Annotated in this window: 104 protein-coding genes, 2 tRNA genes and 2 pseudogenes; 58 read left to right on the top strand and 50 right to left on the bottom strand. The window is 66.7% G+C overall.

The window, feature by feature from the left end:
• Window positions 1-218: 218 nt before the first annotated feature.
• Window positions 219-980 (bottom strand): carbonic anhydrase, encoded by a 762-nt coding sequence (locus ACQR0W_RS27920; RefSeq protein WP_315827971.1) that lies wholly within the window; start codon window positions 978-980, stop codon window positions 219-221.
• 253 nt (window positions 981-1233) lie between these two features.
• Here ACQR0W_RS27920 and ACQR0W_RS27925 point away from each other — a divergent pair, with 253 nt between their 5' ends.
• Both ACQR0W_RS27925 and ACQR0W_RS27930 read left to right on the top strand, forming a co-directional pair.
• Complete coding sequence (locus ACQR0W_RS27925; RefSeq protein ID WP_315751262.1) at window positions 1234-1578, top strand: DUF952 domain-containing protein; 345 nt, start codon at window positions 1234-1236, stop codon at window positions 1576-1578.
• Window positions 1575-2669, top strand: a complete 1095-nt coding sequence (locus ACQR0W_RS27930; RefSeq protein ID WP_315717952.1) for a quinone-dependent dihydroorotate dehydrogenase — start codon at window positions 1575-1577, stop codon at window positions 2667-2669. Before ACQR0W_RS27925 ends, ACQR0W_RS27930 begins: the two co-directional genes overlap by 4 nt.
• A 71-nt stretch (window positions 2670-2740) precedes the next feature.
• On the opposite strand, the gene ACQR0W_RS27935 is transcribed toward ACQR0W_RS27930, so the two are convergent.
• From ACQR0W_RS27935 to ACQR0W_RS27955, 5 genes are all read right to left on the bottom strand, one after another.
• Entirely contained in the window at window positions 2741-4036 is a 1296-nt protein-coding gene (locus tag ACQR0W_RS27935) for an MATE family efflux transporter (protein WP_315828019.1), read from the bottom strand.
• Window positions 4037-4143: 107 nt separating this feature from the next.
• Complete coding sequence (locus ACQR0W_RS27940; RefSeq protein WP_315751264.1) at window positions 4144-4878, bottom strand: MBL fold metallo-hydrolase; 735 nt, start codon at window positions 4876-4878, stop codon at window positions 4144-4146.
• A gap of 13 nt (window positions 4879-4891) precedes the next feature.
• Entirely contained in the window at window positions 4892-5200 is a 309-nt protein-coding gene (locus ACQR0W_RS27945) for a DUF6460 domain-containing protein (protein ID WP_315717950.1), read from the bottom strand.
• Between the two features lie 121 nt (window positions 5201-5321).
• Window positions 5322-7196, bottom strand: a complete 1875-nt coding sequence (locus ACQR0W_RS27950) for an ATP-dependent DNA ligase (RefSeq protein WP_316175639.1) — start codon at window positions 7194-7196, stop codon at window positions 5322-5324.
• Window positions 7193-8239 carry a ligase-associated DNA damage response exonuclease gene (locus ACQR0W_RS27955; RefSeq protein ID WP_316175750.1) on the bottom strand — a complete coding sequence of 349 codons (1047 nt, stop codon included), beginning with the start codon at window positions 8237-8239 and terminating at the stop codon, window positions 7193-7195. The genes ACQR0W_RS27950 and ACQR0W_RS27955 overlap by 4 nt, the downstream gene beginning before the upstream one ends.
• Before the next feature lie 115 nt (window positions 8240-8354).
• Here ACQR0W_RS27955 and ACQR0W_RS27960 point away from each other — a divergent pair, with 115 nt between their 5' ends.
• From ACQR0W_RS27960 to pdeM, 4 genes are all read left to right on the top strand, one after another.
• Window positions 8355-9281 (top strand): class I SAM-dependent DNA methyltransferase, encoded by a 927-nt coding sequence (locus ACQR0W_RS27960; RefSeq protein ID WP_315827973.1) that lies wholly within the window; start codon window positions 8355-8357, stop codon window positions 9279-9281.
• 108 nt (window positions 9282-9389) lie between these two features.
• A complete protein-coding gene (locus ACQR0W_RS27965; protein ID WP_316165587.1) occupies window positions 9390-10619 on the top strand; it encodes an ABC transporter substrate-binding protein in 1230 nt (409 codons plus the stop codon).
• Window positions 10620-10911: 292 nt separating this feature from the next.
• Window positions 10912-13617 carry a ligase-associated DNA damage response DEXH box helicase gene (locus ACQR0W_RS27970; RefSeq protein WP_316187202.1) on the top strand — a complete coding sequence of 902 codons (2706 nt, stop codon included), beginning with the start codon at window positions 10912-10914 and terminating at the stop codon, window positions 13615-13617.
• Between the two features lie 49 nt (window positions 13618-13666).
• Window positions 13667-14320 carry a ligase-associated DNA damage response endonuclease PdeM gene (pdeM, locus tag ACQR0W_RS27975; protein ID WP_316187201.1) on the top strand — a complete coding sequence of 218 codons (654 nt, stop codon included), beginning with the start codon at window positions 13667-13669 and terminating at the stop codon, window positions 14318-14320.
• 246 nt (window positions 14321-14566) lie between these two features.
• On the opposite strand, the gene ACQR0W_RS27980 is transcribed toward pdeM, so the two are convergent.
• Complete coding sequence (locus ACQR0W_RS27980) at window positions 14567-15433, bottom strand: LysR family transcriptional regulator (protein ID WP_316185526.1); 867 nt, start codon at window positions 15431-15433, stop codon at window positions 14567-14569.
• Between the two features lie 97 nt (window positions 15434-15530).
• On the opposite strand from ACQR0W_RS27980, the gene ACQR0W_RS27985 reads away from it, so the two are divergent.
• Window positions 15531-16451, top strand: a complete 921-nt coding sequence (locus tag ACQR0W_RS27985) for a DMT family transporter (RefSeq protein ID WP_316187198.1) — start codon at window positions 15531-15533, stop codon at window positions 16449-16451.
• Complete coding sequence (locus ACQR0W_RS27990; protein WP_315751272.1) at window positions 16448-17227, top strand: MBL fold metallo-hydrolase; 780 nt, start codon at window positions 16448-16450, stop codon at window positions 17225-17227. The genes ACQR0W_RS27985 and ACQR0W_RS27990 overlap by 4 nt, the downstream gene beginning before the upstream one ends.
• A gap of 11 nt (window positions 17228-17238) precedes the next feature.
• Here the strand turns inward: ACQR0W_RS27990 and ACQR0W_RS27995 are convergent, their stop codons facing one another.
• From ACQR0W_RS27995 to ACQR0W_RS28015, 5 genes are all read right to left on the bottom strand, one after another.
• Window positions 17239-18018 carry a TIGR02186 family protein gene (locus tag ACQR0W_RS27995; protein WP_316187197.1) on the bottom strand — a complete coding sequence of 260 codons (780 nt, stop codon included), beginning with the start codon at window positions 18016-18018 and terminating at the stop codon, window positions 17239-17241.
• Window positions 18015-18941, bottom strand: a complete 927-nt coding sequence (locus tag ACQR0W_RS28000; RefSeq protein ID WP_316187196.1) for a sulfite exporter TauE/SafE family protein — start codon at window positions 18939-18941, stop codon at window positions 18015-18017. The genes ACQR0W_RS27995 and ACQR0W_RS28000 overlap by 4 nt, the downstream gene beginning before the upstream one ends.
• A gap of 159 nt (window positions 18942-19100) precedes the next feature.
• A complete protein-coding gene (locus ACQR0W_RS28005; RefSeq protein ID WP_315717940.1) occupies window positions 19101-19934 on the bottom strand; it encodes a hypothetical protein in 834 nt (277 codons plus the stop codon).
• Between the two features lie 156 nt (window positions 19935-20090).
• Window positions 20091-23612: a hypothetical protein gene (locus tag ACQR0W_RS28010; RefSeq protein ID WP_316187195.1), complete on the bottom strand. Its 3522-nt coding sequence runs from the start codon at window positions 23610-23612 to the stop codon at window positions 20091-20093.
• Window positions 23613-23800: 188 nt separating this feature from the next.
• Window positions 23801-24388: a PadR family transcriptional regulator gene (locus ACQR0W_RS28015; RefSeq protein WP_315717938.1), complete on the bottom strand. Its 588-nt coding sequence runs from the start codon at window positions 24386-24388 to the stop codon at window positions 23801-23803.
• 137 nt (window positions 24389-24525) lie between these two features.
• Between ACQR0W_RS28015 and ACQR0W_RS28020 the strand changes: the two genes are divergently transcribed.
• From ACQR0W_RS28020 to ACQR0W_RS28035, 4 genes are all read left to right on the top strand, one after another.
• Entirely contained in the window at window positions 24526-24924 is a 399-nt protein-coding gene (locus ACQR0W_RS28020) for a nuclear transport factor 2 family protein (RefSeq protein WP_315717936.1), read from the top strand.
• Between the two features lie 129 nt (window positions 24925-25053).
• On the top strand, window positions 25054-26844 hold the full coding sequence (locus tag ACQR0W_RS28025; RefSeq protein WP_315717935.1) for an acyl-CoA dehydrogenase C-terminal domain-containing protein: 1791 nt from the start codon (window positions 25054-25056) through the stop codon (window positions 26842-26844).
• A gap of 83 nt (window positions 26845-26927) precedes the next feature.
• Window positions 26928-28136, top strand: coding sequence for an acetyl-CoA C-acetyltransferase (locus ACQR0W_RS28030; RefSeq protein WP_315717934.1), 1209 nt, complete (start codon window positions 26928-26930; stop codon window positions 28134-28136).
• 169 nt (window positions 28137-28305) lie between these two features.
• Window positions 28306-30519, top strand: a complete 2214-nt coding sequence (locus tag ACQR0W_RS28035; protein ID WP_316165581.1) for a 3-hydroxyacyl-CoA dehydrogenase NAD-binding domain-containing protein — start codon at window positions 28306-28308, stop codon at window positions 30517-30519.
• Between the two features lie 188 nt (window positions 30520-30707).
• Here ACQR0W_RS28035 and gstA read toward each other — a convergent pair whose 3' ends face one another.
• Entirely contained in the window at window positions 30708-31322 is a 615-nt protein-coding gene (gene gstA / locus ACQR0W_RS28040; RefSeq protein WP_315717932.1) for a glutathione transferase GstA, read from the bottom strand.
• A 146-nt stretch (window positions 31323-31468) separates the two neighbouring features.
• Between gstA and ACQR0W_RS28045 the strand changes: the two genes are divergently transcribed.
• The 3 genes from ACQR0W_RS28045 to ACQR0W_RS28055 all read left to right on the top strand — a co-directional run bounded on the left by ACQR0W_RS28045 (window position 31469) and on the right by ACQR0W_RS28055 (window position 34325).
• Window positions 31469-31957 carry a MarR family winged helix-turn-helix transcriptional regulator gene (locus tag ACQR0W_RS28045; RefSeq protein ID WP_315717931.1) on the top strand — a complete coding sequence of 163 codons (489 nt, stop codon included), beginning with the start codon at window positions 31469-31471 and terminating at the stop codon, window positions 31955-31957.
• Between the two features lie 96 nt (window positions 31958-32053).
• Window positions 32054-33424, top strand: a complete 1371-nt coding sequence (locus ACQR0W_RS28050) for a glutamate--cysteine ligase (protein ID WP_316165580.1) — start codon at window positions 32054-32056, stop codon at window positions 33422-33424.
• A gap of 250 nt (window positions 33425-33674) precedes the next feature.
• A complete protein-coding gene (locus tag ACQR0W_RS28055) occupies window positions 33675-34325 on the top strand; it encodes a PAN domain-containing protein (protein ID WP_315828023.1) in 651 nt (216 codons plus the stop codon).
• Between the two features lie 269 nt (window positions 34326-34594).
• Here ACQR0W_RS28055 and ACQR0W_RS28060 read toward each other — a convergent pair whose 3' ends face one another.
• From ACQR0W_RS28060 to tldD, 4 genes are all read right to left on the bottom strand, one after another.
• The gene (locus ACQR0W_RS28060) at window positions 34595-35164 is read right to left on the bottom strand and encodes a nucleotidyltransferase family protein (protein ID WP_315828024.1); all 570 of its coding nucleotides are present in this window, start codon (window positions 35162-35164) and stop codon (window positions 34595-34597) included.
• A gap of 76 nt (window positions 35165-35240) precedes the next feature.
• On the bottom strand, window positions 35241-35579 hold the full coding sequence (locus tag ACQR0W_RS28065) for an MmcQ/YjbR family DNA-binding protein (RefSeq protein ID WP_315717929.1): 339 nt from the start codon (window positions 35577-35579) through the stop codon (window positions 35241-35243).
• A gap of 10 nt (window positions 35580-35589) precedes the next feature.
• Window positions 35590-36378: a signal peptidase I gene (gene lepB, locus ACQR0W_RS28070; protein WP_316204550.1), complete on the bottom strand. Its 789-nt coding sequence runs from the start codon at window positions 36376-36378 to the stop codon at window positions 35590-35592.
• Window positions 36379-36389: 11 nt separating this feature from the next.
• Window positions 36390-37814 (bottom strand): metalloprotease TldD, encoded by a 1425-nt coding sequence (tldD, locus tag ACQR0W_RS28075; protein WP_316170721.1) that lies wholly within the window; start codon window positions 37812-37814, stop codon window positions 36390-36392.
• An 84-nt stretch (window positions 37815-37898) separates the two neighbouring features.
• On the opposite strand from tldD, the gene ACQR0W_RS28080 reads away from it, so the two are divergent.
• Window positions 37899-38399 (top strand): GNAT family N-acetyltransferase, encoded by a 501-nt coding sequence (locus tag ACQR0W_RS28080; RefSeq protein WP_315717960.1) that lies wholly within the window; start codon window positions 37899-37901, stop codon window positions 38397-38399.
• 84 nt (window positions 38400-38483) lie between these two features.
• On the opposite strand, the gene ACQR0W_RS28085 is transcribed toward ACQR0W_RS28080, so the two are convergent.
• On the bottom strand, window positions 38484-39110 hold the full coding sequence (locus ACQR0W_RS28085) for an invasion associated locus B family protein (RefSeq protein ID WP_315827982.1): 627 nt from the start codon (window positions 39108-39110) through the stop codon (window positions 38484-38486).
• Between the two features lie 481 nt (window positions 39111-39591).
• Between ACQR0W_RS28085 and coxB the strand changes: the two genes are divergently transcribed.
• From coxB to ACQR0W_RS28135, 10 genes are all read left to right on the top strand, one after another.
• Window positions 39592-40428: a cytochrome c oxidase subunit II gene (coxB, locus tag ACQR0W_RS28090; protein ID WP_316170722.1), complete on the top strand. Its 837-nt coding sequence runs from the start codon at window positions 39592-39594 to the stop codon at window positions 40426-40428.
• A 67-nt stretch (window positions 40429-40495) separates the two neighbouring features.
• Window positions 40496-42109 carry a cytochrome c oxidase subunit I gene (gene ctaD / locus ACQR0W_RS28095; RefSeq protein WP_315717924.1) on the top strand — a complete coding sequence of 538 codons (1614 nt, stop codon included), beginning with the start codon at window positions 40496-40498 and terminating at the stop codon, window positions 42107-42109.
• A 147-nt stretch (window positions 42110-42256) separates the two neighbouring features.
• Window positions 42257-43195, top strand: coding sequence for a heme o synthase (locus tag ACQR0W_RS28100; protein WP_315751287.1), 939 nt, complete (start codon window positions 42257-42259; stop codon window positions 43193-43195).
• 20 nt (window positions 43196-43215) lie between these two features.
• Window positions 43216-43392 carry a CoxF protein gene (locus ACQR0W_RS28105; protein ID WP_315717922.1) on the top strand — a complete coding sequence of 59 codons (177 nt, stop codon included), beginning with the start codon at window positions 43216-43218 and terminating at the stop codon, window positions 43390-43392.
• 8 nt (window positions 43393-43400) lie between these two features.
• Window positions 43401-44060, top strand: coding sequence for a cytochrome c oxidase assembly protein (locus ACQR0W_RS28110; RefSeq protein WP_409998642.1), 660 nt, complete (start codon window positions 43401-43403; stop codon window positions 44058-44060).
• Window positions 44061-44147: 87 nt separating this feature from the next.
• On the top strand, window positions 44148-45005 hold the full coding sequence (locus tag ACQR0W_RS28115) for a cytochrome c oxidase subunit 3 (protein ID WP_315751289.1): 858 nt from the start codon (window positions 44148-44150) through the stop codon (window positions 45003-45005).
• Window positions 45006-45171: 166 nt separating this feature from the next.
• Complete coding sequence (locus ACQR0W_RS28120) at window positions 45172-45561, top strand: DUF983 domain-containing protein (protein ID WP_315717920.1); 390 nt, start codon at window positions 45172-45174, stop codon at window positions 45559-45561.
• Between the two features lie 205 nt (window positions 45562-45766).
• On the top strand, window positions 45767-46528 hold the full coding sequence (locus ACQR0W_RS28125; RefSeq protein ID WP_316170723.1) for an SURF1 family protein: 762 nt from the start codon (window positions 45767-45769) through the stop codon (window positions 46526-46528).
• Between the two features lie 84 nt (window positions 46529-46612).
• Complete coding sequence (locus tag ACQR0W_RS28130) at window positions 46613-47092, top strand: MerR family transcriptional regulator (protein WP_316170724.1); 480 nt, start codon at window positions 46613-46615, stop codon at window positions 47090-47092.
• Window positions 47031-47435: a carboxymuconolactone decarboxylase family protein gene (locus ACQR0W_RS28135; RefSeq protein ID WP_315827985.1), complete on the top strand. Its 405-nt coding sequence runs from the start codon at window positions 47031-47033 to the stop codon at window positions 47433-47435. The genes ACQR0W_RS28130 and ACQR0W_RS28135 overlap by 62 nt, the downstream gene beginning before the upstream one ends.
• A gap of 25 nt (window positions 47436-47460) precedes the next feature.
• On the opposite strand, the gene ACQR0W_RS28140 is transcribed toward ACQR0W_RS28135, so the two are convergent.
• The 4 genes from ACQR0W_RS28140 to ACQR0W_RS28155 form a co-directional block, all read right to left on the bottom strand.
• On the bottom strand, window positions 47461-48048 hold the full coding sequence (locus ACQR0W_RS28140) for an NADPH-dependent FMN reductase (protein WP_315828026.1): 588 nt from the start codon (window positions 48046-48048) through the stop codon (window positions 47461-47463).
• Between the two features lie 86 nt (window positions 48049-48134).
• Window positions 48135-48968, bottom strand: a complete 834-nt coding sequence (locus ACQR0W_RS28145) for a PhzF family phenazine biosynthesis protein (protein WP_315751522.1) — start codon at window positions 48966-48968, stop codon at window positions 48135-48137.
• Window positions 48969-49235: 267 nt separating this feature from the next.
• Window positions 49236-49463 carry a hypothetical protein gene (locus ACQR0W_RS28150; protein ID WP_315717916.1) on the bottom strand — a complete coding sequence of 76 codons (228 nt, stop codon included), beginning with the start codon at window positions 49461-49463 and terminating at the stop codon, window positions 49236-49238.
• Entirely contained in the window at window positions 49460-49783 is a 324-nt protein-coding gene (locus tag ACQR0W_RS28155; RefSeq protein ID WP_315717915.1) for a heavy metal-binding domain-containing protein, read from the bottom strand. Before ACQR0W_RS28155 ends, ACQR0W_RS28150 begins: the two co-directional genes overlap by 4 nt.
• A 242-nt stretch (window positions 49784-50025) precedes the next feature.
• On the opposite strand from ACQR0W_RS28155, the gene ACQR0W_RS28160 reads away from it, so the two are divergent.
• The 5 genes from ACQR0W_RS28160 (at window position 50026) to ACQR0W_RS28180 (ending at window position 56179) form a co-directional block, all read left to right on the top strand.
• Window positions 50026-50514 (top strand): hypothetical protein, encoded by a 489-nt coding sequence (locus ACQR0W_RS28160; protein WP_316170725.1) that lies wholly within the window; start codon window positions 50026-50028, stop codon window positions 50512-50514.
• A gap of 1498 nt (window positions 50515-52012) precedes the next feature.
• Window positions 52013-53428, top strand: a complete 1416-nt coding sequence (gene thrC, locus ACQR0W_RS28165) for a threonine synthase (protein WP_316170726.1) — start codon at window positions 52013-52015, stop codon at window positions 53426-53428.
• On the top strand, window positions 53428-54717 hold the full coding sequence (locus ACQR0W_RS28170; protein WP_315751523.1) for a M16 family metallopeptidase: 1290 nt from the start codon (window positions 53428-53430) through the stop codon (window positions 54715-54717). The genes thrC and ACQR0W_RS28170 overlap by 1 nt, the downstream gene beginning before the upstream one ends.
• 114 nt (window positions 54718-54831) lie before the next feature.
• Window positions 54832-55419, top strand: a complete 588-nt coding sequence (locus tag ACQR0W_RS28175) for a GNAT family N-acetyltransferase (RefSeq protein ID WP_434840871.1) — start codon at window positions 54832-54834, stop codon at window positions 55417-55419.
• A gap of 142 nt (window positions 55420-55561) precedes the next feature.
• Window positions 55562-56179, top strand: a complete 618-nt coding sequence (locus tag ACQR0W_RS28180) for a hypothetical protein (RefSeq protein WP_315717956.1) — start codon at window positions 55562-55564, stop codon at window positions 56177-56179.
• Between the two features lie 107 nt (window positions 56180-56286).
• Here the strand turns inward: ACQR0W_RS28180 and ACQR0W_RS28185 are convergent, their stop codons facing one another.
• The 5 genes from ACQR0W_RS28185 to ACQR0W_RS28205 form a co-directional block, all read right to left on the bottom strand.
• Window positions 56287-56778: a F0F1 ATP synthase subunit B family protein gene (locus ACQR0W_RS28185; RefSeq protein WP_315717911.1), complete on the bottom strand. Its 492-nt coding sequence runs from the start codon at window positions 56776-56778 to the stop codon at window positions 56287-56289.
• Window positions 56778-57353, bottom strand: a complete 576-nt coding sequence (locus tag ACQR0W_RS28190) for a F0F1 ATP synthase subunit B family protein (protein ID WP_316170727.1) — start codon at window positions 57351-57353, stop codon at window positions 56778-56780. Before ACQR0W_RS28190 ends, ACQR0W_RS28185 begins: the two co-directional genes overlap by 1 nt.
• Before the next feature lie 28 nt (window positions 57354-57381).
• Entirely contained in the window at window positions 57382-57609 is a 228-nt protein-coding gene (locus tag ACQR0W_RS28195; protein ID WP_006615622.1) for a F0F1 ATP synthase subunit C, read from the bottom strand.
• Window positions 57610-57648: 39 nt separating this feature from the next.
• Window positions 57649-58392, bottom strand: coding sequence for a F0F1 ATP synthase subunit A (locus ACQR0W_RS28200; RefSeq protein ID WP_315735910.1), 744 nt, complete (start codon window positions 58390-58392; stop codon window positions 57649-57651).
• A gap of 87 nt (window positions 58393-58479) precedes the next feature.
• A complete protein-coding gene (locus ACQR0W_RS28205; RefSeq protein ID WP_315717908.1) occupies window positions 58480-58857 on the bottom strand; it encodes an AtpZ/AtpI family protein in 378 nt (125 codons plus the stop codon).
• Window positions 58858-59141: 284 nt separating this feature from the next.
• On the opposite strand from ACQR0W_RS28205, the gene ACQR0W_RS28210 reads away from it, so the two are divergent.
• From ACQR0W_RS28210 to ACQR0W_RS28220, 3 genes are all read left to right on the top strand, one after another.
• Window positions 59142-59765: a 2-hydroxychromene-2-carboxylate isomerase gene (locus ACQR0W_RS28210; protein ID WP_316170728.1), complete on the top strand. Its 624-nt coding sequence runs from the start codon at window positions 59142-59144 to the stop codon at window positions 59763-59765.
• A gap of 102 nt (window positions 59766-59867) precedes the next feature.
• Window positions 59868-60434: a hypothetical protein gene (locus ACQR0W_RS28215; RefSeq protein WP_315828027.1), complete on the top strand. Its 567-nt coding sequence runs from the start codon at window positions 59868-59870 to the stop codon at window positions 60432-60434.
• Between the two features lie 24 nt (window positions 60435-60458).
• Window positions 60459-60926: a secondary thiamine-phosphate synthase enzyme YjbQ gene (locus ACQR0W_RS28220; protein ID WP_315717905.1), complete on the top strand. Its 468-nt coding sequence runs from the start codon at window positions 60459-60461 to the stop codon at window positions 60924-60926.
• Between the two features lie 108 nt (window positions 60927-61034).
• Here ACQR0W_RS28220 and ACQR0W_RS28225 read toward each other — a convergent pair whose 3' ends face one another.
• On the bottom strand, window positions 61035-62705 hold the full coding sequence (locus ACQR0W_RS28225) for an MFS transporter (protein ID WP_315717904.1): 1671 nt from the start codon (window positions 62703-62705) through the stop codon (window positions 61035-61037).
• A 352-nt stretch (window positions 62706-63057) separates the two neighbouring features.
• On the opposite strand from ACQR0W_RS28225, the gene ACQR0W_RS28230 reads away from it, so the two are divergent.
• The 3 genes from ACQR0W_RS28230 (at window position 63058) to ACQR0W_RS28240 (ending at window position 65512) form a co-directional block, all read left to right on the top strand.
• Entirely contained in the window at window positions 63058-63732 is a 675-nt protein-coding gene (locus ACQR0W_RS28230; protein WP_316170729.1) for a response regulator transcription factor, read from the top strand.
• 691 nt (window positions 63733-64423) lie between these two features.
• Window positions 64424-64966 (top strand): Imm21 family immunity protein, encoded by a 543-nt coding sequence (locus ACQR0W_RS28235; protein ID WP_316170815.1) that lies wholly within the window; start codon window positions 64424-64426, stop codon window positions 64964-64966.
• Window positions 64967-65053: 87 nt separating this feature from the next.
• Window positions 65054-65512, top strand: coding sequence for a hypothetical protein (locus ACQR0W_RS28240; protein ID WP_316170730.1), 459 nt, complete (start codon window positions 65054-65056; stop codon window positions 65510-65512).
• Between the two features lie 370 nt (window positions 65513-65882).
• Here ACQR0W_RS28240 and ACQR0W_RS28245 read toward each other — a convergent pair whose 3' ends face one another.
• On the bottom strand, window positions 65883-66695 hold the full coding sequence (locus ACQR0W_RS28245; RefSeq protein WP_316170731.1) for an alpha/beta hydrolase: 813 nt from the start codon (window positions 66693-66695) through the stop codon (window positions 65883-65885).
• Between the two features lie 26 nt (window positions 66696-66721).
• Complete coding sequence (locus ACQR0W_RS28250) at window positions 66722-67693, bottom strand: alpha/beta fold hydrolase (protein ID WP_316170732.1); 972 nt, start codon at window positions 67691-67693, stop codon at window positions 66722-66724.
• Window positions 67694-67796: 103 nt separating this feature from the next.
• Here ACQR0W_RS28250 and ACQR0W_RS28255 point away from each other — a divergent pair, with 103 nt between their 5' ends.
• Window positions 67797-68729, top strand: coding sequence for a LysR family transcriptional regulator (locus tag ACQR0W_RS28255; protein WP_315717900.1), 933 nt, complete (start codon window positions 67797-67799; stop codon window positions 68727-68729).
• A gap of 14 nt (window positions 68730-68743) precedes the next feature.
• Here the strand turns inward: ACQR0W_RS28255 and ACQR0W_RS28260 are convergent, their stop codons facing one another.
• The 6 genes from ACQR0W_RS28260 to ACQR0W_RS28285 form a co-directional block, all read right to left on the bottom strand.
• Window positions 68744-72262, bottom strand: a complete 3519-nt coding sequence (locus ACQR0W_RS28260) for a PAS domain-containing hybrid sensor histidine kinase/response regulator (RefSeq protein WP_315717899.1) — start codon at window positions 72260-72262, stop codon at window positions 68744-68746.
• 597 nt (window positions 72263-72859) lie between these two features.
• Entirely contained in the window at window positions 72860-74089 is a 1230-nt protein-coding gene (hemA, locus tag ACQR0W_RS28265) for a 5-aminolevulinate synthase (RefSeq protein ID WP_315717898.1), read from the bottom strand.
• 209 nt (window positions 74090-74298) lie between these two features.
• Window positions 74299-75357 carry an MBL fold metallo-hydrolase gene (locus tag ACQR0W_RS28270; RefSeq protein ID WP_315717897.1) on the bottom strand — a complete coding sequence of 353 codons (1059 nt, stop codon included), beginning with the start codon at window positions 75355-75357 and terminating at the stop codon, window positions 74299-74301.
• 191 nt (window positions 75358-75548) lie between these two features.
• A complete protein-coding gene (locus ACQR0W_RS28275; protein ID WP_316170733.1) occupies window positions 75549-77687 on the bottom strand; it encodes a methyl-accepting chemotaxis protein in 2139 nt (712 codons plus the stop codon).
• 243 nt (window positions 77688-77930) lie between these two features.
• Entirely contained in the window at window positions 77931-78665 is a 735-nt protein-coding gene (locus tag ACQR0W_RS28280; RefSeq protein ID WP_315717895.1) for an outer membrane protein, read from the bottom strand.
• A gap of 219 nt (window positions 78666-78884) precedes the next feature.
• Window positions 78885-79196 (bottom strand): hypothetical protein, encoded by a 312-nt coding sequence (locus ACQR0W_RS28285; RefSeq protein ID WP_315717894.1) that lies wholly within the window; start codon window positions 79194-79196, stop codon window positions 78885-78887.
• A gap of 286 nt (window positions 79197-79482) precedes the next feature.
• Here ACQR0W_RS28285 and ACQR0W_RS28290 point away from each other — a divergent pair, with 286 nt between their 5' ends.
• A complete protein-coding gene (locus ACQR0W_RS28290; RefSeq protein WP_316170734.1) occupies window positions 79483-81471 on the top strand; it encodes a methyl-accepting chemotaxis protein in 1989 nt (662 codons plus the stop codon).
• A gap of 81 nt (window positions 81472-81552) precedes the next feature.
• Here the strand turns inward: ACQR0W_RS28290 and ACQR0W_RS28295 are convergent, their stop codons facing one another.
• From ACQR0W_RS28295 to ACQR0W_RS28305, 3 genes are read right to left on the bottom strand one after another with little or no spacing between them, the layout of a single operon-like run.
• Window positions 81553-83817 carry a xanthine dehydrogenase family protein molybdopterin-binding subunit gene (locus tag ACQR0W_RS28295; protein ID WP_316170735.1) on the bottom strand — a complete coding sequence of 755 codons (2265 nt, stop codon included), beginning with the start codon at window positions 83815-83817 and terminating at the stop codon, window positions 81553-81555.
• Window positions 83807-84865, bottom strand: coding sequence for an FAD binding domain-containing protein (locus ACQR0W_RS28300; RefSeq protein WP_316170736.1), 1059 nt, complete (start codon window positions 84863-84865; stop codon window positions 83807-83809). Before ACQR0W_RS28300 ends, ACQR0W_RS28295 begins: the two co-directional genes overlap by 11 nt.
• A complete protein-coding gene (locus ACQR0W_RS28305) occupies window positions 84862-85356 on the bottom strand; it encodes a (2Fe-2S)-binding protein (RefSeq protein ID WP_315751322.1) in 495 nt (164 codons plus the stop codon). The genes ACQR0W_RS28300 and ACQR0W_RS28305 overlap by 4 nt, the downstream gene beginning before the upstream one ends.
• 196 nt (window positions 85357-85552) lie before the next feature.
• On the opposite strand from ACQR0W_RS28305, the gene ACQR0W_RS28310 reads away from it, so the two are divergent.
• Window positions 85553-86134 carry a TetR/AcrR family transcriptional regulator gene (locus ACQR0W_RS28310; protein WP_316170737.1) on the top strand — a complete coding sequence of 194 codons (582 nt, stop codon included), beginning with the start codon at window positions 85553-85555 and terminating at the stop codon, window positions 86132-86134.
• 19 nt (window positions 86135-86153) lie between these two features.
• A complete protein-coding gene (locus tag ACQR0W_RS28315; RefSeq protein WP_316170738.1) occupies window positions 86154-86582 on the top strand; it encodes a hypothetical protein in 429 nt (142 codons plus the stop codon).
• Between the two features lie 9 nt (window positions 86583-86591).
• On the opposite strand, the gene ACQR0W_RS28320 is transcribed toward ACQR0W_RS28315, so the two are convergent.
• Together ACQR0W_RS28320 and ACQR0W_RS28325 are read right to left on the bottom strand one after the other, a co-directional pair.
• Entirely contained in the window at window positions 86592-87293 is a 702-nt protein-coding gene (locus ACQR0W_RS28320) for an alpha/beta fold hydrolase (RefSeq protein WP_316170739.1), read from the bottom strand.
• Between the two features lie 825 nt (window positions 87294-88118).
• Window positions 88119-88919: an IclR family transcriptional regulator domain-containing protein gene (locus tag ACQR0W_RS28325; RefSeq protein WP_315717886.1), complete on the bottom strand. Its 801-nt coding sequence runs from the start codon at window positions 88917-88919 to the stop codon at window positions 88119-88121.
• 211 nt (window positions 88920-89130) lie between these two features.
• Between ACQR0W_RS28325 and ACQR0W_RS28330 the strand changes: the two genes are divergently transcribed.
• Together ACQR0W_RS28330 and ACQR0W_RS28335 are read left to right on the top strand one after the other, a co-directional pair.
• On the top strand, window positions 89131-90489 hold the full coding sequence (locus ACQR0W_RS28330; RefSeq protein ID WP_315751332.1) for an aromatic ring-hydroxylating dioxygenase subunit alpha: 1359 nt from the start codon (window positions 89131-89133) through the stop codon (window positions 90487-90489).
• A gap of 193 nt (window positions 90490-90682) precedes the next feature.
• Window positions 90683-92122: a glutamine synthetase family protein gene (locus tag ACQR0W_RS28335; RefSeq protein WP_316170740.1), complete on the top strand. Its 1440-nt coding sequence runs from the start codon at window positions 90683-90685 to the stop codon at window positions 92120-92122.
• Between the two features lie 15 nt (window positions 92123-92137).
• Here the strand turns inward: ACQR0W_RS28335 and ACQR0W_RS28340 are convergent, their stop codons facing one another.
• Entirely contained in the window at window positions 92138-92842 is a 705-nt protein-coding gene (locus ACQR0W_RS28340) for an SDR family oxidoreductase (RefSeq protein WP_315717883.1), read from the bottom strand.
• A gap of 257 nt (window positions 92843-93099) precedes the next feature.
• On the opposite strand from ACQR0W_RS28340, the gene ACQR0W_RS28345 reads away from it, so the two are divergent.
• A complete protein-coding gene (locus ACQR0W_RS28345; protein WP_316170741.1) occupies window positions 93100-94137 on the top strand; it encodes a magnesium and cobalt transport protein CorA in 1038 nt (345 codons plus the stop codon).
• Between the two features lie 207 nt (window positions 94138-94344).
• On the opposite strand, the gene ACQR0W_RS28350 is transcribed toward ACQR0W_RS28345, so the two are convergent.
• Window positions 94345-95628 carry a hypothetical protein gene (locus tag ACQR0W_RS28350; RefSeq protein WP_316170742.1) on the bottom strand — a complete coding sequence of 428 codons (1284 nt, stop codon included), beginning with the start codon at window positions 95626-95628 and terminating at the stop codon, window positions 94345-94347.
• Window positions 95629-95748: 120 nt separating this feature from the next.
• Here ACQR0W_RS28350 and ACQR0W_RS28355 point away from each other — a divergent pair, with 120 nt between their 5' ends.
• From ACQR0W_RS28355 to ACQR0W_RS28365, 3 genes are all read left to right on the top strand, one after another.
• On the top strand, window positions 95749-96477 hold the full coding sequence (locus tag ACQR0W_RS28355; protein ID WP_315751340.1) for an SDR family oxidoreductase: 729 nt from the start codon (window positions 95749-95751) through the stop codon (window positions 96475-96477).
• 15 nt (window positions 96478-96492) lie between these two features.
• The gene (locus ACQR0W_RS28360) at window positions 96493-96840 is read left to right on the top strand and encodes a hypothetical protein (protein ID WP_316170743.1); all 348 of its coding nucleotides are present in this window, start codon (window positions 96493-96495) and stop codon (window positions 96838-96840) included.
• Between the two features lie 129 nt (window positions 96841-96969).
• Window positions 96970-99045, top strand: coding sequence for a methyl-accepting chemotaxis protein (locus ACQR0W_RS28365; RefSeq protein WP_315828007.1), 2076 nt, complete (start codon window positions 96970-96972; stop codon window positions 99043-99045).
• 342 nt (window positions 99046-99387) lie between these two features.
• Here the strand turns inward: ACQR0W_RS28365 and ACQR0W_RS28370 are convergent.
• Window positions 99388-100057: pseudogene (locus tag ACQR0W_RS28370) on the bottom strand (IS3 family transposase); the annotation flags it as partial.
• A 164-nt stretch (window positions 100058-100221) separates the two neighbouring features.
• Between ACQR0W_RS28370 and ACQR0W_RS28375 the strand changes: the two are divergent.
• Window positions 100222-100395 (top strand): hypothetical protein, encoded by a 174-nt coding sequence (locus ACQR0W_RS28375; RefSeq protein WP_315717878.1) that lies wholly within the window; start codon window positions 100222-100224, stop codon window positions 100393-100395.
• Window positions 100396-100508: 113 nt separating this feature from the next.
• On the opposite strand, the gene ACQR0W_RS28380 is transcribed toward ACQR0W_RS28375, so the two are convergent.
• From ACQR0W_RS28380 to ACQR0W_RS28405, 6 genes and pseudogenes are all read right to left on the bottom strand, one after another.
• Window positions 100509-100862, bottom strand: coding sequence for a response regulator (locus ACQR0W_RS28380; protein WP_316170744.1), 354 nt, complete (start codon window positions 100860-100862; stop codon window positions 100509-100511).
• A gap of 196 nt (window positions 100863-101058) precedes the next feature.
• On the bottom strand, window positions 101059-101745 hold the full coding sequence (locus ACQR0W_RS28385) for a response regulator transcription factor (protein WP_315717876.1): 687 nt from the start codon (window positions 101743-101745) through the stop codon (window positions 101059-101061).
• Window positions 101726-102460, bottom strand: coding sequence for a sensor histidine kinase (locus ACQR0W_RS28390; protein WP_315717875.1), 735 nt, complete (start codon window positions 102458-102460; stop codon window positions 101726-101728). Before ACQR0W_RS28390 ends, ACQR0W_RS28385 begins: the two co-directional genes overlap by 20 nt.
• 489 nt (window positions 102461-102949) lie before the next feature.
• Window positions 102950-103123, bottom strand: a pseudogene (locus tag ACQR0W_RS28395) (nuclear transport factor 2 family protein); the annotation flags it as partial.
• Window positions 103124-103324: 201 nt separating this feature from the next.
• Window positions 103325-103717 (bottom strand): hypothetical protein, encoded by a 393-nt coding sequence (locus ACQR0W_RS28400; RefSeq protein WP_316189433.1) that lies wholly within the window; start codon window positions 103715-103717, stop codon window positions 103325-103327.
• Between the two features lie 59 nt (window positions 103718-103776).
• Window positions 103777-103851, bottom strand: a tRNA-Thr gene (locus tag ACQR0W_RS28405).
• Window positions 103852-104202: 351 nt separating this feature from the next.
• On the opposite strand from ACQR0W_RS28405, the gene ACQR0W_RS28410 reads away from it, so the two are divergent.
• The 10 genes from ACQR0W_RS28410 (at window position 104203) to ACQR0W_RS28455 (ending at window position 111772) form a co-directional block, all read left to right on the top strand.
• The gene (locus ACQR0W_RS28410) at window positions 104203-104385 is read left to right on the top strand and encodes a hypothetical protein (protein ID WP_316165560.1); all 183 of its coding nucleotides are present in this window, start codon (window positions 104203-104205) and stop codon (window positions 104383-104385) included.
• 43 nt (window positions 104386-104428) lie between these two features.
• Entirely contained in the window at window positions 104429-106129 is a 1701-nt protein-coding gene (locus ACQR0W_RS28415; RefSeq protein ID WP_410051255.1) for an FAD-dependent oxidoreductase, read from the top strand.
• 149 nt (window positions 106130-106278) lie between these two features.
• The gene (murA, locus tag ACQR0W_RS28420) at window positions 106279-107568 is read left to right on the top strand and encodes a UDP-N-acetylglucosamine 1-carboxyvinyltransferase (RefSeq protein ID WP_316170746.1); all 1290 of its coding nucleotides are present in this window, start codon (window positions 106279-106281) and stop codon (window positions 107566-107568) included.
• 24 nt (window positions 107569-107592) lie between these two features.
• Window positions 107593-108042, top strand: coding sequence for a DUF2948 family protein (locus tag ACQR0W_RS28425; protein WP_316170747.1), 450 nt, complete (start codon window positions 107593-107595; stop codon window positions 108040-108042).
• 87 nt (window positions 108043-108129) lie between these two features.
• On the top strand, window positions 108130-109425 hold the full coding sequence (hisD, locus tag ACQR0W_RS28430) for a histidinol dehydrogenase (RefSeq protein WP_316170748.1): 1296 nt from the start codon (window positions 108130-108132) through the stop codon (window positions 109423-109425).
• Window positions 109422-109928 carry a UPF0262 family protein gene (locus tag ACQR0W_RS28435; protein WP_315717869.1) on the top strand — a complete coding sequence of 169 codons (507 nt, stop codon included), beginning with the start codon at window positions 109422-109424 and terminating at the stop codon, window positions 109926-109928. Before hisD ends, ACQR0W_RS28435 begins: the two co-directional genes overlap by 4 nt.
• Before the next feature lie 54 nt (window positions 109929-109982).
• Window positions 109983-110453 carry a low molecular weight phosphatase family protein gene (locus tag ACQR0W_RS28440; RefSeq protein WP_316170749.1) on the top strand — a complete coding sequence of 157 codons (471 nt, stop codon included), beginning with the start codon at window positions 109983-109985 and terminating at the stop codon, window positions 110451-110453.
• A gap of 181 nt (window positions 110454-110634) precedes the next feature.
• Window positions 110635-111264 (top strand): Maf-like protein, encoded by a 630-nt coding sequence (locus tag ACQR0W_RS28445; RefSeq protein WP_006613056.1) that lies wholly within the window; start codon window positions 110635-110637, stop codon window positions 111262-111264.
• 51 nt (window positions 111265-111315) lie between these two features.
• Entirely contained in the window at window positions 111316-111522 is a 207-nt protein-coding gene (gene yacG / locus ACQR0W_RS28450) for a DNA gyrase inhibitor YacG (RefSeq protein ID WP_315717867.1), read from the top strand.
• Between the two features lie 174 nt (window positions 111523-111696).
• Window positions 111697-111772: transfer RNA gene (locus tag ACQR0W_RS28455), tRNA-Phe, on the top strand.
• Window positions 111773-112334 lie beyond the last annotated feature (562 nt).

A 112334-nucleotide genomic window follows, 5' to 3' on the forward strand; every position in this document is an offset into this window, starting at 1 on the left:
CGGCGTCTAGCGCCAAGGACCCAACGGCTTCCCGCCCACCATCATCATGGCAGACTTTCCAGACACAGGGACCCATAGCCACCGGACACAATTTGGCGGAGGGTCTCCGCCACCTTCCAAAACAATCCAGCTTCCGCGGTATGGGTCCCCGCCTTCGCGGGGACGACAGCGGAGTTTGTGGCGGCCGCTTCAGCTCGAAGCCACCGGAGCCGAATGAACTACACCCCTTGCAGCACGAAGCGGCGGTCGAGCTTCTGCACCGGGCGGGCGTTCATCGGATACAGTTTTGCGAATTTCTCCACGTCCGCTTCCGCGACCGACACCGGCTCGCTCAGCAGCAGCCATTCGACCACCTCCGAGCAGGGCGGCGTCGTCAGCGAGCCGGCATAGCGATAATAGGAGCGGCGTGCCGGCAGCATCATGTTGGGGTTGATGCGCGGATCGGCCTTGACCGCGGGACCCTCCTTATCCGGCATCGTCGCGACGATCTGCGCGAAGGCGGGGTTGGGACGCCCGGTGGTCATGAGAACGCCGACGACGGCGAGGCCGCCGGAGGCGGCGCGGTGCACGAAATGCGCCTCCATCGGATAGTTCTTGCCGCCGATCTGGTGCTCGCTCGGACGATGAAAATGCACCTGCAGCAGCTTGTAGGTGGTGCCCTCGAGCTTCATGGTGCTGCTGCCATCGGCGAAGTTGAGCTGGATGGTGTGGCCGTTGTTGACGATGGTGTCGGCGGTCCTGGCCCAGCTCAGTCGGAAATCGGGAAGCTGGGCCCGGGTCGAGTGCTCGATGTCGATCGGCGATTGCTGGGTGCCGACGCCGCAGACCTTGTTGGCCGCGTCGAGATCGCCCCATTTAGCCGGCCCGGTCGCGCCCTCATAGCTCCAATGCGGGGCGCCTTCGGCGGCAAAGCCCGGGGTAGCGCAGACGGGGCAGAGGGCGAGCCCCGCAAGGGCCTTCAAGACGTGGCGGCGGTCCATGACAATCTCCAAAGGTTCAAGCGTGGGCATGATCGGTTGCGAATCGCGCGCAACAGGAAAGCCGAATCGGGTTAACTCTTGCTGAGGAACCGGTTGCATCCCCGCGAGCTCGCGTCACTCGGATACAACCTGAGCGGGTCGGCCGCCGGACTGTCCTGGGCAAACGATGCTTGAGTTCGCTGCCCCCTGCCGATACGGTCGGCCGCTCCCGAAAACATCAGCAAACTCAAGCTCAAGCCAGGACCGCGCAAAGGTGCCCAAAATCTACAAAATCTGCTCAGCTTCGGCCTGGCGCGAGGCGGAGCGGCTGGGCGTCTACCGTGGCAGCGCGGACGATCTGCGCGACGGGTTCATCCATTTTTCGACCGCCTCCCAGGTGCCGGAGACGGCGCGGAAGCACTTTTCGGGGCAGAGCGCGCTGTTCCTGGTCGAGGTCGAGGCGGACGCGCTCGGCGATGCGCTGCGTTGGGAGCGTTCGCGCAATGACGAGCTGTTCCCGCATCTGTATGGCGAGCTCGATCTCGGTGCCGTGACCGGCGTTCACCAGATGCACAGCCGTGCCGATGGCGGCCACGACATTCCGGACCTGAAGCCGTGATTCGCGCCTTCGACCAGCTTTCGCTGCCGCTGCTCCGCTGGCTCGACGCTGAGGATGCGCACCGGCTCGCCATCCAGGGCCTGAAGCTGCTGCCGGCGATCAAGCCGCGACCGGATGATGCCAAGCTCGCGGTGCGCGCCTTCGGCCTGAACTTCCCGAATCCGGTCGGCATGGCCGCCGGCTTCGACAAGAACGCCGAGGTGCCGGACGCGCTGCTGCGGCTCGGCTTTGGCTTCGTCGAGATCGGTTCGGTGACCCCGCGGCCGCAGAGCGGCAATCCGCGCCCGCGGCTGTTCCGGCTGGAGCGCGACGAGGCGGTCATCAACCGCATGGGTTTCAACAATGACGGCGCCGAGATCGTGCTGCGGCGCCTGGCCGGGCGCGCCCACCAGGGCGGCATCGTCGGCGTCAATGTCGGGGCCAACAAGGATTCGGTCGACCGTGTCGCCGACTACGTCCGGCTGATCGAGACCTTCGCGCCGGTGGCGAGCTATTTCACCGTCAACATCTCCTCGCCCAACACGCCGGGCCTGCGCAACCTGCAGCAGGCGTCTCAGCTCGACGAGCTGCTGTCCAAGGTGCTCGAGGCGCGCGACCGCGTGCGGCGGAAAGCCGGCGATACGCCGGTCCTGCTCAAGATCGCACCCGATCTCAGCCTCGCCGAGCTCGACGACGTCGTCCATGTCGCCCGCTCGCGCGGAGTCGACGGCATGATCGTGTCGAACACGACACTCGCCCGGCCCAGCTCGCTGCGCGAGCAGTTGCGCGCCAAGGAGCAGGGCGGCCTGTCCGGGCGGCCGCTGTTCCGGCTATCGACCCGCATGGTGGCCGAGACCTTCGTGCGCGTCGAAGGTGCGTTCCCGCTGATCGGCGTCGGCGGCATCGACACCGGCGGCGCCGCGCTCACCAAGATCCGCGCCGGCGCCAGCCTGATCCAGCTGTATTCCTCGCTGGTCTACAAGGGCCTCGGCCTGGTCGAGAGCATCAAGGCCGACCTGACCTCGACCCTGCTGCGCACGGGACGCGATTCGCTGTCGGAGATCGTTGGTGCGGACGCCGCGACGATCACCGCCGAGGACTGGCCGGTTTAGATGCGCTTGATCTTCGGCGAAGAGTGTAGGGCGAGCGGGGTCGCAAAGCGCGCTGCGCGATACAGCGCCCCCTACAAACTCTCTTTGTTGCCGAACGACGCCCGCAGCAGCGCCGGATAGCGTGCGGCCTGGAAGCCGCCGCGCGCCGCGTAGAAGCTGAGCATCGCGATCCACAGGCCCGTATTGCCGAAGCCGCGCAGCGCCAGCCAGGTGCCGAGGAAGACGACCAGCGCCGCGACCATGAGGTTGCGCATGTCGCGCGCCCAGGTGGCGCCGATATAGACGCCGTCGAATGCGAAGGCGAATACCGACAGCAGCGGCGACGCCACCACGAACGGCAGATAGTCGCGCGCCGCGCGGCGCACCGCATCGCTTGCCGTCATCACGTCGATCAGCACCGGCCCGAACAGCGCGAAGATCGCGGCCACCGCGAGCGCGAAGCCGAAGCCCCAGGCGAGCACCAGCCTTGTGGCGCCGGAAAAGGCGCCGCGGTTGCGCGCGCCGAACGCATAGCCGCAGAGCTGCTCGGCGGCGTTGGCGAGGCCGTCGAGGAAGAACGCGGCCACCAGCAGGAAATTGTTCAGCACCGCGTTGGCGGCCAGCGTCGTGTCGCCGGCGCGCGCGCCCTGTGAGGTGAAGAACAGGAAGGCGATGATCATCGCCGCGGTGCGGATCATGATGTCGCGGTTGACGGCCATCATGTGCATCAGCTTGGCGCGGTCGAGCAGCGCCGCGCGCGACATCCGGGCGTCGGCCTTGACCAATCGGCGCGCCAGCACGAGGCCGATCGCGACACCGACCGTCTCCGCGATGACGGCGGCAATCGCCGCGCCGGCGATGCCGGCCTGCAGCACCTGGACGAACAGGATGGTCGCGGCCATGTTGATCAGGTTGATCGCGACCTGAATGGCCAGCGCCAGCCGTGCGCGCGCCAATCCGACGAGCCAGCCGAGCAGCACGTAGTTGGCAAGCGCCAGCGGCGCCGACCAGATCCGGACCATGAAGTAGGTGCGGGCCGCGCCGAGCACGGCGTCGCTGCCGCCCATGAGGTCGAAGATGATTGCCCCCAGCGGCAGTTGCAGCGCGATCAGGCTGACGCCGATCAGCGCGGCCAGCGCCAGGCCGCGGATCAGGACCATCAGGATCTCGTCGGTCTCGCCGGCGCCGAGCGATTGCGCGGTGAAGGCGAGCGTGCTGGCGCGCAGGAACGCGAACAGCCAGAACAGGCAGTCGAAGATCACCGAGGCCATGGCGACGCCGCCGAGCATGGCGGCTTCGCCGAGCCGGCCGATCGCCGTGGTCGAGACGATGCCGATCAGCGGCGTCGTCAGGTTGGCGATCATCGCGGGACCCGCGATGTCGAACACCTGCGCGGTCGTGACTTTGGCTGAAGCGGTCAAGAATGGCCCGTTGATTGGCAGAGCGCGCGGCACGCGCGTTCCTGCCGTTCTTAGCGGCCTTTCGCGCCTCCCGGCTAGAGGTCGATGCTCATGCCGTCATGCGCGGCCACATGGCCGATGCGGTCCAGCCGGCCCAGCATGTCGTCGCTCATATGGGTGAGCACCAGCCGCTTCGGCCGGATCGCGTCGAGATGCGCCTCCAGCACCGCGAGGCTGAGGTGGTTCTTCACCGCCTTGTCGTAGGTGTAGGCCTCGGCGATCAACAGGTCGGCGTTGCGGCCGAGCGGGATCAGGCTCTCCGTCCATTCGGTGTCCGCGGTGTAGGCGACGACCTTGCCCTCCGCCTCGATCCGGTAGCCGAGAAACGGCCCGCCCGAACTGCCGTGGACGACTGGAAACGGCGTCACGCAGACCTCGCCGAAGCGCGTCGTCTGCTCCGGTTCAAGCTCGATCACGGACAGCTCGAATTTCCGCGGCGTGCGCGACGAATGCTCGAACAGCGCTTCCATCACCTGCGTCAGCCGCGCCGTGATGCCGGCGGGGCCGGCGATCACCAGCGGCAGCGTCCGCTTCGAAAACTGCGCATCGAGCAGCAGGAAGGGAAGCCCGGCGAAATGATCGCCATGGAAATGCGTGATCAGGATCAGTTCGATGGCGTTGCTGGCGATGCCGAGCCGCTTCAGCGCCGGCAGCGACGAGGCGCCGCAGTCGATCAGAAGGTTCGTCTGCGCGCCGGTCAGATGGAAGCAGGTGTTGGAGTTGCCGCCCGAGCCGAACGCGTCACCGCAGCCGACGAAGCGGAGCTGCATCGGCTGTGGCTCTCTATCGGCCGCGCGGGGCGAACAGCCGCGACAGGAGCCAGACCGGGATCACGATCACCGCGCCGAGCAGGAAGTAGCGCCACAGCCAGTTGAAGGCGTCGAAGCCGAGCTCGTAGAGCCGGATGAACAGCAGCCGGATGCTGTGCAGGATGTTCAGCGGATCGAAGCCGATCGCCGACAGCACGACGCCGACCAGGATCGACAGCAGCACCAGCCGGAACGCCACCGACAGCGGCGAGCCGCCGAGAAAACGGTACAGGCCATCCGAGCTGCGGGCGCGGGCCGGATAGTCCCTGACGTCGTTCGACATGGCATCGTCTCCAGGCGGGTTCGTCGGATTCGCGATCCCGATTATAAGGCACGGCAGGGCAGGTGGGGAACCCGGCTCAGCGCCGCAAGCCGGTTACCGGCAATTAATGTTCCCGGCGCTGTCACGCCGGCGCCTCGCTCTTCAACATCCGCTCCAGGGTCTCCAGCCGGTCGGCCTCGCGCGGCGGCTTGTCCCAGCGCAGCCGGCTGATGCGCGGAAAGCGCATCGCGATGCCGGATTTGTGCCGCGGCGAGCGCTGCAGGCCCTCGAACGCCACTTCGAGCACAAGGCCCTGCTCGGGCTCGTGCACGACATGCCGCACGGGACCGAACTTCTCGGTGGTGTTGCGGCGGACGAAGCGGTCGATCTGCAAGAGCTCCTCGTCGGTGAAGCCGAAATAGGCCTTGCCGACGGGCACGAGCTGATCTCCGCCGTCTCCCGCCGTCCAGACACCGAACGTGTAGTCGGAGTAATAGGAGGAACGCTTGCCGTGGCCGCGCTGAGCATACATCAGCACGGCATCGATGATGTGCGGATCGTGCTTCCACTTCCACCATTGTCCCTTGGGCCGGCCGGGCAGATACAGCGCGTCGCGCCGCTTCAGCATCACGCCTTCCACCGCTTCGGCATCGTCTCCTGCGCCGGCAGATGCGGGATCGGCGCGCGCGGCCTTCAGCTCGTCCCAGGTGGAAAACGCGATGGTCGGCGACAAGTCGACACGCGGTTCGTCGAGTCGCTTGATGAAAGCCTCGAGCCGTTCACGCCGCTCGGCGAACGGCAGCTCACGCAGATCGTTCTCCTCGTCGCCGAGCAGGTCGTAGGCGCGCAGGTGGATCGGGTACTCCTTCATCAGCTTCGGCGACACCGTCTTGCGGTTCAGCCGCTGCTGCAGCACGTTGAAGCTCTGCACGCGGTGATCGCGCACCACCAGCAGCTCGCCGTCGAGCGCGCCGGGCAGATGCAGCGACGGCAGCAGGTCCGGGAAACTCGCCGTGATGTCCTCGCCGCTGCGCGAATACAGCCGTGTGACGACGCGGCCGTCGGCCTCGCGGCCGCTCACCGCCTGCACGCGGATGCCGTCCCATTTCCATTCCGCGATGTAGTCGGCCGCGTTCATGCCGGCGAAGTCGTCGTCCTCGACGGCATGCGCCAGCATCACCGGCCGGAACGGCGCGGGATCGCGATTGACCGGCTTGTCGCCGCGGCCTTCCAGCCAGGCGAACAGGTCGAGATAGGGCGGCGACAGCCCCGGCCAGATCAGCTCGACCTCGTGCGGGTCCTTGTCGCCGAGCGCGGCCGCTGCGGTCTTGGCCAGGCGCGCGGAGATGCCGATGCGCAAAGCGCCGGTGACCAGCTTCAGCAGTGCCCAGCGCCCGGTCTCGTCGAGCTCATCCAGCCATTGCGCGAGTTGCCGCGGCATCTCGGTCTTGCCGAGGGTGCGCAAGGTGGTGACAACCTCGGTCAGCGTCGGCGGTGGCGGGTCGTTGTGGCCGGGTGTGGGGTCCCTCGTGAGACCGCCCGTGGGGTCCCCCCCTCGCTGCTCCTCCCCCACAAGGGGGGAGGGACCGGAGAGAGCGGCTGTGGGGAACGAGAGACGTGAAGGGGGAGCGATGCTCGATGTAGACCGAGACAGCAACTCCGAACGCGTCAGCGCTCCCTCCCCCCTTGTGGGGGAGGGGTGGGGAGGGGGGTACCCAGGAACGAGCTGCTGATGATGCGCCCTGTCCTTCGGCCACATCAGCGCGACGGTTTCCGAGAGATCCCCCACATAATCATACGACAGCGCGAACAGCACCGGATCGGTGCGCGCGGCGATCAGGTCGCGGATCAGCGCCGGCTTGGCGTGCTTGAACGACAGCGCGCCGGTGAGCGCGCCCAGTGCGTAGCCGCGATCGGGATCCTCGACCTCGCGGAAGTACGACGTCAGCAGCCGCAGCTTGTTGTTGCGGCCGGGCTCATAGGCGAGGCGGTCGAGCAACTCGGCGAAGCGGTTCATGCCTCGGCGTCCTCCGTGGCCACCACCTCGCTTTCCTCCTCGTCGCCGTAGCCGACCAGATCGAGCGGCCGGGCCGCGAGCCCCTTGGCTTGGCACCAATGCACCAGCGCGTCCTCCTGCCCATGGGTGACCCACACCTCGCTTGCGCCGGTCGCGGCGATGGTGGTGGTGAGCCCGTCCCAGTCGGCATGATCCGAGATCACCAGCGGCAGCTCGATGCCGCGCTGCCGGGCCCGGGCGCGCACCCGCATCCAGCCCGAGGCGAAGGCGGTGACGGGATCGGGAAAGCGGCGGGTCCACAGGTCGGAGGTTGCACTCGGCGGCGCCAGGGTGATGGTGCCGGCAAGCTCGGCCTTCTTGACGCCCTTCACGGGCCGGAGCTCGCCGAGCGCGATTCCCTTGTCTTGATAGTAGCGCGTGATCTTGTCCATCGCGCCGTGCAGGTAGATCGGCCGATCATAGCCGGCCTCGCGGATCAGCGCGATGACACGCTGCGCCTTGCCGAGGGAGTACGCGCCGACCAGGTGCGCGCGCTCGGGAAACAGCACCACCGAGGCCAGCAGCTTGTTCACCTCCAGCGCCGCGGCGCCGTGACGGAACACGGGCAGGCCGAACGTCGCCTCGGTGATGAAGACGTCGCATTGCACCAGCTCGAACGGTGCGCAGGTCGGATCGCGCGCATCCTTGTAGTCGCCGGAGGCGACGATGCAGGTGCCGCCGCAGGACACTTTGATTTGCGCCGAGCCCAGCACATGGCCCGCAGGGTGGAAACTGACGGTGACGTCACCCAGCCTGATCCGCTCGCCATAGCCGATCGCCTGCGTGGAGCCTGCAAAGTTGTCGCCATAGCGCAGCCGCATGATGTCGAGCGTTTCCTGGGTCGCCAGCACCGCGCCGTGGCCGGGGCGGGCGTGGTCGGAATGGCCATGGGTGATCAGCGCCCGCTCGACCGGGCGCACGGGATCGATGTGAAAGCCGCCGGCCTTGCAGCAGAGGCCGGACGGAACGGGCAGCAGAATGTCTTGCGGACGCATGTGGGTCATATAGGTCATGCAAGACGCGTTTTCAGGCCGTGCCAGTTTCCATCTCGTCATGCGCGGGCTTGACCCGCGCATCCATCTCCTCGATGAGAAGTTCGCATTGACGACGATGGTTCCCATGCCCCACCGCCTGTTCCTGTCCTCCGGCGATCTGATCGCCGACCGCCGCTACGAGTTCGCCCGCGACCTGCAATTGAAGGGCGACCTGGTCGCGGCCGCCGAGGTGATGGAGCAGGCCATCGAGGTCGCCCCCAACTTCGCCTCGGCCTGGTTCGAGCTCGGCAAGATCCGTCTCGGTCTGGGCGAAACCGACAAGGCGATCTCGGCCTTCCAGAACGCCTGTGCCGCCGATCCGGATGATCGTCACGGCGCCGCCGTGCATCTGATGCAGCTCGGCGCCGCGCCGCTGTCGGACATGCCCAAGGCCTATGTGCAGTCGCTGTTCGATCAGTATGCGCCGCGCTTCGAGGCCGAGCTGACCGAGCGGCTCAACTACCGCGCGCCGGCGATCCTGTTCAAGGCGGTGCTCGCGGTGCGCGCGGCCGAGCGCAAGCCGGCCTACTTCAAGCGCGCGATCGATCTCGGCTGCGGCACCGGGCTGGGCGCGGCGGCGTTCGCCAAGAACGTCGACAGCATCATCGGCATCGACCTGTCGGCCGGCATGATCGCGGAAGCGCGCGCCACCGGGCTCTATGCCGGGCTCGAGGTCGACGACATGACCGCAGGGCTGCAGCGCCAGGACGATGCGTCTGCGGATCTCATTCTTGCTGCCGATGCGATGGTCTATGTCGGCGACCTTGGCCCGGTGTTGCGCGAGGCGCAACGTGTGCTCAGTCCGGGCGGACTGCTGGCCTTGACCGTCGAGACCCATGACGGCGACGGTGTCATCATGGGCAAGGGGCTGCGCTATGCCCATGGCGCGGAATATGTCCGTGGCGTGATCGCAGCCGCGGGATTGAAGCTGGCCCATCTCGCGCCGGCGTCGCCGCGGACCGAGGAGCAGTTGCCGGTGCGCGGGCTGGCCGTGGTCGCGGCCAGGACTTGAGTCTAGACGCTATTGAATGCGCTGCACGCGGCGTCCAATGCGGCAACTTCGCTCTTGCCGCAGCTCTCCCGATGCCAAAAAATGTCGGCAGTCTAGGGAGAGACAAAAATGAAAAAACATCTGACCCGGCGCGATTTCTGCGCCACCGCGCTTGCGACCATCGGCGCCTCGACGATCGCTTCGCCCCATGTCTGGGCCGCCGAGAAGAAATATGATGCCGGCGCCAGCGATACCGAGATCAAGATCGGCCAGACCATTCCGCATTCCGGCCCCGGTTCGCTGTATGGCGTGCTCGGCCGTGTCGGCGAGGCCTATTTCCAGATGCTCAACGAGCAGGGCGGCATCAACGGGCGCAAGGTCAAGTTCCTGACGATGGACGATGCCTATAGCGCGCCGAAATGCGTCGAGGCGACGCGGCGGCTGGTCGAGCAGGACGAGGTGCTGGCGCTGTACGGCTCGCTCGGCACCGCGCCACAGACCGCCGTGCACAAATACCTCAACTCCAAGGGCGTGCCGCAGCTCCTGCTCAACACCGGCGCCTCGAAGTGGAACGACCCCAAGAACTACAAATGGACCATGGCCGGCCTGCCGCTGTATCCGACGGAGGCGCGCATTCTCGCCAAGCATGTGCTGAGCGTGAAGCCGGAAGCCAAGATCGGCATCCTCTATCAGAACGACGATTTCGGCCGTGACTTCCTGGGGCCGTTCAAGAAGGTGCTGGCCGACGCCGGCGGCAAGGCGCAGGTGATCATGGAGCAGACCTACGATCTCACCGAGCCGACGGTGGACTCGCAGCTGATCAACCTGTCGAAGTCGGGCGCCGACGTGTTCTACAACATCAGCACGGGCAAGGCCTCGTCGCAGTCGATCCGCAAGGTGGCCGAGCTCGGCTGGAAGCCGCTGCAGCTGCTGTCGGCGGGCTCGACCGGCCGTTCGATCCTGTCTGCCGCCGGCCTCGAGAATGCCAAGGACATCGTCGCGATCCGCTATTCCAAGGACGCCGGCGTGCCGCAATGGAAGGACGATCCCGACGTCAAGGGCTTCGAGGCGCTGCGCGCCAAGTACCTGCCCAACATCGATCCCGACAACACCATCGCCTATGCCGGCTACGGCCAGGCGGTGTCGATGGGTGAGATCCTGCGCCGCTGCGGCGACACGCTGACCCGCGAGAACGTGCTCAAGCACGCCACGACACTCGCCGGCTTCCACTCGCCCTTCTTCCTCGATGGCGTCAATTACGCCTACACGCCGGACGACTATACGCCGATGAAGACGCTCTACATCTCGATCTTCGACGGCAAGGACTGGAGCATCTCCGAGAAGCCGATGACGGAGTAGGGATTTTCCCTCCATCGGATGATGACACCGGAGCTGTGGCCGCACTCTCCGGTGTCGTCCCTGCGAACGCAGGGAACCATACCGCGGAATCTATCGGTGAGGCGTCACTGCAAGTCATCGTCCCACAAAAGCCGGTGGCTATGGGTCCCTGCGTTCGCAGGGACGACAACGGAGTTTGCTGAGGCGCCGGTGCGCTCCAACATGGGCTGGGCCGACGGCGGAGGTGGTCGAGGCAGTCGAGTGTTATCGCCCGACCCTCGACGAACCGCGCGTGACTGCCTACCTTCCCCCGGTGCCGCCCCGCGTCTCACCAGTCCCACCCGACGACAGCGCCGCGCTGCCCGACCATTTCACCGAATGGTTCGCGGCGCGCGGCTGGGCGCCGCGCGCACATCAGCTGGCGCTGCTGGAGAAGGCTCGCGCGCAACGCTCGGCGCTGCTGATCGCCCCGACCGGCGCCGGCAAGACGCTCGCCGGGTTCCTGCCGACCTTGGTGGAGCTCGGCTCCGCCGTCGCGCCGAAGCATCGTTCTGTTCTTGCCAAGACATCCGCTCTCTCCACTCCCGCTCCCCTTGTGGGGGAGCGGCGGGGAGGGGGGCCTCCGGCGGCGGTGTCGATGGTGGCACCCGGCACCGAGCCGAATGCACTGGCCGAGCTCGCGAACACGGAAAAGAGCAAGCAGACGGCGAACCGCATCCCGCGACCCGCCGGCCTGCACACGCTCTACATCTCCCCGCTCAAGGCGCTCGCGGTCGACATCGCGCGCAATCTCGAGGCGCCGATCTCCGAGATGGGCCTGCCGATCAAGGTCGAGACCCGCACCGGCGACACGCCGGTGTCCCGCCGGCAGCGGCAGCGCCGCTATCCGCCGGACATCCTGCTGACCACGCCGGAGCAGATGGCGCTGCTGCTGTCGTCCGACGATGCGCCGTTCCTGTTTTCCTCGCTGAAGCGCGTCGTGCTCGACGAGCTGCATGCGCTGGTCACCTCCAAGCGCGGCGATCTCTTGTCGCTCGCGCTGGCGCGGCTGTGGCGGCTTGCGCCGGACATGCGCATGATCGGCCTGTCGGCGACCGTCGCCGAGCCGGAGCAGCTCGCGCGCTTCCTGGTGCCGCAGCCGTGCGGCGGCATAGCCGCGGCCGACGTCGTGGTCGCCGGCGGCGCCGCGCCGCCGGTGGTCGAGATGCTCGATACACAGGAGCGGCTGCCGTGGGCCGGCCACAGCGCGCGCCATGCGCTGGCCGAGATGTACGAGCTGATCAAGCGAAACAAGACCACGCTCGTGTTCGTCAACACCCGCAGTCAGGCCGAGATGCTGTTCCAGGAGTTCTGGCGCATCAACGACGACAATCTCGCCATCGCCCTGCATCACGGCTCGCTCGACGTCGCGCAGCGCCGCAAGGTCGAGGATGCGATGTCGGCCGGCAGGCTGCGCGGCGTCGTCTGCACCTCCTCGCTCGATCTCGGCGTCGATTGGGGCGACGTCGATCTCGTGATCAATGTCGGCGCGCCCAAGGGCTGCTCGCGGCTGATGCAGCGCATCGGCCGTGCCAATCACCGGCTCGACGAGGCTTCGCGGGCGGTGCTGGTGCCGGCCAACCGCTTCGAGGTGCTGGAATGCTCGGTCGCGATCGATGCCATCGCCGACAATGCGCAGGACACGCCGCCTTTGCGTACCGGCGCGCTCGACGTGCTGGCGCAGCACGTGCTCGGCTGCGCCTGCGCCGAGCCGTTTCTCAGCGACGAGCTCTATGTGGAGGTCATCACGGCGGCCCCCTATGCGTCGCTGTCGCGCGCTGATTTCGACGATGTCGTCGACTTCGTCGCCACCGGCGGCTATGCGCTGAAGACTTATGAGCGGTTCGCCCGCATCAAGCAGGATGCGAGGGGGCGCTGGCGCGTCGCCAATCCCAAGGTGCGGCAGAGCTATCGCCTGAACGTCGGCACCATTGTCGAGGAGGCGATGCTGAAGGTGCGGCTGGTGCGCTCGCGCGGCGGGGCCAAGGGCACGACCGGCGCGATCGCGCGCGGCGGACGGCTGCTCGGCGAGATCGAGGAGGCGTTCATCGAAGGCCTCACCCTCGGCGATACGTTCGTGTTCAGCGGCGAGATCGTGCGCTACGAGGCGCTGGCCGAGGACCAGGTCTATGTGTCGCGCGCCAATGATTCCGATCCGAAGGTGCCGTCCTACATGGGCGGCAAGTTTCCGCTGTCGACCTATCTCGCCGAGCGCGTGCGCGGCCTGCTCGACGACCGCACCGCCTGGAGCGCGTTGCCGGAGCAGGTGCGCGACTGGCTGTCCTTGCAGAAGGACGTGTCGCGCATCCCGGCCCGGCGCGAGCTTTTGGTCGAGACCTTCCCGCGCTCCAACAAGCACTACATCGTCTGCTATCCGTTCGAGGGCCGGCTCGCGCATCAGACGCTCGGCATGCTGCTGACGCGCCGGCTCGAGCGGGCGCGCGCTCGGCCGCTCGGCTTCGTCGCCAACGAATATGCGCTTGCGGTGTGGGGGCTCGGCGACATGTCGCTCATGGTCAAACAGGGGCGGCTCGATCTCGCCGCGTTGTTCGACCCGGATATGCTTGGCGACGATCTCGAGGCGTGGCTCGCCGAATCCGCGCTGATGAAGCGCACGTTCCGCTCGTGCGCCATCATCTCCGGCCTGATCGCGCGGCGGTCGACGACCGAGGAGAAGACGCGCCGCCAGGTGCTGTTCTCGACCGATCTGGTCTATGACGTCCTGCGCCGGCATCAGCCCGATCACATGCTGTTGCGCGCGGCGCGCGCCGATGCCGCCACCGGCCTGCTCGATCTGAAGCGGCTCGGTGATATGCTCCAGCGCATCGAGGGACGAATCACCCATCGGGAACTCGATCGCGTCTCGCCGCTGGCGGTGCCGGTGATGCTGGAAATCGGCCGCGAATCCGTCTATGGCGAGGCCGCCGACGAGCTCCTGGCCGAGGCTGCCGAGGAACTCGTGAAGGAAGCGATGGGGTAGATCGAGAAGCGAGGCGGACTTGCGGGGGACTTTCTGCGCATCGGGCATGATGGACGTCGCCGGCACCGCGCTGCGCGTCGATCTCTCCGGCGCGCTGGTGTGGGACGAGCAGCGTCTGCTCGTCGTCTCCGATCTGCATCTGGAAAAGGGCTCGAGCTACGCGTCGCGCGGCACCTTGCTGCCGCCGTTCGATACCGTTGCGACTCTCAATCGCCTCACAGCCGTGATCGCCCACTACAATCCGCGCGTCGTGATCGCGCTTGGCGACAGCTTTCACGATCGCGATGCGCATACGCGTCTCACCGGCGACGACCGCGCCTGCATCGCCAACCTGCAGGTCGGCCGCGACTGGGTCTGGATCACCGGCAACCACGATCCGGCCCCGCGCGGCATCGGCGGCGAACTGGCCGACGCGGTCACGCTCGGCGCGGTGACGTTCCGTCACGAGCCCTCCGGCGCGCGCGGCGAGATCGCCGGCCATCTGCATCCGAAGGCGCGCGTCGCGACACGAGCGCGCACGCTGGAGCGGCGCTGCTTCGTCTGCGATGGCGAGCGCGCCGTGATGCCGGCGTTCGGCGCCTATGCCGGGGGCCTGAGCGTGCGCGACGCGGTCTTCGCCAAGCTGTTTCCGAAGCGCGCCTTCATCGCGCATGTGCTGGGAGATAGGCGTCTGCACAGCATCGCCGCGGCGCGGTGCTATTAGTTGGATGATGGAAATTCATTAGTTGGATGAGTGATCAGAGGTCGAACGGATCATTCGAAGTTGGACTGATCATGCCCGCCGCGCGCACCGCTGTGCCCTCTCCCCCGGTTGCGGGGGAGAGTTGGAGAGGGGGCGCCAAGCGCACCGCCGTCGGAGCGGCCCCTCCCTAGCCCTCCCCCGCAAGCGGGAGAGGGAACGAAGCGTCCTCGTGGCGTCATGGTCGCCGGAGCCGCGGACGAATGCCCGTCAAGCCGCCTTCGCCTGCACCTTCTCGCAGAACTCGGCCAGCCGGTCGGCCAGGCGCAACGTCGCCGGGCTGGCGTCGGGCGAGGCGAGCAGCGCGACCTCCGTGCGCTCGATCGGCGCAAAGCCCTCGCGGGCCGTCAGCACGCGGTGCTCCGACTGCACCGACATCTCGGACAGGATGCTCAGCCCCATGCCGGCGGCGACCGCGGCCTGGATGCCGGCGAGGCTCGACGATGTGTAGGCCATGTGCCAGGCGCGTCCCTCGCTCTCCAGCGCATGGATCGCGCGGGTGCGATAGATGCAGCCGAGCGGGAAGCCGATCAGCGGCAGCGAGCGGGCCTCGAGGTTGACCGGATGGCTCTTGCTGGTCACCCAATAGACCTGCTCCGGCCATGCCGCGATCGCTGCGTGTGCGTCGTCGGCACCGCGCTTGAGCAGCGCCAGATCGAGATCGCCGCGCTCGATGTCGCGCTTGAGGTTGAGGCTCTGGTCGGCGCGCACGTCGAGCCGCAGATCGGGGTGGGCGCGCGAGAACGCGGCGAGCAGCTTGGCGAGCCGGTAGGCCGCGAAATCCTCGGGGATGCCGAGCTTCACCGCGCCGTCGGGTCCGGGCCGCGCCACGACGTCGCGGGCCTCCTCGGCGAGCGCGAGCAGGCGGCGGGCATAGGACAACAGCCGTTCGCCGGCCTCGGTCGGCGTGACCTCGCGGCCGTCGCGGTTGAGCAGCGTCTGGCCGAGGTCGTCCTCCAGCCGGCGAATCTGCTGGCTGATCGTCGACTGCGTGCGGTGGACGCGCTCGCCCGCGCGGGTGAAGCCGCCGGCCTCGACCACCGAGACGAAGCTGCGCAACAGGTCCAGATCGAGCACGCGGGACCTCCATTCGGAAAACCACTGAGTGTCAGTCTATCATTTAATTTCCAAATGGGAAAGAACAGCCCTACACCGGCGGCGAAGGAGACCTCCGATGTCGTCCGTATCCTCCGTTGCCGTGAGCCCCGTGAAGTCCAACCTGCTGCCGCTCGAAATCGGCCTGTTCTGCCTGTTGTGGAGCTTTGCCTTCGTTGCCGGCAAGATCGGGGTGACCTATTGTCCGCCGCTGCTGCTGCTCGCGGCGCGGTTCTCGCTCGCCGGTGTCCTCATTCTTGTGGTGCCGGCGGTCCGGGGCGAGCTGCGCATGAGCTGGCGCGATGCGGCCGTGTTCGCGATCATCGGCATCGCCAACAACGCGCTGTATCTCGGTCTCGGCTACACCGGGCTGCAGACCGTGTCGGCGGGGCTCGGCGGCCTGATCGTCTCGGCCAATCCGGTGTTCACCGCGATGTTCGCGGCGCTGCTGCTCGGCGAGCCGCTGACCCTGCGCAAAATCTCAGGCCTCGCGCTCGGCACCATCGGCGTCGCCATGATCGTCTGGCACCGTATGTCCGTCGGCACCGACCAGCTCGAAGGCATTCTCTATACGCTGGCGGCGCTGGCCTCGATCGTGACCGGCACCATTCTGTTCAAGCAGCTCGCCCCGCAGGGCAGCCTGTGGGTCGGCAACGGCATCCAGAACCTCTCAGCCGGGCTGGTGTTATGGCCGGTCGCGCTCGGCGTGTCGCACGTGGGCGAGATCGTGCCGAATGCGCAATTGATCGGCGCGTTCGCCTTCCTCGTGCTCGGTGGCTCGATCCTGGCCTATGTGCTCTGGTTCCATCTCTTGAAAGTATGCGGCGCGACCGCGGCCAGCGCCTATCATTTCGTGATGCCGCCGCTCGCGATGATCTTCGCCTTCCTGGTGCTCGGCGAGCACGTGGCGCTGCAGGACCTGTTCGGCGTCGTTCCCGTCGCGCTCGGGATCTATCTGGTCACGCGGGCGCCGGCCCGTACCATTGGAGCATCGTCATGAGTGTTGCGATCACCCTGATCGGCGGCCCGACCGCCCTTATCGAAATCGATGGCTTCCGCCTGCTGACCGATCCCACATTCGATGCTCCCGGCCGCTATGAATTGCCGCATGTCGTACTGGAGAAGCTCACTGGACCAGCGATGACCGCTGAGGCGATCGGGGAGGTCGATGCGGTGCTGCTGAGCCATGATCAGCACTCCGACAATCTCGACCATGGCGGCCGCGCCTTCCTGAGACGCGCACCGCGCGTGCTCACGACGGAAGTCGGCGCAAGCAGGCTCGGTGCGCTGGCGGAAGGATTGGCGCCGTGGCAGACGACGCAGCTCAGCAAAGGCGGCAGGACATTGACGGTCGCGGCGACGCCGGCGCGCCATGGTCCCGCCGGCATCGAGCCGCTCGCGGGCGATGTGATCGGCTTCGTCCTGATCCCGCAGCACGGCGCGCCCGTCTATGTCAGTGGCGACACGGTGTTCTATGACGGCGTGGCGGAGGTGGCGCGGCGTTTCAAGCCTGGCGTCGTGATGCCTTTTGCCGGAGCGGCGCAGACACGCGGGCCGTTCCACCTCACCATGGACACCAACGACACGATCGAGACCGCGCGCGTGTTTGCCGAGGCCGCCATCGTTCCGGTTCACACGGATGGCTGGGCGCATTTCCGCCAGAGCGCGCAGGACCTGCGCAAGACCTTCGATGCGCTCGGGTTCGGTGCGCGGCTGAAGCTTCTGGAGCCCGGTGTGCGGACGGTGATCGCCTCGCCACCCAGCTCCTCCCACTGACGCGAAAAAGATCAATCCCGACGGAACACGATCGACGCCATCCATCCCGTCATCAGCGCCATCGCGGCGGTGACGAGGCCGTAGACGAAGCCGCTCTGCCGCGCCGAGTTCGCGACGAACTGCTCGAAGCCGACCTTGACGATCTCGAACGCGGTCTCCGTCTTGGTGACCAGCGCGCCGTCGGCGAGCAGCTTGATCTCGACCTCGTAGCTGCCGATCGGCACCGCAGCGGGGAGCGGAATGCCGGTGCGGAACAGCGTTGGCGTGAGGAAGGTCACCGCGGACGTATCCTCGCGGTACAGACCGTGCTGCGATTGCAGCCGCACGAAGGCGCTGCGGAACGCGTCGTTCGGGACCACGTCGGCATAGTCGGGACCGACGCGCTGGGTCAGCAGCACGTTGTTGAGTCCGAGCTGCTGCCGGCGCAGCACCTCGGGCGCGGCCATCGCGTCGAACTGGCGGTTGGCGAACAGCGCCAGATAGCCGGGCACCTTGAGGAACTGGCGCGAGTCGGTGTTGATCCAGATGCCGAACTTGCGCTCCTTGCGCCGCGTCACCATGTCGGCCCGCGGGCCCCGGACGGTGACGACGAGGTCATAGGCGGTGCGACCCGGCGGGGTCTGGGTGTCCTTCTCGACCGAGCCGAACAGCACCAGCTCCTCCCCGGAATAGTTCGGCGTCACCGTCACGCGATGGTTGGAGACCGAGACGATCAGCCGCTCGGCGCGCGCCGATGCGGCGCCGGCAAGCAGCAGCATGAAGGTGAGGCTGGCGAGGCGGAGCGGCGTCATCTGCTGATCTCGGTCTCGCGGATCGTGAACAGGTCGTCGGGCTTGATCACGAGCTCGATCGCGAACCGGATGCCGACGGCGAGGATCAGCAGGCCGAGCAGCAGCCGCAGCTGCTCGCCGCGGATCATCTGGCCGGCGCGGGCCCCGAACTGCGCGCCGGTGACGCCGCCGACCATCAGGATCAGCGCCAGCACGGCGTCGACCAGATGATTGCTCATCGCGTGCAGCATGGTCGCGATCATCATGGTCGCGAGCGTCAGGACCATCGAGGTGCCGATGACGGTCGAGGTCGGCACGCGCAGCAGGTAGATCAGCAGGGGCACCAGAATGAAGCCGCCGCCGATGCCCATCACGGCGCCGAGGAAGCCGATGATGAGGCCGATGGCGATCACCGGAATGACGGAGACATAGATCTTCGAGCGCTTGAAGCGCATCTTCAGCGGCAGGCCATGGATCCAGACATGGCTGCCCGGACGCCGCACGGTCGCGACCGCGGACTGGCGCGCGCGCATCATCGCCCGCAGACCCTCCCAGAACATCGTGCCGCCGACGCTCGTCAGCAGGACGACATAGGACAGCGCGATCATCAGATCGAGCTGGCCGAGCGACCGCAACAGGGTGAAGGTGGCGACGCCGAGTCCGGTGCCGAGCGCGCCGCCGATCATCAACACCGCGGCCAGCGAGGGATCGATGGCGCGCCGTCGCCAATAGGACAGCGCCCCGGAGAACGAGGAGGCGGCGATGTGGCTGGAGACCGAGGCGACCGCGACCGCGGGGGTGATGCCGACGAAGATCAGGAGCGGCGTCATCAGGAACCCGCCGCCGATGCCGAACATGCCGGAGACGAAGCCGACGGCCGCGCCCATCGCCAGCAACAGGAAGATGTTGACCGGGATGTCGGCGATCGGAAGATAAATCTGCATCCGCGCGGCCTCTGCGATCCTTCGAGCGAGCATCCCGCGCATGCGACGCAGGATGCCAAGCTCCTGCATAACCGAAAATGGCAGCGAAGGGATCAGTCATTCCCGCCCGAAGTCGACGTCACATCCACCGACGCCGAACGTGGGGGTCTGGGCGCTCCGTCAAAGGGCCTTGAGCGGCGCGGTCACCAGCCTCATGGCCTCGGCATCGCCCGGATCGAGCCAGCGGATGTCGCGGGTCTGCGACATCGCCTCGATGACCTGCGACGATACGCCCATGCGCGTCATGTAGCCGAGGATGGCGCCGGTGACGCGCTGGGTGTCGGCGACCGCGTCGGCGCCACGGGCCTCCGACGTGAAGCGGTGCACGCCGAGCGCCGAACCATCGAGGCCGTAGCGGGTCTGCCCGCCGGCAAAGGCGAACACGCAGGCGCTGGCGCAGAAGCCCGGACGGATGCGGCCGGCATTGTCGGCCACGCCGACGGCGGTAGCGAGTCCATGGGCGCGGATGATCTCGCCCATCAGTACCCCCTGGTCGAGGTTGCCGCCGGGCGAGGACAGCAGGATCACGTCGCCCGGCTTGAGACGGGCCTCGCTGATCCGCTCGCGCAGCCAGCCGGCCGCCGCTGGCCCGATGGGGCCGCTGACGGCGAGCACGGTGCGCCTGCCGCCCAGCCCGGCAAGCGCGGGGTCGGCGACCAGCGCCGCCGACAGACTCGGCGAGATGTACTGATCCTTCCAGAACGACCAGGCGTCGGGTCGCGACAGGTCGCGGTAGGCGCGAATGCCTCCGCCGAGCACGATTGCAACGAAGAAGATGACGGAAGCCAGCCGGCGCCATCGGAACGCCGCAGGATAGCCGTCGGTCACTTGCTGCATTCGTTGGCGAGGAGGCGGAGCAGCGGCGACGTTCGCCGTGGTCCGCGGCGGCACGCGGGGGCCCGTCGGCGACTGCAGGAAGCGCGCGCCGTCCTGTTGGTCGTTCCCCGCTGACACCCGTCGATGCTCCCTCGCGGCGCTCGTGATGATCCGCCGCGACAACCTATATCGATCGACCGCGCGACACTATGGCGGCGCGATCGCAAGCCGGGAGGATTTTTCAGGCTGTGCGCGGACGCTCGTCCATGTCGAAAGAGGGGCGCTATGCCCGTGTCAGCGCGGCGCCGTCGCAGCCGCGCGCTTCGCCAGCGCCGCCTTGGCCGCGGCTGCCTTGGCGATCGCCTGCGTGCCATCCCAGCCGCCGACGGGCGCCGGCACGTTCACGGCGTCGTCGGGCTGCGGTTCGACCGTGAAGGTCTGGATCGCGAGCTTGGCCGCGGCGAGCGACTGGACATCGAGCCGCTTGGCGACATCGTCGCGCTTGCGCCCCGCGTCGACGTCACCCTGCGCTGCGGCCAGGGTGAACCATTTGTAGGATTCGGCGAGGTTCTGTTCGACGCCGATGCCACGGGCATAGAGGATGCCGAGGTTGAACTGGCTATCGGCGACGCCGCGCTCGGCGGCCTTGCGGAACCATTGCGAGGCGCTCTTGTAGTTCGCGCCCTTGCCGCCGCCGTCGGCGTCCAGCACGGCGAGATTGTGCATCGCCTTGGCGTTGCCGCGCTCGGCGGCGACCACGTAGTAGCGGCGGGCGATGTCGGCGTCCTTCTTCACGCCGAGACCCTTCTCGTAGAAGGTGCCGAGACGGAAGACCGCCGGGATCAGCCCCGCCTGCGCGGCGCGGTCATACCACTTCGCGGCTTCCTCATAGTTCGCCGCGACGCCCTTGCCCTCGGCAAAGCGCACGCCGACTTCGTAGGCGGCGGTCGGATCACCCTTCAGGGCGGCATTGCGCAGCGCCAGTCCGCCGATGGCATCGGGCAGCTTCTCGGAGGCGGGCACTTGCACCAAGCCGAGCTTCTGGCCGTTGGCAGCGGTTGGGATCGTGCCGGTGATATCAGTGGGGACGGCAGCAGGTAATGTGGCTGGCTTTTCGACGTCCTGCGGGATCGCGAGCATTGCGATCGTCTCCGCTTCGCTCGGCATGGCCCGATTGTAGGACTGACGGTCGATCGGCGTCGGCGACGTCAACGACGGCACGCTCTGGTCGGGCGTCGTCGGCCGCGGCGACAGGCTCGGCGAGGCCGACGGCATCTGCGCGCGCGGCGCCTCGCCCTGGGTTTCCATCGGCGAGATCGGTGGCGGCGTGCTGCCGCTGTCGAGCAGCGACATCGCGAATTTGAAAGTGCCGAGCACGATCACGACGACGCTGGCCCCGACCAGGAGCGAGCGGATCTTCGACCCAATGGTCGAGACTTCCTCGTCACCCTCGGCGGTGAGAGCGAACGTCGGCTTGTCCTTGGGTTTGGCCTTGGGCTTGACAGCGTCGCTGGCGACGTCCTTGGGGAGGTCTTTCGGCGGTTCCTTGGCCTTCTCCTTCGGCTTGTCCTTCTTCGCCTTCTTGGCGTCCACGGGCTGTGCAGCCGCCGCGGCCTGCGCCGCGCGGCGCGCAGCCGCGATGAAGCTCGACGTCGACACCGGCTCCCGCTTGCCGGCGGGAAGCTCGCTCAGCGCATCCTCGGACGCGGCGATCCGCTCGGCGGGCGATGCGGTCCGGCCAGGCGGACGGGTGCCGGGTTCGAGCGGATGATCCGGCGGCAGCTCGGGGACGATGACGGTCGGGCGGGGCGCCTGTGCTGTGTGCGGCTCGAGGATGTCGGCGATCGCCTTCGGCGGAATCGGCGGCGGCATGGCGGCCGCCGGCGCCTGCGCGGCGTGGAAGTCGCGCGAGGCGGCCGCGAACGCCTGTTGACCCGCGGCCGGAGCGACAATCTGTCCCGCTGGCTGCTCGGCCGCCGGATTGGGCAGCTCAGGCCGGTAGGCGGGCTCTGGCCTGGCCGGCTCGGCAAAGGCCTGGGGCGCCGGCGCGCGTGCGGCCGGCATCGGCGACTCGATTGGCGGTGCCAGCGGCGGCAGCGCGGCCGGCGGGCTCGCGGTGGCGCGCACATTGCGCAGGTCGCCTTCGATCATGGCGAGGCGGTCGACGACGTGCCCCAGCGTGTTGTGGACGGCCTCGAGCGAGTCCTGGGTGTTGCGGTCGGTCTCGGTCTGGCTGAAGCGGATGTCGGACAGCTCGCGCTTGACCATGTCGATCAGGCCGCCGTCCTGCGACGTTTCGCGCTGCGACCGGCTCTCCGCCAGCGCTGCGAAGGTCGCCTGCTGCCGTTCGAGATAGCGCAGGATGTCCTGCAGGCCGTCCTCGACGCGGGTCATGTTGCCGCCGCGCGGGTCGTTGGCGGCCTCGAGCCGCTCCAGCAGATAGCTGATCCGCTGTTCGAGATGGGTGATCGCCGATGAGCCGTCGTTGCCGACCTGCAGGCGGTCGATGCGGTCGGACAGGCCGCGCAGCGCGTCCTCGATCTGGGCAGTGTGGTCGGGCGCGGCCGCCGGCGGCTCGCGGCTTTCCAGGGTCGAGGTCAGCGCGGCAATGCGCTGTTCGAGCGCCGCAAACGACTCGTGGAACGAGTCGTGATTGTCGCGCGCCTGTGTGACCTGGTCGACCTTCGACGACAGCTGGCGGAGATCGTCCGACAGTCGTTCCAGCGCGTCGTTTGAGGCGACATTGGCGACGATCGCACGCAGCGCCGCGATGGCGCTTTCGAGCTGCTGCACGGTGCCAGGGTCGTCATTGGCGCGTAGGATCAGGTCGAGCTTGGCGCCGAGATTGCGGATCGCCTCGTCATAGACGGCGAGCTGCTCGGCAGGCTTCAGCGAGCCGACGACCTCGCGGATGTCGGTCAGCGCGCGCTCGATCCCGGCCAGTGCGTGGCCGTCGACGCCGGTGTTGCGGTTCTCGTCGATACGGCGCGACAGCGAGCGAATCTCGTTCTCGATCGATTCGATCGCCCGGCGCGGCATCGCCTCGGTGATGGCGTGACGAATCTCGGAGAGCTCGTTGCGGAAGCCGGCGATCGACTGCTCGATGCCGTCGTCGGGGCGATGCAGCGCCTCGATCTGGCTCGTGATCTTCAGCAGATGGCGTTCGAGCAGCGAGAAATCGGGAGTGGGGGCTGCCGGTTGCGGCGGCGTCAGCGGCGCGCTGATCGGTGTCATCAGCGGCGCTGCTGCGGATGCCATGGCAGGCGCGGTCGGCGGTGCCTGGTGCGGCGGCAGCGGGCGCGCATTGTCGAGCTCGCTCTGGCGGGCGCTGATCTCGGCCACGGCCACGTCGAACGAACCCGCGCTGAGCGGCTGGGCGGGCCGGTAGAGCTGCGCAGCGGCGCGCTCGACGCCGTCAGGACCACGATAGCGGTCCTCGGTGTCCGGCTTGCGCAGCGGCGTCGAGATCTGTGACAGGCGGGCGTCGAGCCGCGAGATCGCGTCGTTCAGCTGACGCGCGACGCCCTGCTCGTCGCGTGGCCCATCCTTGCGCGCGACGGGGCGCGACATTTGCTCGATCTGCCGTGCGATGGAGTCGAGCCGCTGATGGATGTCGGTCACCTCGCGGGCATCGCGGCTGACGGTCGGCGTGCTGCGTGGCGCGGGGCTGCCGCGGAAATCGGGCGGGGTCGATGCGCCGAGCGTGGAGTTGATCCAGTCGTTCAGCGTCATTCCGGCGCGTTGCGCCGCGGCCTCGGCCCTCTCGCGGACGGACGGGTCGATGCCTTCATTACTCCACGGTACGCGCGAATTCATGTCTCGTCCGGTTCCGCTTCCAGCGCTCCACCAAGCGCCTCCAGCCTCCCCACGCGTCCCGGACATGAACATGAACGGGTCCGCGCAGATCGTCTGCTCCAGGTCCCGACTTTTGACTTTTACGGTAAATAACGCGTTAAGTTTACCGCCGGCGCGGCCAGAAGTTTTGCCCTATCAAACGGCGGGTATCAGCCGGCATTTTCACGTGACGATGGGTCGAGCGGCCGCACGCTGCTCGCGCCGGATATCGTCGACAGCGCGGTGATCGCTTCCTCGCACCATTCCGCCACCATGCGTTCGTGGCGCAAGCCGAGACGCAGGTTGAGGAGCTTGCCCATATCGGCCGGGGCCACGTTGCCGTCCGCATAATGCTTCTTGAGGATGCGATCGTAGCGCTCGGCGCGGTCGCGATGATGCTCGAGCCGCGCCATCAGGTCGGCCCGGATCGGCCCGATGTCGGCGGCGCCCAGTGCATAGAGCCGGACGAGAAGATCGTCCTTCGTCGAGGCCGGCGTGCTCGGCCGCGCCGCCCAGCTGCGAAACGCCGCGCGGCCCTCCGCGGTCAATGTGTAGACCAGCTTGTTGGGCTTGCCGGTCTGCACCACCTCGCGCCCCTGGATGTAGCCGCGGTCGCGCAGCCGCGACAGCTCGCGGTAGATCTGCTGGTGGTCCGTCTTCCAGAAGAAGCCGATCGAGGAGTCGAACGTCTTGGCGAGCTCGTAGCCCGTCATCGGATGTTCGGTGAGGCAGGCGAGGATGGCGTCGCCGAGGGCCATGGCCGGAAACTGCTCCCGTTTTTCTGATCGTGTTCTGCCCCGCTCCACGCTTGACATTATGCACACTGGCGCATATGCGTCAATGTGCATATGGGGTGGTTGTGGTGCTGGCCTGTTCCGCCCCGAGGAGACGCCCAATGACAATGACCGGCCTCGATGGATGGTACGGCTACATGAGGTCTCACGATCTCGGCGCTTTGCGGGAGCTGCTGCATCCCGACGCCGTGTTCGAAAGTCCCGTCGTGCACACGCCGCAACGCGGCCGCGACATTACCTTCAAATATCTCGCGAGTGCTGAGAAAGTCTTAGGCGGTCCCGGATTCAAGTATGTCGGGGAGTGGCGTAACGCCACGGGCGCCGTGCTCGAATTCGAGAACGAGATCGAAGGGATCAAGCTCAACGGCGTCGATATCATCAGCTTCGACGACGCCGGTCTGATCACACATTTCAAGGTCATGGTGCGCCCGCTCAAGGCGATCAATTTGCTGCACCGCCTGATGGGCGAACAGCTCGCCGCCATGAGCAAGCCGTCGTGACGCGACCGACAGTCGCAAACTAACGGCTGCCGCAAGCCTTGAGAAATCGCTACAGTCCGCGGCCTGCATTGCCTGCCGCGTCCGTGGAATTCCCCGTCTGAAACTTCAGCCTTCCTGCCGGAGACGCCAATGCCGATCTACAAAGCCCCCGTGGAAGATGTCACCTTCCTGCTCAACGACGTGTTCCAGATCGACCGCTACGACAATCTGCCGGGATTCTCCGATGCCTCGGCGGATGTCCGCGAGGCGATCCTCGGCGAAGCCGCCAAGCTCGCCGAAGAGGTGCTGCATCCGCTGAATCGCGTGGGTGATCTCGAAGGCTGCAAGCGCCATGACGACGGCAGCGTGACCACGCCGAAAGGCTTCAAGGACGCCTACAAGCAGATCGTCGAGGGCGGCTGGCTCGGCCTGTCGGCGCCAACCGAATATGGCGGGCAGGGCCTGCCGGTGACGCTCAGCCAGACCGTCAACGAATTCCAGTGCTCCGCCAACATGGCGTTCTCGATGTATGGCGGCCTCACCATGGGCGCCACCGCCGCGCTCATCGTGCATGGCAGCGAGGAGCAGAAGAAGACCTACGTGCCGAAGATGGTCGCCGGCGAGTGGACCGGCACCATGAACCTCACCGAGCCGCATTGCGGCACCGACCTTGGCCTGCTCCGCACCAAGGCGGTGCGCCAGGCCGACGGCAGCTTCAGGATCTCCGGCACCAAGATCTTCATCTCGGCCGGCGAGCATGACTTGGCTCCCAACATCATCCACCTCGTGCTCGCCCGCATCGAGGGCGCGCCGGCCGGCATCAAGGGCGTGTCGCTGTTCGTGGTGCCCAAGTTCATGGTCAATCCCGACGGCACGGTGGGTGCGCGCAACGGCGTCACCTGTGGCTCGATCGAGCACAAGATGGGCATCCACGGCAATTCGACCTGTGTGATGAACTACGACAACGCCACCGGCTGGCTGATCGGCGAAGAGAACAAGGGCATGCAGGGCATGTTCGTGATGATGAACGAGGCCCGGCTCGGCGTCGCCGTGCAGGGTCTCGCGCAGTCCGAGGTGGCCTATCAGAACGCGGTCGCCTATGCGCGCGAGCGCATCCAGGGCCGCTCGCTGACTGGGCCCAAGGCGCCCGACAAGGCCGCCGATCCGATCATCGTGCATCCCGACGTGCGCCGGACCCTGCTGTCGATCCGCGCCTTCAACGAGGCCGCGCGCGCCATGGTGGTGTGGACCTCGCTGAAGAGCGACGTCGCGCACCGCTCGCAGGACCCGAAGGACCGCCAGGCCGCCGACGACCACATGGGCCTGATGACCCCGGTCATGAAGGGCTACATGACCGACATGGGCTTCGCCAACGCGGTCCAGGCGCAGCAGATGTATGGCGGCCACGGCTACATCGCCGAGTGGGGCATGGAGCAGTTCGTGCGCGATGCGCGCATCGCCATGATCTACGAAGGCGCCAACGGCATCCAGGCGCTGGATCTCGTCGGCCGCAAGCTGCCGCGCGACGGCGGCCGCGCCGTGATGGCCTTCTTCAACGAGGTCGGCTCGTTCGCCAAGGAGCAGGGCGGCAACGATGCGATGAAGCCGTTCGTAGCCCCGTTGTCGACCGCGCTCGGCCATCTGCAGCAGGCCACCACGTGGCTGATGCAGAACGCGATGACCAAGCCGGACAATGCCGGCGCCGCCGCGACCGACTACATGCATCTCTTTGCGCTGGTCACCTTCGGCTACATGTGGGCGAAGATGGCGAAGGTGGCGCAGGACAAGATTGCGGCCGGCGACGGCTCGACCTATCTCACCACCAAGCTGGTGACGGGTCGCTTCTTCATGGAGCGCGTGCTGCCCGAAACGGCGGCGCATCTCGCCCGCCTCCAGGCCGGTTGTGCGACCGTGATGGAACTGCCGGCGGAAGCCTTCTGAGGATCAGACGAGAGCCGGTGCGCGCCGCGCGCCGGCTCCGTCGTCAATGCGAACAACAAATCTGACCAGATGAGGAGGGCGTGATGCCTGAGGCCTTTATCTACGACCACGTACGGACTCCCCGCGGCCGCGGCAAGGCCGACGGCAGCCTGCATGAGGTGACCGCGCTCGCGCTCGCCACCGTGCCTTTGAAGGCGCTGAAGGACCGCAACAACATCCCCGAGGACGCGGTCGACGACGTCGTGCTCGGCGTGGTCGATCCGGTCGGCGAGGCCGGCTCCGACATCGCGCGCTTCGCCGCGCTGAATGCGGGTCTCGGCGATGCCGTTCCGGGCATTCAGATCAGCCGCTTCTGCGCCTCCGGCCTCGACGCCGTGAACTTCGCCGCGGCGCAGATCATGAGCGGCCAGCATGAGCTGGTCATCGGTGGTGGTGCGGAATCGATGAGCCGCGTCGGCATCGGTGCGTCCGGCGGCGCCTGGCCGATGGATCCGTCGATGGCGGTGCCGTCCTACTTCATGCCGCAGGGCGTCTCGGCGGACCTGATCGCGACCAAATACGGCTTCTCGCGCGACGACGTCGACGCCTATGCGGTGCAGAGCCAGCAGCGCGCGGCGAAGTCCTGGGAGGAAGGCCGCTTCGACAAGTCGGTGGTGCCGGTCAAGGACATCAACGGCCTGACCATCCTCGCCAAGGACGAGCACATGCGCCCCTCGACGACCATGCAGTCGCTGGCGCAGTTGCAGCCGTCGTTCGTGCAGATGGCGCAGATGGGCGGCTTCGATGCGGTGGCGATCCAGTCGCATCCGGAGATCGAGCGCGTCAACTACGTGCATCACGCCGGCAACTCCTCGGGCATCGTCGACGGCGCCGGTGCGGTGCTGCTCGGCAGCAAGGAGGCAGGCGCGAAGTACGGCATGAAGCCGCGCGCGAAAATCCGCGCCTTCGCCAATATCGGCTCGGAGCCCGCGATGATGCTGACGGGCCCGGTCGACGTTACCGAGAAGCTGTTCGAGCGCTCGGGCATGAAGAAATCCGACATCGATCTGTTCGAGCTCAACGAGGCGTTCGCCTCGGTCGTGCTGCGCTACATGCAGGCGTTCGAGATCGACAAGGACAAGATCAACGTCAATGGCGGCGCGATCGCGCTCGGCCATCCGCTGGGCGCCACCGGCGCGATGATCCTCGGCACCGTGCTCGACGAGCTCGAGCGCACCGGCAAGGCGACCGCGCTGGTGACGTTGTGTATCGGCGGCGGCATGGGCACCGCGACCATCATCGAGCGGGTGTGACGGTGTGCTCCCTCCCCCCCTTGCGGGGGAGGGGCGGGGAGGGGGGTGCCACGCGCTCCACTGCCCGTGAGGACCCCCACCCCCGACCCCTCCCCGCAAGGGGGAGGGGAGACGAAACATCGGGGCTGACGCAGCACAGACGCGCCCCTGCCAAATCTGGGAGCACCACATGGCCTTCAAGAACTTCAAACTCGAAACCGATGCCGACGGCATTGCGCTGATCACCTGGGACATTCCGGGCCGTTCGATGAACGTGCTCGACGAGACCTCGGCGATCGAGCTCGAGACCATCGTCAAGGAGACGACCGCCGACGCTGCCATCAAGGGCGTCGTCATCACCTCGGCCAAGGAGGCGTTCTGCGCCGGCGCCGATCTGTCCATGCTGGAAGGCATGAACCGCACCTATCTGGACGTGCTGAAGAGCAAGGGCGAGGAAGCCGCCAACCAGATGCTGTTCGACAACAGCCGGCGCTTCTCGCAGATCTACCGGGCGATGGAAACGTCGGGCAAGCCGTGGGTCGCCGCGATCAATGGCCTCGCGCTCGGCGGCGGCTTCGAGCTGACCCTGGCCTGCCACCATCGTGTCGCGGCCGAGAACCCGAAGACCCGGCTCGGCCTGCCCGAGATCAAGGTCGGCCTGTTCCCGGGCGCCGGCGGCACCCAGCGCGTGCCGCGCATCGTGCAGCCGCAGGACGCGATGAACCTGCTGTTGAAGGGCGAGGCGCTGACGCTCGACAAGGCCAAGGCCATGAAGCTGGTCGATGCGATCGTGCCGGCGGCCGACCTCATCAAGGCCGCGAAGGATTGGATCAAGGGCGGTGGCAAGGCCGTCGCACCGTGGGACGAGAAGGGCTTCAAGCTGCCCGGCGGCCCGGTGTTCTCGAAGAACGGCATGATGATGTTCCCGGCCGGCAACGCCATCTATCGCCGCGAGACCTACGACAACTACCCGGCCGCGCGCGCGATCATGAGCTGCGTCTATGAAGGCCTGCAGCTGCCGATCGATGCCGCGCTGCGCGTCGAATCGCGCTACTTCACCAAGATCCTGCGCTCGAAGGAAGCGGCGGCGATGATCCGCAGCCTGTTCCTGTCGATGCAGGAGCTCAACAAGGGTGCGCGCCGCCCGGCGGACGTGCCGGCGACCAAGATCAAGAAGATCGCCGTGATCGGCGCCGGCTTCATGGGCGCCAGCGTCGGCTACGTCTCGGCCCGCGGCGGCCTCGAGGTCGTGCTGATCGACCGCGATCAGGAGAGCGCCGACAAGGGCAAGGCGCATGCGCAGAGCGTGATCGACGGCCTGGTCAAGAAGGGCCGCGCCAAGCCGGGCGAGGCCGAGGCGATCATGGGCCGCATCACTGCGACCGCGGACTACGCGGCGCTGAAGGAATGCGATCTCGTCATCGAGGCCGTGTTCGAGGACCGCAAGGTCAAGGCCGAGACCTACGCCAAGGCGCAGGCCTATCTGAAGGACGGCGCGATCTTCGCGTCGAACACTTCGACCCTGCCGATCACCTCGCTGGCCGAGGAGTTCAAGGACCAGGGCCGCTTCATCGGCATCCACTTCTTCTCGCCGGTCGAGAAGATGATGCTGGTCGAGATCATCATGGGCAAGAACACCGGCGACGTCGCGCTGGCGACCGCGCTCGACTACGTCCGCGCCATCGGCAAGACGCCGATCGTGGTCAACGACTCCCGCGGCTTCTTCGCCAATCGCTGCGTGATGCGCTACATCGCGGAAGGCAACGAGATGTTCCTCGAAGGCGTGCCGCCGGCGATGATCGAGAACGCCGCCAAGATGGCCGGCATGCCGGTCGGCCCGCTGTCGCTGTCGGACGAAGTCGCGCTCGATCTCGGCCTCAAGATCATGAAGGCGACCGAGCATGATCTCGGCCCCAACGCGATCAACCAAGACCACAAGAAGCTGATGGTCGAGCTGGTCGAGAAGCAGGGCCGCTTCGGCCGCAAGAACGCCAAGGGCTTCTACGACTATCCCGAGAAGGGCAAGGGCCAGAAGAGCCTGTGGCCGGAGCTGCCGTCGTTGCAGCCGAAGCATCTCGATCCCGACACGCTCGATGTCGAGGAGCTGAAGCAGCGCTTCCTGGTGGTGCAGGCGGTGGAAGCCGCGCGCACCGTCGAGGACCACGTCATCACCGACGTGCGCGAGGCCGATGTCGGCTCGATCTTAGGGTTCGGCTTCGCGCCGTTCACCGGCGGCACGCTGTCCTACATCGACTTCATGGGGACGAAGAAGTTCGTCGAGCTGTGCCACAAGTTCACGGCGAAGTACGGCTCGCGCTTCGCCCCGCCGAAGCTCTTGGAGGAGATGGCCGCCAAGGGCGAAACCTTCTACGGCCGCTTCCCGCCGAAGAAGGCGGCGGCTTGAGACCGGAATGCTAGGCGGAAGCGAGCCGCGCTTGCTGTCCATTCCCTCCCCCCTTGTGGGGGAGGGTTAGGGAGGGGGGTAGCCACAGGCACCAGCGCTTGTGGCTACCCCCCTCTCTATCTCTCCCCCACAAGGGGGGAGAGAACACACTGCCCGAGAAGCAACAGCGAGTTCTTTCAAGATCTCGCTCACCCCGCCTTCATCAGCCCTTCCTTGGTCAGCGCCTCCTGCACTTTCGGCCGTGCGGCGACGCGGTTCTTGTAGGCCACGAGATTCGGCATCGCCGACAGGTCGAACTTCATCCGGTCCGCCCAGGTCAGGATGGTGAACAAATAGCCGTCGGCCACCGTGAATTGCTGGCCCATCAGGTAGTCGCGGCCGGCGAGCTGGCTGTCGATGTATTTGAACTTGCCCATCACGCGGTCCTTGAAGAACGCCTTGGCGTCGTCGGCGAGCACCGGTGAGAACATCGGGCCGAAATTCTTGTGCAGCTCGGAGGTGATGAAGTTCAGCCACTCCAGCAGCTTGTAGCGCTCGCCGCTGTCGCGCGCCGGGGCGAGGTTCTTGGTCGCCGCCTGGTCGGCGATCATCTGGACGATCACGGGGCCTTCGGTCACGATCTCCCCGCTCGGCAACCCCAGCGCCGGCACCTGGCCCTTCGGATTGATCTTCAGGTAATCGTCACCATTTTCCAGGGTCTTGGCGCGCAGATCGACCTTGACCAGGTCGTAGGGCAGGCCGGCTTCGAGCAGGGCGATATGGGGCGAGAGCGAGCAGGCGCCGGGTGAATAATAAAGCTTCATCTTGTATTCCCTCCGTGAGACCGTTTTGTCCTTGGAACCTATCGAGCGGTCGCACCCGCCCTTACATGCAGATGCATGGAATAGTCAAGATTGATGCAGCTGCATCGAATGCGCTAGACTGTGCATCCGAGGATACGAGCCGGCCCATGAAACGCAAACCATCGACCGAGGCGACCGCCGCCTGGATCCGCCTGATGCGGGTCCAGAGCCGGGTGTTGGACTGCGTCGAGCAGGAGCTGAAGAAGGCCGGTTTTCCGCCGCTCGCCTGGTATGATGCGCTGTTGGAGCTGTCCCGAGCGCCCGCGGGCGAGCTGCGCCCGGTCGAGCTGGAGCGGCAGATGCTGATCCCGCAATATTCCACCTCGCGGCTGATCGACCGGCTGGTCGACGAAGGTCTGGTCGTCCGGCGCGAATGCAAGATGGACAAGCGCGGCCAGTTCGTCGAGATCACCGAGGCCGGACGCGAACTGCAGAAGCGGATGTGGTCGGCCTATTCCGCCGCGATCGAGAAGCATGTCGGCTCCAAGTTGTCGGATACCGACGCTGCCAAGCTTTGCATGCTGCTGGATCGCCTTGGCTGCTCCTGTGGTCAGGCCGCTCCGTTGGCGGCCGGAGAGGGCGCGGCGACCCGATGAAGCATCCGTTCCCATTCACATCCGCGGCCCCCTGGGGTCCGCGGCCCTTCCTGTCACCACGCGCGACCCTCGAAGCGCTTCTGAACCGAGACTCCCATGGCGCGTGACCAGATCGATATGACCCCGCTGCAGTCGCGCGACGAACTGGTGGCGTGGCTCGCGGCCGGCGTGAAGCCGCCGTCCGCCTTCCGCATCGGGACCGAGCACGAGAAGACGCCGTTCACGCTCGACGGTCATCGCCCCGTGCCCTACGAGGGCGCGCGCGGCATCGGCGCGCTGCTCGAAGGCATGAAGCTTCTGCTCGGCTGGGAGCCGATCATGGAGCGCGGCAACATCATCGGGCTCTATGACGTGACCGGCGGCGGCGCCATCTCGCTGGAGCCGGGCGGCCAGTTCGAGCTGTCCGGCGCGCCGGTCGAGACCGTGCACCAGACGCATGCGGAACTGATGGCGCATCTGGCGCAGGTCCGCGAGATCGCGACTCCGCTCGGCATCGGCTTTCTCGGCCTGGGCATGACGCCGTCCTGGTCGCGCGCCGAAATTCCCCTGATGCCCAAGGGCCGCTACAAGATCATGACCAGCTACATGCCGAAGGTCGGCCGCTATGGCCTCGACATGATGTACCGGACCTGCACCGTGCAGACCAATCTCGACTTCTCTTCCGAAGCCGACATGGTCAAGAAGCTCAGGGTCTCGGTGGCGCTGCAGCCGATCGCGACCGCACTGTTCGCCAATTCGCCGTTCACCGAAGGCAAGCCGAACGGCTTCCTGTCGTTCCGCTCCGAGATCTGGCGCGACACGGACAATCAGCGCTCGGGCATGATCCCGTGGGCGTTCGAGGATGGCATGGGTTTCGAGCGCTGGGTGGACTACGCGCTCGATGTTCCCATGTATTTCGTGAAACGCGAGGAGACCTATATCGACGTCTCCGGCACCTCGTTCCGCGACTTCTTCGCAGGCAAGAACCCGGCGATGCCGGGCGAGCGTCCGACGCTGTCGGACTGGGCCAATCACCTCTCGACGATCTTCCCGGAGGTGCGCCTGAAGCGCTACCTGGAAATGCGCGGTGCCGACGGTGTGCCATGGGGCCGGCTGCCGGCGCTGCCGGCGTTCTGGGTCGGCCTGCTCTACGACGACGTCAGCCTCGACGCGGCCTGGGACCTGGTCAAGACCTGGTCCGCGTTCGAGCGCCAGAACCTGCGCGACGACGTGCCGCGCCTCGGCTTCAAGGCGCGTGTTCGCAATCGCTACGTGTTCGAGATCGCCAAGGAATGCCTGACCCTGGCGCATCTCGGCCTGCGCCGGCGCAGTCGCATCGACCATCTCGGCCGCGACGAGAGCCGCTTTCTCGAGCCGCTCGATCAGATCATCGATTGCGGCCGCTCGCCGGCCGAGGAGATGCTGGAGAAGTTCGATGGCCCGTGGGGCGGTTCGGTCGAGCCGGCCTACGACGAATATGCGTTCTGATCGGAACGGCCGAGCCTGCAGCCATCGCAGGTTCGCTGCGTCGCCTGTTCCGCGTTGAGGCGGTTGGCGGCTCGGGTCCGCTGTTTTTTGTTGCGATTTGTGTCCCAGGTTCGATTCAGCGCCTGGGCGCCGCTGCTTTGCCTTCCGCAGCTCCCACCGGTCCGGGCCGTTCATCCGCCATACAGGTTCGTGGCGATCAAATGACTGCCTAAAAACTCGTAAGAAAACTCGAACATTAACAATGGGTCGGATGGTTCAGCGGCGGCGCGTGGGGCGCTTCATCGGGGCATGGCTGAGGGTACTGGCGTGCCTGTTCGCGGCTGCGTGCCTGACGCCGGCTTCAGCCCAGACCTATTCCGATCGTCCCGGCGGCGACTACATGAGCGCGCCGATCGCCTCCGGCGACCCGGCCGATTGCGCGCTGTTGTGCGAGCACGACCGGCGCTGCCGCGCCTGGAGCTTCAACTATCCGACCGTGATGGAAGCGGGCGCGGTGTGCTGGCTGAAGAACAGCGTGCCGGCGCGCGTGCCGGACAATTGCTGCGTTTCCGGCGTGCGCGGCGCGGGCGTCGTCGAGATCCGCAATGATGCGGTCGAGACGTCGATCGACCGTCCCGGCGGCGACTACCGCAGCTTCGACATCAAGACCACCGATCTGAAGGGCGGCGAGAAGGCCGAGAAGGCCGCTGACAAGGGCAGCGACAAGGCCGCGGACAAGAAGGAAGAGAAGGCCGCCGACGCCGAGGACATCTGCAAGGCCGCCTGCACCGGCGACAACAAATGCCGCGCCTGGACCTTTGCGCGGCCCGGCTACGCCGGCAAGGAAGCGCATTGCTTTCTGAAGAAGGAAATCAAGCCGCCGCGCCGGCGGGCGGGCTTTACGTCGGGCGTCGTGCGATAGCGCGGGGCGATGAGTCTCGCTCCTTCTTGTCGATCGTCAGAGCCACCGTTATTGCGAGCTCTCGCAATGATGCCAACTGAAGATGCGATGTCGAAGAAGCATCGTGCACCGGTAGCGCGCCAAACTCAGTCGTCATTCCGGGACGTGACGCGCAGCGGCACGGGCCCGGAATCCATAATCACGATGGTGGTTATGGATTCCGGGCTCGCGCTGCGCGCGCCCCGGAATGACGGATGAGAGAGGGGGCTCCCGATCCTGTCTGGTCGCGCTCAATCCGCTGCGGCTATCACTGTGATCTCCGGCCACAGCGTCTTCCAGCGCGTCGCCTTGGCCGCGTAGTTCGTCACCGAGAAATTGGCCGTATAGTTCGGACGCACGATCATCTGCGCGATGTCGTCGAGGCCCTTGGGGGCATAGAGCTCGTAGCCGGCAACAGTCGGGCGAAGGCCGACCTGCGTGTTCACGGTGAGGAAGCGATCGATGCCGTCGGTGGAGCGTGTCACGGCAGGGTAGGGCCGGCCGTGCTTGGTCGGATACCAGAGATGGACGCGGGCCTGGTTGCGCACCTCCACCTTGGCTTCGATGTCATGGAGGTAGGATGCGATGCGCCGGATGACGGCGTCCTCAGCATCCCACGACGTATCCGGATCGAAATAGAAGATGTCGTAGTCGTTGATGCCGTGATCGACCGGACGGCCGGTCCGCAAGTTCCAGACGCTCTGAGTCAGGCAGCCGGCGACGACCCAGGCATCGGGCACGGCCGTTTCACGCAGCACGTGCATGATCGCGGTGTTGACGGGGTTGCGCAGCGCGGCTGCGATGAAATCGTCCTTGGTCATGATGGTCGAAGGCATCAGAACATGGGTGCCGTCGACACGTTCAATACACGAGATGGAGGACGGCGTGCAGCCCGTTTCAGCTGCGATCGAACACGGCGAGCGCCTTCTTCGAGGCCAATGCCCGCCACTGCCGGCGCAACAGCGGCTCTGCGTCGGCGCGCCTCGCCTTCGACAGGCGCAGCAGCACGATCGGATAGTCGCGGTAGTGATCGGTGACGTAGAACAGCTTCGGCCGGCTTTCCACCAGCATCGCGCGTTCGTCCGGCGGCACGCCCGGAAGGACGAGACTGTCCCCGTCCTCCTTCAGGCGCGCCAGCATCTTCTTGCGCACCTTCAGCGCGGGTGTCCCATAGGACGTGCCGGCCTCGACTTCCGGCCATGCCAGCGCAAGCGCCCTGACATCGTCGAAGGTCATCGGCGTTCGCTCAGCGCACCGCGGTGAAGAAGCGATCGAGCCGGAAGCCGGACAGCCAGGCCCAAACCGGCTGGTTCTTGAAGCCGAGGTCCCAGGAGCCGACCACGGCATCGGCGCGGCCGACGAGGTTGTCGATCGGCAGCAGGCCGACGCCGCCGTCGCGCAAGGCCACGCGGCTGTCGGCGGAGTTGTCTCTGTTATCGCCGAGCACGAACAGCTTGCCGGGCGGCACCGTCACCTCCGGCGTGTTGTCGAGCCGGCCGTTGTCGCGCATCTTGAAGATCAGGTGCGACACGCCATTCGGCAGCGTCTCGACGTAGCGATAGGCCGGCTCGTTGCGGCCAGTGTCGTCCTCGGCATCGCCGATGCCGTCGGGCTTGAGCGCCGCGGCCTGGCCGTTGATGTAGAGCTGGCCCTGGCGCATCTGGATGCGGTCGCCGGGCAGGCCGACGACGCGCTTGACCCAGGCCTGCGAGTTGTCGCCCGGCCAGCGGAACACGACGACGTCGCCGCGCTTCGGCGTCTCGCCGAACAGGCGTCCCGTCTCCGGCAGCGTGATCTGCATCGGCAGCGACGAGGTGCCGTAGCCATAGGGGAATTTCGACGCCAGCAGGGCGTCGCCGATCATCAGGGTCGGCTCCATCGAGCCCGACGGCACGTAGAACGGCTCGGCGATGGCGCCCTTGGCGACGAACACCACCATGACGACCGCGACGAGCTGCGCGAGCTGGCCGCCCCAGGTGCTTTCCTTGCGGACGCTGCCCGTGCGCGTCGCCTTGGTGGTCTTGTCCGTGGACATCTTCTCAAGGCTCATCGGCCCGTGCCTCCCACCGTAATGCGATCCATGCGAAGCGTCGGCTGACCGACGCCGACCGGCACGCCCTGGCCGTTCTTGCCGCAGGTGCCGATGCCGGTATCGAGCGACAGATCGTTGCCGATCATGCTGATGCGGTTCAAATCCGTCGGGCCGTTGCCGATCAGCATCGCGCCCTTCACCGGCGCACCGACCTTGCCGTTCTCGATCCTGTAGGCCTCGGTGCACTGGAAGACGTATTTGCCCGAGGTGATGTCGACTTGGCCGCCGCCGAAATTGACGGCATAGATGCCGTTCTTGACCGAGGCGATGATCTCGGCCGGATCGCGCTCGCCCGCCAGCATGTAGGTGTTGGTCATGCGCGGCATCGGCACGTGCGCGTAGCCCTGACGGCGGCCGTTGCCGGTCGGCGCCATGTTCATCAGCCGCGCGTTCTGGCGGTCCTGCATGTAGCCGACCAGGATGCCGTCCTCGATCAGCACGGTCCGGCTGGTCGGCGTGCCCTCGTCGTCGATCGACAGCGAGCCGCGGCGCGAGGCCATGGTGCCGTCATCGACCACGGTGACGCCCTTGGCGGCGACCGGCTTGCCCATCAGCCCGGCGAAGGCCGAGGTCTTCTTGCGGTTGAAGTCGCCCTCGAGGCCGTGACCGACGGCCTCGTGCAGCATCACGCCGGGCCAGCCGGCGCCGAGCACGACGTCCATCTCGCCGGCGGGAGCGGGGACCGATTCCAGATTGACCAGGGCCTCGCGCAGCGCGCCGTCGGCGGCCTCGCGCCACGCCTTGGTCTCGATGAAGCGGGCATAGGCCTCGCGGCCGCCATAACCCTTGCTGCCGGTCTCCTGGCGATCACCCTGGCCGGCGACCACCGAGACGTTCACGCGCACCAGCGGGCGGATGTCGCGATAGCTCTCGCCGTCGGGCCGCAGGATCTCCACGACCTGCCAGGTTGCGCCGAGGCTCACGGTCACCTGGCGCACGCGCGGATCCTTGTCGCGCAAGTAAGCGTCGATCTCGCCGAGCAGCTTGACCTTGCTTTCGAATCCGGGAGCGTCCAGCGGATTATCGTCGCCATAGAGCCGGACGTTGGTGTGCGGCGGCGGGCTCGCGAACGTGCCGGAATAGCCGCCGCGCACGGCGCTGACGGCATCGGCGGCGCGCATCAGCGCCGGCAGCGAGACGTCGGAGGAATGGGCATAGCCGACTGCATCGTCCTTCACCGCGCGCAGGCCGAATCCCTGGCTGGTGTCATAGGTCGCCTGCTTCAGCCGGCCATTGTCGAAGGTCAGCGCTTCGGTCTGGCTGTATTCGAAGAACAATTCGCCGTCATCGGCGCCAGCCAGGCCACGCGCGACCTCGCTCCGGACCGTATCACGGTCCAGATTGGCGCGTTCGAGCAGGGAAGTGGTGGGAGCAGTCATGGGTCAATCCGTTGTCGGAGCGTTCATTCCAAGATAGTTGTTTTGACGCCGGGGCGCGAGGGGCTGGATGATTACCGAACTGACATGGTTGAGATCGTTCCCATCACGTCCGCTCACATCGAGAGCTTCCACCGCACGCTCGATTACGTCGCGCGCGAACGGCGCTATCTGTCGTTCGTGCAGGCGCCGCCGCTGGAGTCGACGCGCGCCTTCATTCTGAACAACATCCACGAGGGATATCCGCAATTCGTTGCTCTCTCTGCCGGGGAGGTGGTCGGCTGGTGCGATGTGACGCCCAAATCGGGGCCAATCGATGCCCGGATCGGGGTGCTCGGCATGGGCCTAATGCCGCAGTTCCGGCACCAGGGCCTGGGCAGACGACTGATGGCGGCGGCGCTCGAGGCGGCGCGGGCGGCCGGCTTCTCGCGTGTCGAGCTCACGGTTTACCGCAGCAACACCAACGCCATCAGGCTGTACCAGAAGGCCGGATTCCTGCTCAAGGCGGTGCAGCCGCGGGAGCCCGGCGATGACGGGTTCGACAAGACCCTGCTGGTGATGGCGCTGGCGCTCGACGGGCGGCGCTGAGGCCGCGGGCGCGCATTCAGACGCGCGAACTCACGGCTCGATCACGGCATCGTGCTGCGAAGGGTCTGTCAATCGCGGCCGACGTCAGGGCAGCTTGTCGAAGCCTTCGGCGAGGCCGTTGAGGCTCAGCGGGAAGCCGATGCCTTCCTCCGGCGTCTCGAAGATGATGAAGGTCGCGGTCTTCGCCGTCTTGAGCTGGCCGAGCAGCTTGTCCTCCAGCACCACCTCGGCGACGCAGCCATTGGGCAGGCAACGCACGAAGCCGGCGCGGCCGACGTCCTGGTTGTCGAGCTTCAGGCCGAGGCCGGACGGCAGCAGCACGCCGAGCGGCGCCACCACGCGCATCAGCCGGCTCTTCTGGTCTGCGGTCTTCAGCATGATCACGGTGAGGCCGGCATTGGAACGGTCCTCGGCCACGACGCTCTGGATCAGCGCGCACTGCTCGCTCTGCGCGCCGGGCGGCGTGTCGCAGCGGATCTGCCAGTCGCCATGCACCGAGCGCACCGCGCCCTGCGCCAATGCGGCGTGCGGCAGGCCGATCACCGTCGCAGCGATCATCGCGACCGCGGTCGCCGCGGAGGTCATCGCGGCAACACGCGCGAGTCGCGCACGCACCGCGCTGAATCGGTACAAACGGCGCGAGTCATTCGCAGCTGGGGTCGACATGTCAGCTGTCCTGTCCGTTGAAACCCTGATCCGGGTCGGTGCCATGACAATTTCCTGTGGGTGATCTGCGCGTCCGACGCCATGATACGGCAATGATGGCGTCTTGAGGACAGCGTCACCGGCGTACGGCACGAAACGATACCAAATATGGCCGCACCCTGGTGGGCAGCTGCCGCTGCGCCTCGCCGAATCAGCCTCGCAAACGGCCGTGTCCCGTTTGCCTACATCGCGCCGCACGCCTGTCAAGCGCCCGTTGCCCGCGAAATCGCGGCATGCGGCAATCTCCCGGAAAATACGCTCGTCGCGACGAACAGCGCCGCGCGCGATATCCGGCGCAAGACTGCATTGCGATAGATCAAGAATTATGGTTTGAGAAGAAAGATTTCGTCATTCCAGTGAACTGGCCCAGGTGCTTTTCTATGCATCCGCCCGAAGGCCATTTGTCAGGAGAGCGGATCGAACGGCGCGCCGCTGCGTGAAGCGGGCGGTGCGCTGAGGGGGAAAGTTCTGAAGGGAGCGCGACGGCATGAAGATGTCGAAAGGCCAATTGGGCGCCTTGCTGGGGTTGGCCGTAACGGGCATGACGCTCGTGTCGGGTGGAGCGGCGTTTGCTGAAACGGGCCAGCCGGCGCCATGGGAAGTCAAGCTGCAGGAGGCTGCGACGCCGGTGATGGAGAACATCACCTGGTTCCACGGCCTGCTGCTGACGATCATCACCATCATCACGCTGTTCGTGCTGGCGCTGCTGGTCGCCGTGGTGGTCAAGTTCAACGCGCGCGCCAACCCGGTGCCGTCGCGGACGACGCACAACACGCTGATCGAGGTGGCTTGGACGCTGATCCCGGTGCTGATCCTGGTCATGATCGCGGTGCCGTCGTTCCGGCTGCTGTTCCTCGAGCTGGATGTGCCGAAGGCTGATATGACCATCAAGGCCACCGGCAAGCAGTGGTACTGGAGCTACGCCTATCCCGACAACGGCAAGTTCGAGTTCGACTCGCTGCTGGCGCAGGACAAGCAGCCGCGCCTGCTCGCCGTCGACAACGAAATGGTCGTGCCGGTCAACAAGGTGATTCGCGTCCAGACCACCGGCGCCGACGTGATCCACTCCTGGGCGATCCCGTCGTTCGGCGTCAAGATCGACGCCATTCCCGGCCGCCTCAACGAGACCTGGTTCAAGGCGACCAAGGTCGGCATGTATTACGGCCAGTGCTCGGAGCTGTGCGGCAAGGACCACGCCTACATGCCGATCGCGGTGCGCGTCGTGAGCGACCAGGAATTCACCGCCTGGGTCGAGGACGCCAAGAAGAAGTACGCCAGCGCGCCCACGAGCACCTATGCGTCGGCTGCGGGCGTGTCGCAGTAGCCGAGCGGGATGAACGCTGAGATTGAGGGCCGCCTTGGCGGTCCACGGGGACACTGAGGATTGGACAATGGCGACGAACGCGACGACCCTGACCGGCCATGACGATCACGCGCACGACCATCCGACCGGATGGCGGCGCTGGATCTATTCGACCAACCACAAAGACATCGGCACGATGTATCTGATCTTCGCGGTGTGCGCCGGCATCATCGGCCTCGCCATGTCGGTCGCGATCCGCATCGAGCTGATGTATCCGGGTGTGCAGCTGTTCCACGAGAACCACACCTACAACGTGTTCGTGACCTCGCACGGCCTGATCATGATCTTCTTCATGGTCATGCCGGCGATGATCGGCGGCTTCGGCAACTGGATGGTGCCGCTGATGATCGGCGCGCCGGACATGGCGTTCCCGCGCATGAACAACATCTCGTTCTGGCTGCTGCCCGCCTCGTTCGCGCTGCTTTTGACCTCGACCTTCGTCGAGGGCGAGCCCGGCGCCAACGGCGTCGGCGCCGGCTGGACGATGTATGTGCCGCTGTCGACCTCGGGCCATCCCGGACCGGCGGTGGATTTCGCGATCCTGTCGCTGCACCTTGCCGGTGCGTCGTCGATCCTCGGCTCGATCAACTTCATCACCACCATCTTCAACATGCGCGCGCCGGGCATGACCCTGCACAAGATGCCGCTGTTCGTGTGGTCGATCCTGGTGACGGTGTTCCTGCTGCTGCTGTCGCTGCCGGTGCTCGCCGGCGCCATCACGATGATGCTGACCGACCGCAATTTCGGCACCACCTTCTTCGATCCGGCGGGCGGCGGTGACCCGGTGCTGTTCCAGCACCTGTTCTGGTTCTTCGGCCATCCGGAAGTGTATATCCTGATCCTGCCCGGCTTCGGCATGATCAGCCAGATCGTGTCGACCTTCTCGCGCAAGCCGGTGTTCGGCTATCTCGGCATGGCCTACGCCATGGTCGCGATCGGCGGCATCGGCTTCGTGGTGTGGGCGCACCACATGTACACGGTCGGCATGTCCTCGGCGACGCAGGCCTATTTCGTCGCCGCCACCATGGTGATCGCGGTGCCGACCGGCGTGAAGATCTTCTCCTGGATCGCCACGATGTGGGGCGGCTCGATCGAGTTCCGCGCGCCGATGCTGTGGGCGGTGGGCTTCATCTTCCTGTTCACGGTCGGCGGCGTCACCGGCGTCGTGCTGGCGAACGCCGGCGTCGACCGTGTGCTGCAGGACACCTACTACGTCGTCGCGCACTTCCACTACGTGCTGTCGCTCGGCGCCGTGTTCGCCATCTTCGCCGGCTGGTACTACTGGTTCCCGAAGATGTTCGGCTACATGTACAACGAGACGATCGCGAAGGCGCACTTCTGGGTCACCTTCGTCGGCGTCAACCTGGTGTTCTTCCCGCAGCACTTCCTCGGCCTGTCGGGCATGCCTCGCCGCTACATCGACTATCCCGATGCCTATGCGGGCTGGAACCTGGTCTCGTCGATCGGCTCCTACATCTCGGCCTTCGGCGTCCTGATCTTCATCTATGGGGTGGTCGACGCCTTCATGCGCAAGCAGCAGGCCGCGAACAATCCGTGGGGACCGGGTGCGACGACGCTGGAATGGACCCTGTCCTCACCGCCGCCGTTCCACCAGTTCGAGGTGCTGCCGAAGGTGCAGTGAACCTGATCTCTCCGACGCGGCGCCATCCGGCGCCGCGTCGATCTCTGCCGGTGGCGCGCCTGGTGCCGCGCCGGAAGCGCGGTTCTGGCACTCCCTTTCCCCAGAGCCTTTTGAATTGAAGTCTGTGAATTGAAGTCTGGATTCGCCGTGTCGGTCATCGATCAGAACGCCATTGCCGTCGGCCCGCGGATTTCCGAGGCCGATGTCGGCGATTATCTCGCGCTCCTGAAGCCGCGGGTGATGTCGCTCGTGATCTTCACGGCGCTGATCGGCCTGCTGATCGCTCCGGGCCATTTCCACCCGGTGCTCGCCATCACCTCACTGCTGTGTATTGCGGTCGGGGCCGGCGCCTCCGGCGCGCTCAACATGGCGCTGGAAGGCGACATCGACTCGCTGATGTCGCGCACCGCCAACCGCCCGATTCCGCGCGGCCGCGTCACCCGCCAGGAGGCGCTCGCCTTCGGCATCACGCTGTCGTTCTTCTCGGTGCTAACGCTCGGCATCCTCGTCAACTGGTTCGCCGGTGCGCTGCTCGCCTTCACCATCTTCTTCTACGTCGTCATCTACACGCTGTGGCTGAAGCGCTGGACTGCGCAGAACATCGTCATCGGCGGCGCCGCCGGCGCCTTGCCGCCGGTGGTCGCCTGGGTGTCCGCCACCGGCTCGATCGCGCCGGAGCCGCTCTGGCTGTTCCTGATCATCTTCTTCTGGACCCCGCCGCATTTCTGGGCGCTGGCGCTGTTCCGCAGCGATGATTACGCCCGCGCCGGCGTGCCGATGCTGCCGGTGGTCGCCGGCCCCGATGCGACCCGGCTGCAGATCCTGCTCTACACCATCGTCCTGGTGGCGATCGCCGCCGCGCCGTGGCCGCTCGGCTATTTCGATGCCGTCTACGGTGTCGTCTCGCTGGCGCTCGGCACGGGCATGCTGTGGCTCGCGGTCGAGGTGTTCCGCAAGCGCGAGCGCAGCGCCTCGCTACGCGCCAACCGCAAGCTGTTCGCCTTCTCGATCCTTTATCTGTTCGTGCTGTTCGCTACGCTCGGACTCGAAGCGGTCGCGCGCATGATCGCGCCGCTGATCTGGTAAGAGGCGCGAGACTGGAAAACATGGCGACCACGATGGCAGATCCGAACGAGCAAGAGGGCATCGTCCTCACCGAGGCGCAGCTGCGCAGCCGCCGTCGCCGCTCGATCGCGATTGCGCTCGCGCTCGGCGTGCTGGTGGTGCTGTTCTTCGCGGTGACCATGGTGAAGGGTCCCGCGGTGCTGAATCGGCCGATGTAGAAGACGTGATGCAGGACGGGACGAAGCAGACCGCGATGGAGACAACCGACCAGATCGTTTCGGCGACCGCGCCGGCCGCGCCGCGCCGCGGCCTCAGCCGCGATGCGCTAGTCGGCGGCATCTGCGGCGCCGTCGTGGTGCTGATGGTCGGCGCGTCCTATGCCGCCGTGCCGTTCTACAACTGGTTCTGCCGCGCCACCGGCTTCAACGGCACCACGCAGGTCGCGACATCAGCGCCATCCTCGGCGCCGCTGGCGCGCCGGATCTCCGTGCGCTTCGATTCCAATGTCGCCGGCGGTTTGCCCTGGAAGTTCGAGCCGGAGAAGACCGAGATCGAGGTCGCGATCGGCGAGGTGGTCACGGTCTACTACACCGTCACCAACCAGTCGGCGCGCACCACCATGGCGCAGGCGGCCTACAATGTGTCGCCGCTGACATCGGGCGCCTACTTCCAGAAGATCAACTGCTTCTGCTTTACCGAGCAGACCATGGCGCCGGGCGAGACCCGCGAGATGCCGGTGGTGTTCTACGTCGACCCGGCGATAACAGCCGATCACGAGAACGACAGTTTGAAGACGATCACGCTGTCTTACACCTTCTATCCCGTCCGCGACGCACCGAAGCCGGTCGCGGCGGGCGAGCCGGACAAACCGCGGGGCAGCCTATGACCGCGCGGACGTCCGATATTCGGGGACCATCGCCGTTGAACGACACCGTGCCGGCGCGACCGGCATCGATCTGGGGAGAGACTTGCCATGGCTGAGGCGCACGCCAAGCATCACGACTACCATCTCGTCGATCCGAGCCCTTGGCCGTTCGTCGGCTCGGTTTCGGCCTTCATCATGGCGTTCGGTGCGATCGGCTGGATGCACAAGATGTTCGGCGCCGCGCCGATCGTGTTCGGCATCGGCACCATCGGCGTGCTCTACACCATGGCGAGCTGGTGGGGCGACGTCATCAAGGAAGCGCAATACAAGGGCGACCACACCCGCGTGGTGCAGCTCCATCACCGCTACGGCATGATCCTGTTCATCGCCTCCGAGGTGATGTTCTTCGTCGCCTGGTTCTGGGCCTATTTCAATGCCGCGCTGTATCCGAACTTCGAGGTGCAGGCCACCCGCGAGGCCCTGTTCGGCGGCGTCTGGCCGCCCAAGGGCATCGAGACCTTCGATCCCTGGCACCTGCCGCTGCTCAACACGCTGATCCTGCTGACCTCGGGCACCACGGTGACCTGGGCGCACCACGCGCTGCTCGAGGGCGACCGCAAGGGCCTGAAATATGGCCTGATCCTCACCATCCTCCTGGGTGCCACCTTCACCTGCGTGCAGGCCTATGAGTACAGCCACGCAACGTTCTCGTTCGCCGGCCACGTCTACGGCTCGACCTTCTTCATGGCGACCGGCTTCCACGGCTTCCACGTCCTGGTCGGCACGATCTTCCTGACCGTCTGCCTGGCGCGCGCCTATGCCGGCCACTTCACGCCCAAGCAGCATCTCGGCTTCGAGTTCGCCGCCTGGTACTGGCACTTCGTCGACGTGGTCTGGCTGTTCCTGTTCATCTGCATCTACGTCTGGGGCCACGGCGCCGAGGCGATGGCCCACGGCGCGCACTGAAGCCGGCGCGCACCGGTTCCGTCGAACGTGCTAAGAAGGGGCGGCCGTCGGGCCGCCCTTTCTCGTTGCAGCGGCGCCCGGCGGTTGATCGAAATGTGATCCGCTCTCGTCGCCTCCGGTTGTATCACCATGAGGCGTCGCGCGGCCGCCCAGGGGGCAAGACACCATGACCACCCATCCGCCCGTCACTTTGGCCCAGACCGTCCTGCGCGGGCTCGCCTGCCGCTGCCCGCGCTGTGGCCAGGGCAAGCTGTTCGACGGCTTCCTCAACCTGCGCAAGCGCTGCGAAGCCTGCGATCTCGACTACGCCTTCATCGACACCGGCGACGGTCCGGCGATCTTCATCATGATGCTCGCCGGCGCCATCGTGGTCGGCGCCGCGCTGATCGTCGAGGTGAAGTATCAGCCGCCGTTCTGGGTCCATGCCGCGCTCTGGGGACCGCTGATCCTGGTGACGACGCTGCTGCCGTTGCGCGCGATGAAGTCGCTGCTGATCGCCCTGCAATTCCACCACAAGGCCGCCCCCGGCCGCCTGGTGGACAAGACGCCGCGATGAGCTGGCGCCTGCGCGTGCGAGTCGCACATCTGAGCGGCGCCGAAGGTGTGCTCCCTCCCCCCTTGTGGGGGAGGGCCGGGGAGGGGGGTAGCCCCAGCGGCAGTCTTTGTTGGGCCACCCCCACCCCCAACCCCTCCCCGCAAGGGGGAGGGGAGCGCACCGTTCGCTCCGGCAAAGCGTTCACCTCGCCGCGGACATCTGCGCAATGACGAGTGCGCCCAGCCGCAAAACGTCCTCCCGCGCCTTCGCCGCCTTCACCGTCGTCATGGTCGCGCTGTTCGCAGGCCTCGGCATCTGGCAATTGCAGCGCCGTGCGGAAAAGCACGCGCTGATCGCAGCGCTCACCGATCGCGTTGCTGCTGCGCCCGCACCGCTGCCGCCACAAGACGAGTGGCGTATGCTCACTCCGGAACGCGACGAATTCCGTCGCGTCAGCTTCACCGCCACCTACGCCGGACTGCCCGATGCGATGGTCTACAGCGCCGGCTCCGCCGTGCGCGAGGACGTCTCCGGGCCGGGCACCTGGGCGTTCCTCCCTGCGCGCTTGCCGTCCGGCGAGACCGTCGTGATCGACGCCGGCTTCGTCGCCAACACGATGCAGGAACGCGCGGTGCAGGACCGCGCCACCGCCAAGCTCGTCACCGGCGAGCCCGTGACCCTGACCGGCTATCTGCGCTTTCCCGAGGCTGCCGGTTTGCTCACCGCGGCCGAGAGCCGCGAAAAGCGGCTGTGGTTCACGCGCGACCATCGCGCGATGGCCAAGACGCTCGGCTGGGGCGAGGTCGCGCCGTTCTACATCGATCTGGAATCGCCGGTGCCCGACAATGGCATTCCCAAGCCCGGCCCGCTGTCGCCGCATCTGCGCGACGAGCACATGCAATACGCGATCACGTGGTTCTCTCTGGCCGCCGCGTTGATCGTCGCGTTCGCGGTGTGGGCGCGGGGTCGGCGCGCAGCGAACCGATGAGCCCGTAGCCCGCGAAACGTCGCTTGACTTAGAGCGCACTCGAACCCGTAGCCTGCGTGGCGTCGTGAATGGAGATAGGGGCGCATGAAGATCGGCGAGCTGGCCAGGCAGTCGGGGCTGACGCCCCATACGATCCGCTACTACGAGCGGATCGGGCTGCTGCCCAGGGCCGATCGCGATCATGCCCGCCAGCGGGACTACGACGCATCGATCCTGACCTGGATCGAATTCCTCGGCCGGATGAAGGCCACGGGAATGCCGATCCGGGACATGCTGCGCTACGCCGAGCTGCGTGCGGGCGGCGCTGCCACGGAGCCGGAACGACGCCGGCTCCTGGAGCGGCATCGCGACGCGGTCCGGGCGCGCGTCGCCAGCCTGCAGGACAGCCTTCTCGTTCTCGACGGCAAGATCGCCGGCTATGCCGGCAGCAGCGAGAGGACGAACGATGATGACGCGATCCACGCCCAACCAGGCCACGACGACGAGCCCGATGCCGGGCGGCATGCCATCCGGCGCCAACAACGATCAGGATCGGCTGGCGCGCGGCCGGCGCGCGCTCGATAGCATCGACGGCGAGGCCGGCCGCAATGTGATCGCGGCGCTCGCCGACATCGCGCCGGATTTCGCGACCTACGTGATCGAGTTTCCGTTCGGCGACATCTATTCGCGCCCCGGCCTCGATCTGCGCAGCCGCGAGATCGCGACCATCGCGTCCCTGACCGCGCTCGGCAATGCCACCCCTCAGCTCAAGGTGCACATCCATGCGGGCCTCAATGTCGGCCTCAGCCGCGCGGAAATCACCGAGGTGATCATGCAGATGGCGGTCTATGCCGGCTTCCCCGCCGCGCTCAACGGCCTGTTCGCGGCCAAGGCGGTGTTCGCGGAAGCGGACGCGAAGCCCGCATGAATTCGGGCGCCCGCGGTGAGCACAGTCATGACGATGGCTGTGTGTTCTCATCGCCTGCGGACGCGGCCAAGGCCAGTGCGGCGATCGCATCCGCGATGGCCGCACGCATGTCGGGGGCCGCGATGCGACCATCTGCGGTCATTGCCGTCGGCGGCACCGGTACGGCGACGCAAGCCTCATCGACGATCGTCGCGCCCGCGCGCTCCAGCACCCTGCGCAGGTCGGCATGGGCGTCGTGCGCGCCACCATGGGCCGAGCAGTTGATCCAGCCGATCGGCCGTCGATAGAGGCTGCCGGCACTGACGGTCCAATCGATCATGTTCTTGAAGCTGCCCGGCAGCGAGCCCGCATATTCCGGGGTCGACAGCATGACGGCGCGGGCGTCGCCGAGCAGCTTGCGCAAGCGAATGACCGGCTCGGGCAAGGGATCGCAATCGTGGTCGGGATTGAAGTGCGGCAGCTCGCTCAGCCCGACGTAGATCGCCGGCGTGACATCCGCTGGCGCCAGCTCGGCCGCGGCGACGATCGCTGCACGGCAGGCCGAGCGGGCGCGCAGGCTGCCGCTGATCAGAACGATGAGCGATGTGTCCTGCTGCATCTCGGTCGACATCATCACGGCGTGCTCCGCTGGCGAACGAAGCGCTCGTTCTTGCAGCCCGCGCACTATGGCGGCCAGGCGCCCCGGGATTTCAAATCAAATCACGCGTGAATCAGCCGGGCTCGCCCGGACACCCGGACCGGCGCGCCTGGAGGGCCGTCGAGATCGACCTGCAGGCAGCAGGGCACGCCCATGTCCTCGCCCTGGCGGATCACGATCGGCCGCTCGGTCGCCCAGGCGAGCTCGCGCAGATAGCCGGCCAGCGCCGCGGCCGCCGCGCCCGTCGCCGGGTCCTCGTAGACCCCGCCGAACGGAAACGGGTTGCGGGCGTGAAACAGCTGCGGCGTCTCGGCGTGTACGAGGGCGAAGGTGCAGAAGCGCTCACGCTGTGCCAGCACCTGGCCTCGAGCGAAGTCGTAGCTGATGGCAGCCAGGCGGCTGCGGTCGCGCAGGGCAATCACTGGATGATCCATGCCGGCGTGAGCGATCACCGGCGGGATCCGCTCGTCGAGTTCGTCTTGCGACAGCCCGAACAGCGTCAGGATCTTGTCGAGCGCCGCAGATGGCAGGGCCCGGGTCAGCGTCGGCGGCGATCGAAACGCCGCGCTCCAGTCGGTCGCCGAATGATGCCCGTCGACAGTGATTTCGGCATGGTTGAGCGTCAGTGCGAACGTGCCGGAGCGCTCGTGCCTCGCCAGCGCCGCGCCGAGCGCAATCGTCGCGTGGCCGCAGAAATCCACCTCGGCCTGCGGCGCGAAATAGCGCACCCGCCATTTGTCGCCGATGGGCGCCGCGAACGCCGTCTCCGAATAGCCGATCTCCGCCGCCGTCGCCTGCATGGTGGCGGCCTCGGGCAGCGCCTCGCAGATGACGACCCCGGCCGGATTGCCGCCGCGTGGGCCGTCGGTGAAGGCTGCGATGTGCTGGATGATCATGGAGGTCTCGCGCTCGATCTCTGTGTTGGCGATGCTAGGCTTTCAGCGCTCGCAAGTGAAGATGTACAAGACGTGACTCCACGCACCGCTGTCGTCCCTGCGAACGCAGGGACCCATACCGCGGAATCTATCGGTGAAGCGCAACTGCCAGTCGTCGTCCCACCGAAGCCGGTGGTTATGGGTCCCTGCGTTCGCAGGGACGACGGCGGAATGTGACGCGGCTTCCCTGTGTCGTCGGTGCGATGGTCTCCCGCGTTCGACCGCGGTCTACACGGATCGGCCCGCCCTCACATACGCCCGCTCGCCGGTCCGCGGATGAAACCACACGTCCAGCGTCTCGCCGCTGGTGGGATCGACGAAGCGCTCCTCGGTCTTGATCCAGTCCGGGCCTGGCGGCGCCGCCAGCGCATCGCGCTTGTAGCCTCCCTGGCGGAAGACGAACCACACCAGGACGACCGCTGATATGACCGCGAGCCAGAGCACGAGATCGATCACGGCGCGGGTTCGATGACGGCGGCGGTGCCATAGGCGACGATCTCGCTCATGGTCTGGCCGATCTCGGCGCTATCGAAACGCATCATCAGAATGGCGTTGGCGCCCATCGACGTGGCGTTGGAGACGAGCCGGTCGAGCGCATGGCGCCGCGCCTCCTCCAGCATCTGCGTGTACTCGTGGATCTCGCCGCCGACGATCGAGCGCAGGCTGGCCACCAGATTGCCCCCGAGCCCGCGGCTGCGCACCACCACCCCAAAACACTGCCCCAGCATCCGCACCGTGCGGTGGCCGGTCACGTTTTCCGTCGTTACGACGATCATGGGGGGCTCCATCTGATACTGGCCCGCTCGGGCAGGGGCGCTTGGATTTGACAACCCAGCCACGGTTCCGGTTCAAGGGAGCCACAAGTCTTGCCAGGGCGCCACGGCCAGACGGTGTCACAGCCCATAAACTGTTGAGCTTTGTTAACACTGAGTTTGGGCGTATTCGTTCCGTCGAACGCAAGGCATGCAGGCCGCTAGGCTCTCACTGCCTTATTGGAATCGATGACGGATCATAGCTCATGCCGATGAAGATGATCGCGCTCGCCGGAGCCCTGTGTCTCCTGCTCTCCAGTTCGATGGCATGCCGCGCGAACTCTGGTCCGTGGTGCAGGCCTGACGCTGCAATCCTGAGCTTCAAGAACCAACAGGGGCACGATCTCGCAAGGATCGAGCTGCGCGCCCTCAAGCCCAACTGCAACCGAAATCCGGAGAAGCTTGGCGCAAGCGTGGAAAGATCGATGCGCATCGAGCATGGCGGAGGGTGGACAGATGTTCCGGCGGAGTGCGTAGCCGGTGTTTCCTTTGAAGCAGATGGGTTGGCGCTGTCGGGCGACGATTCGGGACTTGGCATAGCGCTCGCCGGGAAATCGACTGACATGGCCGAGCGCGTGAGGCTCGTCATTTATAAGTCGCGTGAAAGGATCGCATGCTTTCGCATCGAGCCATGTCCGAGCGCCGAGGATCAGTCGGACGAAGTCCGCGAGTGCTACAGAGAGTTGACGCGCTAAGCCCGCTCGGCCTGCGGATGACTGCAGACCGAGAGCGTCAGGAGACCTCTATCCCCGCCATTGCGAGGCATCGTTGCGCCGACGCAATCTGTGGATGGAGCCGGGTTGTTTCGTTCATCCGGCCGCGCGATGCGCGACCGGATGGCTCGCAATGACGGCTGCCGACTGCGTCTTACTCACCTGGGCGCGTAACCCGGCATGTCGCTGCGCTCATGCGGGCTACTGAACAGCGCCCCCAAAACTCCGCTGTCGTCCCTGGTCGGCATCCGTCGATGCATGCGCGTCGTCGGGCTTCCACGGGACGACACCGGGAGTGAAGCTGCTCTGCGGTCTGCATTGCGGAGCAGCGCCTGCCGCACTCGTCTGAGTCGCCCGACGGGCGACAGGATCTAGGCCCGAGCGCACCGCGAACTAATACGCCTGGCTGCTCCGAAACTTTCTTTTGGCGAGCAGGTCCAACGCCATCAGCCAATCCAGTCCAGTCTGCGCGAAAATTCCTCTTTCATATTTTCCGAAATCGTGGTTGTCTTTGTCTATCCCGCCTCGTTGCGAGGGGCGTACGCGTCGTCACGGACGTGAGGTGGGATGCGATGGACGGGTCGGCTGCAACTGACGAGTGCGGCCGGCGCGGACGGCGAAGTCGCGTGGTCCTGATACCCCGACGCTGGTATCAAGTTGGCGCTGGTGCCGATGCATCGCGTCGATGACGGTGGCCAACAAGCCCGGTGCACCGAGGAGAGCGCGTATAAGTCGTAAGCCATCGCGCAGGGAAGGCCGGGTCGCTCTGGCTGAACCTGTGGTTCCTGCCCCGTGCATTCTTGTTCGCACGGGGGCCGCGGGTGCCAGCCGGCATCCGGTCTTCCCTGCGCCCTCTGCTTCATGGAGGGAGAATTTCTTGCAGAGCTCGGGCGCCGATCGCGCCGCGAGAAGGCAAAGCTGCGCGGACCGGGATCAGACGGTTCCGCGGGCGGGCGATCTGTGAAGCCGTCGGCTCTCTCCACGTCATTGCGAGGAGCAGAGCGACGAAGCAATCCAGAGTTCCGCCCCCCACCCCTGGATTGCTTCGCTTCGCTCGCAATGACGGAGGAACGACCGATGTTTTCGTCGGGCAGTCGCGAATGCGGCCCGGTTGATCGCCACATCCACCGCCGTCATCCCCGCGAAGGCGGGGATCCGGGACGCCGCGGCGGTGCGGTCGACCGCGGCCGCCGCGGCGTACGGGATCGCCCGGTTGAACCGGGGATGAAAGCGGTGGGGCGGATGGTCCGCTGGACCGGTCCGGGTCAGCCGTTGCGACCCCAGTCCCGTAACCGATGCCCCGTGACCCCATGCTCCGTAACGCCGCCGTAACCCGCAGCCGTGACCATCGTTGCGGCAACAACCGGTTTCGCAACAAGGTCAAAACCATTATGGTGCCGGACCATGTTGCCGCCGGGCGGTTCCGATTTCGAATTCAATCAACGGGTTATGGCCTGGTGACGCAGGTCAGGAGAGCGGTTTGACGCGCTATGTTTCGACCCGCGGGGAAGCCCCCGCGCTCACCTTCTGCGATGTGATGCTGACCGGGCTCGCCCGTGACGGCGGCCTGTACGTGCCCGAGACCTGGCCGCAGCTGACGCCCGCGACGATCGCGTCGTTTTTCGGCCGGCCCTATTGGGAGGTCGCCGTCGAGGTCATCAAGCCGTTCGTCGCCGGCGAGATTTCCGACGAAGAGCTCGGCCGCATGGCCAACGAGGCCTATGCGACGTTCCGTCACCCCGCCGTGGTGCCGCTCGACCAGATCGCGCCGCATCAGTTCGTGCTGGAGCTGTTCCACGGCCCGACCTTGGCGTTCAAGGACGTGGCGATGCAGCTGATCTCGCGGCTGATGGACCACGTGCTGGCCAAGCGCGGCGAGCGCACCACCATCGTCGTGGCGACATCAGGCGATACGGGTGGCGCGGCGGTCGAGGCCTTCGCCGGCCGCGACAATGCCGACCTCATCGTGCTGTTCCCGCATGGCCGCATCTCCGAGGTGCAGCGGCGGATGATGACGACGTCGGGCGCGGCCAACGTCCATGCGTTGGCAATCGAAGGTCATTTCGATGACTGCCAGGCGATCGTGAAGGGCCTGTTCAACCATCACGGCTTCCGCGATTCGGTCAGGCTGTCGGGCGTCAACTCGATCAACTGGGCGCGCGTCGTCGCCCAGGTGGTCTACTACTTCACCTCGGCGGTCGCGATCGGGGCACCCCACCGCGCCGTCGACTTCACCGTGCCCACCGGCAATTTCGGCGACGTCTTCGCCGGCTATGTCGCCAAGCGCATGGGCCTGCCGGTGCGCACGTTGCGCGTCGCGACCAACGTCAACGACATCCTCGCCCGGACGCTGACGACCGGCATCTACGAGGTGCGCGAAGTGCATGCGACGGCTTCGCCCTCGATGGACATCCAGGTGTCGTCGAATTTCGAGCGGTTGTTGTTCGAAGCCGGCGGCCGCGACGCCGGCACCGTGCGGCGGCTGATGGACGGCCTCAAGCAGTCCGGCCGGTTCGTGCTGCCGGATGCCATGCTGGCGGCGATCCGCGCCGATTTCGATGCCGGCCGCGCCGACGAGACCGAGACGGCGGCGGCGATCCGCGCCGCCTTCCGCGAGGCCGGCGATCTCGTCGATCCGCACACGGCGGTGGCGCTGGCGGTGGCCGATCGCGACGGCACCGATCTGTCGGTGCCGAACATCGTTCTGTCGACCGCGCATCCCGCCAAATTCCCCGATGCGGTCGAGGCCGCCTGCGGGATGCGGCCGCATCTGCCGGTTTGGCTCGAAGGGCTGATGAGCAGGCGCGAGGACATCAGGATCATGCGGAACGACCAGGCCGAGGTGGAGAAGTTCATCCGCTCGGTCAGCCGGGCCGCCAAGCAGGGAATTGCATGATGGGCGTGGAAGTCACCAAGCTGCCGACGGGGTTGACGGTCGTCACCGACACGATGCCGCATCTGGAGACGGCGGCGCTCGGGGTCTGGGCCGGCGTCGGCGGCCGCGACGAGAAGCCGGACGAGCACGGCATCTCGCATCTGCTCGAGCACATGGCGTTCAAGGGCACGACCACGCGCAGCGCCCGCGAGATCGTCGAGACCGTCGAGGCGGTCGGCGGCGATCTCAATGCCGGCACCTCGACCGAGACCACGGCCTATTACGCCCGCGTGCTGAAGGCCGACGTGCCGATGGCGCTCGACGTGCTCTCCGACATTCTCGCCAATCCGTCCTTCGTGCCGGAGGAGCTGGAGCGCGAGAAGAACGTGATCGTGCAGGAGATCGGCGCGGCACAGGATACGCCCGACGACGTCGTGTTCGAGCACCTCAACGAGCTGTGCTTTCCGGACCAGCCGATGGGCCGCTCGCTGCTCGGCACCGCCAAGACGCTGGAGGCGTTCGATCGCGACAAGCTGCACGGCTATCTGTCGACGCACTACCGCGGCCCCGACATGGTGGTCGCCGCGGCCGGCGCCGTCGATCATCAGCGCGTGGTCGAAGACGTGACGAAACGATTTGCCAGCTTCAATGGCGGGCCGGCGCCGAAGCCGCTGCCGGCGGCATTCGGCAAGGGCGGCTCGCGCGTCGTGCATCGCGATCTCGAGCAGGCGCATCTGACGCTCGCGCTCGAAGGCGTGCCGCAGGCCGACCCGTCGCTGTTCTCGCTGCAGGTGTTCACCAACATCCTCGGCGGCGGCATGTCGTCCCGGCTGTTCCAGGAGGTGCGCGAGAACCGGGGGCTCTGCTACTCCGTCTACACGTTCCACGCGCCCTATAGCGACACGGGATTCTTCGGCCTCTACACCGGGACCGATCCGGCCGACGCGCCCGAGATGATGGAGGTCGTGGTCGACATCATCGGCAACGCGGTGGAGACCTTGAGCGAGGCCGAGGTCGCCCGCGCCAAGGCGCAGATGAAGGCCGGGCTGTTGATGGCGCTCGAGAGCTGTAGCGCCCGTGCCGAGCAATTGGCGCGGCATATCCTGGCCTATGGCCGGCCGCAGACGTTGCAGGAGATGGTCGCCAAGATCGAGGCGGTCAGCGTCGAGAGCACGCGCGATGCGGCGCGGGCGCTGCTCGCACGCAGCAAGCCGGCGGTCGTCGCGCTCGGCACCGGCAGGGGTCTGGACACGGCGGTCACTTTCGCCGAAGGTCTGACCGGTTCGAGATCGAAAGCCCAACTGCACTGAACGTGGTGCGGCTCGGTGCGGTCCGCGCATTGCAATCCGCCAGCGCTCGGCATCGGAGATCTGGGGTGGGTCGGAGCAGGCTTCGACCCGGAAAGAGCAGGGGGAGCATCACAGATGGCCCTGTTTCGCTTGCCATCCAACGGACCGGCTGCGCTGGCTCCGCGCGGCCAGGGCCTGCTGTTGCGCGCGCCGCAGATGGCCGATTATGCGCGGTGGGCGCGGCTGCGCGAGATCAGCCGCGACTATCTCACGCCGTGGGAGCCGATCTGGCCATCTGATGACCTGACGCGCTCCGGCTTCCGCCGCCGGCTGCGCCGCTATGCCGAGGACATCTCGGCCGACCGCTCCTATCCGTTCATCGTCTTCCGCGAGCAGGATGGCGCCATGCTCGGCGGCATCACGCTCGCCAATGTCCGCCGCGGCATCGTTCAGGCCGGCACCATCGGCTACTGGATGGGGCAGCCGTTCGCGCATCATGGCTACATGACGGCGGCGCTGCGGCTGCTGCTGCCGACCTTGTTCGGCGAGCTCAATCTGCACCGGGTCGAGGCGGCCTGCATCCCGACCAATACGCCGTCGATTCGCGTGCTGGAGAAATGCGGCTTCACCCGCGAGGGCCTGGCGCGTCGCTACCTCTGCATCAACGGGGTCTGGCAGGACCATTACCTCTACGGCCTGTTGCACGAGGATTTCCGGGGGTAGCAATCGTGATCGGGATCGCCGCGGGAGTGGCCGGTCGGGGCTGGTTCCGGCCTCTGAAATGGGTATAGACGCCTGGGCTGGGCGACCGAGTTGCCGGGGATATCAGACGATGCGAGAGACGAGCGTGATCAGGGCTGGAACGTTGGCAGCCGTGCTGCTGGCCTTGGGAGCCGCCGGCGCGGCGCCGCCGGCAGCCGCCCAATCGCTGACCGACCGCTTCAAGAGCCTGTTCGGCGGGGGCTCCGACAACAAGGGGCAGGAGAACCTGCCCGCCAGCGGCGGACCGCCGGTCGATCCGACCGAGGGCCTGACCTGTCCGCCGGTCAGCATTCGCGCCGGCGCCTCGACCTACGCCGTGGCCGCGCCCGGCAAGCAGGCCGTTGGCAACGACGTCCGGTTCCAGGCGTCGATCACCAAGACCGCGCGCGAATGCAGTCTCAACGGGGCCGAAATCACCGCCAAGATCGGCATCCAGGGCCGCATCGTTGCCGGCCCCGCGGGCGCGCCGGCGAGCGTCGACATTCCGATGCGCATCGCCGTGGTCCAGGGCGGCATCGGCGAGAAGGTGATCGCGACCAAGTCGTATCGCACCACGGTGCAGATGACCGAGGACGGCAGCGTGCCGTTCACGATCGTCGCCGAGGACATGGTCTATCCGGTGCCGCCGCCCGGCGCCAATGCCGACAATTACGTCTTCTACATCGGCTTCGACCCGCAGGCGCTGACCCCGGAGCGGCCGCACGGCAAGAAGCGGCGGTGACGATTGCCGTAGCGCGAGGCGCTCGCCGGAGAGCGTGAACAGCAAAAGGCCGGTGCGATGGGATCGCACCGGCCTTTTGAAGTTGATGGATGGAGACGGACTGCCGCTCAGTTCAGCTTGCGGCCGACTTCCGCGATGCCTTTGGCGACGAGGTCTTCGCCAAGAGCGCCCTTGACCGACTGCGACAGCACGGTCGCGGCGGCCTGGACGGCGGCCTCCGCCGCAGCGGACCTGACGTCGGCGAGAGCCTGGGCCTCGGCGAGGGCGATCTTGCCCTCGGCGGCCTTGGTGCGACGGGCGACGAAGTCTTCCATCTTGGCCTTGGCCTCCGCCGCGATGCGCTCGGCTTCCGCCTTCGCGCTGGTGACGATCTCCTCGGCCTCGCGTTCGGCGCTGGCGCGGCGGGACTTGTAATCGGCGAGCACTTTGGCCGCCTCTTCCTTGAGCCGCTTGGCCTCCGCCAGCTCGGATCTGATGCGCTCGGAGCGATTGTCGAGCGCCTTCAGGACCGTGCGATGGACACCGAGATAGGCGAACAGGCCCATCAGGATCACGAAGGCAATCGCAACCCAGGTTTCCGGATCAGCGAGCAAATGCATCAGGCTGTTCCCTTCAACGATGCATCGATCGCAGCCTCGACCGTCTTGGCCGCGGGGGCCTTGCCGGTGAGCTGCTTCACGATCGCGCTGGCTGCGTCTGCGGCGATGCCGCGGACATTGCTCATTGCGGTCGTGCGCGTGGTGGCGATGGACTTCTCAGCCGCCGCGAGCTTGGCCGCGAGGCTGTCTTCCAGCGCCTTGCGCTCGGCGTCCGAAGAAGCCGCGAGCTTCTCGCGGGTCTCCGCTCCGATCGCCTGGGCACGGGCACGAGCCGTCGCCAGCTCGCTCTCATACGCCTTCATCGCGGCTTCGGATTCATCCTTCAGCCGCTGCGCTTCAGCCAGATCGCCGTCGATCGACTTCTGGCGGGCGTCGATGACGGCCCCGACCTTCGGCAGCGCCACACGCGAAACGATCACGTACAGCGCCACGAAGGCGATCACCAGGGAGACGATCTGGGAGGGAAAGGTTTCCTTCTGGAAGGGAGGGAAACCATGCCCGCCATCGGCCTCAGTATGGGCGCTTGCGGTGCCCTTGGCCTCGCCGCCCTTGGCCTCGCCATGACTTTCAGCCACGGGCTTCTCCTGTCCGGCTCAGGCCGTCTTAGACGGCGTACAGCAGGAGCAGGGCGATCAGCAGCGAGAAGATGCCGAGCGCTTCGGTCACCGCGAAGCCGAAAATCAGGTTGCCGAACTGGCCCTGAGCGGCCGACGGATTGCGCAGAGCGGCCGACAGGTAGTTGCCGAAGATGATGCCGATGCCGGCACCCGCGCCACCCATGCCGATGCAGGCAATGCCCGCGCCAATGTACTTCGCTGCAACCGGATCCATGAAACGAACTCCTTTGAGGGGTTGGTAGAGAGGGCCGGATCAGTGGCCCGGATGGATAGCATCGTTGAGATAGATGCAGGTGAGGATCGTGAAGACGTAGGCCTGGAGGAACGCGACCATCAGCTCGAGGCCGGTCAGCGCGACCGTGAGGCCGAGCGGCAGCAGCGCGCCGACCTTGCCGACGAAGCCGAGCGCGCCGAGCATGGTCACGAAGCTCGCGAACACCTTCAGGGTGACGTGGCCGGCCAGCATGTTGGCGAACAGACGGACGCTGTGCGAGATCGGGCGGGAGAAGAAAGAGATGATTTCGATCACGACCACCAGCGGCAGGATCACCGCGGGGATGCCGGACGGCACGAACAGCTTAAAGAACTTCAGGCCGTTCTTGTAGAAGCCGTAGATGATGACCGTCAGGAACACCAAGAGCGCCAGCGAGAAGGTGACGATGATGTGGCTGGAGACGGTGAAGGTGTAGGGGATGATGCCGACGATGTTCGAGACGAAGATGAACATGAACAGCGAGAACACCAGTGGGAAGAACGTCATGCCGTGCGAGCCGGCGCTGGTTCTGATGGTGTTGGCGACGAATTCGTAGGACAGCTCGACCACCGACTGGAACCGGCCCGGCACGAGCGCGCGCCCGGCGGCCATCATCATGACGGCGATCAGCACGACCGCGAGCAGCATGTACGCGGACGAGTTGGTGAAGGTGATCTCCTGATTGCCGATATGGCCGATCGTGAAGATCTTGTTGAGGTGGAATTGATGGATCGGATCGATCATCCGCGTGGCGTCTCATTGTTCACCGGCCACGCCGGCGCTTTGCAATTCACTCGTTGGTCTTCCGCGCCGAGGTCTTCCGCGCATGCCTCACTGGCGGGGCCTGTCGGGAGCTATGCCTGCGGATCTCACCACGTTCAACACGCCGGCGGCGAAGCCGAGCAGGAAAAACACGATGAATCCGAAGGGCGATGTCGACAGCAAGCGGTCGAAGCCCCATCCAAGCACCGCGCCGACGAGGACACCGGCAATCAACTCGGACGACAGTCGCAGGCCACGCGCCATGGCCGAAGCCCTGGCTGCAGTGTCACCGCTGCCGATTCCAGGTTGATCAGTCCCGATCGAGCGGCCGTCGCGAATTTCGGACAACCGTTGGTCGAGACTTCCGAGCCTTGCGGAAAGCGCAACCTCATCGGGCGACTTGTCGCGATCCTTGTGTCCGCTGCTCTCGTTCGTGTCATCCGCCATGTGCCATCCGCCACGTGTGGAGACCCGACCCGGCCGCGAGTTTCAGGAATTAGCGCCCCATCGCCCTTTAAAGCCGGGCGGACCATACTGACCGCATCCCCCCAAGTCAAGATTGCGTGTTGAACTGTTAGATGCCTGAATTTACACGTTTTCTCGGCTTTTTCGTCAGATCGGTCGCGCGTGTCACCGCGCCGCATCAACAGTGTTGTGTGCGGCTGCGATCTTGCACCTGTCAGTGCCCTCTGATCCGATGTCGCTGACCTCCAACCGGCACGGGAACCCGCATGTCGCGCCAGATCGATTACTATTTCTCGCTGCAGTCGCCATGGGCCTATATCGGCCACCGGCTGTTCCGCGACATCGCCGCGAGCCACGGCGCGACCGTCAACCTCAAACCGGTCATGCTGGTGGATCTGTTCGCCGAGACCGGCGGGCTTCCGCTGGCCAAGCGCCATCCGGCGCGGCAGCGCTATCGCATCGTCGAGCTGAAGCGGTGGCGCGACAAGCGCGGTCTCGATTTCCACATCCAGCCGAGCAACTGGCCCTTCAACGCCCGGCTCGCCGACGGCGTCGTCATCGCGGCGCAGCAGGCCAGCCTGGATCCCGAGCCCTATCTGCAGCGCGCCTTCCCGGCCATCTGGGAGCAGCAGCTCAATCTTGCGGATGCCGAGGTGATCGCCGGCTTGGCCGATGCAGCCGGTCTGCCGGGCCGCGATCTCGTGACGCAGGCGGCGACGGACGTGGTCGGGGCGGCCTACGAGCAGAACCGGCAGGACGCGATCGCGGCCGACGTGTTCGGCTCGCCGGCCTATGTGCTGGACGGCGAGATCTTCTGGGGGCAGGACCGCCTCGAGCTGCTGGCGGACGCGTTGAAATCCGGTCGCTCCGCCTATACGTCCGAAGCATAGGTGCGGCCTGTGGCAGGGGATCGCACCTGAGGCAACGTCATGGCCGCGACACAATGTCGGCGTGCATGGCGGCGGTTGCGAATGCGCCTGGGAGAGCCAGCCATGAGTCTCACGAAGCCGTACCGGCCGTCCCTCCTCGCGCTGCTGGCGTTGAGCTGCCTGGGCGGAGAGGCGTTTGCGGTCGAGGACACCGCGCCTGACGGCGACAAGGGACGCTATACGATGTCGACGACATCGGACGGCGTGATCCGGCTCGATACCAAGACCGGTGCGGTCTCGATGTGCAACAACAGCAGTGGATCGGGCTTTGCTTGTTACGCGGTGCCTGATGAGCGCGCCGCGCTGGACGCCGAGATCGGCCGTCTGCAGGCGGAGAATGAAAAGCTCAAGGGCCAGCTCGCGTCGCGCGATCAGAGCATCTCCGGCAAGATTGATGAGCCGCTGCCGAAAGATCAGGCGCTGCCCAAGTCCGATCAGTTGAGGAAAGCCGAACCCAGGACGGGGGACAAGCCGGGTGAATCGAAATCCTCCGATGGAACGCGCAAGCTCGAGATCCCGCTGCCCAGCGACCAGGACATGGACCGCATGATGGGGTTCCTCGAGCAGGCCTGGCGCCGGCTGCTCGACATGGCAACACGGGTGCAGAAGGACGTCTCGGGCAGGATCTGAGACCGCTTCGAGGAGGCTGTATCCATGTCGGCACGATCGGCCTCGCGCACGGCACTTTCGGTCGTCGCGATCGATACGGTGGCGACGTCGATCCTGACGGCGCAGACTTCGGGCCGCGGCTTCACCGATCTCACGCGCGAGGTCGAGGCGTTCCTGCGTGAAGTATCCGCCAGGGAAGGCGCGGTGACCCTGTTCGTTCGCCACACCTCGGCGTCGCTGACGATCCAGGAGAATGCCGATCCCACCGTGCTGCACGATCTCACCACGGCGCTGGCGCGGCTGGCGCCGGAGGATGCCGGCTGGATGCACGACACCGAGGGGCCGGACGACATGCCGGCACACGTCAAGACCATGCTGAGCGCGGTCTCGCTGCAGGTGCCGGTGCAAGACGGCCGCATGATGCTCGGCACCTGGCAGGCGCTCTATCTGATCGAGCATCGTGCGCGTCCGCATCGGCGCGAGGTGGTGTTGCAGTTCATCGGCGCGGCCTGAGGCCATAAAGAGAAAACCCGCGGGTCTGAAATGCGGAACGGCCGCGGAGTGATCCGCGGCCGCTCGTCGTTGGAGGCAGATGCGAGCGGGGTGCCGCTCGCCTCGTGATCAATTGGCCTGGATGTCGACGTCCTTGGTTTCCGGCAGGAACAGGAAGCCGACCACCGCAGTGATCACGGCGAAGAAGATCGGGTACCACAGGCCGGCATAGATATCGCCGGTCGAGGCCACGATCGCGAAGGCGGTTGCGGGCAGGAGGCCGCCGAACCAGCCGTTGCCGATGTGATACGGCAGCGACATCGAGGTGTAGCGGATCTTGGTCGGGAACAGCTCGACCAGCATCGCGGCGATCGGGCCGTACACCATGGTGACGAAGATCACCAGGATGAACAGCAGACCGATGATGGCGGCCACCTGCGGACGGAAGATGTCGAACGGATGCGCCATCTTGACGATCCCGGCGTCACCCGCCTTCGGATAGCCGGCCTCGCCGATCGCGGCCGTCAGCGCCGGGTTGCTGGTCTTCGCATCGGTGTAGGGCACTTCCTTGCCGTTGAAGGTGACCTTCACGCCGGAGCCGGCCGGGCCATAAACGGTCGAGTACCTGACCGAGGACTGGGCCAGGAAGGCGCGGGCGGTGTCGCAAGGCGCGGTGAAGACGCGGGTGCCGACCGGGTTGAACAGATCGCCGCAGCCGGCGGGATCAGCCACCACTTCCACCTTCGTCGCCTCGATCGCCTTCTCCAGCGCCGGATTGGCGTTGGTGGTGATCATCTTGAAGATCGGGAAGAAGGTCAGTGCCGCGATCAGGCAGCCGCCCATGATGATCGGCTTGCGGCCGATTTTGTCGGACAGCATGCCGAACACGATGAAGAAGCCGGTGCCGAGCAGCAGCGACCAGGCGATCAGCAGGTTGGCGGTGTAGCCATCGACCTTCAGGATCGATTGCAGGAAGAACAGCGCGTAGAACTGGCCGGTGTACCAGACCACGCCCTGGCCCATCGTGGCGCCGATCAGCGCCAGCAACACGATCTTGGCGTTGCCCCAGTTCGCGAACGCTTCCGTCAGCGGCGCCTTCGAGCTCTTGCCCTCGTCCTTCATCTTCTGGAACACGGGCGATTCGTTCAGGCGCAGACGGATCCAGACGGAGACGCCGAGCAGCAGCACGGAGACCAGGAACGGAATGCGCCAGCCCCATTTGGCGAAGTCGGCCTCGCCGATGATGGTGCGGGTGAACAGGATGACCAGCAGCGACAGGAACAGGCCCATCGTCGCCGTCGTCTGGATGAAGGAGGTGTAGTAGCCGCGCTTGCCCATCGGGGCGTGCTCGGCGACATAGGTCGCGGCGCCGCCATACTCGCCGCCGAGCGCGAGGCCCTGCAGCAGGCGCAGGCCGATCAGGATCACCGGTGCCGCGAAGCCGATGGTCTCGGCGTTCGGCAGCAGGCCGACGATGAAGGTCGACAGGCCCATGATCAGGATCGTGACCAGGAAGGTGTATTTGCGGCCGACGATGTCGCCGATGCGGCCGAACACGATCGCGCCGAACGGGCGGACCAGGAAGCCGGCGGCGAACGCGAGCAGTGCGAAAATGTCGCGGGTGGCTGCCGGATAGCCGCTGAAGAACTGCGCGCCGATGATCGAGGCCAGCGACCCGTAAAGATAGAAGTCGTACCACTCGAAGACGGTGCCGAGAGAGGAGGCCAGAATGACGAAGCGTTCGTCCTTCGTCATGCCTCCCGATCTCGCTTGTGTGGCTACCATTGTCGACATCGGCATTCGCTCCCCATGATTGTTGTGATGATGGCTTTCGCCTCCGCATGCCGGACTTGGACGGCGCAGGTCGCGGAGACCTTGCTCTTCAGTAACATTGCAGTGAAACCCGCCCCAATACGACTTTCGGCTCTGCCCTCGGCGGCGCGCGGGAAAGATGGGGACATTGCGCCGGATCAAGTTCGGTGAGCGGCCGTCGCGCTACCGATGTTGCGTTGCACAAGGTTCGGATTTACCGCCTTCCCTGCAAGTGGAATTGGACGCTTGCATGCAACCGGTGGCCGGGCGAGTATTTCCGGAAAACCGGGCGCGTGCAGTTGCAGCACGTCGTCGGTCTCGCAAGGTCAAGTCTGGATTCATGGCGGCTGCCAGCACCCATCTCGTCATTGCCGATGATCACCCGCTGTTCCGCAACGCTTTGCGGCAGGCGGTCGCGAGCGTGCTCGCGGAGGCCGTGGTCGACGAGGCCGGTTCGTTCGAGGACCTCACCGCGCTGTTGGAAAAGGATTCCGAGGTCGATCTCGTACTTCTCGACCTCACCATGCCCGGCATCTCCGGCTTCTCGGGCCTGATCTATCTGCGCGCGCAATATCCGGCGATCCCGGTCGTCATCGTGTCGGCGAGCGACGATGGCGCGACAATCCGCCGCTCGCTCGATTTCGGCGCCTCCGGCTTCATCCCGAAGCGGTTCGGTGTCGACACGCTGCGCGATGCCATCAAGAAGGTGATGGACGGCGACGTCTGGGTGCCGCCCGACACGGACTTGGCCGCCGGCGCCGATCCGGAGATGACGAAGCTGCGCGACCGTCTGGTGACGCTGACCCCGCAGCAGGTGCGGGTGCTGATGATGCTGTCGCAGGGGCTGCTCAACAAGCAGATCGCCTACGAGCTCGGTGTCTCCGAGGCGACCATCAAGGCGCATGTGTCGGCCATCCTGCAGAAGCTCGGCGTCGAGAGCCGGACGCAGGCGGTGATTGCGGCGGCGAAGATCGCGGGCAGCGCCTGGCGGCAGGACGCGCCAACGGGGAAGTAGGCGACGGGAAAATCTGGATGAGTCGTCATTCCGGATTCGGCTCTGCGAGCCGCCCCGGAATGACGACACCCCGCAGCTGTCTGCCGGAGGCGCCATTGGCCGGCGCTTGATGCCGTCTTGCAGTGTATGTGGACAGCGTCCATTCCGCACGCCTTCTGCTTCACTCGCGACACACCTTCACGGCCTCGCGGCGCACAGCGCGTCCGAGCTTTGCTCATTGTCCGCCCCCTCGAAGACAGAGGGCGCAGGGAAGGCCGGGCGCTGGCCGCGCCCGTGGCCCGCCTGCAGAAAAAAAGCAGGCGGCAGTCACCACAGGTCTGGCCGAACACACCCGGCCCTCCCTGCGCGATGGTTTTGACGGCTGCTCCGTGCTCTCCCCGGGGACCGGCGTTCTTGCCCCCGTCATCCGCAACATCGTCGCTACGGACTTGGCATCAGCACCGGGATGCCAGGACCACACGGCTTGACCGTGCGCGCCGGATCGTTCGTCCGCAGGACCAAGCCCGCTGCGACCCGACGCGCCCACCGCATCCCGCGCCCCACGTTCGTGACGATCGCGAAGCGCCCCTCATGGCGGGCACGGGACGACTCAGTGATTAGCATGATTTCTGGAAAATGGAAATTGAAATTTTGACTGACTCTCGTTGAGTCGGCGTCGTCGGCAGTAGGAAAAATCTGCTATCCTTTGCCGATGACCCGAACCGGCACCTGGATAGACACGACCGGCGGTCCGCACCTGCTCATCCCGTTCGAGAAATTGCCGTTTTGGCGAGGCATCGAAGGATGGCGCAATCACCAGGGTCCGAAGGACCAAAGCGACTATGCACGTGCATGCAGGGTGAATACCTGGCTGGGATCGATTGTCTGCGGCGATGGTGCCGCTATCGTGTTTTCGGGCGATATCGGTGACGTGGCGTGGTACGCAAGTGATCGGGGTGACCGAGGCCATTTTGTTCAATGGCTCGGCGTAGACGACGAGCGGCTGATTGATCTTGCACTACGCGCGCCGCAACTCCGAGACGATCTCTGCGGTGCAGACGCCGAGCGGCTCGAATTCAAGACCGGTACGTCCGGAGTCATGTGGCTGATCGATGCATCGGATCCGGGTGATGATCTGCAGGGTAATCATCTGACCGTCGTGCTGCGGCCGGGAAAATACCTCGCGAGAGCGGTTCACTACGAGTCAGTAGGGCTCGCGATTGTCGTTCGCGAGATTCGCTGGATGAGCCCGTGAGTATCGACGATGTTTAGAAGTTCAGGTCGTTCACTTGACGTACGACAGGGCTGCTGGGATCGGAAGACAGGAAGGCGAGACGGGTCGATGTCAGCAACACGTTGTTCAGCTTGGGCGGCCTCTTTGATCGTCGTGTCGATCGCGCAAGTCTCGCCTGGATCTGCTTGCTCATCTGCGAAGCCGATTCCGACTGACGAGGAGCTGCTCGCGCGAGCGTCTGCGGTCGTCGTCGCGCATCTCACATCTGTTGAAGAGATCGACGTGCCGGCCAATATGAAGGGAGCCTACAACACGATCGTTGAAGCATCGGTCTCTACGATAGAATCGATCAAAGGAAGTCCACCGAAAAACGGAAAGGTCCGGAGCGCGCCGTTTGGGTACGGCAACTGCACCCTCCCGCTCTTGGCGGGCGCCGACTACATCCTCTTCCTGAATGAGAAAGATCCCTACATCACCTCCTTGAGCGGATCGACCGGACCCGTTCTGAACCTCGACGCGGTTGAGGTGCGCGAGAGGCTGGCAAAGCTGAGGTCTCTGGCGAAGTAGTGGATCGCAGTGATACGGTGGCGTGCACGTCGAGCTGACGCGAACGTTTGGGAGCGGATGTCTCTCGTTCGTCGCGTTCTTCTGCGAGACCTACGACGGGATGGACAGGGGATCTTACCACGGGGTTGCTCGTCGACGACCGCTTGTTCTGGTCACATTGACATGGCCATCCAGATCCCGCTGTCATCGTCCGCCGCCCGGTCGGGCCTTCGGCATGCCGGATGACAGGCTTTGGCGGACGATCCAGTACGCCGTAACGTCTCGGTTCGATATCTTCTGCCGCGGAGTACTGGATGCTCCGCCTTCGCGGAGCATGACAGCGGGGGCACCGCGAGAGTTCCGCCTGACCGCGGGTTCAGGGAGCGCGCGTCTAGATAAACCGCCGCACAAACCTTAGCGTCGCCTCCGCCACCTCGCGCCAGCCGCTGTCGATGGTCAGCGAGTGGCCGCGTTGCGGGAATTGTCCGAACTCGGTGACCGCGTGCTGATTGCGCTTCTGCCGCTCGAACGCTGCGTGAGCGACCGAGGGCGGCACGGTGTGATCATGCTCTCCGGAGATGATCAGCAGCGGACCACGGTCGGCGGCCTCGATGTCGACGCGGGCTTCTGTCCACGGATTGAGATTGGCAGCTGCGGCCTGGAAGATCGGCCGGCCCGGGGCCGGCGCCTGATAGGCGTCGCAGAGCTCTTCGCTCTCGGCTTCAGACACCGCGTTGGCGAAGGCGTAGCGGAACTGGTCGGACGTCGGGCTGACGTTGCGGCTGGCGTTGGCTGGGTTGTGCAGCACCGGCCAGGCGGAGCACAGGGCGGAGATGGGCAACGGCAGCACGCCGCGAAACGGCGCCGGATCGATCGCGACCGTCGCCGCCGACAGCCCGCGGCCGGCGAGGATCTGCGCGATCAGGCCGCCGAAGGAATGGCCGATGAGGGCGGGGCGCCGGTCGAGTGCGCCCGCGATCGCGGCGAAGTGCGCCGCTACCTCGCCGATGGTTTCGGGCGCGGCGGCGCCACCCATCTCCGCCGGCCAGCCGGGCGCCAACCCGGCGTAGCCGGCGGCGTCGAACAGCTCGACCCACCGATCCCACGAGCCGGGCTTCAGCCACAGGCCGTGGATGAAGATGATCGCGCGCCTTTGCGAGGCGTTGGCCCCGCCGACCGCATCATCGCATGTGTGGGTCGACATGATCGGCGCCCTTCTGCTGCGTTGGATCAGTTGCGCGGCGGCGTGGCGGCGGACTGCCCGTTGAGGAAGGCGTCGATCGCAGCGACCGTCGCGGCCGGCTGCTCCTCCATCAGCCAATGGCCGGAGCCGGGGATGACCTGCTCCTGCACGTTGGACGCGCCGGCCCGTGCCACCACCGCCATGGTCGGGCCGAAGGACGCCGCGCCACCGATCGCCAGCACCGGCATCGTCAGCTTGCCATGCGCCGCGAGCCAGGCGCGGTTGTCGATCGCGTCCTGATCGAAGGCGGCGAACTGGCTGAAGCCCGCATGCATCCGCCCCGGGCCGGCATAGAGCTGCGCGTAATGGACGCGCGCGGCCTCCGGGAAGTGGGCAGGGTTAGCCGAGAACTCGTTCCAGAAGCGGTCGAGATAGATGCGCTCGCGCCCCTCCACCAGGCGCTCCATGTCGGGGCCGCCGAAGCGGAAGTGCCACAGCAGCGGGTTCTTCAGGATCTCCTCCCACGGGCCGATGCCCGGCACCGGCGCATCCATCAGCACCAGCTTGGTCACGCGGTCGGCGTGCCGCGCCGCCAGCGCATAGGCGACCATGTTGCCGATGTCGTGCGCCACGACCTCGGCGGTGCGCGCGCCCAGCGCGTCCATGACGCCGGTGATGTCCTCGGCCTGGTTGGCCTTCTCAAAGCCCTTGTCGGCGCGGGCGGACAGGCCGAGCCCGCGCAGGTCGGGCACGATCACGGTGTGGTTCTCGGCGAACTTAGCGGCGAGCGGCACCCACATGTCGCCGGTGTCGCCATAGCCGTGCAGCAGGACGACCGCCGGTCCGCTGCCGCCGACGCGGACATGGAGCGTGGTGCCGTTGGTCGGGATCTCCTGGGTGCGGAAGGTCTTCGGGAAATTGCCGGGCGCGTCGGTTGCGTCGGCGAGGGCGGCGCTGGTCAGCATCGTGAGCGCGCTGGCGGCGAGGGCGGTTCGTTGCAGCAGGCGGGGAAGGGTCATGGCGATCTCCTCAGTGGGCGTGTTGATGCACGCAAAGCTAGACGAGGGAGGTGCGCGGTATTAGAGGGTAGCCGCGCCAAGGATTTTTTACCGGGACGCAAAGATGGTGCTGGCCAGCGCGGATCGTGCCAGGGATCTCGAAGTGTTCTGCGCCGTCGCCGGCAGCGGCAGCTTCTCGGCCGCTGGTCGCAGTCTCGGGCTGACGCCATCGGCTGTGAGCCGGACGCTCGACCGCATCGAGGCGCGGCTTGGCGCGCGGCTGCTGTTGCGAAGCACGCGGGCGCTGACGCTGACCGCCGAGGGGCAGTCCTATCTCGCGGCCGCCCGTCGCATTCTCGCCGACCTCGACGAGGCCGAGCAGGCGATCGCAGACCAGGGCGCGCCGCGCGGGCGCATCCGGGTCAGCGCCGCCCTCTCGCACGGCCGCGTCTGCATCGTCCCTCTGCTCGGCGAGTTCGTGCGGCGCTATCCGAACATCCTGGTCGACATCAATCTGAGCGACGGGCTCGTCGACGTGGCGGCGGGGCAGGCGGACGTCGCGATTCGCGGCGGTCCGCTGCCCGACAGCGCGCTCACCGCGCGCCGCCTCGGCGACAACGGCCGCACCATCGTCGCCTCGCCCGACTACCTGGCGCGCTGGGGCGTGCCGGAGGCGCCGGAAGACCTCTACAACCACAATTGCCTGAACTTCAGCTTTCGCCGCGCCGAGCCGGTGTGGCCGTTCCGCCGCGATGGCGTCGACTATGCGCTGAAGGTGCGCGGCGCCGTCGAAGCCAACAGCGGCGACACGCTCAGCCAGCTCGCGCTCGATGGCGTCGGCATCGCCCGCGTCGGCGATTTCAGCCTCGGCAACGCGATCGCAGAGGGGCGGCTGGTGCCGCTGCTCGAAGCGTTCAATCCCGGCGACAGGGAGGTCTTTCACGCCGTCTTCGTCGGCGGCGCCAACACGCCCGCGCGTGTTCGGGTGTTCGTGGACTATCTGGTCGAGCGGATGGGGGACAGTCCCGGCAAGGCAGCAACGCGGCGAGGGTCGTGACTTGGCAGCCGCCCTTACTCCGCCGCCACCATCTGCTGAATCCGCCACTGTCCCAACAACGCCCGCAGCGACGCCGGCTTCAGCGGCTTGTTGAGCACGGCGATGTTGTCGTCGCGGGCGGCAGCGCGGACGTGGGGGCTGCGGTCGGCGGTGATCAGGATCGCGGGCAGCGCCTCGTTGAAGCGGCGGCGGATGTCGCGGATGGCGGCGATGCCGTTGCCGCGGTCGAGATGGTAGTCGACGAGCAGGCCGGTGACGGCGCCGTCGCGCGCCGCGATCGCCTCCATCGCGGACTCCGGATCAGGGACGGCGATCACCTCGGCGTCCCACGCCGTCAGCAGGGTCTTCATGCCGTCGAGGATCGCCGGGTCGTTCTCGATGCAGACGATCAGGGCGCCCGCAATCGGCGTCGTCGCCAGCGGGGTTGCGGTGGTGACGGCGGCGGTGTGGTTGATCGCCTTGGCGATCGGCACCGTCACTGAGAACACCGAGCCGCGGCCGGGCCGCGAGTCCAGCGCAATGCCGTGATTGAGCACGCGCGCGATGCGCTCGACGATCGACAGCCCCAGGCCGAGGCCGCGCGCGATCCGCGCGCCCTGCTCGAGGCGGTGGAATTCCTTGAAGATCTCGCCGCGCTTGACCGGGGGGATGCCGACGCCGGTGTCGTAGACGCCGATTTGCAGCGACTGGCCGTGGCGGCGGCAGCCGACCAGCACGCGGCCCTTGGGGGTGTACTTGATGGCGTTGGAGATGAAGTTCTGCAGCAGCCGGCGCAGCAGCAGACGGTCGGACTCGACCGGCAGCGACGACGGCACGAACACCAGCTCCAGACCCTTGGCGCGCGCGGCGGGCGCGAACTCGATCTCCAGCGAGCGCATCAGGTCGGCCATCTTGAAGCTCGAGACCTGCGGCGTCATCGCGCCGGCATCGAGCCGGGAGATGTCGAGCAGCGCGCCGAGAATCTCCTCGATCGCCTCGAGCGAGTCGTCGATGTTCTCGACCAGGCGCGAATCCTCGCCGGCCGTCTGCCGCTCGACGAGGCTCGTCACGTAGAGCCGCGCCGCGTTCAGCGGCTGCAGGATGTCGTGGCTGGCCGCCGCAAGGAAGCGCGTCTTGGAGATGTTGGCGTCCTCGGCGGCGCTCTTCGCCAGCGCCAGCTCCGAGTTCAGCCGCGTCAGCTCCTCGGTGCGGTCGCGGACGCGCTTCTCCAGCGTCGCATTGGCGCGCTCCAGTGCCTCGGCGGCTTCGAACGAGGGCGTGACGTCGGTGAAGGTGATGACGAGGCCGCCATCCGGCATGCGGTTGGTGCGGACCTCGATCACCATGTGGCGGTCGGCGAGGCGTTCCAGATAGGGCTCGCCTTCGGTGGTGTAGGCGGCGAGCCGCCGCGCCAGCAGCGCCTCGCCGTCCTCATAGGTGGGCGCGCCGATCGTGCCCATGAATTCGAGGATTTCCTTCAGCGGGCTGCCGATCTGCACCAGATCCGGCGGCAGCCCGAGCAGGTCGACGAACTGGCCGTTGGAGCAGATCAGTTGCAGGTCGGCGTCGAACACCGCGATGCCCTGGCGCACATGGTTCAGCGCGGTCTGCAGGATCTCGCGGTTGAAATGCAGCGCGGCATGGGAATCGTCGAGCAGCTTGAGCGCGGCCTTGGCGGACACCGTGCGCTTGCGCAGGAGCAGCGACATCACGAGGCGCGACGACGCCGCGCCGATCGACGAGGCGATCAGGTGCTCGGCATGGCGCAGCAGCTCGAAATCGGCCGGCGCGGCCGGATCGAGCGGGAGGTTGCGCTGGGCGGCGAACGCCTCGAACGAGGCGCGGGCACGGTCGGGACCGAGATATTGGCCGACCGTGCTCTGGATGTCCTGCACCGTCACGGTCGAGCGCCAGCGCCGGAAGCTCGGCGCACTCGGCGTCAGCTCGGCCGGCACGAAGATGTCGGCCTGCAACAGCTCGATCGACGACGGCTGCCGCGCCAGCGACAGCACGACGTAGGTCAAGAGATTGAGCGACAGGCTCCACAGCACGCCGTGCAGCAGCGGCGGCAAATCGGTGCCGAGCAGCGCCTGCGGCCGCAGCGGCTCGAAGCCGAACGGACCGTGCTGCAGGAACAGGATGCCGGCGGTGGAGGTGTCGAGGAAGCTCGGGATGAACAGCGTGTAGAGCCAGACGGCGAAGCCGACCAGCATGCCGCCCATTGCGCCGCGCGCGGTCGCGCGCCGCCAGAACAGACCGCCGAAGAAGCTCGGTGCGAGCTGCGCGATGGCGGCGAACGACAGCAGGCCGATCGCGGCGAGCTGGGTGTTGCCAAGCGCGCGGTAGTAGAAATAGGCCATCACCATGATGGCGAAGATCGCGATGCGGCGGGTGCCGAGCAGGAAGCCGGCGAAGTCGCGGCCGATCTCGCGCTGCTCCTGGCGCTGCAGCACCAGGGGCACGACGATGTCGTTGCACACCATGATCGACAGCGCCACGCATTCGACGATCACCATCGCGGTCGCCGCCGACAGGCCGCCGACGAAGACCAGGATCGACAGCCATTGCGAATTGGCCTCGATCGGCAGCGCCAGCACGTACATGTCGCTGTCGACGGCGCCGAACGGGAAGGTGATGAGGCCGGCGAGAGCGATCGGGATCACGAACAGATTGATCGCGATCAGATAGAGCGGAAACAGCCAGCGCGCACGCGACACCTCGGCATCGTCGGCGTTCTCGACCACGCTGACATGGAACTGGCGCGGCAGCAGCATCGCGGCGCAGAACGACAGCAGGGTCATGGTGAGGAAATTGCCGATGCCCGGCACATATTCCAGCGCGCGCTCGGCCTCCGGCGATTTCATGGCCCGCTCGATCAGCTCGACCGGCGAGAACATCCAGAAGGTGACGAAGGCGCCGGCGGCGATGAAGGCGACCAGCTTGATGATCGACTCGGTCGCGACCGCCAGCATCAGGCCGTGCTGATGCTCGGTGGCGTCGGTCTGCCGCGTTCCGAACAGCACCGCGAAGACAGCCATCGCCAAGGTGACCATCAGCGCCATGTCGCCGACGAAGGGGATGTGGGCGAAGGCGCGGTCGTCGATCAGGATGGTCTGCAGCGACGAGGCGACGGCCTTGAGCTGCAGCGCGATGTAAGGCACCGAGCCGATGATCGCGATCAGCGCCACGGTGGCCGCCACCGCCTGGCTCTTGCCGTAGCGGGCGCCGATCAGGTCGGCAACGGAGGTGATGTTCTGCGACTTGGCGAGCCGGATCACCCGGCGCAGCAGCGGCGTGCAGGCGCCGACCATCAGGATCGGCCCGAGATAGATCGCGAGGAAGTCGACGCTGGTGCGGGAGGCGAAGCCGACCGAGCCGAAGAAGGTCCAGGACGTGCAGTAGATCGCCAGCGACAGCGGGTAGATCAGCCCGGCCAGCCGACCGCGGCTCTCTGCCGGCCGCCGTTCGCCGGCCCGGTTGCCGCGGCTGGCGACCAGGAACAGGAACCCGATATAGCCGAACGCGGCCAGGATCACGCCCCAGTCGTGCAGCATCTCCTACGCGTCTCCGACGTCTTCCTCGAAGGCTCCGGGCTGATCCCGTTGTCCGGGAAATCTAGCCCGTTGCTGGAGGCAGGGCGATAGCGATCTTGCCGAGAGAGCGCGGAGCTGGAGTCATCGTTAGCGCGGGAGACCCCGCAGTCTCCGCCGTCGTTCCGGGGCGCCCGCAGGACGAGCCCGGAATCCATGTCGCCTGATGCCGTGCTGCCCGATGGATTCCGGGCTCGTGCTCCGCACGCCCCGGAATGACGGAAAGGGTGTTGCTCGGTCAGCTCGGCGGCAAGCGGGGCAAACGGCCACCACGTTTTCCGCCGTCATTCCGGGGCGCCCGCAGGGCGAGCCCGGAATCCATGTCGCCTCATGCCGTGCTGCCCGATGGATTCCGGGCTCGTGCTTCGCACGCCCCGGAATGACGGATAGGGTGTTGCTCGGTCAGCTCGGCGGCACGCGGGGCAAACGGGCCACCACGTTTTCCGCCGTCATTCCGGGGCGCCCGCAGGGCGAGCCCGGAATCCATGTCGCCTCATGCTGTGCTGCCCGATGGATTCCGGGCTCGTGCTTCGCACGCCCCGGAATGACGGAGAGAGGGAACTACTCCGCCGCCAGCGGCTTCTTGTGCAGCGCGAGTCCGAGCCGTTCCCAGACCTGCAGCAGGGCTTCCGCCAGGCGGTCGATCAGGCCGTCGTCGTGGTAGGGCGAGGGCGTGATGCGCAGGCGCTCGGTGCCCTTGGCGACCGTCGGGTAGTTGATCGGCTGGATGTAGATGCCGTGCTCTTCGAGCAGGAGATCGGAGGCCTGCTTGCACTTCTCGGGATCGCCGACGAACAGCGGCACGATGTGGGTGTCGTTGGTCATCACCGGCAGGCCGGCGGCGTTGAGGACCGCCTTCACCCGTGCGGCGCGGTCCTGGTGGCGCTCGCGCTCCCAGCTCGACGATTTCAGGTGCTTGATCGCAGCCGTGGCGGCCGAGCAGATCGGCGGCGGCAGCGCGGTCGTGAAGATGAAGCCCGGCGCGTACGAGCGAACCGCATCGATGATCTCGCCCTTCGCGGCGATGTAGCCGCCGAGGCAGCCGAACGCCTTCGCCAGCGTGCCTTCGAGGATGTCGATGCGGTGCATGACGCCATCGCGCTCGGCGATGCCGCCGCCGCGCGGGCCGTACATGCCGACCGCGTGCACCTCGTCGACATAGGTCATCGCATTGTAGCGCTCGGCGAGATCGCAGATCGCAGCCAGCGGCGCCACGTCGCCGTCCATCGAATACAGGCTCTCGCAGGCGATCAGCTTCGGCCTGTTAGGACCGGCGGCGATCAGGAGCTGTTCGAGATGGGCGAGATCGTTGTGGCGCCAGATCTGGCGCTCGCAGCCGGACTGGCGCACGCCCTCGATCATCGAATTGTGGTTCAGCGCGTCCGACAGGATCAGGCAGTCGGGAATCAGCTTGGCGAGCGTGGCGATGCCGGTCTGGTTCGACACGTAGCCGGAGGTGAACAGCAGCGCCGCTTCCTTGCCGTGGAGGTCGGCGAGCTCGGCCTCGAGCTGCACCAGGGGATGATGGGTTCCGGCGATGTTGCGGGTGCCGCCGGCGCCGGTGCCGACGCGGGTTGCGGTCTCGACCATCGCGCCGACCACCTTCGGGTGCTGGCCCATGCCGAGATAGTCGTTGGAGCACCAGATCACGACATTGCGCGGTCCGCTCGGCGAGTGCCAGGTCGCGTGCGGGAACCGGCCGGCGATGCGTTCGAGATCGGCGAAGACTCGGTAGCGACGCTCATCATGCAGGCGACCGAGGGCGGCACTGAAGTACTGGCTGTAGTCCATCACGAAACCCGAACTGGCGCGCTGCAGTGCAGCACCTGAAGCGAAAACCTCGCGGCATGCGTGGCGTAAGGTCTTCTTAGAGCGTTTCCAGAGCGGCTGTCGAGCCGGAATCCCAAGGCGGGAATTGGGCGATTTGTCCAAGGGGGGAGTGATCTCGGCCGAACGGCGCCGGGATTGCGGCGACGCGGCGGCGTCGCGGCCCCGCAGCCTCAGGTGGTGCGATAATGCAGCACGCCGTCGATGGTCTGGCTGGTCAGGCGGCCCTCGACCAGCATGTAGTTGACATGGGCGATCAGCTCGCCGGCGGCGAAGCCCATCTGGTGCGGGTCGAGCACGTGCTTGTGGAACACGACCGGCACGAGCTGCGCCGAGGTCTTCGGCTCGTCGCGGCAGGCGTCGGCGATCATCCGGCAGCGCTCCTCGTGGTGGTCGGCGAGCTGCTTGATGCGCGTCTTCAGCCCGTAGAACGGCACGCCATGGCCTGGCAGCACCAGCACGTCATAGGGCAGGGTGGTGGTGAGGCTCGCCAGCGAGGCCAGATATTCGCCGAGCGAGTTCTGGTCGGGCTCGACCGCCCAGACGCTGACATTGGGCGAGATCTTGCTCAGCACCTGGTCGGCGGACAGGAACAGCTTGTCGGCGGCGCAGTACAGCATGACCTGGTCGAGCGCGTGCCCGCCGCCGGTGATGACCTTGAAGCGCCGGCTGCCGATTTGGATCTCGTCGCCATGGGAGATGCGGCGGTAGGAGGCCGGCAGCACCGAGACGCGCTGCAGATATTCCTGGCCGCGGCCGAGCAGCTTGTCGGTCAGGGTCTCGTCCATGCCGTGGCGGCGGAAGAACAGCCGCTGGGCATTGCGGCGCTCCTCGGTGCCGCGGTTCTGGTGATAGACCGACTGCAGGTACTCGACCTGCGACATCACCAGCGGGCAATTGAAGCGCTCGACGATCCAGCCGGCGAGCCCGACATGGTCGGGATGCGAATGCGTCACGATCAGCCGGCTGATCTTGACGTGCTTGAGCGGGCCATCGAGCAGCCGCGTCCAGGCGGCGATCGACTCCTCGTTGCCGAAGCCGGAGTCCACCGCGACCCAGCCATCGCCATCGGCGAGCAGATAGATGTTCACATGGTTGAGGCGGAACGGCAGCTTCAGGCGCAGCCACAGCACGCCGGGCGCGACCTCGACGACCTGATCCTCACCGGGATGCTGCTCCCAGGGATAGCGCAGCGCTTCGGCGGAGGAGTGAACGGTGTCTGTCTTCGTCATGCCTCATCGATTAACGGCCGCCGCGCGCGAGCGCCAGCCGAAAAACACATGGCTGGACGGCATTCCGGGGTACGGAAGCTGCGTCGGGTCGCGCCAGCATGACCTGCCTCGACGCCTTCTGCTTCGCCACGCCCCCGTCATTCCGGGGCGAGGCCGCAGGCCTCGAACCCGGAATGACCGGCGAGTAGCAACTACGCCGCTCGGATGTTGGTCAGGAACGCATCGACCTCGGCGCGCAGGGTGTCGGCCTCGCGCCGCAGCGCTTCGGAGGCACTGAGCACCTCGTTGGCGGAGGTGCCGGCCTGGGCTGAGGCGCTGGAGACGCCTGTGATGTTGTTGGAGACCTCGGTGGTGCCGGAGGCCGCCTGCTGGATGTTGCGGGCGATCTCGTGCGTCGCGGTGCCCTGCTGCTCCACGGCGGCGGCGATCGCGGTGGTGACGTTGTCGATCTCGGCGATGGTCTCGCCGATGTTGCGGATCGCCGACACCGCCGACGAGGCGACCTGCTGCATGCCCGCGATCTGGGTGCGGATCTCGTCGGTGGCCTTGGCGGTCTGGCTCGCCAGGCTCTTCACCTCCTGCGCGACCACCGCGAAGCCGCGGCCGGCCTCGCCGGCGCGCGCCGCCTCGATGGTGGCGTTGAGCGCGAGCAGGTTGGTCTGCGAGGCGATCGCCTGGATCAGGTCGACGACGACGCTGACGCGGCTCGCGTTGTCGGCGAGCCCCTGCATCGTCGAATCGGTGGCGCCGGCTTCCTCGACCGCCTTCTTGGCGATCTGGGCCGAGGTCACGACCTGGCGGCTGATCTCCGCGATCGACGACGACAATTGCTCGGTGCCGGCCGACACGGTCTGGACGTTGACCGAGGTCTCCTCGGCAGCCGCCGCGACCGCATTGACCAGCGAGTTGGACTGGTCGGCGGTCTGCGACATGCTCTGCGCGGTCGCCTGCATGGCCGTGGCGGAGTTCTGCAGCGTGCCGAGGGCGCTGCGCACCGTCGCCTCGAACGTGGCGATCTGGGCCTCCATGCGCGCGGCGCGCTCGGCCTTGGCGGCATTCTCGCGGTCCTGCTCGGCGGCCAGGGTGCGGGCACGGACCATGTTCTCGCGGAACACCTGCAGGGTGTCGACCATCGTGCCGATCTCGTCGCGCTGCTTCGAGGCCGCAATCTCGGTGTCGAGATCGCCGCTCGACAGCGTCTGCATCGCCTGCTGCAGCCGCTTGATCCGGCGCAGGATGTTGCCGCCGACATAGAGCCAGACGAACAGCACCGAGCCGAGCAGCGTGGCTGCGCCGGCACCGGCCATGCCGAGCGTTGCCAGCTCGATGTCACGGCCCGCCGTGCCGGTGGTGCTTTCGGTCGACTTGCGCACGCCTTCGACGAGCTGCTGCACGCTGATGTCGAGACCGACATTGAGCTTGCGCGTCTCCTCCAGCACGGTCTGCCCGTAGTCGTTGGCGTCGAGCTCCTTCTCGCGCGTCTTGAACACGCGGGCCTTGCCCTCGCCGAGTGCGGCGAGCTTCAGCGCGGCATCGTGGATTGCCTTGGTGCTGCGGCCGGTCGGCAGCAATTCGAGATTGGATTTGAGCTGCGCCAGCGCCTCCTTGAACTGCCGCTCGATCGTCTCCAGCGTGTCGCTGTCGTTGGCCGATAGCGCGGCGGCCATCTGCGCCACCAGCAGGTTGCCGGACGCGATCACGTTGCCGAGCTGCTCGACGAACCGTGCGGCCGCCGTCGCGTCGTCCGCCGACACCTCGGCCGCGCCGAGCACGGCGTTGAGCTGCGTCTGGGCATCCAGCATCGGCTCGTTGGCGGCGGCAGTGAAGTCCGCCTGCGCCTTGCGCAACGCGTCATACTGCTTGTTGTGCAGGGCCGCGACTTCGAGACGCTCGCGTGCGGCGGACACCAGGCTCTGATTGGCCTCGTTGATGTTCTTGATGGTCTCGGCGAGCGGCGCCACCACGCTCTTCGCGGCGCCGAGCGCGCTGATCTCGCTCAGGCGCTCCTGCGTGGTTTTCTGGATCTCCTGCATCTTCTTCAGGCGCTCGTTGAGCGCGTCCTCGCTCTGGGACTGCAGCAGCGCCGGGCCGAGGCTGGCCAGGCCGGAGCTCTGCGCCAGCAATTGCAGGCTCGAGGTCAGGCGCGGAATCTCGCGGCCCGAGAGTTCGACCATGGTGCCGCCGACGTGTCGCAGCATCAGTCCCGCAGCGACGCTGATCGCGATCGCCATGCCGGCGATCACTGCGAAGGCTGCGAACAGGCTGCCGCGGACGCCCCACCTGGGTCGCAGGACTCCGAGCACCCTGCTGAAGCTGAACCGTATCGCCATCTCTGGTGTCCCCCGATATGCACTACTTGGAGCTGTTGCTTGCAGGCAGTATCGCGGCGGGCGGTTAACAAATCCGGGAAACTACTCGGGCAGTGCTGAGTTTTCTCGCATTTTCGCATTTCACCGTGCGGCATTTAACGGGACGGAAGGGATTGTTGGGCCGCGCTTTCGATAACCTATGACAGAAAAGGCCGGCATCGCTGCCGGCCTTCCCGCCGTTTGTTGTTATTTGACGCCTGCGGATCAGTAGCGGGCCGCGAGCGGAGCGCCCCAGTTGAAGCGGTAGTTCACGCCAGCCTTGAAGGTGTGGTCGTCGGTGGTGAAGCTGCCGGTCGGCACCAGCGCGGCGGGCGCCGTGAAGGTAGCGCTGCCGAAATTGTAGTACTGATACTCGGCCTTGGCCGACCAGTTCGGCGCGAACATGTATTCGAGTCCGCCGCCGACGGTCCAGCCGTTGCGATGGTCGCCATTGGTCGCGAAGCCGACCGGCGTGCCGGCGAACGTCACCTTCTCGTTGTTGTCGGAATAGGCGTAGCCGCCCTTCACGTAGAGCAGGCCCGGACCCCAGGTATAGCCGAAGCGGCCGGTGATCGAGCCGAGGCCGCGCTGGCTGTTGGTGTAGACGAGGCCGCCGGGGAAGGCGGCGCCGACGCTGCCGCTCAGCCAGCTGTACTGGCCCTCGGCGCCGATCACCCAGGTCGGTGCGAACTGCCAGTCGGCGCCGACCTGCAAGCCGCCCAGGAAGCGGCCGTTGGAGTTGTTGCCGGTGGCGAGGCCGGAGAAGTTGTTGTCGCTGGAGAACGCGCCGCCGAGATGGGCGCCGAGATAGAAGCCGGTCCAGTTGTAGATCGGGGCGGCGTAAGCCGGCGGCGCCTTGGTGGCGTAAGGATAGGTCCGGGCGCCGAGATCGGCGGCGACAGCGGACTGGGCCGAAGCCAGCGCGGCGACGGCAACGGTTGCGAACAGGATCTTCTTCATGGCGGGTCTCCGATACTCAACTAACAAGGCTCGCGCATCGCGCGCCGTCGATGCATCGGAGATAGATCGCTTTTGAATAAAATGCTGTCACTCCCGCAGCACACCGGCCTCCAACCCGACCTTCTCCGGGCAAAGGTTCTGGCGTAGTTAGTAATGCACTAACGAAGGCTGAACCGGGAGTTAACGCCGGGCCCCTTTGTGCCGCCGCGGCACAACCGGTTAAGGCGCGTTAAGAGCTCGATGCAGAGCCGCGACTGCGTCGCGCAGCTGCTCGCGATGAACGATGTCGTCCTTGGGCATCGAAGCGATGCCGGCGGCGAGCTCGTGCAGAATCGCGGCGAGCAGTCCGAAGTTCAGGTGCATATGGATCGACTTGCGGACGTCCTCTGGGCCGGGCCGCTCCAGGGTCAATGCCAGGCCGGATGATTCGAGATGGGCTTCGAACCGCGAGGAATGCTCGAACGTGCCGGCATAGAACTTGTCGGGATATTCGAGCGCGATCTCGGCCTTGTCCGGGATGGGTTTCGACATGGTGGCTCCTGAAGCGGCGATGCATGAATGTTCGCAGATCCGCCTCCCGCCGCCTTGCGCCAGGTCATAGTGGGAGGAGCGCCTGCATCCTCGGCCGAAACGGGCTGGACCGCATTTCTACGGAGGCGGAAATTTACCTTCCCTGAGAAAAGGTTGTGCACGCTGGATCAAATTAACGACTCGATGCCGGTCGTTCCGGACGGACCAGCTCCATGCAAGCGAGCGGAGAGGGCTCCGGCGGGGCGACGGCGGGTGCAGTCCACCCTCCAGCGAATGTGCCGCCGACATGAAGATGCGTCTCTCCATTTCCACGTTCATTGCGGCTTTTGGCCTTGTGCTCGCACTCGGCTTCGGTGCGGTCGTGCTGACCAGCGCCTATGCGCTGCGCGAGCTCAAGGTCGGCGGGCCCCTCTACGACAAGATCAAGCTCGGCAATGATCTGGTGGCCGACATCCTGCCGCCGCCTGAATATGTGCTCGAGGCCTATCTCGAGGCGACCCTCGCACTCCGGACGCCGAACGACCTCGACACGCACGTCAATAAGCTGGCGCAACTGAAGAAGGACTATGAGGATCGCAAGACGTTCTGGACCGGCTCGGCGCTGCCGTCCGATCTGAAATCGCTGCTGGTCGAACGATCGGACGGCGAGGTCCGGAAATTCTGGCAGGCCCTGGAGGCCGAGTTGATCCCGGCGCTGCGCTCCGGCGACATGGCGAAGGCCGATGCCGCCTATGCCCGGCTGGCCGAAGCCTACGCCGCCCACCGCGCGGTGATCGATACGCTGGTCGACAAGGCGAACAAGCTGAATTCGGACATGGAGGCGACGGCGGCGACCCAGGATCGCAGCATCTCCATCATTGTGTGGACCGTGTCCGGCATCGTTCTGGCTCTGGTCGTCGCCGGCATGTCGGGGCTGGTGATCGGCGTCGTCCGTCCGCTGTCGCGCATGACCGGGCTGATGCGGCGGATCGCCGAGGGCGATCTGTCGGCCGACATTTCCTATTCGGAACGCGGCGACGAGATCGGCGCGATGGCGGGCGCGCTGAGCATCTTCAAGACCAACGCGCTCGAGAACGCGAGCCTGCGCGACAGGCAGGAGCGCGATCGCTCGGCCGCCGAGGAGCATAAGAAGCGCGCCATGCTCGACATGGCCGACGTGATCGAGCGCGAGACCGAGACGTCCGTCGAAGCTGCGGCCGGCGCATCGCGCCAGGTCGAGGCCGTCGCCGCAGGCCTCTCGAAACTGGCCGAGGAACTGTCGACCGATGCGCAATCGGTGGCCGCAGCCTCGGAGAAGTCGCTCTCCAATGCCCAGACGGTCTCGTCGGCAGCCGAGCAACTGAGCTCGGCGATCCGCGAGATCTCGAGCCAGGTGGCGCGCGCCAGCACGATCACCAAATCGGCGGTGACCGAGCGCGAGAAGGCGAAGAACACGATGCTCTCCTTGTCCACGGCCGTGGACAAGATCGCCGAGGTCTCCAACCTGATCGGCGGCATTGCCGAGCAGACCAACCTTTTGGCGCTCAATGCCACCATCGAGGCCGCGCGCGCCGGCGATGCCGGTCGCGGCTTTGCCGTGGTTGCGGCCGAGGTCAAGTCGCTGTCGGATCAGACCGCCAAATCGACCGAGGAGATCTCGCGCCTGATCGGCGAGGTGCAGACCACCACGCAGGCGACCGTCGACGTCGTCGAAGGCATCGGCAGCCAGATTTCCGAGATCGACGAGGTCGCAGCCTCGATCGCCGCGGCGATGGAGGAGCAGCACGCGGCGACCCAGGAGATCAGCCGCTCGGTCCAGTCATCGGCCAGCGCGGCGCGCGACGTGTCGTCCAAGATCGGCAATGTCGGCAGGGACGCCGGCATGGTCAATGATCGGGCCGCCGAGGTGCGCAACGCCATCGGCTCCGTGGCAACGGGCCTGACCTCGCTCCGTGCCACGCTGGTGAAGGCCGTCAGGACGGCGACCGCCGAAGCCGATCGCCGTCAGTCGCCGCGGTTGAAGTCGAGCCTGTCGATCAAGGTCGTCGACGATCGCAGGGGCGCGGTGAAGGCCGATCTGGTGGACATTTCCGAAGGCGGCGCCTGGTTCCGGTTCGACCCCGAGCCGGGCATCGGCGATCGCGGCGTCATGGAATTCAGCGGCTTCGACGGAAGCGTGCCGTATCGGGTTCGCGCCCGTGAAAAGGACGCGCTGCATGTCGAGTTCGACCCCGGCCAAAATCGCGAGGCGTTCCTGGCATGGTTCAGGCGGACCTTCGCACGGCAGGCGGCCTAGACGGAGCGAGGTCGCCTGCCTCCGCTCTCGGTCAGGAGAACGGAGGCATTGCTTCGAACGGGCTTCGTCAACGCGCCAATGTCATTGGCGCGAGACCAGATCGCTGATCCGCACCGGAAAGCGCCTGATCCGAATGCCGGTCGCATGCGCCACCGCGTTGGCGACCGCCCCGGCAGAGCCGGTGATGCCGATCTCGCCGACGCCCTTGACGCCGAGCGGGTTGACGAACGGATCGTGCTCCTCGACCGTGAAGGCCTCGATCGCCGGGACGTCGGCATTCACCGGCACATGATACTCGCCGAGATTGGCATTCATGATCCGCCCGGTGCGGCGATCGGTGACCGCCTCCTCGTGCAGCGCCAGCGAGATGCCCCAGATCATGCCGCCGACGAGCTGGCTCTTCACCAGCTTCGGATTGATGATCCGTCCCGCCGCGAACGCGCCGACCATGCGGGTCACCCTGACCTGGCCGAGATCGGGATCGACCTTCACCTCGGCAAAGACAGCGCCATGTGAATGCATCGCATATTGCTCGTTGGCCGCAGGGTCCGGCATGCCGCCGCCGGAGCCCTCGACCTGGTCGAGGCCGGCGCGGGCGAGGATGTCGGCGTAGTTCTCGCCGCGGCCCTCGTCGTCGCGCCGAAGCAGCCGACCGTTGCGCGCGATCACGCCGGCATTGCCGGCGCCGAACAGCGGCGAGCGCTGGTCTGATGTCGCGAGCTCGGCGAGCCTGGCGATGACGGCGGCGCCCGCATTGTGGATCGCAGTACCGACCGTCGCCGTATGTGCCGAGCCGCCGGCGATGCCGGCATCCGGCAGGTCGGAGGTGCCGGCCTTGAACGTCACCCGGTCCAGTTCGAGCGCGAGCGAGTCTGCCGCGATCTGTGCGAAGGCGGTCAAGGCGCCCTGGCCCATGTCGTGCGCGCCGCTCTCGACGACGCCGGTGCCGTCGCGCCGGATCACCGCGCGGGCCTGGCCCGCGAACATCAGCGCATGGAACGTCGCCGTGCCCATGCCCCAGCCGACCAGGAAGCCGTCCTTGTCGCGCATCATCCGCGGCTTCAGCGGCCGCTCCCACCAGCCGAACCGCTCGGCGCCTTGCGTGTAGCACTCGCGCAGCGCCTTGGACGAGAACGGTTTGCCCGTGGCCGGCTCGACCTCGGCGTAGTTCTTGACCCGGAAGGCGAGCGGATCGAGGCCGCAGGCTTCCGCCATTTCGTCGACGGCGCTCTCCAGCGCGATCGATCCTGGCGCGATTCCGGGGGCGCGCACGAACAGCGGCGTGCCCGTGTCCATGCGTACCGCGTCATAGGTCGTCGCGATCGCCGGCGCGGCATACAGCGTGTGCGTCACATGCGCCGCCGCTTCGTAGAAGTCCTCGAAGCTCGAGGTCGCGATCCTCGCGTGGTGACGGATCGCCGACAATTGTCCGGTGCTGCTGGCGCCGAGCTGCAGCGTCTGCCGGGTCGGCGAGCGATGGCCGAACGGGCCGTAGAGCTGCTCGCGACGCGCCACCAGCTTCACCGGGCGGCCGACCATCTTGGCGGCGAGAATGCCGAGGACCTGCGGCCCGGCCATCAGGCCCTTGCCGCCGAAGCCGCCGCCGAGATAGGGGCTGCGGATCAGGATGTTCTCAGGCGCGATGCCGAACAGCTCGGCAAGGCGGCCGCGCATCATCACCAGGCCCTGGGTCGGCGTGTCGATGATGAGCCTGTCGCCCTGCCACTCGGCGACGATCGCGTGCGGCTCCATTGCGTTGTGATAATGCGGCGGGGTCTCGTAGATCGCGGTGATCTGCTTGTCGCTGCCCGCCAGCGCGGCCTCGACATCGCCGTGATGGCTCTCGGCGGGAAAACCCATGCCGACGACAGGCGGCACATAGGCGTCGGCGGCATCGAGACCGATGCGGGCCGGCTCGGCCTCGTAGCGCGGCGACAGCAGCGCGGCGCCCTCGGTCGCGGCTTCCAGGCTTTCGGCAATGACCAGCGCGATCGGCTGGTTGGCGTAGCGCACACGGTCGTTCTGCAGCGCCTCGAAGCGGAATGCGAACGGGTTCGGCTTGCCGTCGGGATCGGCGTGCAGCGGCGGCCGGTTGGCGGAGGTCATCACCTCGACCACGCCGGGATGCGCCTTGGCGGCTTCGACGTCGAGCGCGACGACGCGGCCGCGCGCGATGCTGGAGACGGCGAGCACGGCATAGAGCAGGCCGGGCGGATTGTTGTCGGCGGCATAGCGCGCCGTGCCGGTGACCTTGGCACGGCCATCGACGCGCGACAGCGGCTGGCCGATGTTGGAGCCGTGTCTGACATGGGCGGGATCGCGGGAGAGATTGAGCTCAGGCGTCATGAAGTGCTCCTGGAACGGCGGAGAAGGGAGAGGCCGGCAGCGTCGGCACGCGCGACGGCGTGCCTTGCGCAGCGGCGGCAAGCGCGCGCATGATCAGGCTGCGCGCGAGAGGGATCTTGTGGGCGTTGTCGCCGGATGGCTTTGTATCGCGCAGCGCGATGTCGGCAGCCTGCTGGAATGTGTGCGGCATAGCCGGCTGGCCTGCGAGCAGCGCTTCGGCCTGGTGGGCGCGCCACGGCTTGGCAGCGACGCCGCCGAGCGCCAGACGTGCGTGCTTGATCGCGCCGTTCTCGATCACGAGACCGGCCGCGGCGGAGACGACGGCGAACGCATAGGAATTGCGCTCGCGCACCTTCAGATAGCGCGCGTGCCTTGCGAACGCCCGCGCCGCCGCGGGCAGCCGGACCGCGACGATCATCTCGCCCGGCGCGAGCACGGTCTCGCGCTCCGGCGTGGTGCCGGGGAGCAGATGCAGCGCCTCCAGCGCGACCTCGCGCCGGCCGGAGCCGCCTTCGATCTCGACGATCGCATCGAGCGCGGCGAGCGGCACGCAGAAGTCCGAGGGGTTGGTGGCGATGCAGGCCTCGCTCCAGCCGAGCACGGCGTGCTGATGGGTGTCGCCCCCGCGCGCGTCGCAGCCCGCGCCGGGCGTGCGTTTGTTGCAGGCCGAGGCCGGATCATAGAAATACGCGCAGCGTGTCCGCTGCAGCAGATTGCCGCCGACGGTGGCCGCATTGCGCAACTGTGCCGAGGCGCCCGACAGCAGCGCTTCGGCGACCGCCGGGAAATCGCACGCGAAGGCCGCGTCATGCGCAAGGTCCGCATTGCGCACCAGCGCGCCGATCCGGACGTCGCCATTGCCTGAAGTCTCGATCCGCGTCAGCTCCTTGATCTGCGAGATGTCGACGAGCCGCGCCGGCCTGATGACATTGCCCTTCATCAGATCGAGCAGGTTGGTGCCCGAAGCGAGATAGGCCGCACCGGGCGCGCTGGCCGCTGCGACCGCCTCCGCGACCGTCGACGGCTTCACATAGTCGAACCGGTTCATGCCGCGCGCTCCTTGTCCTCGGCGAGCGTCGCCTGGGCGTCGAGCACCGCCTCGACGATGCCGACATAGGCGCTGCAGCGGCACAGATTGCCGCTCATGCCTTCGCGCACGCGCTCCGGATCGCCGCCGGCGTGACCTTCGTTGATGAGCCCGACCGCGCTCATGATCTGGCCGGGCGTGCAGAAGCCGCATTGCAGGGCATCGTGGGCGATGAAAGCTACCTGCACCGGATGGAGCTGGTCGCCTTGAGCGAGTCCTTCGATGGTGGTGATCGCCGCGCCGTCGAGGCTGACGGCCAGCGTCAGGCAGGAATTGATGCGGCGGCCGTCGACCAGGACGGTGCAGGCGCCGCACTGGCCGCGGTCGCAGCCCTTCTTGGCGCCGGTGAGGTGGAGGCGCTCGCGCAGCAGGTCGAGCAGGGTGACCCTGGGGTCGTCGAGCGCAAGCGTTCGCGGCTCACCGTTGACGGTGAGTCTGACAGTCCAATTCATGCGTTGTTCCGATCGAAGCGATGGCCTAATCGGATCGCAGCGGGCACCGCCTTACGGGCGAATGTCCGTCCAGATCCAGCGACCGCGGGACGACAGCTGAGGAAGGTTGGCTGTCCCGGGTGGCAGGTCTATTTATACGGAGGGTTCCTCCGTTTAGCAAGGGGACATGAACGGTCCGTCATCAAGAGCTGGTGAGATGGAGACGAAACCACAAGACCGCCATCGCAAGCCGCGCGCCGATGCGCAGCGCAATCGCGAGCGCGTGCTCGAGGCGGCCAAGGCGGTGTTCAGCGTCGGCGGCGCCGAGGCCAGCCTGGAGGCGGTGGCGCGCCAGGCCGGCGTCGGCATCGGCACGCTGTATCGCCATTTCCCCACCCGCGAGGATCTGTTCGAAGCGGTGTACCGGCGCGAGGTCGAGCAACTCGCCGAGCTTGCGGAAGAGCTGAAGAGCGAGCAGTCGGCGGTCGAGGCGCTCCGCCGCTGGCTGCGCTCGACGGTGCAGTTCGTCGCCACCAAGAAGGGCATGATGGCCGCGCTCGCGATCGTCATGAACGCGAACTCTGAGCTCGCGGCCTATTCGCACGGCCACCTCACCCGCTCGATCGGCGCGCTGCTGGCGCGTGCCGTCGCGGCCGGCGAGATCCGCAGCGACATCAGCGCCGACGACGTCCTGCGCGCGCTGATCGGCATGTGCTACATGCACGACCAGACCGGCTGGCAGCAGAGCGTGCTGCGGCTGTTGGATGTGTTCGTGGATGGGCTGCGGGTGCAACGTTGATGGCTCTCGTCGGGCGCGAATGATACGAATCGTCGTCATCCTTATCGCCCTCATCGCACTGGTCTATTCAGGCGAGTGGGTCTATCGCAGCTTCATCCGGCCCATCGATCCAATGCCTCCCGAGATCGTCGCGCTTGCCGACCATTTCGATCGGAATGGCATCAAGGTCTCGCCCTACGCCGTCCGGCACGGCTTCAGACATTCAGAGGTCGAGGCCGTCGCCGCCTTCAAGGTTGCGGAGCTTCCGATCCCATTTGTCGTGTTTGTTTGTCCGGACAAGCGATCGGCGGCGGTCCAACTTGATGCGCTCAAACGCGATGGCGTGACGCGTGCCGGACAGAATGGCCGCATGGTGCTGGAACTCGGCCTGTGGGCTGATGACGATCAGGATCGCGCGCTGAAAATCATCGAGCTCTTCAATGCGTTCGACGGCTCGCAGGGGTCCTAACCGATCCAATCAGCCCCTCAACCACTCCATCAGCGCCTGCGCCGTTTCCTCCGGCTGCTCGGGCTGCGGCAGGTGGCCGCAATTCTCCAGCACGACCAGCCAGCTGCCGTCGATGCCGTCGGCCATCTCCTTCGACAGGCTGTTCGGGATGGTGTTGTCGGTGTCGCCGGTCAGCACCAGGGTCGGGCAGCGGATCGCGGTCAAGGTCGGCCGCGAGTCCGGACGCGACATGATCGCCGTCAGCTGCCGGATGAAGCCGATGACGCCGACCTCCTCGGCCATGTCGTGCACGAGCTGGCGCAGCCGCGGATCATTCTGGCGCGACGGATGCACGAAGCCCGAGAACAGCTCGTCGACCACGCCGTGATAGTCGCCCTCCTTGGCGCGGGTGATCATGGTGCGGCGGCGGGCGCTCGCCTCCGGCGTGTCGGGCCGCGCCTGGGTGTTGATCAGCGCCAGCCGACCCACGCGTTCCGGCGCCTGGCGCATGATCTCGAGCGCGATGTAGCCGCCCATCGAATGTCCCGCGAGCGCGAAGCGCGGCGGCGCCTCGGCCAGGATGCGGCGCGCGATCGCGGCCATGCTGTCATCGCGGATGTGGTTGGCCACCATCACCGGCCCGAGCCGCCACAGCGCCGGGATGACAGGCGCATAGATGCGGGGCGACGAGATCAGGCCAGGCACCAGCACGAGCGGCAGCGCATCAGTCATGGGTCTTCCCCCCGGAAACGGCATTCACCTGCAGGTCCGGGTGTTGTCCGCCCGGCATGCCATTTACGCGCGAGGGGCGGCCGATGTCCAACGATGTGCTGCGGCTCGCGCCCGCCGCCCCAGGCCGACAACCTCGTCCCCAGCCGTGTCCTGGCTCCTCCTGCGCCTCTTCGCGGCAGCGGGGGGGCCGGTCGGATGATCGCGGTGATCGGGTCGCCCGCGATGCTGCTTGGGCCGCGGCGCCTTCGGCTTTCGTGATTGCGGCGCCATTCGCGGCAATCTGGTGGCGTCGTCCGCAATTCGCGCGTGAGATCGGAGATCGAACTACTTCCGCTCCGGATCATGCCACCATCGCATGCAGCGCGATGATACCTGGACGGACCATCAATCGTGGCAAACAGGGTCGGGCGTCACGATAATATCACGTAATGGGCGTGGGCCGCGGCGTCGCAAGGCCTGCGACCACAACGATTAGTTCGCGCGGCCGGTAACTTCACGTGGCCGGCGATGGCCGGCTCTCTCGTGCTGCTGCGGAGATGAGTTGGTAGCACCGCGCTGTCGGTGATGACATCGGAACGAGTGTCGCGCGAAGTCCGGCTCTCACGAGAACGGCGAGTGCGCCGATCCGCGATGCAGCGAGGGGCGGGACGACGTGCTCGATCAGCGGCGCGACGATGCCTCCCGGCGATGTCGCTGCCGGATGGAGCAGCGGCGCTCGTGGTCGCGAGTTCGATGCGACGCGAGTTCGATGCGAAGGTTGCGGTGGCGTGACCTGATGCGCGAGCGAGAGCCAGCGCGCCGGCGGCCGAGGCCTCTCCCCGACGATCAGACGAGCAGAGGCTGCGCCGTCGCCGCGAGCTTCTTCAGCAGCGGCAGGAAGCGCTCCTTCATCTCGTCGACGCCGATGCGATCGACGTGGCCGCCGATGTTGGCGGCGGCGATGATGCCGCCGTCATAGCGGCGAATCGGCACTGAAATCGAGCGGAAACCCTGCTCCGCCTCACCGTCGACGAGCGAGTAACCGTCGTCGCGGACGGCGATGATCGACGCGAGCAATGCTTCCTTGTCGGTGATCGTCTGCGGCGTCATCTCGGTCAGCGTCATGCGCTCGACGGCCTGGCGCAACTGATCGTCCGGCATCCGGCTCAGCAACACGCGGCCGACCGACGTGCAGAACGCCGGCAGCCGATAGCCGATTTCGAGCCCGGTCGAGAACATCCGCGTCGAGGTCGCGCGCGCGATGAAGACGACCGACTCGCCGTCGAGGACGGCGAGCGAGCAGACCTCGCGCGCCTCGCCGGCCGTGTTGTCCATCAACGGCTGCATCACGCTGTTGATCTGGTTGGAGGCGAGATAGCTGGAGGCCAGCAGCAGCACGCGCGGGGTCAGCGAGAACAGCCGGTCGTCGCCATGGACGAAGCCGGAGGCCTTCAGGGTCAGCAGAATCCGTCGCACCGTGGCGCGGGCGAGGCCGGTGAGTTCCGCGGCCTTGCTCAGCGTCATCGGCCGGCCCTCGCGGCTGAAGGCTTGTATCACCCGCAGGCCGCGATCGAGCGCTTCCACGAACTCGGGGCCGTCGCCCCGAGCCTGCTTCTTCTCCTCATCAGTGCGCTTCAGTTTCGGCATCGGCCTGACATGATCCGCTGTTGTTGTTTTCGGCCGCAGTGAAGCTGCAGTCCGTTGGCCCCTCGGCTTCGGTTGTAGCTTTTTCACTTGCGCTTCTCCCCACTTAAAGCGAATCTAATCTGGGCGAACATGTGTTCGTCTAGCGAACATTATTAGATGATCGCGTGACGCTCAACGCCCGACTTGCGACGGAACAGGAGAGACGGCCATCATGATGAGCCAGGAGCAGAACGACCTGATCACGCGCGTCGGACCCGGCGCGCCCGCCGGTAAACTAATGAGGATGTACTGGCAGCCGGCCGCGCTGGTCGATGAGCTCGTGGGCGAGCGGCCGGTGCGCGCGGTGAAGCTGCTCGGCCAGGACTTCGTGCTCTTCAAGGATGCGCAGGGCCGCTACGGACTACTTGATCGCGATTGTCCGCATCGCGGCGCAGATCTCGCCTTCGGACGGCTGGAGAACGGCGGGTTGCGTTGCGCCTTCCATGGCTGGCTGTTCGACGCCGACGGCAATTGTCTGGAGACGCCGGCCGAACCGGCGGGCTCGCCGCTGTGCAAGAACGTCAAGCAGCGCGCCTATCCCGTGGTCGAGAAGGGCGGCATCCTCTGGGCCTGGCTGGGCGAGGGCGCCGCCCCGGCGTTCCCGGATCTCGACTGCTTCACCGCGCCAGACGCCTACACCTTCGCCTTCAAGGGCCTGATCGAGTGCAACTGGCTGCAAGCGCTGGAGGTCGGCATCGACCCCGCGCATGCCTCGTTCCTGCACCGCTTCTTCGAGGACGAGGATACGTCGACCGCCTATGGCAAGCAGTTCCGCGGCGCCTCCGCCGACAGCGAGCTGCCGATGACCAAGGTGCTGCGCGAATACGATCGTCCGATCATCAATGTCGAGGGGACCGAATACGGCCTGCGCATCATCGCGCTGCGTGAGATCGATGCCGAACGCACCCACGTGCGCGTCACCAATCAGCTGTTCCCGCATGCCTTCGTGATTCCGATGAGCACGGAGATGACGATCACGCAGTGGCACGTGCCGGTCGATGACGAGAGCTGCTATTGGTACGCGATCTTCACCAGCTATGGCGCGCCGGTCGACCGGGCGAAGATGCGGGCGCAGCGGCTCGAGCTCTATGAGCTGCCCGACTATCGCTCGCGCAAGAACAAGAGCAACGACTACGGCTTCGATCCACGGGAGCAGGCGACCGCGACCTACACCGGCATGGGCAACGACATCAACGTGCACGACCAGTGGGCGGTGGAGTCGATGGGCCGGATCCAGGACCGCACCCGCGAGCATCTGGGCCAATCCGACAAGGCGATCATCCAATATCGCCGGCTGCTGCGCGAGCAGATCGAGAAGGTCGCGAGCGGCGAGCCGCCGATGCTGTTCCTCGATGCCGCCGAGGCCCGCAGCGTGCAGGGCCCGGCGACGATGGACGGCATCGGTCCGACGCGCGGCTGGGAGACCTATTGGATGGAAGTCGACGTCCGCCGCCGCCGCAACGCCCCCTGGGCCCCGCCGGTGCCCGCGGATATCGTGCGGCGGGCCCCGCATCTGAGCGCGGCGGAGTAGCTCCTTTGCTCCGAGCTGCCGTAGGGTGGGCAAAGCCGGCGGACCGGCGCAGCGTGCCGTCCGACGGCGCGCCCACCATTCACGCGCACCGTCGCGGCGGTGCGCGCGTCGCGTTCGCAGTGTCCACCGGCGCAACAGCGGAGGCAGCGCCGCGAGCGCGCCTTTGCCCGTCCTACGATTCGAGGAGCCATCGTTGAGTTTCGTCGACAAGCATCAGTTGTGGACCGTCGAGCAGGCCGAGGCCGCAGTGCGCATGCGCCGCCTCGCCGAGGAGCACGGCCTCACCACCATCCGCTTCTCGTTCCCGGACCAGCATGGCATCCTGCGCGGCAAGACACTCACTGTCGATGCTGCTTTGTCCTCGCTCGAGGATGGCTGCTCGATCACGACGACCCTGCTCGCCAAGGACACCTCGCATCGCACCGTGTTTCCGGTGTTCACCGCCGGCGGCGGCTTCGGCATGGCCGAGATGCAGGGCGGTAGCGATGCACTGATGGTCGCCGATCCGACCACGTTCCGCGTCCTGCCCTGGGCGTCCGGCACCGGCTGGGTGCTGTGTGATCTGTACTTCGCCAACGGTGCGCCGCTCCCGTTCGCCACGCGCAATCTCTATCGATCGGTATTGGCGACGCTCGAGCAGCGTGGCTATCAGTTCATGGCCGGCCTCGAGGTCGAGTGCCACATCTTCAAGGTCGAGGATCCCAGGCTCGCGCCCGGTGATGCCGGCTCGCCCGGTCAGCCCGGCGTGCCGCCGACGGTCAGCCTGCTGACCCAGGGCTATCAATATCTCACCGAGCAGCGCTTCGATCAGATGGAGCCGGCGCTCGAGATCATCCGTGCGAACCTCGTCGCGCTGGGCCTGCCGTTGCGCTCGATCGAGCTCGAATACGGGCCGAGCCAGTGCGAATTCGTGCTGCAGCCGGGCATCGGGCTGGCGCCTGCGGATACGATGGTGCTGTTCCGCAGTGCCGTGAAGCAGATTTGCCAGCGCCACGGCTATCACGCCACCTTCATGTGCCGGCCGCGCATTCCCAACGTGATGTCGTCGGGCTGGCATCTGCACCAGTCGCTGGTGGCGCGCGACGGCAGCAACGCCTTCATGACGGAGGATGCCGAAGGTCTGTCCGCGCTCGGCCGCCACTACATGGCGGGTCTGCTCGCGCATGCGCGCGCCTCCGCGCTGTTTTCGACGCCGACGATCAACGGCTACCGGCGCTACCGCGCCTATTCGCTGGCGCCGGACCGCGCGATCTGGGGCCGCGACAACAGAGGCGTCATGATCCGCGTGCTCGGCGGCCCCGGCGATCGCGCCACCCGGCTGGAGAACCGCATCGGCGAGCCGGCCGCCAATCCCTATCTCTACATGGCCTCGCAGATATCAGCCGGCCTCGACGGCATCGACCGCAAGCTCGATCCGGGACCGTCGGCGGATGTGCCCTATGAGACCAAGGCGAGCCTGCTGCCGAAATCGTTGCGCGAGGCGGTGGATGCGCTGAAGGACGACGCGTTCTTCCGCGAGGCGTTCGGTTCGACCTTCATCGACTACTACACCTTCATCAAGAACGCCGAGCTCGAGCGCTTCCAGCAGGAGGTCTCCGACTGGGAGCAGCGCGAATATTTCGAGATGTTCTGACGGCGCGGTGGCCCCTCACACGCTGCGCGTCAGCCCGCCGTCGACGCGGATGTTCTGGCCGGTGATGTAGGCGGCACCCTCGGAGGCCAGGAAGGCGATGGTCGCGGCGATCTCCTCGGACTTGCCGTAGCGGCCCATCGGCACCGTCTTGCGGCGCTCCTCCGTCGCCGGCAGGCTGTCGATCCAGCCCGGCAGCACGTTGTTCATGCGGATGTTGTCGGCCGCGTAGGTGTCGGTGAAGATCTTGGTGAAGGATGCGAGCCCGGCGCGGAACACCGCCGAGGTCGGGAACATCGAAGACGGTTCGAAGGTCCAGGCGGTCGAGATGTTGATGATCGCGCCGCCCTTATGCGCCTGCATGATCGGCGTCACCAGGCGTGTCGGGCGGATGACGTTCAGCAGATAGGTATCGAGGCCCGTGTGCCACTGCTCGTCGGTCAGCTCCAGGATCGGCGCGCGCGGGCCGTGGCCGGCGCTGTTGACGAGCACATCGATGCGGCCCCAGCGGTCCATCGCGCCGTCGACGAGGCGTTTCAGATCGTCGCTGGACGTGTTGGAGCCGGTGATGCCGAGGCCGCCGAGCTCGGCCGCCAGCGCCTCGCCCTTGCCCGACGACGACAGGATCGCGACGTGGAATCCATCAGCGGCAAGCCGGCGCGCGGCCGCTGCGCCCATGCCGCTGCCGCCCGCGGTGACCAGTGCGACACGTTGTGTGGCCATGACGATGACTCCTGCCTTTCACGGATGACGACGGCGATCATGTAGCGCCGTTCTCCCGGTGGCGTCGAGCAAAACACAGGAACGCGCCGGTCGCCATGACGGCGAGCGACAGATCATCAACAAGCCGTATCGGCACCGATCTGATCCGGCGCGTTGCTTGACCGGCGGCTGCAACGCGCCGAAAATCGGAAACAGGCCGGTGCAACGGGAACGCGCCACCGCGTGGATCCGTTGAGACCGGACAGCAGGGAGGCACGATGCGCCACGTGACGACGCAGACACCGGCCGATACACCGGCCGTTCAGGTTCGCGGCGCGTCGCGCGAGCCCGGCGTGGTTGCGGCTGGCGCCTATGCCGATGGCCGCCGCGTCGCCGACATCGCGATCGAGGAGGCCGGCGCCTGGAGCAGGCGGCCGGGTCATGTCGTATGGATCGGGCTGCATGAGCCTGATGCGGCGCTGCTGCAGCGCGTCGCGGATCAGTTCGGGCTGCACGAGCTCGCGATCGAGGATGCGTCGAAGGCGCATCAGCAGCCCAAGGTCGAGCGCTACGGCGATGCGCTGTTCGTCGTCGCCCGCACCGCGCAGCTCGTCAAGGAGCACATCGTGTTCGGCGAGACCCACATCTTTGTCGGCCCCGGCTTCGTGGTCTCGGTGCGCCACGGCGCCTCGACCTCCTATGGCGCGGTGCGCGAGCGCTGCGAGAGCTGTCCGGGCTCGCTCGCCAAGGGCGAGGACTACATCCTCTATGCGATCCTCGATTTCATCGTCGACAACTACCGGCCGGTGACCGAGAGCATCATGGCCGAGGTCGAGACGCTGGAGGAGGTGGTGCTGCAGCGGCCGCTCGCGCGCCACGAGGTCGACCTTCTGTATCGCCTGCGGCGCGACCTGCTGCGGCTGCGCCGCGCCGTCGGCCCCGTGGTCGACGTCTGCAAGCGGCTCGAGCATGTCGACAACGTCGCGATCGACGCCGAGATGGCGCCGCTGTTTCGCGACGTCCTCGACCACGCCAAGCGCGCCGAGGAGGATGCGGATTCCCTTCGCGAGATCCTCGCCTTCGTGTTCGAGGCCAGCATGATGGCCGGCCAGGCGCAGCAGACCGACATCGCCCGTCGACTCACGGCCTGGGCGGCGATCCTCGCGGTGCCGACGGCCGTCGCCGGCATCTACGGCATGAACTTCGAGCACATGCCGGAGCTGAAATGGCAATACGGCTACTACGCCGTGCTGGGCTTCATCGCCACCGTGTGCAGCGTGCTGTACTGGCAGTTCCACCGGCGCGGATGGCTGTGAGGGGAGGGGCCGTCGGTCCCTGCTCGCGAAGCGGGTTCAGCCACTTGCGAGCGGCGCGAAGGCGTTGCTCCAAATCCCCTGCGCCCAAGCGAGGCGCGGTGCCAGGGCGCCGAGTGCGGTGGCGCCGCGACCGCCGGGCACGACGTGGCGCGTGTGGCATCGAAATCGTTTGCCGTTGAGGAGGCAAGGCGTGCCATGGCGCAGCGGTCACGCCGCGGCGGATCGCCCCTGGTGCGCGGACCACCACGCGGCGATCGCGTCCGTCAGTTCGTCCCAGATCGCGGTCGGCAGGTCGGGCACGGCGACGCGCACGCTGTAGCGATCCGTGGTGGCGTCGTGAAACCATTCCGTCGCAGCGAAATCGAAGCCGAAGCTCCCGGCGTGGCGGATCGGCAGCCCGGCGCGCCGGAGATCGTCGCTCATGGCGGTTGCGGCTTGCCGCGCGGTGGCCTCGTCGAGCGGCGCGCGGCCGGCGAGCGTGACGTAGAGCCCGTGCGCGAAGTCGAGCTCCGCGGTCAGGCCGTGCAGCGCGGTCGCGAATTGACGCCGCGCGCGCCGGCTGTTGCGCAGGATGGCGGCGACGCGCCGCGCGGTCAGTTCGCGATAGGCGGGCAGGCCGACATAAGGCGGGAAATGCGCCGGCAGCGCCGCGCCGCCGAGCAGCCTGACGGCGTTGCGCGTCTCGTCCGGCAGCGTCTGAAGCACAACGCGGCCCGCGGCGCCGGCCTTGCTCCAATCGATGAAGGCGACCGAGCCGAGCCGGCCATATTCAGCGCCGAGCGAGTCGAGCTTGGTATGGCTGCGCACCATCACGACCGGCACGTCCCAGCGTCGCGCCCAGGCCAGCACGCGGCGAACGCGGCCGGAGCCATTGGCAAAGCAGGTGGTGTCGAAGATCTGGAGATCGATCGCCGGACGGTCGCAATTCAGCACGGCCTCGAAGCGCGGCGCGGTCGCGCTGGAATCGATCAGCAGCAGCCGCGGCGCCGGCGCGGGCTGCGCCAGCGCGGCGGCAAGGTCACGGGTCAGCGTCACCGGGCGCAGGTGCCGCGCATGCGCCGCGACCAGCTCCTGCGTCTCGCCATAGGAACCCGGCAGCATCAGCAGGTTCGCCGTACCGAGAACGGGGCGGGTCGCCAGCAGCAGTGCCGCGATCGCCGCCATGCCGGAGATGGTGTAGATGGTGTCATGACGGCTCTCGCCCGCCGCATAGAACGACGGCCCGCGCACGTCGAGATCGGCGCGCTGATAGTCGTAGCTGAAGGCGAACGGTCCGGCGCGATGATCGTCCGCATCCGCCCAGGCCGTCTCTGTCGCGGTCCAGTCGCTGAGCGCGTGCTCGGCCTTCAGCGCGGCCGTGAGCTGAAACTTGCGCCGGACGACCTCCATCACGGAGCGTGGCGCCGGCAGCGCATGCGGTCTCCGCAGGCAGCAATTCAGGAGCTGCAGCTCCTGATGCTTGCGGGCGAGATAGGCTTCGATCGTCTCCATCGGGCTCTTCACGGGTGATGCTGGCGGCCGGGATGCAACGCGCAGGGATTGCGATGGGTCCAACGGAGTGCGGCAATGCCGCGCGGTTTGCTGTAGTCTGGCCGGACAAGGAGGAGATGAATGGGCAGGGAACTCGAAGGCAAGGTGGCGGCGGTCACCGGCGCGGCGTCGGGCATCGGCCTCGCCAGCAGCGCGGCGATGCTGGCCGCCGGCGCGCGCGTCGTCATGATCGATCGCGACGCCGCGGCGCTGGCGAGCCTGCGCGAGCGGCACGGCGAGGCCGTGATCCCCGTGGTGATCGACCTGCTCGATCCCACGGATTGCGCCACCCTGCTGCCGCGCGTCCTCGATGCGGCCGGCCGGCTCGACATCCTTCACGCCAATGCCGGCAGCTATCTCGGCGGCGATCTCGTCGACGCCAGGACGGACGCGATCGACCGCATGCTGAACCTCAACGTCAACGTCGTGATGAAGAACGTACGCGACGTGCTCCCGCACATGATCGCGCGCGGCTCGGGCGACATCATCGTCACCAGCTCGCTCGCCGCCCATTACCCGACGCCGTGGGAGCCGGTCTATGCGTCGTCGAAATGGGCGATCGACTGCTTCGTGCAGACGGTGCGCCGCCAGGTGTTCAAGCACGGCATCCGCGTCGGCGCGATCTCGCCAGGCCCGGTGATCACCGCGCTGATCGCCGACTGGCCGGCCGAGAAGCTGAAGGAGGCACGCGAGTCCGGCAGCCTGCTGGAGCCCTCAGAGGTCGCCGAGGTGATCATGTTCATGCTGACCCGTCCGCGCGGCATGACCATCCGCGACGTCGTGATGCTGCCGACGAATTTTGATCTGTAGGGGCATCCAAATTTCATGAGCTGGAATCGGCCCCAAGTCATCGCCGCGCGCCAGGACATCCTTCGAGTGGCGCGGGATGTCCTGTCCGGCGCCGTGTCTCCGATCGAGGGTGCGCGAGCCATCGCAAGGCTTCGCTTCGCCGCGCGGCTCGAGACCGATGTCGACATTCTTCCCCTGGTTGGAATCGACTCCGAAACGGACGCGCTCCCGCTTGGCCGCGATCGCGAGCACTGGCAGGCGCAAGCGCTGATCGACCTGCAGGGGGCGATCGATAACGCGCAGCGCTGGGCGCGCGACGTGGCAGACAGCCGTTGCCGAAGCCTTCTGGCGCGCTCGGACAGTCTGTTGCGCTGGCCGGGTTGACGGCGTTCCAGGCTGCCGCCTTCACAGCGTCCGCGTATGACGATGAGTCCGGGAAACTACGGGGGTCGAATTAAGCGCAACCTTAATCATAAGGAACCTAGCGTGAGCCCGCGCAATCCGGGGGCAATAATGAAGATCGGCCGACTTTTCGCAATTTCCATGCTGTCGGTGACGGCTTTGGCCGTCCTGCCTGCTGCTCAAGTCGTGATCGAGCAGGTCAGGGCTGTCAGCCACAAGGCCGAGGCGATCAAGACGGTCGAGGCGTTCGGCGCCGTGCTGCTCTACGCGCAGGACGTGGTCGGCCATCGCGCCCCCTACATCACGCCGATCTTCCAGGATACTCCCGCCACGCCCGCGCAGCTCGAAGGCGTGCGCAAGATCAGGCAGTCCGCCGACGCATCCTTCGCCAGGGCGCGCGCGCAGCTGGCGAACGTCTCCAACGGCGAGGCGATCACGCGCAGCCTGGACCAGGCCTCTTCCAAGCTGAACGAGATCCTCGCCAAGGTGGACCCCGCGCTGACCGCGCCGCTGACCGCGCGCGATCCGGCCGTCATCAAGAGCTTTCTCCCCGGGGTCACCCAGGTCGCCCTGGCAATCGAGCCGATCCTGAACCAGCTGCAGAACCGCATCGCCAATGCCGACGCGTCGCTGACGACGCTGCTCGACGTCGCCCGCACCGCGCAGGACCTGCGCGTGACCGCCGGTGGTCGTGCCGCCGCGCTGTCGCCGGCGCTCAGCGCCCGCCGCGCCGTGGCACCGGCCGAGAAGGCGGCGATGGACCGCGCCCAGGGCCGCACCGAGGCCGACCGCGAGCGCCTGGACGCCGGCATCGACCAGCTCGGCAATCCGGAGCGGCTGCTCACGGCGTTCAAGGAGGCCCGTGACGCCTATTTCGGGCGCGCCGTTCCGATCGTCGACAAGGACATCGCAGCCGGGCTCGGCGATCTCAACTACACACTCACCGCCGACAGCCTGGCCGAGGCGGTCGTCCCGGCCGTGCAGAAGTTCTTCGTCGTGCGCGACGCCGCGATCGCCGAGGCCCGCGAACGCGCCGTCGCGGCGCGCGATGCAGCCTATCTGATGCTCGCGCTGGCGACGGCGGTGGTCGCGGCCCTCGCCGGCATTCTCGTGTTCGTCACCATGCTGCTGCGCCGCCGCGTGATCAACCCGATCGTGAACCTGACCGGCCTGATCGGCGAGATGGCGGCCGGCCACGACGACGTGGCGATCCCGACGATCAATCGCGACGACGAGATCGCCGCGATGACCGGCTCGCTGCAGACCTTCAAGGAGGCGCTGCTGGAGAAGAAGCGCGCCGAGCAGGCGGCCGCGGCCGACGCGCAGGCCAAGATCGAGCGCGGCCAGCGTGTCGAGCGCTTCACCCGCGAGTTCGAGATGGCGATCGGCGAGGTCGTCGGCGTCGTGTCATCAGCGTCGGCCGATCTGGAGCGCTCCGCCGCCACGCTGACGACGACCGCCGGCCGCTCGCTGGAGCTCGCCACCGTAGTGACCTCGGCCTCCGAGGAGGCCTCGACCAACGTGCATTCGGTCGCCGCGGCCGCCGAGGAGATGAGCTCGTCGGTCAACGAGATCAGCCGCCAGGTGCAGGACTCCGCGCGCATCGCCAACGAGGCGCTGGCGCAGGCGCGCAAGACCAACGACAACGTCGCGGAGCTTGCCAAGGCGGCGGCGCGGATCGGCGACGTCGTCGAGCTGATCAACGCGATCGCCGGCCAGACCAATCTGCTCGCGCTCAACGCCACCATCGAGGCCGCCCGCGCCGGCGAGGCCGGCCGCGGCTTCGCGGTGGTCGCCTCCGAGGTCAAGGCGCTGGCCGAGCAGACCGCCAAGGCCACCGGCGAGATCGGCCAGCAGATCGGCGGCATCCAGGCGGCGACCCAGGAGTCGGTCGGCTCGATCAAGGAGATCGGCGAGACCATCGCCCGGATGTCGGAGATCGCGTCCGCCATCGCCTCGGCCGTCGAGGAGCAGAGCTCGGCGACGCGCGAGATCTCGCGCAACGTCCAGCAGGCGGCGCACGGCACGCAGCAGGTGTCGGCGAACATCGCCAGCGTCCGGCATGGCGCCGACGAGACCGGCTCGGCCTCCTCGCAGGTGCTGTCCGCCGCGAAGTCGCTGTCCGGCCAGAGCAGCCGCCTCCGCGACGAGGTCAGCCGCTTCCTCGACTCGGTGCGCGCGGCGTGAGGGTGCATTATGCGTGGCCTCGACGAGGGCCGCGCATCGCCACCCGATCGCAGCAGCTATAGCCCGCATGAGCGCAAGCGACATGCGGGGCCAGCCCCCTCAGATATCGGTGCCGCTCATCCGGGCTACAGCTACTCAGATCTGCGCTGCTGCCGATGCTCCGCGATCGGACCGATCGCGCCCTTTGTTCTTCTCGGCTGCCCCGCTCTCCCGCGAACGCGGGAATCCATAACCCCAGGCGGATGTTAGCTTGCGAGACACGTTCAACTGAAGTGGACCCCACGCACGGGACCATGGATCGCCGAAAATTAAGGTGTGATCGCGCCTGCCCTGTCGTTCAAATCAAGCAGCTTCCTGCTGCTGCGTCTGGGCCTGCTGTGGGTATGTGGGCAACGCGTTTGCGTTGTCCAAGCGAAGCGGCATATCCACAGTCTGGGCCGCCTCGATCACATCCATGCCGGCGCGCCATGCCGCCATGGGAAACTGATTGTTCATCGCCTGGTGCGGGCGGCGATGATTATAAAAGGTCATCCATGAGCCGATGCCGTCTCGCGCTTCGCGCCCGTCAGCATAGGCTTTCAGATGCACTTCCTCATACTTGATCGAGCGCCACAATCGTTCGATGAAGATGTTGTCCATGAAACGGCCGCGTCCGTCCATCGAAATCGCAATGCCTGCAGCCTCCAGCCTGCCGGTGAAGGCTGAGCTGGTGAACTGCGCGCCCTGATCGGTGTTGAAGATCTTAGGCCGGCCGTGACGCGCCATCGCCTCGTCGAGCGCAGCGATGCAAAAGCCCGTATTCATCGTGTTCGACAAGCGCCACGCCAGCACCGCCCGGGTGGCCCAGTCGATGATCGCCACCAGATACAGGAACCCCTGCGCCATCGGAATGTAGGTGATGTCGGCCGCCCAGACGTGATTGGGCATCGGTGATGCTGACGCCGCGCAGCAGATAGGGATGGATCTTGTGGCCGGAGGCGGCCTTGCTGGTGCCGGGGCGCGGGACCAGCGCCAGTACCGTTAACGGACCGCCGGACAATGGTTGAAGTTTCCGATACAGGTGCTCTTTGAGTTTTGCTTCCAACCCTCTCCCTTTGAGGGGTTTCCAAGACATGTCTTGCAAGAAGTGGTCGACGTAGCGCCCTTGCAACCTAAGTTTTTGTAGCAGGTGCCCGCATGGACGGTCCAAGGAATGAAAACAATCGCGACTATTGCGGCGGCGGTGCAGATATTTCTCATCGTTTTTTCCCATTTGAAGCGGTGATGGTCTCGATCGAGCCGATAAGCGAAGGGCTCGACCAGCATTTCAGTCGTCAAAGCGGGCACGGCATTGGTAGCTACCAATGCTAACGCTGGAGACTTAAACTGACATCGGGGTCGCACCCCGTTTTCGCATTGGGAGAATCCCCCATGGGCCGCCCAGCTTCGCACGCGTCAACTTGCCGGACGCAGACGGGCATGGATCAAGGCGCCGGTGCGCCGTAAGGGTCGCCGAGCAGCACGCTGCGGATCGCCACCAGAAGGTCTTCTGTCATCTCCTGCTTGGCGACGTAGTCGTCGGTGCCGGATTCGAAAGCGCGGCGGACGTATTGCGGCGAATCATGCCTGCTCAATCCAGGTAGCGGCAGACGAACAAAGCGCGCGCGAACGTCTCTCACCAGATCCAAACCATCGCTATCGCCAAGGAACAGATCGACGATCCCTAGATCGGGTTTCGTGGCCGCGATGGCCACGAGCGCATCCCGTTGGGTGGCCGCCAAGGCACATACGACAAGACCGGGCTCAGCATTGATCAGCGCGGTCAGCCTGCGCCGCATCAGGGGTGACTGTCCACAATGAGCAGACGCCGCGTGCGCCGTGCTGATTGCGCAGTCCGCTTTAGCACCATGGCCCAGACCGCGTGTTCGGCCGTCGCGCTTGCCGGAGAGGGGCTGTGCCTGCTTGGTCGAGAAGTCATCGGCGGCATGGCAGACGTGTATGACACTAGCCGCGCACTTGGGCGAACTTTATGACTCAACCCAATCGGCCGATTGTAACCCATTGAGCCGCGCGTTGGGCGAGTTCAGCAGCCGATTCGATCGCCAGCTTATTCTTGATGTGCTCAAGATGGGATTCTACCGTTTTGACGCTGCGGTTCAGTAGACCAGCGATCTGCCGCGTGGTTCGGCCCTGACCAACGAGCCGAAATACCTGCAATTCCCGATCGCTCAGCGTGCGCACCGGCGAGGCGGTCTCGAGCGGTCGCGCGCCGACGCATCGTTCAGCCAGCCGCCGCTGCAGAGCCTCGCTCATGTAGGTCTCGCCTGCAAGCACCCGACGAATGGCAGCGATCACGGTCGATTCGAGCTGTTGTTTGGTGACATAGCCGAGGGCGCCGGCGCAAAGCGCGCGCTCGGCGAACACCTCTTCGTCGTACATCGAAAGCACCAGCGAGCGAACGCCGGGATGACGCGCTTTGATTTCCTTGACGAGATCTAGGCCGTCCTCGTCGCCGAGAGCAAGGTCTACGATCACCAGATCAGGGCGACTGATCGCGATGGTCTTGAGCGCGGCCACGCGCGTACCGACCGCGCCGTGAACGGCGAGGCCGTTTTCCGCCTCGATGAGGGCGATCAACCCGCGGCACAGCACGGGATGATCGTCGACGACAAGCAGCCTCTTCCGCACCGCGTCCGCGGCTTCAGCCAGGCAAGTGGGCATCGCCGATACTTTCCTGCCGTTCGTAATTCGATAACAGCGGAAACGCGCACGCAACCATGACGCCGCGACGGGCCTGCGGCTCCACAGTAAGAGAACCGCCGATCGCCCGCGCGCGGTAGTCCATGGTATAAAGCCCGATGCCGTCATGATCGCGCCATTTTTCGGGAAGCCCGACACCGTTGTCCCGGATGCTCAATAGTCCCGAGCCTGCAGTGCACGCCAGACGGATCTCGATTTCGTCGGCTCGGCCGTGGCTGACCGCATTGCGGACGGCTTCTTGGGCGATACGCACGAGGTGGCTCGTGGTTTCGCGGCCAAGATCGGGACAAGGGTTATCTTCCACAAACGCACAAAAGGCGCCATGAGCGGCGCTGACGTTGCGGGCGAGGCTCTCAAGGGAGCCGACAAGATCCGCGCTATTCAGACCGATCGAGCTGAGCCCACGAGCGAGGTCACGCGCCTCGCCGATGGTCTCGTTCAGCAATCGTACGAGTTCGGCCGCGGCCGCGGCGGGACCCGGTTGGCCGCTCGCCGCCAAACTTCGCCACAGCGCCGCAGCTAGCGCCGCTAAGCCGGCGAGCGATTGGCAGAGCCCGTCGTGGAGTTCACGCCCAATGCGCTGTCTCTCGCGAGAGGCAATCGCAAGAATTTCACGTTCAAGAATTTCTTGTTGCCCAATATCGCGAGTTATGGCTTCGATCTGCTCCCGTTGCATCGAAGACCAGCCAGGTTTTCTCGTGACTAAGATACACCCTTAGGATGTATCAGTAGTATGATCGAGTCAACTTCAAAGATCGATTTAAACCGCATAACTTTATGTACATTAAAGCTACGCGCCGCACCGTTGTAATTGTCGATCGGCAGGGCGTCGATGAAGCTCATCGCGTCGACGGAGAACACCGCGCCGCCATTCGCCGTCTTTCCCGACGCTAGCATGAGTCAGTGGACGCTGAGCCTTGCAGCTTCCATACGCATGAAATGTGGACGTGAGGTGAAGGTCTCACAGGCGTTGAATAGCGGGCAGCGGGTTTATCCTCATTCATGATTGATCGCCTCGGCAACTCTGTTGAGGCAATCTCATGACAGGCAAGATCAAACCAATCTCGATCTGTCTCGCGGGCGCCCGACCGCAAGGTACGACCGCCGTGCTTCCACGTCAGTTGCGCGAAACGGAAATGCAACGCCAGCGGTCGCCACGCCTCCATTAGACGTCCGTGTAGCAGCCAGTCCCCCGGCTTCCGTCGGGTTTGGTGAAGTGCGTGCGTGCATTCACGACACCGATGTCTCCAAGGACCCTGATCTGGATGTCGCTGCCGGAAATCTCGGTGACCGGCGACTTCCGGGCGACTTGCCGCAGGAAGCCGGCGCGGTCGAGGACGGTCCCGTCCGGGGATTACGGTGACGCTGGGATTACGGTGACGCTGCACCAAACAAAGCCCCCTCCGCCGCCCGTATCCCAGCTCTGCTGAAACTGCCCGTCGTGCCGCTCTGCCGCACCCATTCCCCTTGTGCCGTCGGGCAAATCACCTGCACATTTCCGGCCGTCCCGTGCTCATCGAAGAGGGGCGTTCGCGAGTCGTCACGAGCGTTGGGTGTGGGATGCGATGGCCGGGTCGGAGTTGCAGCGCGCATTCGCGAGCGGACGAACAACTTCGATACGGACGGTGAAGTCGCGTGGTCCTGGCCTCCCGATGCTGAGGTCAAGCTCGCTGATGTGCGTCAGTGCATCGCGGGTGATGGGGGCAACAAAGCCCGGTCCCCAGGGAGAGCGCGTATAAATCGTAAGCCCATTGCGCAGGGAGGGCCGGGTGTGTTCGGCCAGACCTGTGGTACCTGCCGCCTGCATTTTTTTCCGCAGGCGGGCCACGGGCGCGGCCAGCGCCCGGCCTTCCCTGCGCCATCGATTTCCGGAGAGGGCGGTGCTGCAGCAGAGCTCGGACGCAAATTGCGCCGCGAGGCCGATGACGCGCATCTGCGCGTGGCAAGTGGTCCCGAGGCGTCGCCGAAGATCATGTAGGGGGAAGAATGCCCTGGTGCTGCCGGACAGGATTGAACTGTCGACCTCTCCCTTACCAAGGGAGTGCTCTACCACTGAGCTACGGCAGCAAAGGGACTGGCGGGGACCGGCCCGAAAGCCGCGACCGAACGCGGGCGGTTCTTGCCACAAGGTCCCCGCCTGCGCAAGCGCGGCTCGCCTGGTTTTCCGGGAAAGACGTCCGCGTGATGCATCGAAAGGGAGCGAAAGACCTTCGAATCGGAGTGAAATCGCCCGTTCGCGGCGGATTCTCGCGGTTTGCCGCTCGAGGTGCCCAACTGGCCGCAGCCGCGGCGGCAACTCCCCATCCGGGCAGGCGACGGCCGGCCGGGCGGAACCTAGCGTCTGCGTCGCCAACGCCTCTTGGCTTTCGCACCTGCGGCCCCAATTGTGCCTCTGGTATGGGGTGACCGGGGGAAGGGATGACGGATAAGACCGGGAAGGCGGCGCCGAAGGGCGCGCGCGAGGAGCGGCTGAAGCAGGCGCTGCGCGAGAACCTGAAGCGGCGCAAGGCGCAGAGCCGCGAGCGCAGCCAGGCGGTGACGGTCGAGAAGGACGGCTTGGACGAGGCCGCTGCCGACGGCCGGGACGATTCGAAGCATTGAGCAGATGGCAGGCGGGGTGGGCGTGATGGCAGCGGATGAAGGGATGACGGCGGATGCGGCGGCACAACGGGCGGAGCTCGCGAAGACGCTGCCGCGCTTCGACCAGACTTTTCCGGAGCTGACGCCCCAGGAGATCGCGCGCCTGCGCGGCTTCGGCGAGATCCAGACCTATCGTGACGGCGAGCTGCTGTTCGAGACCGGCAAGCCCGGCCCCGGCATGTTCGTCATCCTCAAAGGCCATGTCGCGATCACCCAGCGTGACGGCCTCGGTCACGTCACCCCGGTGATCGACCAGGGGCCAGGGCAGTTTCTGGCCGAGATCGCCCAGCTCTCCGGCCGCGTCGCGCTGGTCGATGGCCATGCCGAGGGCGACGTCGAGGTCATCCTGATTCGCCCCGAACGATTGCGCGCGCTGCTGATCGCCGAGGCCGAGCTCGGTGAGCGCATCATGCGGGCGCTGATCCTGCGCCGTGTCAATCTCATTCAGGGCGGCGCCGGCGGCCCGGTCATGATCGGGCCGCCGCAATCGGCCGCGATCGCGCGGCTGCAGAGCTTCCTCACCCGCAACGGCTTTCCGCACCATCTGCTCGATCCCGCCGTCGATCACGACGCCGCCGACCTGATCGCGCGCTATTCGCCGACCCCGGCCGAGCTGCCGCTGGTGGTGGTGTCCGACGGCAGCGTGCTGCGCAATCCCAGCGAGACCGAGCTGGCGCGTGCCGTGGGGATGATCGGCGGTCCGCGCGGCGAGAAGGTCTACGATGTCGCGGTCGTCGGCTGCGGGCCGGCGGGCCTTGCCACGGCGGTGTATGGCGCCTCCGAAGGTCTTTCCGTCGCGGTGCTGGACTCGCGTGCGTTCGGCGGCCAGGCCGGCGCCAGCGCGCGCATCGAGAACTATTTCGGCTTCCCGACCGGCATCACCGGCCTCGCGCTGACCGCGCGCGCCTTCAACCAGGCGCAGAAGTTCGGCGCCGAGATCATGATCCCGGTGTCGGTCAATGCGCTCGACTGCGAGCGCAAGGCCGGCGCCTTCGTGCTGGCGCTCGAGGGCGGCGACGAGGTGCGGGCGCGCTCGGTGGTGGTCGCCAGCGGCGCGCGCTATCGCCGGCCTGATCTTGCCCGGCTCAAGGAGTTCGAGGGGCGCGGCGTGTGGTACTGGGCCTCGCCGATCGAGGCGCGGCTGTGCGCGGGGCAGGAGGTCGCCCTCGTCGGCGGCGGCAATTCCGCGGGGCAGGCCGCGGTGTTTCTGTCGGGGCACGTCAAGAAGGTGCGGATGATCATCCGTGGCGGCGGGTTGGCCGCGTCGATGTCGCGCTATCTCATCGAGCGCATCGAGGCGACGCCGAACATCGAGCTGTTGTTCAACACCGAGGTCGTCGCGCTCGATGGCGGCGCCGACACCGGCCTCGAACGCATCACCTTGAAGAGCCGGCTGTCCGGCGAAGAGACGCCGGCCGACATCAGCAATCTGTTTCTGTTCGTCGGCGCCGATCCCGCCACCGGCTGGCTCGACGGCTGCGGCATCACGCTCGATCGCGCCGGCTTCGTCGTCACCGGGGCGCAGTCGGAGCAGAATGCCGGGCGGATGGTGTCGCCGCTCGAGACCTCGGTGCCCGGCGTCTATGCGGTCGGCGACGTCCGCTCCGGCTCGGTCAAGCGCGTCGGCGGCGCCATCGGCGAGGGGGCCCAGGTCGTCGCCGCGCTGCACGGGTTTCTGGCCGATGCGCTGGTCCCGCCGGTCTGATTCGCGCCTTTCCGCCGCGGGGGCCGTACCGTCAGGGGATGAATTCCCGGCGGCTGCGACCTGCCGTTGCGAACTCATCAAATCGCCGTAATGTCGGTCCTGTTGCGCCGACCTTAGCCCAATTTCCCGGCCAGCCCCACAGGACCAGCATGGATCGCATTCGCATCGTCGGCGGCACCCCGCTTCGCGGCACCATCCCGATTTCGGGCGCGAAGAACGCCGCCCTGCCGCTGATGATCGCGGGTCTTTTGACGCCGGAGACGCTGATCCTGGACAACGTCCCCCGGCTGGCCGACGTCGCGCAACTGCAGCGCATTCTCGGCAATCACGGCGTGGACATCATGGCCGTCGGCAAGCGTCCCGGTGACGGCCAGTATCAGGGCCAGACGCTGCAGATCTCGGCGGCCAACATCATCGACACCACGGCGCCGTATGAGCTGGTGTCGCGGATGCGCGCCAGCTTCTGGGTGATCGCGCCGCTGCTCGCGCGCATGCACGAGGCGCGGGTGTCCCTGCCCGGCGGCTGCGCCATCGGCACCCGTCCGGTCGATCTCCTGATCATGGCGCTGGAGAAGCTCGGCGCCAGCATCGAGATCGATGCCGGCTATGTCGTCGCCAAGGCGCCGGGCGGCCTGCGCGGCGGCACGATCGATTTCCCCAAGGTCACCGTCGGCGGCACCCATGTCGCGGTCATGGCCGCGGCGCTCGCCAAGGGCACGACCGTCATCGCCAACGCCGCCTGCGAGCCGGAGATCACCGATCTCGCCGACTGCCTCAACAAGATGGGCGCGCGCATCACCGGTGCCGGCACGCCACGCATCGAGATCGAGGGCGTGGCGTCTCTGCACGGCGCGCGTCACACCGTGCTGCCCGACCGCATCGAGGCCGGCACCTATGCGATCGCCGCGGCGATGACCGGCGGCGATGTCCGGCTCGCCGGCGCGCGGCCGGAGCTGTTGCAGTCCGCGCTCGACGTGCTGACCGAGGCCGGCGCCGAGATCACGAGCGACGCCGAGGGCATCCGCGTCGCCAGAAACGGCCACGGCATCCGCCCGGTGCAGGTGGCGACCGCGCCGTTCCCCGGCTTTCCGACCGACCTGCAGGCCCAGCTGATGGCGCTGATGGTCTGCGCGCAGGGCGCCTCGGCAATCACCGAGACCATCTTCGAGAACCGATTCATGCATGTGCAGGAACTCGCACGGTTCGGCGCGCGTATCAGTCTCGACGGCGAGACCGCGCGGATCGAGGGCACCTCTCATTTGCGCGGCGCGCCCGTGATGGCGACCGATCTGCGCGCCTCGGTGTCGCTGGTCATTGCCGGGCTTGCTGCGGAAGGCGAAACCATGATCAATCGCGTCTACCATCTCGATCGCGGCTTCGAGCGGCTGGAGGACAAGCTGAAGGCCTGCGGCGCCACGATCGAGCGCATCCGCGAGTGAAGGCGCTGCCAAGAGGATGAGACCGTGACCGACCGGCTCAAACTGATCGCGCTCGATGCCGACGATCTCGCCGTCATCTCCGCCCATGTGCAGGACGCGCGGGTGCAGGCGGCCGACATCATCTGGCGCCAGGCCGAGAAGCGGCTGGTGATCGGCATGAACCGGCTCGACTGGGATCAGGCGCTGCATGGTGAGAGCGAGCCGCGCCGGCTGCTCGCGGCGTTGCGGTTCGACCGGGTGCTGGCCTGCAAGTCGCGTCGCATCGACCTCGCCGCGCCTGACGCCGTGCTGGAGCTGATCGGCATCGAATTCCATGCCGGCGGCGAGCCGCCCGCCGGCAGCGCGTTGCTGCTGTTCTCCCATGGCGGCGCATTGCGGCTCGATGTCGAATGTCTCGAATGCGAGCTGACCGATCTTGGCGAGGACGATCTCGGCACCAGCGATATCGATGGCGGTCCGCCGCTGACCGGGTAGGCGCCGGTTCAAAGGGTTGACGGCCCCGCGCTGCCGCGCCATTGAGCAGGGGGTCGGGGGCAGCCACCCCTTCGGAAAGTGCCAGAGATGCCCATTCGCCTGTCCCGCGCCAGCACCGATTTCGACACTCAGTTTCGGCAGTTTCTCGCCGCCAAGCGCGAGACCTCCGCCGACGTCGAAGCCGCCGCCCGCGCCATCGTCGACGACGTCGCCCGGCGCGGCGATGCGGCGCTGCTCGAGGCAACGCGCAAGTTCGACCGGCTGGAGCTCGATGCCTCCTCGCTGCGCGTGACGGCCGCCGAGATCGAGGCCGCCTTCAAGGCCTGTGACGCTGCGACCTTGGATGCGCTGAAATTCGCCCGCGACCGCATCGAGGCCTTTCATCTCAAGCAGCTGCCGGCCGACCAGCGCTTCACCGACGAAGCCGGCGTCGAGCTCGGCTGGCGCTGGAGCGCGATCGAATCCGCCGGTCTCTACGTCCCCGGCGGCACCGCGGCCTATCCGTCCTCGGTGCTGATGAATGCCATTCCCGCCAAGGTCGCCGGCGTCGGCCGGCTCGTGATGGTGGTGCCGGCGCCGGACGGCAAGCTCAATCCGCTGGTGCTGGCGGCCGCCCATCTCGGCGGCGTCTCCGAGATCTACCGCGTCGGCGGCGCCCAGGCCGTGGCCGCGCTGGCGCATGGCACCGCGACGATCGCCCCGGTCGCCAAGATCGTCGGCCCGGGCAATGCCTATGTCGCGGCCGCCAAGCGGCTGGTGTTCGGCAAGGTCGGCATCGACATGATCGCCGGCCCCTCCGAGGTGCTGGTGATCGCCGACAACAGCGGCAATGCCGACTGGATCGCCGCCGATCTGCTCGCCCAGGCCGAGCATGACGCCAGCGCGCAATCGATCCTGATCACCGACAGCCGCCGCCTCGCCGATGATGTCGCCCGCGCCGTCGAGGGCCAGCTCAAGACCCTGCCGCGTACCGCGATCGCCGGCGCGTCGTGGGCCGATTTCGGCGCGATCATCGAGGTCGAGCATCTCGACCAGGCCGTGCCGCTGGCGGACGCCATCGCCGCCGAGCATCTGGAGATCATGACGGCCGACCCAGACGCGTTCGCGGCCCGTGTCCGCAATGCCGGCGCCATCTTCCTGGGCGCGCACACGCCGGAAGCGATCGGCGACTATGTCGGCGGCTCCAATCACGTGCTGCCGACCGCGCGCTCGGCGCGGTTCTCCTCAGGTCTCGGCGTGCTCGACTTCATGAAGCGCACGTCGCTGTTGAAATGCGGCCCCGAGCAGTTGCGCGCGCTGGGGCCAGCGGCGATGACACTGGGCAAGGCCGAGGGTCTCGACGCCCATTCACGCTCCGTGGGAATACGCCTCAATCTGCCATGACCCAGCACCCGCCAGGCGACGACCGGACCAATCGCATCGTGGCGGTGACGCTCGACGAGGAGTCGATCGGCCGCTCCGGTCCGGACATCGAGCATGAGCGGGCGATCGCGATCTACGACCTCGTCGAGGAGAACCTGTTCGCGCCCGAGGGCGCCGACGGCGCCGGTCCCTTCACCCTGCATCTCGGTATCACCGCCAACCGGCTGATGTTCGACATCCGCAAGGAGGACGGCACGCCGGTGGTGACGCATCTGTTGTCGCTGTCGCCGTTCCGGCGGATCGTGAAGGACTACTTCATGATCTGCGACAGCTACTACCAGGCGATCCGCACCGCGACCCCCGACAAGATCGAGGCCATCGACATGGGCCGGCGCGGCATCCACGACGAGGGCTCGCGCACCTTGCAGGAGCGGCTGAAGGGCAAGGTGCGGGTCGATTTCGAGACCTCGCGCCGGCTGTTCACTTTGATCACGGTGCTGCACTGGAAGGGCGAGGGCCAGTGATGCCGCGGGCCGCCACGCGCGCGTCCCAGCTTTCGGCCAAGGGCGCCTAGGCGCATGGCCGAGGGGCCGCCGCGCGCGCGCCAGCCGCAGGCGGTGCTGTTCGCCTGCGGCCAGAACAGCGTGCGCTCGCCGATGGCCGAGAGCCTGCTGCGCCAGATGTATCCGCAGGCGCTCTATGTCCGCTCCGCCGGCGTCAAGAAGGGTGAGCTCGACCCGTTCGCGGTGTCGGTGATGGCCGAGCTCGGCCAGGACATCTCGCAGCACAAGCCGACCACCTTCGAGGAGCTCGAGGATTGGGAGGGGCTGAATTTCGACCTCATCGTCACCCTCTCGCCCGAGGCCCATCACAAGGCTCTGGAGCTGACCCGCACCATCGCCGCCGACGTCGAATACTGGCCGACGCCCGACCCGACCGGCACCGACGGCAATCGCGAGCAGAAGCTCGCGGCCTATCGCGAGGTCTGCGACGGGCTGTTCACGCGGATCCGCAAGCGTTTCGGCAAGCCCGGTCCGGCGGGCTTGTAGGTTCCCGGCTCCCCCGCAGGTGTCATCGAACCGAAATACCAACGTCGTCCCCCGCTCAAATTCGCGCCGTAGAGCAGGCCCGTCGCAGCCTTGTCGCAGCCTTCGGGTTGTGGAATGACAGCCCTTCCGATAGGTTCCGCGCGCACGCCCCGCCGCTTCCGAATCCCCCAGCGAAATCAGCATGCTCGGCCGTCCCAAAATCGTTCTTGCATCCGGCTCGCCGCGGCGTCTGGCGCTGCTCAACCAGGCCGGCATCGAGCCCGACGCGCTGCGCCCCGCCGACGTCGACGAGACGCCAAAGCGTGGCGAGCTGCCGCGCGCCTGCGCCAATCGGCTGGCCCGCGCCAAGGCCGATGCCGCGCTGAAATCGGTCCAGCTCGACGACGAGCTGCGCGGCGCCTTCATCATCTCCGCCGACACCGTCGTCGCCGTCGGCCGCCGCATCCTGCCGAAGGCCAATCTGGTCGACGAGGCCTCGCAGTGCCTGCGCCTCCTGTCCGGCCGCAACCATCGCGTCTACACCGCGATCACCCTGGTGACGCCGAAGGAGGCGTTCCGCCAGCGCCTGGTCGAGACCCGCGTCCGTTTCAAGCGGCTCAGCGAGGACGACATCCAGGCCTATATCGGCTCCGGCGAATGGCGGGGTAAGGCCGGCGGCTATGCCGTGCAGGGCATCGCCGGCTCGTTCGTGGTCAAGATGGTCGGCTCCTACACCAACGTCGTCGGCCTGCCGCTCTACGAGACCACGACCCTGCTCGCCGGCGAAGGTTTTCCGATCCGCTTCGGCTGGCTCAACACCGTCGGCGTCTGACGCCATCCTTGAGGAGGTGCATCGCGCGTCGCGGGCGCCTAGATAGCGGCCATGTCCCAAGAATCGACCCGTTCGACCAGTTCCCCATCCGCCGCCTCCGCCAAGCCCGCCGGCCGCTGTCCGATCTGCCGCCGGCCCGCAGCCGAGGCCGTCCGCCCATTCTGCTCGCCGCGCTGCCGCGACGTCGACCTGCATCGCTGGCTCAGCGGCTCCTACGTCATCCCGGCCACCGAGGGCGACGAGGACGACGTCGAATAGGGCCGTGTTTTCATGGCTTTGCCCCAGCGCAGCCGGCCGTCCGGCGGCGGTCCCGGGGCCTTCCGCGCAACTGCGAAAGGAATGTGAAAACTTCGCCTCAGGGCGGTAGACAGCGCCGCCCGCTCTGACTATAACCCGCCGGCTCGCCGGGCTTTTTTGCCCTTCACGAGACCTGCCCAGGTAGCTCAGTTGGTAGAGCATGCGACTGAAAATCGCAGTGTCGGTGGTTCGATTCCGCCCCTGGGCACCACGCTTCGCCCGTTGGGCTTCGCGTGGCGCAGCCGCGCTGTAGCCCAACGGGCGAAGCGTGCCCGGCGAAGCCTCTTGGCGAAGCCGGGCGTTTGAGCCCCCAAGTCTCGCTTGAGACCCGCTCTCTGATCTCCGATCAACCTTGTCAAACAGCCTGCCGCTCGTCGCCGTAGCTCGCGCCCATGCGCTCGCAACCTCGCGGCTGGATTGGCCCGAGCTCCGCTGCATGTGAGCGTCCTCATCAATTGAGAGGGCGCAGGGAAGGCCGAGTGCCGACTGGCACCCATGGCCCCCGTGCGAAAGAAGTGCACGGGGCAGGAACCACAGGCTCAGCCGGAAACAACCCGGCCTTCCCTGCGCGATGGTTTGAACGGCTGCTCCGCGCTCTCCCAGGGGACCGGGCTTGCTTGCCCCCGTCATCGGGATGTCGCCGACCAAGACACCAGCATCGGGGTGTCGGGACCACACGGCTTGACCGTCCACGGAACGACGTTCGTCCGCACCCCAAAGGAGATGCTGCGTCGCCCCGCGGCCACCGCTCCCCGCCGCAACGTCTCGTGACG

Origin of the sequence: Bradyrhizobium sp. HKCCYLRH1034 (genome assembly GCF_051168375.1) — a bacterium.
Taxonomy (GTDB): domain Bacteria; phylum Pseudomonadota; class Alphaproteobacteria; order Rhizobiales; family Xanthobacteraceae; genus Bradyrhizobium.

Bases quoted from the DNA above. Each gene is read 5' to 3' on its own strand.
- ACQR0W_RS27920 (WP_315827971.1), bottom strand. From the start codon at position 980: ATGGACCGCCGCCACGTCTTGAAGGCCCTTGCGGGGCTCGCCCTCTGC.
- ACQR0W_RS27940 (WP_315751264.1), bottom strand. From the start codon at position 4,878: ATGCAGCTCCGCTTCGTCGGCTGCGGTGACGCGTTCGGCTCGGGCGGC.
- ACQR0W_RS27945 (WP_315717950.1), bottom strand. From the start codon at position 5,200: ATGTCGAACGACGTCAGGGACTATCCGGCCCGCGCCCGCAGCTCGGAT.
- ACQR0W_RS27950 (WP_316175639.1), bottom strand. From the start codon at position 7,196: ATGAACCGCTTCGCCGAGTTGCTCGACCGCCTCGCCTATGAGCCCGGC.
- ACQR0W_RS27955 (WP_316175750.1), bottom strand. From the start codon at position 8,239: ATGACCCACATGCGTCCGCAAGACATTCTGCTGCCCGTTCCGTCCGGC.
- ACQR0W_RS27960 (WP_315827973.1), top strand. From the start codon at position 8,355: ATGCCCCACCGCCTGTTCCTGTCCTCCGGCGATCTGATCGCCGACCGC.
- ACQR0W_RS27965 (WP_316165587.1), top strand. From the start codon at position 9,390: ATGAAAAAACATCTGACCCGGCGCGATTTCTGCGCCACCGCGCTTGCG.
- pdeM (WP_316187201.1), top strand. From the start codon at position 13,667: ATGGACGTCGCCGGCACCGCGCTGCGCGTCGATCTCTCCGGCGCGCTG.
- ACQR0W_RS27985 (WP_316187198.1), top strand. From the start codon at position 15,531: ATGTCGTCCGTATCCTCCGTTGCCGTGAGCCCCGTGAAGTCCAACCTG.
- ACQR0W_RS27990 (WP_315751272.1), top strand. From the start codon at position 16,448: ATGAGTGTTGCGATCACCCTGATCGGCGGCCCGACCGCCCTTATCGAA.
- ACQR0W_RS27995 (WP_316187197.1), bottom strand. From the start codon at position 18,018: ATGACGCCGCTCCGCCTCGCCAGCCTCACCTTCATGCTGCTGCTTGCC.
- ACQR0W_RS28000 (WP_316187196.1), bottom strand. From the start codon at position 18,941: ATGCAGATTTATCTTCCGATCGCCGACATCCCGGTCAACATCTTCCTG.
- ACQR0W_RS28010 (WP_316187195.1), bottom strand. From the start codon at position 23,612: ATGAATTCGCGCGTACCGTGGAGTAATGAAGGCATCGACCCGTCCGTC.
- ACQR0W_RS28015 (WP_315717938.1), bottom strand. From the start codon at position 24,388: ATGGCCCTCGGCGACGCCATCCTCGCCTGCCTCACCGAACATCCGATG.
- ACQR0W_RS28020 (WP_315717936.1), top strand. From the start codon at position 24,526: ATGACAATGACCGGCCTCGATGGATGGTACGGCTACATGAGGTCTCAC.
- ACQR0W_RS28025 (WP_315717935.1), top strand. From the start codon at position 25,054: ATGCCGATCTACAAAGCCCCCGTGGAAGATGTCACCTTCCTGCTCAAC.
- ACQR0W_RS28030 (WP_315717934.1), top strand. From the start codon at position 26,928: ATGCCTGAGGCCTTTATCTACGACCACGTACGGACTCCCCGCGGCCGC.
- ACQR0W_RS28035 (WP_316165581.1), top strand. From the start codon at position 28,306: ATGGCCTTCAAGAACTTCAAACTCGAAACCGATGCCGACGGCATTGCG.
- gstA (WP_315717932.1), bottom strand. From the start codon at position 31,322: ATGAAGCTTTATTATTCACCCGGCGCCTGCTCGCTCTCGCCCCATATC.
- ACQR0W_RS28045 (WP_315717931.1), top strand. From the start codon at position 31,469: ATGAAACGCAAACCATCGACCGAGGCGACCGCCGCCTGGATCCGCCTG.
- ACQR0W_RS28050 (WP_316165580.1), top strand. From the start codon at position 32,054: ATGGCGCGTGACCAGATCGATATGACCCCGCTGCAGTCGCGCGACGAA.
- ACQR0W_RS28055 (WP_315828023.1), top strand. From the start codon at position 33,675: ATGGTTCAGCGGCGGCGCGTGGGGCGCTTCATCGGGGCATGGCTGAGG.
- ACQR0W_RS28060 (WP_315828024.1), bottom strand. From the start codon at position 35,164: ATGACCAAGGACGATTTCATCGCAGCCGCGCTGCGCAACCCCGTCAAC.
- ACQR0W_RS28065 (WP_315717929.1), bottom strand. From the start codon at position 35,579: ATGACCTTCGACGATGTCAGGGCGCTTGCGCTGGCATGGCCGGAAGTC.
- lepB (WP_316204550.1), bottom strand. From the start codon at position 36,378: ATGTCCACGGACAAGACCACCAAGGCGACGCGCACGGGCAGCGTCCGC.
- tldD (WP_316170721.1), bottom strand. From the start codon at position 37,814: ATGACTGCTCCCACCACTTCCCTGCTCGAACGCGCCAATCTGGACCGT.
- ACQR0W_RS28080 (WP_315717960.1), top strand. From the start codon at position 37,899: ATGGTTGAGATCGTTCCCATCACGTCCGCTCACATCGAGAGCTTCCAC.
- ACQR0W_RS28085 (WP_315827982.1), bottom strand. From the start codon at position 39,110: ATGGCACCGACCCGGATCAGGGTTTCAACGGACAGGACAGCTGACATG.
- coxB (WP_316170722.1), top strand. From the start codon at position 39,592: ATGAAGATGTCGAAAGGCCAATTGGGCGCCTTGCTGGGGTTGGCCGTA.
- ctaD (WP_315717924.1), top strand. From the start codon at position 40,496: ATGGCGACGAACGCGACGACCCTGACCGGCCATGACGATCACGCGCAC.
- ACQR0W_RS28105 (WP_315717922.1), top strand. From the start codon at position 43,216: ATGGCGACCACGATGGCAGATCCGAACGAGCAAGAGGGCATCGTCCTC.
- ACQR0W_RS28110 (WP_409998642.1), top strand. From the start codon at position 43,401: ATGCAGGACGGGACGAAGCAGACCGCGATGGAGACAACCGACCAGATC.
- ACQR0W_RS28115 (WP_315751289.1), top strand. From the start codon at position 44,148: ATGGCTGAGGCGCACGCCAAGCATCACGACTACCATCTCGTCGATCCG.
- ACQR0W_RS28120 (WP_315717920.1), top strand. From the start codon at position 45,172: ATGACCACCCATCCGCCCGTCACTTTGGCCCAGACCGTCCTGCGCGGG.
- ACQR0W_RS28125 (WP_316170723.1), top strand. From the start codon at position 45,767: ATGACGAGTGCGCCCAGCCGCAAAACGTCCTCCCGCGCCTTCGCCGCC.
- ACQR0W_RS28130 (WP_316170724.1), top strand. From the start codon at position 46,613: ATGAAGATCGGCGAGCTGGCCAGGCAGTCGGGGCTGACGCCCCATACG.
- ACQR0W_RS28135 (WP_315827985.1), top strand. From the start codon at position 47,031: ATGCCATCCGGCGCCAACAACGATCAGGATCGGCTGGCGCGCGGCCGG.
- ACQR0W_RS28140 (WP_315828026.1), bottom strand. From the start codon at position 48,048: ATGATGTCGACCGAGATGCAGCAGGACACATCGCTCATCGTTCTGATC.
- ACQR0W_RS28145 (WP_315751522.1), bottom strand. From the start codon at position 48,968: ATGATCATCCAGCACATCGCAGCCTTCACCGACGGCCCACGCGGCGGC.
- ACQR0W_RS28155 (WP_315717915.1), bottom strand. From the start codon at position 49,783: ATGATCGTCGTAACGACGGAAAACGTGACCGGCCACCGCACGGTGCGG.
- ACQR0W_RS28160 (WP_316170725.1), top strand. From the start codon at position 50,026: ATGCCGATGAAGATGATCGCGCTCGCCGGAGCCCTGTGTCTCCTGCTC.
- ACQR0W_RS28170 (WP_315751523.1), top strand. From the start codon at position 53,428: ATGGGCGTGGAAGTCACCAAGCTGCCGACGGGGTTGACGGTCGTCACC.
- ACQR0W_RS28175 (WP_434840871.1), top strand. From the start codon at position 54,832: ATGGCCCTGTTTCGCTTGCCATCCAACGGACCGGCTGCGCTGGCTCCG.
- ACQR0W_RS28185 (WP_315717911.1), bottom strand. From the start codon at position 56,778: ATGCATTTGCTCGCTGATCCGGAAACCTGGGTTGCGATTGCCTTCGTG.
- ACQR0W_RS28195 (WP_006615622.1), bottom strand. From the start codon at position 57,609: ATGGATCCGGTTGCAGCGAAGTACATTGGCGCGGGCATTGCCTGCATC.
- ACQR0W_RS28200 (WP_315735910.1), bottom strand. From the start codon at position 58,392: ATGATCGATCCGATCCATCAATTCCACCTCAACAAGATCTTCACGATC.
- ACQR0W_RS28205 (WP_315717908.1), bottom strand. From the start codon at position 58,857: ATGGCGGATGACACGAACGAGAGCAGCGGACACAAGGATCGCGACAAG.
- ACQR0W_RS28210 (WP_316170728.1), top strand. From the start codon at position 59,142: ATGTCGCGCCAGATCGATTACTATTTCTCGCTGCAGTCGCCATGGGCC.
- ACQR0W_RS28215 (WP_315828027.1), top strand. From the start codon at position 59,868: ATGAGTCTCACGAAGCCGTACCGGCCGTCCCTCCTCGCGCTGCTGGCG.
- ACQR0W_RS28220 (WP_315717905.1), top strand. From the start codon at position 60,459: ATGTCGGCACGATCGGCCTCGCGCACGGCACTTTCGGTCGTCGCGATC.
- ACQR0W_RS28225 (WP_315717904.1), bottom strand. From the start codon at position 62,705: ATGCCGATGTCGACAATGGTAGCCACACAAGCGAGATCGGGAGGCATG.
- ACQR0W_RS28230 (WP_316170729.1), top strand. From the start codon at position 63,058: ATGGCGGCTGCCAGCACCCATCTCGTCATTGCCGATGATCACCCGCTG.
- ACQR0W_RS28235 (WP_316170815.1), top strand. From the start codon at position 64,424: ATGACCCGAACCGGCACCTGGATAGACACGACCGGCGGTCCGCACCTG.
- ACQR0W_RS28240 (WP_316170730.1), top strand. From the start codon at position 65,054: ATGTCAGCAACACGTTGTTCAGCTTGGGCGGCCTCTTTGATCGTCGTG.
- ACQR0W_RS28245 (WP_316170731.1), bottom strand. From the start codon at position 66,695: ATGTCGACCCACACATGCGATGATGCGGTCGGCGGGGCCAACGCCTCG.
- ACQR0W_RS28250 (WP_316170732.1), bottom strand. From the start codon at position 67,693: ATGACCCTTCCCCGCCTGCTGCAACGAACCGCCCTCGCCGCCAGCGCG.
- ACQR0W_RS28255 (WP_315717900.1), top strand. From the start codon at position 67,797: ATGGTGCTGGCCAGCGCGGATCGTGCCAGGGATCTCGAAGTGTTCTGC.
- ACQR0W_RS28260 (WP_315717899.1), bottom strand. From the start codon at position 72,262: ATGCTGCACGACTGGGGCGTGATCCTGGCCGCGTTCGGCTATATCGGG.
- hemA (WP_315717898.1), bottom strand. From the start codon at position 74,089: ATGGACTACAGCCAGTACTTCAGTGCCGCCCTCGGTCGCCTGCATGAT.
- ACQR0W_RS28270 (WP_315717897.1), bottom strand. From the start codon at position 75,357: ATGACGAAGACAGACACCGTTCACTCCTCCGCCGAAGCGCTGCGCTAT.
- ACQR0W_RS28275 (WP_316170733.1), bottom strand. From the start codon at position 77,687: ATGGCGATACGGTTCAGCTTCAGCAGGGTGCTCGGAGTCCTGCGACCC.
- ACQR0W_RS28280 (WP_315717895.1), bottom strand. From the start codon at position 78,665: ATGAAGAAGATCCTGTTCGCAACCGTTGCCGTCGCCGCGCTGGCTTCG.
- ACQR0W_RS28285 (WP_315717894.1), bottom strand. From the start codon at position 79,196: ATGTCGAAACCCATCCCGGACAAGGCCGAGATCGCGCTCGAATATCCC.
- ACQR0W_RS28290 (WP_316170734.1), top strand. From the start codon at position 79,483: ATGAAGATGCGTCTCTCCATTTCCACGTTCATTGCGGCTTTTGGCCTT.
- ACQR0W_RS28295 (WP_316170735.1), bottom strand. From the start codon at position 83,817: ATGACGCCTGAGCTCAATCTCTCCCGCGATCCCGCCCATGTCAGACAC.
- ACQR0W_RS28300 (WP_316170736.1), bottom strand. From the start codon at position 84,865: ATGAACCGGTTCGACTATGTGAAGCCGTCGACGGTCGCGGAGGCGGTC.
- ACQR0W_RS28305 (WP_315751322.1), bottom strand. From the start codon at position 85,356: ATGAATTGGACTGTCAGACTCACCGTCAACGGTGAGCCGCGAACGCTT.
- ACQR0W_RS28310 (WP_316170737.1), top strand. From the start codon at position 85,553: ATGGAGACGAAACCACAAGACCGCCATCGCAAGCCGCGCGCCGATGCG.
- ACQR0W_RS28315 (WP_316170738.1), top strand. From the start codon at position 86,154: ATGATACGAATCGTCGTCATCCTTATCGCCCTCATCGCACTGGTCTAT.
- ACQR0W_RS28320 (WP_316170739.1), bottom strand. From the start codon at position 87,293: ATGACTGATGCGCTGCCGCTCGTGCTGGTGCCTGGCCTGATCTCGTCG.
- ACQR0W_RS28325 (WP_315717886.1), bottom strand. From the start codon at position 88,919: ATGCCGAAACTGAAGCGCACTGATGAGGAGAAGAAGCAGGCTCGGGGC.
- ACQR0W_RS28330 (WP_315751332.1), top strand. From the start codon at position 89,131: ATGATGAGCCAGGAGCAGAACGACCTGATCACGCGCGTCGGACCCGGC.
- ACQR0W_RS28340 (WP_315717883.1), bottom strand. From the start codon at position 92,842: ATGGCCACACAACGTGTCGCACTGGTCACCGCGGGCGGCAGCGGCATG.
- ACQR0W_RS28345 (WP_316170741.1), top strand. From the start codon at position 93,100: ATGCGCCACGTGACGACGCAGACACCGGCCGATACACCGGCCGTTCAG.
- ACQR0W_RS28350 (WP_316170742.1), bottom strand. From the start codon at position 95,628: ATGGAGACGATCGAAGCCTATCTCGCCCGCAAGCATCAGGAGCTGCAG.
- ACQR0W_RS28355 (WP_315751340.1), top strand. From the start codon at position 95,749: ATGGGCAGGGAACTCGAAGGCAAGGTGGCGGCGGTCACCGGCGCGGCG.
- ACQR0W_RS28360 (WP_316170743.1), top strand. From the start codon at position 96,493: ATGAGCTGGAATCGGCCCCAAGTCATCGCCGCGCGCCAGGACATCCTT.
- ACQR0W_RS28365 (WP_315828007.1), top strand. From the start codon at position 96,970: ATGAAGATCGGCCGACTTTTCGCAATTTCCATGCTGTCGGTGACGGCT.
- ACQR0W_RS28375 (WP_315717878.1), top strand. From the start codon at position 100,222: ATGGACGGTCCAAGGAATGAAAACAATCGCGACTATTGCGGCGGCGGT.
- ACQR0W_RS28380 (WP_316170744.1), bottom strand. From the start codon at position 100,862: ATGCGGCGCAGGCTGACCGCGCTGATCAATGCTGAGCCCGGTCTTGTC.
- ACQR0W_RS28385 (WP_315717876.1), bottom strand. From the start codon at position 101,745: ATGCCCACTTGCCTGGCTGAAGCCGCGGACGCGGTGCGGAAGAGGCTG.
- ACQR0W_RS28390 (WP_315717875.1), bottom strand. From the start codon at position 102,460: ATGCAACGGGAGCAGATCGAAGCCATAACTCGCGATATTGGGCAACAA.
- ACQR0W_RS28400 (WP_316189433.1), bottom strand. From the start codon at position 103,717: ATGCGCGTCATCGGCCTCGCGGCGCAATTTGCGTCCGAGCTCTGCTGC.
- ACQR0W_RS28410 (WP_316165560.1), top strand. From the start codon at position 104,203: ATGACGGATAAGACCGGGAAGGCGGCGCCGAAGGGCGCGCGCGAGGAG.
- ACQR0W_RS28415 (WP_410051255.1), top strand. From the start codon at position 104,429: ATGACGGCGGATGCGGCGGCACAACGGGCGGAGCTCGCGAAGACGCTG.
- murA (WP_316170746.1), top strand. From the start codon at position 106,279: ATGGATCGCATTCGCATCGTCGGCGGCACCCCGCTTCGCGGCACCATC.
- hisD (WP_316170748.1), top strand. From the start codon at position 108,130: ATGCCCATTCGCCTGTCCCGCGCCAGCACCGATTTCGACACTCAGTTT.
- ACQR0W_RS28435 (WP_315717869.1), top strand. From the start codon at position 109,422: ATGACCCAGCACCCGCCAGGCGACGACCGGACCAATCGCATCGTGGCG.
- ACQR0W_RS28440 (WP_316170749.1), top strand. From the start codon at position 109,983: ATGGCCGAGGGGCCGCCGCGCGCGCGCCAGCCGCAGGCGGTGCTGTTC.
- ACQR0W_RS28445 (WP_006613056.1), top strand. From the start codon at position 110,635: ATGCTCGGCCGTCCCAAAATCGTTCTTGCATCCGGCTCGCCGCGGCGT.
- yacG (WP_315717867.1), top strand. From the start codon at position 111,316: ATGTCCCAAGAATCGACCCGTTCGACCAGTTCCCCATCCGCCGCCTCC.